Source organism: Bradyrhizobium sp. USDA 4454 (assembly GCF_054822705.1).
The window spans coordinates 8,468,269-8,568,854 of the sequence record NZ_JBTRCN010000001.1 but is presented as its reverse complement, the minus strand read 5'-3'; the positions used below and the strand labels follow the sequence as shown (position 1 = coordinate 8,568,854).

At 64.8% G+C, this 100,586-nt stretch carries 94 protein-coding genes, 1 tRNA gene and 1 pseudogene (1 of these 96 running past the window's edge); 53 read left to right on the top strand and 43 right to left on the bottom strand.

All coding sequences use genetic code 11. The features are described 5' to 3' along the window. On the top strand, positions 1-1,319 hold a 1,319-nt coding region (locus ACVIW0_RS39865), incomplete at its 5' end, for a heparinase II/III family protein (protein WP_461357203.1). Positions 1,320-1,562: 243 nt separating this feature from the next. Beyond that, complete coding sequence (purH, locus tag ACVIW0_RS39860; RefSeq protein WP_461357202.1) at positions 1,563-3,155, top strand: bifunctional phosphoribosylaminoimidazolecarboxamide formyltransferase/IMP cyclohydrolase; 1,593 nt, start codon at positions 1,563-1,565, stop codon at positions 3,153-3,155. A 90-nt stretch (positions 3,156-3,245) separates the two neighbouring features. Here the strand turns inward: purH and ACVIW0_RS39855 are convergent, their stop codons facing one another. Further along, complete coding sequence (locus tag ACVIW0_RS39855; protein ID WP_461357201.1) at positions 3,246-4,643, bottom strand: MFS transporter; 1,398 nt, start codon at positions 4,641-4,643, stop codon at positions 3,246-3,248. Positions 4,644-4,757: 114 nt separating this feature from the next. Between ACVIW0_RS39855 and ggt the strand changes: the two genes are divergently transcribed. From ggt to ACVIW0_RS39840, 3 genes are all read left to right on the top strand, one after another. Next, positions 4,758-6,503, top strand: coding sequence for a gamma-glutamyltransferase (gene ggt / locus ACVIW0_RS39850; protein WP_461357200.1), 1,746 nt, complete (start codon positions 4,758-4,760; stop codon positions 6,501-6,503). Positions 6,504-6,680: 177 nt separating this feature from the next. Further along, positions 6,681-7,979 (top strand): MFS transporter, encoded by a 1,299-nt coding sequence (locus ACVIW0_RS39845; protein WP_461357199.1) that lies wholly within the window; start codon positions 6,681-6,683, stop codon positions 7,977-7,979. 99 nt (positions 7,980-8,078) lie between these two features. Further along, positions 8,079-8,954, top strand: coding sequence for an SDR family oxidoreductase (locus ACVIW0_RS39840; protein WP_461357198.1), 876 nt, complete (start codon positions 8,079-8,081; stop codon positions 8,952-8,954). A 1-nt stretch (position 8,955) separates the two neighbouring features. On the opposite strand, the gene ACVIW0_RS39835 is transcribed toward ACVIW0_RS39840, so the two are convergent. Beyond that, positions 8,956-9,291 carry a GIY-YIG nuclease family protein gene (locus ACVIW0_RS39835; RefSeq protein WP_461357197.1) on the bottom strand — a complete coding sequence of 112 codons (336 nt, stop codon included), beginning with the start codon at positions 9,289-9,291 and terminating at the stop codon, positions 8,956-8,958. 114 nt (positions 9,292-9,405) lie between these two features. After that, positions 9,406-10,071: a glutathione S-transferase family protein gene (locus ACVIW0_RS39830; RefSeq protein WP_461357196.1), complete on the bottom strand. Its 666-nt coding sequence runs from the start codon at positions 10,069-10,071 to the stop codon at positions 9,406-9,408. Between the two features lie 131 nt (positions 10,072-10,202). Here ACVIW0_RS39830 and ACVIW0_RS39825 point away from each other — a divergent pair, with 131 nt between their 5' ends. The 4 genes from ACVIW0_RS39825 to panE all read left to right on the top strand — a co-directional run bounded on the left by ACVIW0_RS39825 (position 10,203) and on the right by panE (position 14,129). Further along, positions 10,203-10,790 carry a DUF2239 family protein gene (locus tag ACVIW0_RS39825; RefSeq protein ID WP_461357195.1) on the top strand — a complete coding sequence of 196 codons (588 nt, stop codon included), beginning with the start codon at positions 10,203-10,205 and terminating at the stop codon, positions 10,788-10,790. Positions 10,791-11,078: 288 nt separating this feature from the next. Next, positions 11,079-12,377 carry an MATE family efflux transporter gene (locus tag ACVIW0_RS39820; protein ID WP_461357553.1) on the top strand — a complete coding sequence of 433 codons (1,299 nt, stop codon included), beginning with the start codon at positions 11,079-11,081 and terminating at the stop codon, positions 12,375-12,377. Between the two features lie 66 nt (positions 12,378-12,443). Then, positions 12,444-13,094: a DsbA family protein gene (locus tag ACVIW0_RS39815; protein ID WP_461357194.1), complete on the top strand. Its 651-nt coding sequence runs from the start codon at positions 12,444-12,446 to the stop codon at positions 13,092-13,094. A gap of 117 nt (positions 13,095-13,211) precedes the next feature. Next, positions 13,212-14,129, top strand: a complete 918-nt coding sequence (panE, locus tag ACVIW0_RS39810; RefSeq protein WP_461357193.1) for a 2-dehydropantoate 2-reductase — start codon at positions 13,212-13,214, stop codon at positions 14,127-14,129. 145 nt (positions 14,130-14,274) lie between these two features. On the opposite strand, the gene ACVIW0_RS39805 is transcribed toward panE, so the two are convergent. From ACVIW0_RS39805 to ACVIW0_RS39790, 4 genes are all read right to left on the bottom strand, one after another. Beyond that, on the bottom strand, positions 14,275-14,874 hold the full coding sequence (locus ACVIW0_RS39805) for a c-type cytochrome (protein WP_461357192.1): 600 nt from the start codon (positions 14,872-14,874) through the stop codon (positions 14,275-14,277). 185 nt (positions 14,875-15,059) lie between these two features. Further along, positions 15,060-16,337: a PQQ-dependent sugar dehydrogenase gene (locus ACVIW0_RS39800; protein WP_461357191.1), complete on the bottom strand. Its 1,278-nt coding sequence runs from the start codon at positions 16,335-16,337 to the stop codon at positions 15,060-15,062. 443 nt (positions 16,338-16,780) lie between these two features. Then, positions 16,781-17,458, bottom strand: a complete 678-nt coding sequence (locus ACVIW0_RS39795) for a DUF2865 domain-containing protein (protein WP_461357190.1) — start codon at positions 17,456-17,458, stop codon at positions 16,781-16,783. A 242-nt stretch (positions 17,459-17,700) separates the two neighbouring features. Beyond that, positions 17,701-17,775: transfer RNA gene (locus ACVIW0_RS39790), tRNA-Gly, on the bottom strand. 438 nt (positions 17,776-18,213) lie between these two features. Here ACVIW0_RS39790 and trxA point away from each other — a divergent pair. Next, entirely contained in the window at positions 18,214-19,134 is a 921-nt protein-coding gene (trxA, locus tag ACVIW0_RS39785; protein WP_461357189.1) for a thioredoxin, read from the top strand. Between the two features lie 30 nt (positions 19,135-19,164). Beyond that, complete coding sequence (locus ACVIW0_RS39780) at positions 19,165-19,839, top strand: LON peptidase substrate-binding domain-containing protein (protein ID WP_461357188.1); 675 nt, start codon at positions 19,165-19,167, stop codon at positions 19,837-19,839. Positions 19,840-20,023: 184 nt separating this feature from the next. On the opposite strand, the gene ACVIW0_RS39775 is transcribed toward ACVIW0_RS39780, so the two are convergent. The 4 genes from ACVIW0_RS39775 to ACVIW0_RS39760 form a co-directional block, all read right to left on the bottom strand. Continuing rightward, entirely contained in the window at positions 20,024-20,581 is a 558-nt protein-coding gene (locus tag ACVIW0_RS39775; RefSeq protein ID WP_461357187.1) for a cytochrome b/b6 domain-containing protein, read from the bottom strand. Between the two features lie 37 nt (positions 20,582-20,618). After that, complete coding sequence (locus tag ACVIW0_RS39770) at positions 20,619-20,909, bottom strand: PepSY domain-containing protein (protein WP_461357186.1); 291 nt, start codon at positions 20,907-20,909, stop codon at positions 20,619-20,621. A 219-nt stretch (positions 20,910-21,128) separates the two neighbouring features. Continuing rightward, on the bottom strand, positions 21,129-23,663 hold the full coding sequence (locus ACVIW0_RS39765) for a bifunctional diguanylate cyclase/phosphodiesterase (protein WP_461357185.1): 2,535 nt from the start codon (positions 23,661-23,663) through the stop codon (positions 21,129-21,131). Between the two features lie 184 nt (positions 23,664-23,847). Then, complete coding sequence (locus ACVIW0_RS39760) at positions 23,848-24,198, bottom strand: hypothetical protein (protein WP_461357184.1); 351 nt, start codon at positions 24,196-24,198, stop codon at positions 23,848-23,850. Positions 24,199-24,289: 91 nt separating this feature from the next. On the opposite strand from ACVIW0_RS39760, the gene ACVIW0_RS39755 reads away from it, so the two are divergent. From ACVIW0_RS39755 to ACVIW0_RS39745, 3 genes are all read left to right on the top strand, one after another. Next, positions 24,290-24,826 carry a TetR/AcrR family transcriptional regulator gene (locus tag ACVIW0_RS39755; protein ID WP_461357183.1) on the top strand — a complete coding sequence of 179 codons (537 nt, stop codon included), beginning with the start codon at positions 24,290-24,292 and terminating at the stop codon, positions 24,824-24,826. Positions 24,827-24,872: 46 nt separating this feature from the next. After that, positions 24,873-25,070: a Trm112 family protein gene (locus ACVIW0_RS39750; protein ID WP_163162999.1), complete on the top strand. Its 198-nt coding sequence runs from the start codon at positions 24,873-24,875 to the stop codon at positions 25,068-25,070. A 63-nt stretch (positions 25,071-25,133) separates the two neighbouring features. Further along, a complete protein-coding gene (locus ACVIW0_RS39745) occupies positions 25,134-26,048 on the top strand; it encodes an alpha/beta hydrolase family protein (protein ID WP_461357182.1) in 915 nt (304 codons plus the stop codon). Positions 26,049-26,131: 83 nt separating this feature from the next. On the opposite strand, the gene ACVIW0_RS39740 is transcribed toward ACVIW0_RS39745, so the two are convergent. After that, positions 26,132-27,352, bottom strand: coding sequence for a ubiquinone biosynthesis hydroxylase (locus ACVIW0_RS39740; protein ID WP_461357181.1), 1,221 nt, complete (start codon positions 27,350-27,352; stop codon positions 26,132-26,134). A gap of 206 nt (positions 27,353-27,558) precedes the next feature. On the opposite strand from ACVIW0_RS39740, the gene tesB reads away from it, so the two are divergent. Beyond that, positions 27,559-28,419, top strand: a complete 861-nt coding sequence (tesB, locus tag ACVIW0_RS39735) for an acyl-CoA thioesterase II (RefSeq protein WP_461357180.1) — start codon at positions 27,559-27,561, stop codon at positions 28,417-28,419. A 30-nt stretch (positions 28,420-28,449) separates the two neighbouring features. Here the strand turns inward: tesB and ACVIW0_RS39730 are convergent, their stop codons facing one another. Together ACVIW0_RS39730 and ACVIW0_RS39725 are read right to left on the bottom strand one after the other, a co-directional pair. Continuing rightward, positions 28,450-29,010, bottom strand: coding sequence for a GYF domain-containing protein (locus ACVIW0_RS39730; RefSeq protein ID WP_461357179.1), 561 nt, complete (start codon positions 29,008-29,010; stop codon positions 28,450-28,452). 146 nt (positions 29,011-29,156) lie between these two features. Then, a complete protein-coding gene (locus tag ACVIW0_RS39725; RefSeq protein ID WP_461357178.1) occupies positions 29,157-30,053 on the bottom strand; it encodes a DUF4339 domain-containing protein in 897 nt (298 codons plus the stop codon). 282 nt (positions 30,054-30,335) lie between these two features. Between ACVIW0_RS39725 and ACVIW0_RS39720 the strand changes: the two genes are divergently transcribed. The 8 genes from ACVIW0_RS39720 to ACVIW0_RS39685 all read left to right on the top strand — a co-directional run bounded on the left by ACVIW0_RS39720 (position 30,336) and on the right by ACVIW0_RS39685 (position 36,357). Beyond that, positions 30,336-30,674 carry a P-II family nitrogen regulator gene (locus tag ACVIW0_RS39720; RefSeq protein WP_461357177.1) on the top strand — a complete coding sequence of 113 codons (339 nt, stop codon included), beginning with the start codon at positions 30,336-30,338 and terminating at the stop codon, positions 30,672-30,674. 136 nt (positions 30,675-30,810) lie between these two features. After that, a complete protein-coding gene (locus ACVIW0_RS39715; protein WP_461357176.1) occupies positions 30,811-32,130 on the top strand; it encodes an ammonium transporter in 1,320 nt (439 codons plus the stop codon). A 123-nt stretch (positions 32,131-32,253) separates the two neighbouring features. Next, positions 32,254-32,568 (top strand): ArsR/SmtB family transcription factor, encoded by a 315-nt coding sequence (locus ACVIW0_RS39710; protein ID WP_016841428.1) that lies wholly within the window; start codon positions 32,254-32,256, stop codon positions 32,566-32,568. Further along, complete coding sequence (locus ACVIW0_RS39705) at positions 32,565-32,915, top strand: SRPBCC family protein (protein ID WP_461357175.1); 351 nt, start codon at positions 32,565-32,567, stop codon at positions 32,913-32,915. The genes ACVIW0_RS39710 and ACVIW0_RS39705 overlap by 4 nt, the downstream gene beginning before the upstream one ends. A 54-nt stretch (positions 32,916-32,969) precedes the next feature. Further along, on the top strand, positions 32,970-33,572 hold the full coding sequence (locus ACVIW0_RS39700) for an ATP-dependent Clp protease proteolytic subunit (protein WP_461357174.1): 603 nt from the start codon (positions 32,970-32,972) through the stop codon (positions 33,570-33,572). Between the two features lie 316 nt (positions 33,573-33,888). Further along, a complete protein-coding gene (locus ACVIW0_RS39695) occupies positions 33,889-34,227 on the top strand; it encodes a P-II family nitrogen regulator (RefSeq protein WP_024583097.1) in 339 nt (112 codons plus the stop codon). Between the two features lie 39 nt (positions 34,228-34,266). Continuing rightward, positions 34,267-35,715, top strand: coding sequence for an ammonium transporter (locus ACVIW0_RS39690; RefSeq protein ID WP_461357173.1), 1,449 nt, complete (start codon positions 34,267-34,269; stop codon positions 35,713-35,715). Between the two features lie 237 nt (positions 35,716-35,952). After that, entirely contained in the window at positions 35,953-36,357 is a 405-nt protein-coding gene (locus tag ACVIW0_RS39685; protein ID WP_207834147.1) for a GFA family protein, read from the top strand. A gap of 290 nt (positions 36,358-36,647) precedes the next feature. On the opposite strand, the gene ACVIW0_RS39680 is transcribed toward ACVIW0_RS39685, so the two are convergent. Continuing rightward, a complete protein-coding gene (locus ACVIW0_RS39680) occupies positions 36,648-36,989 on the bottom strand; it encodes an NUDIX domain-containing protein (protein WP_461357172.1) in 342 nt (113 codons plus the stop codon). 179 nt (positions 36,990-37,168) lie between these two features. Between ACVIW0_RS39680 and ACVIW0_RS39675 the strand changes: the two genes are divergently transcribed. From ACVIW0_RS39675 to ACVIW0_RS39660, 4 genes are all read left to right on the top strand, one after another. After that, entirely contained in the window at positions 37,169-38,395 is a 1,227-nt protein-coding gene (locus tag ACVIW0_RS39675) for an aminotransferase class I/II-fold pyridoxal phosphate-dependent enzyme (protein ID WP_461357171.1), read from the top strand. 16 nt (positions 38,396-38,411) lie between these two features. Further along, positions 38,412-40,892 (top strand): DNA translocase FtsK, encoded by a 2,481-nt coding sequence (locus tag ACVIW0_RS39670; RefSeq protein WP_461357170.1) that lies wholly within the window; start codon positions 38,412-38,414, stop codon positions 40,890-40,892. Between the two features lie 99 nt (positions 40,893-40,991). Further along, entirely contained in the window at positions 40,992-41,801 is an 810-nt protein-coding gene (locus ACVIW0_RS39665) for an outer membrane lipoprotein carrier protein LolA (RefSeq protein ID WP_461357169.1), read from the top strand. A gap of 163 nt (positions 41,802-41,964) precedes the next feature. Then, the gene (locus ACVIW0_RS39660; RefSeq protein WP_461357168.1) at positions 41,965-42,780 is read left to right on the top strand and encodes an exodeoxyribonuclease III; all 816 of its coding nucleotides are present in this window, start codon (positions 41,965-41,967) and stop codon (positions 42,778-42,780) included. Positions 42,781-42,938: 158 nt separating this feature from the next. On the opposite strand, the gene ACVIW0_RS39655 is transcribed toward ACVIW0_RS39660, so the two are convergent. Then, entirely contained in the window at positions 42,939-43,379 is a 441-nt protein-coding gene (locus ACVIW0_RS39655) for a Crp/Fnr family transcriptional regulator (RefSeq protein WP_456729353.1), read from the bottom strand. 56 nt (positions 43,380-43,435) lie between these two features. Next, entirely contained in the window at positions 43,436-44,122 is a 687-nt protein-coding gene (locus ACVIW0_RS39650) for a response regulator transcription factor (protein ID WP_016841446.1), read from the bottom strand. A gap of 241 nt (positions 44,123-44,363) precedes the next feature. Here ACVIW0_RS39650 and ACVIW0_RS39645 point away from each other — a divergent pair, with 241 nt between their 5' ends. Continuing rightward, entirely contained in the window at positions 44,364-44,903 is a 540-nt protein-coding gene (locus ACVIW0_RS39645) for a L,D-transpeptidase family protein (RefSeq protein ID WP_461357167.1), read from the top strand. A gap of 94 nt (positions 44,904-44,997) precedes the next feature. Further along, complete coding sequence (locus ACVIW0_RS39640) at positions 44,998-45,783, top strand: 2-keto-4-pentenoate hydratase (protein ID WP_461357166.1); 786 nt, start codon at positions 44,998-45,000, stop codon at positions 45,781-45,783. A 147-nt stretch (positions 45,784-45,930) separates the two neighbouring features. Here the strand turns inward: ACVIW0_RS39640 and ACVIW0_RS39635 are convergent, their stop codons facing one another. Next, entirely contained in the window at positions 45,931-46,635 is a 705-nt protein-coding gene (locus ACVIW0_RS39635) for a YggS family pyridoxal phosphate-dependent enzyme (RefSeq protein ID WP_461357165.1), read from the bottom strand. A 108-nt stretch (positions 46,636-46,743) separates the two neighbouring features. Here ACVIW0_RS39635 and ACVIW0_RS39630 point away from each other — a divergent pair, with 108 nt between their 5' ends. From ACVIW0_RS39630 to holA, 5 genes are all read left to right on the top strand, one after another. After that, a complete protein-coding gene (locus ACVIW0_RS39630) occupies positions 46,744-48,435 on the top strand; it encodes a sensor domain-containing diguanylate cyclase (RefSeq protein ID WP_461357164.1) in 1,692 nt (563 codons plus the stop codon). Between the two features lie 367 nt (positions 48,436-48,802). After that, positions 48,803-51,415 carry an MASE1 domain-containing protein gene (locus ACVIW0_RS39625; protein WP_461357163.1) on the top strand — a complete coding sequence of 871 codons (2,613 nt, stop codon included), beginning with the start codon at positions 48,803-48,805 and terminating at the stop codon, positions 51,413-51,415. Between the two features lie 298 nt (positions 51,416-51,713). Next, positions 51,714-54,362, top strand: coding sequence for a leucine--tRNA ligase (leuS, locus tag ACVIW0_RS39620; protein WP_461357162.1), 2,649 nt, complete (start codon positions 51,714-51,716; stop codon positions 54,360-54,362). After that, positions 54,349-54,906, top strand: a complete 558-nt coding sequence (gene lptE / locus ACVIW0_RS39615) for an LPS assembly lipoprotein LptE (protein ID WP_461357161.1) — start codon at positions 54,349-54,351, stop codon at positions 54,904-54,906. Before leuS ends, lptE begins: the two co-directional genes overlap by 14 nt. Before the next feature lie 115 nt (positions 54,907-55,021). Next, complete coding sequence (holA, locus tag ACVIW0_RS39610; protein WP_461357160.1) at positions 55,022-56,053, top strand: DNA polymerase III subunit delta; 1,032 nt, start codon at positions 55,022-55,024, stop codon at positions 56,051-56,053. 129 nt (positions 56,054-56,182) lie between these two features. Here the strand turns inward: holA and ACVIW0_RS39605 are convergent, their stop codons facing one another. The 7 genes from ACVIW0_RS39605 to hemJ form a co-directional block, all read right to left on the bottom strand. Then, positions 56,183-57,073 carry a ParB/RepB/Spo0J family partition protein gene (locus ACVIW0_RS39605; RefSeq protein WP_461357159.1) on the bottom strand — a complete coding sequence of 297 codons (891 nt, stop codon included), beginning with the start codon at positions 57,071-57,073 and terminating at the stop codon, positions 56,183-56,185. Between the two features lie 144 nt (positions 57,074-57,217). Further along, the gene (locus ACVIW0_RS39600; RefSeq protein WP_461357158.1) at positions 57,218-58,069 is read right to left on the bottom strand and encodes a ParA family protein; all 852 of its coding nucleotides are present in this window, start codon (positions 58,067-58,069) and stop codon (positions 57,218-57,220) included. 32 nt (positions 58,070-58,101) lie between these two features. Next, positions 58,102-58,767: a 16S rRNA (guanine(527)-N(7))-methyltransferase RsmG gene (gene rsmG, locus ACVIW0_RS39595; RefSeq protein WP_461357157.1), complete on the bottom strand. Its 666-nt coding sequence runs from the start codon at positions 58,765-58,767 to the stop codon at positions 58,102-58,104. A 135-nt stretch (positions 58,768-58,902) separates the two neighbouring features. Continuing rightward, positions 58,903-60,786 (bottom strand): tRNA uridine-5-carboxymethylaminomethyl(34) synthesis enzyme MnmG, encoded by a 1,884-nt coding sequence (gene mnmG / locus ACVIW0_RS39590; protein WP_461357156.1) that lies wholly within the window; start codon positions 60,784-60,786, stop codon positions 58,903-58,905. A gap of 234 nt (positions 60,787-61,020) precedes the next feature. Then, complete coding sequence (gene mnmE / locus ACVIW0_RS39585; protein WP_461357155.1) at positions 61,021-62,346, bottom strand: tRNA uridine-5-carboxymethylaminomethyl(34) synthesis GTPase MnmE; 1,326 nt, start codon at positions 62,344-62,346, stop codon at positions 61,021-61,023. A gap of 315 nt (positions 62,347-62,661) precedes the next feature. Further along, positions 62,662-63,927 (bottom strand): transcription termination factor Rho, encoded by a 1,266-nt coding sequence (rho, locus tag ACVIW0_RS39580; RefSeq protein WP_021078151.1) that lies wholly within the window; start codon positions 63,925-63,927, stop codon positions 62,662-62,664. 252 nt (positions 63,928-64,179) lie between these two features. Then, the gene (gene hemJ, locus ACVIW0_RS39575; RefSeq protein ID WP_461357552.1) at positions 64,180-64,602 is read right to left on the bottom strand and encodes a protoporphyrinogen oxidase HemJ; all 423 of its coding nucleotides are present in this window, start codon (positions 64,600-64,602) and stop codon (positions 64,180-64,182) included. A 444-nt stretch (positions 64,603-65,046) separates the two neighbouring features. Between hemJ and ACVIW0_RS39570 the strand changes: the two genes are divergently transcribed. The 5 genes from ACVIW0_RS39570 (at position 65,047) to ACVIW0_RS39550 (ending at position 68,919) form a co-directional block, all read left to right on the top strand. Then, positions 65,047-65,883: a pyruvate, water dikinase regulatory protein gene (locus tag ACVIW0_RS39570; protein ID WP_461345871.1), complete on the top strand. Its 837-nt coding sequence runs from the start codon at positions 65,047-65,049 to the stop codon at positions 65,881-65,883. 10 nt (positions 65,884-65,893) lie between these two features. Then, the gene (locus ACVIW0_RS39565) at positions 65,894-66,502 is read left to right on the top strand and encodes a Maf family protein (protein WP_461357154.1); all 609 of its coding nucleotides are present in this window, start codon (positions 65,894-65,896) and stop codon (positions 66,500-66,502) included. Positions 66,503-66,546: 44 nt separating this feature from the next. After that, positions 66,547-67,146: a dephospho-CoA kinase gene (gene coaE / locus ACVIW0_RS39560; protein WP_461357153.1), complete on the top strand. Its 600-nt coding sequence runs from the start codon at positions 66,547-66,549 to the stop codon at positions 67,144-67,146. 30 nt (positions 67,147-67,176) lie between these two features. Beyond that, entirely contained in the window at positions 67,177-67,899 is a 723-nt protein-coding gene (dnaQ, locus tag ACVIW0_RS39555) for a DNA polymerase III subunit epsilon (RefSeq protein ID WP_461357152.1), read from the top strand. 183 nt (positions 67,900-68,082) lie between these two features. Next, positions 68,083-68,919: an IS5 family transposase gene (locus ACVIW0_RS39550; RefSeq protein WP_461350771.1), complete on the top strand. Its 837-nt coding sequence runs from the start codon at positions 68,083-68,085 to the stop codon at positions 68,917-68,919. 69 nt (positions 68,920-68,988) lie between these two features. Here ACVIW0_RS39550 and secB read toward each other — a convergent pair whose 3' ends face one another. Then, positions 68,989-69,477, bottom strand: a complete 489-nt coding sequence (gene secB, locus ACVIW0_RS39545) for a protein-export chaperone SecB (RefSeq protein WP_456751346.1) — start codon at positions 69,475-69,477, stop codon at positions 68,989-68,991. Positions 69,478-69,894: 417 nt separating this feature from the next. Between secB and ACVIW0_RS39540 the strand changes: the two genes are divergently transcribed. Genes ACVIW0_RS39540 through ACVIW0_RS39530 form a run of 3 tightly spaced genes read left to right on the top strand, consistent with a single transcriptional unit; the run spans position 69,895 to position 72,780 of the window. Then, on the top strand, positions 69,895-70,599 hold the full coding sequence (locus ACVIW0_RS39540) for a Tim44/TimA family putative adaptor protein (RefSeq protein WP_146986203.1): 705 nt from the start codon (positions 69,895-69,897) through the stop codon (positions 70,597-70,599). Then, positions 70,577-72,190 carry a murein transglycosylase A gene (gene mltA, locus ACVIW0_RS39535; protein WP_461357151.1) on the top strand — a complete coding sequence of 538 codons (1,614 nt, stop codon included), beginning with the start codon at positions 70,577-70,579 and terminating at the stop codon, positions 72,188-72,190. The genes ACVIW0_RS39540 and mltA overlap by 23 nt, the downstream gene beginning before the upstream one ends. After that, positions 72,187-72,780 carry a Smr/MutS family protein gene (locus ACVIW0_RS39530; RefSeq protein ID WP_461357150.1) on the top strand — a complete coding sequence of 198 codons (594 nt, stop codon included), beginning with the start codon at positions 72,187-72,189 and terminating at the stop codon, positions 72,778-72,780. The genes mltA and ACVIW0_RS39530 overlap by 4 nt, the downstream gene beginning before the upstream one ends. Positions 72,781-72,832: 52 nt before the next feature. On the opposite strand, the gene ACVIW0_RS39525 is transcribed toward ACVIW0_RS39530, so the two are convergent. The 5 genes from ACVIW0_RS39525 to hslV all read right to left on the bottom strand — a co-directional run bounded on the left by ACVIW0_RS39525 (position 72,833) and on the right by hslV (position 77,108). Then, positions 72,833-73,957: a hypothetical protein gene (locus ACVIW0_RS39525; RefSeq protein ID WP_461357149.1), complete on the bottom strand. Its 1,125-nt coding sequence runs from the start codon at positions 73,955-73,957 to the stop codon at positions 72,833-72,835. 146 nt (positions 73,958-74,103) lie between these two features. Beyond that, positions 74,104-75,408, bottom strand: coding sequence for an ATP-dependent protease ATPase subunit HslU (gene hslU / locus ACVIW0_RS39520; protein ID WP_461357148.1), 1,305 nt, complete (start codon positions 75,406-75,408; stop codon positions 74,104-74,106). A 61-nt stretch (positions 75,409-75,469) separates the two neighbouring features. After that, positions 75,470-76,066, bottom strand: a complete 597-nt coding sequence (locus ACVIW0_RS39515) for a DUF2585 domain-containing protein (RefSeq protein WP_461357147.1) — start codon at positions 76,064-76,066, stop codon at positions 75,470-75,472. Beyond that, complete coding sequence (locus ACVIW0_RS39510) at positions 76,063-76,548, bottom strand: GNAT family N-acetyltransferase (RefSeq protein WP_461357146.1); 486 nt, start codon at positions 76,546-76,548, stop codon at positions 76,063-76,065. The genes ACVIW0_RS39515 and ACVIW0_RS39510 overlap by 4 nt, the downstream gene beginning before the upstream one ends. Positions 76,549-76,550: 2 nt before the next feature. Beyond that, entirely contained in the window at positions 76,551-77,108 is a 558-nt protein-coding gene (hslV, locus tag ACVIW0_RS39505; RefSeq protein WP_024583062.1) for an ATP-dependent protease subunit HslV, read from the bottom strand. Between the two features lie 183 nt (positions 77,109-77,291). Here hslV and hisB point away from each other — a divergent pair, with 183 nt between their 5' ends. From hisB to coaA, 7 genes are all read left to right on the top strand, one after another. Beyond that, entirely contained in the window at positions 77,292-77,885 is a 594-nt protein-coding gene (hisB, locus tag ACVIW0_RS39500; protein ID WP_461357145.1) for an imidazoleglycerol-phosphate dehydratase HisB, read from the top strand. Positions 77,886-77,972: 87 nt separating this feature from the next. Beyond that, positions 77,973-78,503: a DUF2628 domain-containing protein gene (locus ACVIW0_RS39495; protein WP_461357144.1), complete on the top strand. Its 531-nt coding sequence runs from the start codon at positions 77,973-77,975 to the stop codon at positions 78,501-78,503. Further along, a complete protein-coding gene (gene hisH / locus ACVIW0_RS39490) occupies positions 78,500-79,150 on the top strand; it encodes an imidazole glycerol phosphate synthase subunit HisH (RefSeq protein ID WP_461357143.1) in 651 nt (216 codons plus the stop codon). Before ACVIW0_RS39495 ends, hisH begins: the two co-directional genes overlap by 4 nt. Beyond that, the gene (hisA, locus tag ACVIW0_RS39485; protein WP_461357142.1) at positions 79,147-79,878 is read left to right on the top strand and encodes a 1-(5-phosphoribosyl)-5-[(5-phosphoribosylamino)methylideneamino]imidazole-4-carboxamide isomerase; all 732 of its coding nucleotides are present in this window, start codon (positions 79,147-79,149) and stop codon (positions 79,876-79,878) included. The genes hisH and hisA overlap by 4 nt, the downstream gene beginning before the upstream one ends. 11 nt (positions 79,879-79,889) lie before the next feature. Beyond that, the gene (gene hisF, locus ACVIW0_RS39480; RefSeq protein WP_461345882.1) at positions 79,890-80,666 is read left to right on the top strand and encodes an imidazole glycerol phosphate synthase subunit HisF; all 777 of its coding nucleotides are present in this window, start codon (positions 79,890-79,892) and stop codon (positions 80,664-80,666) included. Positions 80,667-80,774: 108 nt separating this feature from the next. Next, positions 80,775-81,098 (top strand): phosphoribosyl-ATP diphosphatase, encoded by a 324-nt coding sequence (locus tag ACVIW0_RS39475; RefSeq protein WP_461357141.1) that lies wholly within the window; start codon positions 80,775-80,777, stop codon positions 81,096-81,098. Positions 81,099-81,114: 16 nt separating this feature from the next. Next, complete coding sequence (gene coaA / locus ACVIW0_RS39470; RefSeq protein ID WP_461357140.1) at positions 81,115-82,071, top strand: type I pantothenate kinase; 957 nt, start codon at positions 81,115-81,117, stop codon at positions 82,069-82,071. A gap of 168 nt (positions 82,072-82,239) precedes the next feature. Here coaA and ACVIW0_RS39465 read toward each other — a convergent pair. The 7 genes and pseudogenes from ACVIW0_RS39465 to rsmI all read right to left on the bottom strand — a co-directional run bounded on the left by ACVIW0_RS39465 (position 82,240) and on the right by rsmI (position 90,405). Then, positions 82,240-84,511, bottom strand: a pseudogene (locus ACVIW0_RS39465) (PAS domain-containing hybrid sensor histidine kinase/response regulator). A 104-nt stretch (positions 84,512-84,615) separates the two neighbouring features. Next, entirely contained in the window at positions 84,616-85,137 is a 522-nt protein-coding gene (locus ACVIW0_RS39460) for a hypothetical protein (RefSeq protein ID WP_461357139.1), read from the bottom strand. A 118-nt stretch (positions 85,138-85,255) separates the two neighbouring features. Beyond that, entirely contained in the window at positions 85,256-86,800 is a 1,545-nt protein-coding gene (locus ACVIW0_RS39455; RefSeq protein ID WP_461357138.1) for a YifB family Mg chelatase-like AAA ATPase, read from the bottom strand. Between the two features lie 107 nt (positions 86,801-86,907). Then, positions 86,908-87,879 (bottom strand): MBL fold metallo-hydrolase, encoded by a 972-nt coding sequence (locus tag ACVIW0_RS39450; protein ID WP_461357137.1) that lies wholly within the window; start codon positions 87,877-87,879, stop codon positions 86,908-86,910. Positions 87,880-88,066: 187 nt separating this feature from the next. After that, positions 88,067-89,014, bottom strand: coding sequence for a glutathione synthase (gene gshB, locus ACVIW0_RS39445; RefSeq protein ID WP_461357136.1), 948 nt, complete (start codon positions 89,012-89,014; stop codon positions 88,067-88,069). 37 nt (positions 89,015-89,051) lie between these two features. Then, on the bottom strand, positions 89,052-89,465 hold the full coding sequence (locus tag ACVIW0_RS39440; protein WP_461357135.1) for a YraN family protein: 414 nt from the start codon (positions 89,463-89,465) through the stop codon (positions 89,052-89,054). Further along, positions 89,452-90,405 (bottom strand): 16S rRNA (cytidine(1402)-2'-O)-methyltransferase, encoded by a 954-nt coding sequence (gene rsmI, locus ACVIW0_RS39435; protein WP_461357134.1) that lies wholly within the window; start codon positions 90,403-90,405, stop codon positions 89,452-89,454. The genes ACVIW0_RS39440 and rsmI overlap by 14 nt, the downstream gene beginning before the upstream one ends. A 254-nt stretch (positions 90,406-90,659) precedes the next feature. Here rsmI and ACVIW0_RS39430 point away from each other — a divergent pair, with 254 nt between their 5' ends. Next, a complete protein-coding gene (locus ACVIW0_RS39430) occupies positions 90,660-91,856 on the top strand; it encodes a penicillin-binding protein activator (RefSeq protein ID WP_461357133.1) in 1,197 nt (398 codons plus the stop codon). 285 nt (positions 91,857-92,141) lie between these two features. Here ACVIW0_RS39430 and hemW read toward each other — a convergent pair whose 3' ends face one another. From hemW to rph, 3 genes are read right to left on the bottom strand one after another with little or no spacing between them, the layout of a single operon-like run. Continuing rightward, positions 92,142-93,299 carry a radical SAM family heme chaperone HemW gene (hemW, locus tag ACVIW0_RS39425; RefSeq protein WP_461357132.1) on the bottom strand — a complete coding sequence of 386 codons (1,158 nt, stop codon included), beginning with the start codon at positions 93,297-93,299 and terminating at the stop codon, positions 92,142-92,144. Continuing rightward, entirely contained in the window at positions 93,286-93,921 is a 636-nt protein-coding gene (rdgB, locus tag ACVIW0_RS39420) for an RdgB/HAM1 family non-canonical purine NTP pyrophosphatase (protein WP_461357131.1), read from the bottom strand. Before rdgB ends, hemW begins: the two co-directional genes overlap by 14 nt. A gap of 11 nt (positions 93,922-93,932) precedes the next feature. Beyond that, positions 93,933-94,646 carry a ribonuclease PH gene (gene rph, locus ACVIW0_RS39415; protein ID WP_461357130.1) on the bottom strand — a complete coding sequence of 238 codons (714 nt, stop codon included), beginning with the start codon at positions 94,644-94,646 and terminating at the stop codon, positions 93,933-93,935. A 170-nt stretch (positions 94,647-94,816) separates the two neighbouring features. Here rph and hrcA point away from each other — a divergent pair, with 170 nt between their 5' ends. After that, positions 94,817-95,905 carry a heat-inducible transcriptional repressor HrcA gene (hrcA, locus tag ACVIW0_RS39410; protein WP_461357129.1) on the top strand — a complete coding sequence of 363 codons (1,089 nt, stop codon included), beginning with the start codon at positions 94,817-94,819 and terminating at the stop codon, positions 95,903-95,905. Positions 95,906-96,069: 164 nt separating this feature from the next. After that, entirely contained in the window at positions 96,070-96,675 is a 606-nt protein-coding gene (gene grpE / locus ACVIW0_RS39405; RefSeq protein WP_461357128.1) for a nucleotide exchange factor GrpE, read from the top strand. A 19-nt stretch (positions 96,676-96,694) separates the two neighbouring features. On the opposite strand, the gene pncA is transcribed toward grpE, so the two are convergent. Together pncA and ACVIW0_RS39395 are read right to left on the bottom strand one after the other, a co-directional pair. Continuing rightward, positions 96,695-97,405, bottom strand: a complete 711-nt coding sequence (gene pncA, locus ACVIW0_RS39400) for a bifunctional nicotinamidase/pyrazinamidase (protein WP_461357127.1) — start codon at positions 97,403-97,405, stop codon at positions 96,695-96,697. Positions 97,406-97,494: 89 nt separating this feature from the next. Further along, on the bottom strand, positions 97,495-98,430 hold the full coding sequence (locus tag ACVIW0_RS39395; RefSeq protein WP_461357126.1) for a hypothetical protein: 936 nt from the start codon (positions 98,428-98,430) through the stop codon (positions 97,495-97,497). Positions 98,431-99,042: 612 nt separating this feature from the next. Between ACVIW0_RS39395 and dnaK the strand changes: the two genes are divergently transcribed. Next, positions 99,043-100,586, top strand: partial view of a molecular chaperone DnaK gene (dnaK, locus tag ACVIW0_RS39390; RefSeq protein ID WP_461357125.1) — the 5' portion only. It continues 358 nt past the right edge of the window; only the first 1,544 of its 1,902 coding nucleotides appear in the window; the start codon lies at positions 99,043-99,045; its stop codon lies off the right edge, out of view.

Below are 100,586 nucleotides of genomic sequence, written 5' to 3'. Positions count from 1 at the left end.
CGCTATTGTCGCAGGCGCCATTGGTGCTCGGCGACACCGACGGAAAATTCTACCGCAAATATCTGCGCGGGCTGGCGCGCGAAATCCGCTATCTGCGCCATGCGACGCTCGACAATGACGGCGTGCCGCGGCTGCAGGTACTGATCGCGCTGTGCTACGCCTCGCTCTGCCTCGCCAACCAGGCCCGCAACATCAAGTCGGCCACGCGCAGGTTGTCCGACGAATTGCAGCGGCAGATCCTGCCCGATGGCGGCCACATCTCGCGCAATCCCGGCGCGCTGGTCGAGCTGCTCAGCGATCTCCTGCCGTTGCGGCAGACCTTTGCCGCGCGGAACATCGCGCCGCCCCCGGCGCTGCTCAACGCGATCGATCGCATGATGCCGATGCTGCGCTTCTTCCGGCACGGCGACGGCAGCTTCGCGCTGTTCAACGGCATGTCGACCGCGCCGTCCGATCTGGTCGCGACGCTGCTCGCCTATGACGACACCCGCGGCGTGCCGATGGCGAGCATGCCGCACACCGGCTTCCAGCGACTCGATGCCGGCAACACCACCTTGATCATCGACACCGGCCCGCCGCCGCCGGCGAGCGTCAGCCAGGACGCGCATGCCGGCTGCCTGTCGTTCGAGCTGTCCTCCGGGGCGAGCCGCATCGTCGTCAACTGCGGCATGCCCAGCACCGGCCGCGACAATTGGCGACCGTTCGCGCGCTCCACCGCGGCGCATTCGACCCTGACTTATCACGACACCTCGTCATGCCAGTTCGTCGAGCTGTCGGCGATGAAGCGGCTGCTGCGCGGCGCGCCGATCACCAGCGGCCCGAGCAATGTCGAGAACTACCGCGAAGCCGTTCCCGGCGGCGATGTGCTGACCGCCTCGCATGACGGCTATCTCTCGCGCTTCGGCGTGATCCACCGCCGCGTGCTGATGATCTCGCGGGACGGCACAAGGCTCGAGGGCGAGGACCAGCTGACGCCGGCGCCGGGCGGCCGCATCAAGGGCAGCGAGGCCGATTTCGCGCTGCGCTTCCACTTGCACCCCTCGGTGAAGGCGAGCCGGCTGTCGGATGCCCGCGGCGTGATGCTGGTGCTGCCCAACCGCGACGTCTGGACCTTCGAGGCGATGGACGACAAGGTCGACCTCGAGGACAGCGTGTTCCTGGCCGGCAATGACGGCCCGCGCCGCACCTCCCAGATCGTGATCCGGCAAGACGCCAGGCAGGCCGGCACCATCCGCTGGAGCTTCGTGCGCTCCTCTACCTCGGCCTCCGCCACCAACGCCCGCCGCAACGCTCGCCGCGAGCCGGAACTACCGCTGTAGGGATTGTCGTATCGGCCCGACTTCGGCCGGCGCGCCCATCTCAGTCCCGTCACCCTGAGGAGGCCGCATGGCGGCCGTCTCGAAGGGTCGACGGCCACCAGCCGGGCCGTGCATCCTTCGAGGCTCGCTCCGCTCGCACCTCAGGATGACGGGATAGATTCCCGGGAATCCGGCTCGGAGACCGGTTTCGTGCGGCCCCAAACCATGCTACCCGGCTGCCTCAACAGCCAGGGAATTTCCGATATGACCGAGCAGCTTCGCCGCGTGACCCGCGCTCTGTTGTCCGTTTCCGACAAGACCGGACTGATCGACTTCGCCAAGGCGTTGTCCGACCAGGGCGTCGAGCTGGTGTCGACCGGCGGCACCGCCAAGGCGATCGCCGCGGCCGGGCTCAAGGTCAAGGACGTCTCCGAGCTCACCGGTTTTCCGGAGATGATGGACGGCCGGGTCAAGACGCTGCATCCGAAGGTGCATGGCGGCCTGCTCGCGATCCGCGACAACAAGGACCACGCCGCGGCGATGGCCGCGCACGGCATCGCGCCGATCGACCTTCTGGTCGTCAATCTCTATCCGTTCGAGGCCACCGTCGACAAAGGCGCCGGCTTCGAGGACTGCATCGAGAACATCGACATCGGCGGCCCCGCGATGATCCGCGCCGCGGCCAAGAACCATGACGACGTCGCCGTGGTGGTCGAGGCGAACGATTACCAGGCCGTGCTCGACGAGCTCGCCGCGCACAAGGGCGCGACCTCGCTTGGCCTGCGCCGGCGGCTCGCCGCCAAGGCCTATGCGCGCACCGCAGCCTATGACGCCGCGATCTCGAACTGGTTTGCCGTGCAGCTCGACACCAAGGCGCCGGACTTCCGCGCCTTCGGCGGCAAACTGATCCAGTCGCTGCGCTATGGCGAGAACCCGCACCAGACCGCGGCATTCTACGCCACGCCGGAGAAGCGGCCGGGCGTTGCCACCGCACGCCAGCTGCAGGGCAAGGAACTGTCCTACAACAACATCAACGACACCGACGCGGCCTATGAATGCGTCGGTGAGTTCGACCCGCAGCGCACCGCGGCGTGCGTGATCGTGAAACACGCCAATCCCTGCGGCGTCGCCGAAGGCCCCGATCTCGCCACCGCCTATGCCCGAGCGCTGGCCTGCGACTCCACCTCGGCCTATGGCGGCATCATCGCGGTCAACCGCACGCTCGATGCGGACGCGGCGCGCGCGATCATCGGCATCTTCACCGAGGTGATCATCGCGCCCGACGCGACCGAAGAGGCGATTGCGATCATCGCCGGCCGGCGCAATCTGCGGCTCTTGCTCGCCGGCGGTCTGCCGAACGCGCGCGCGACAGGTCTCACCGCCAAGACCGTTGCCGGCGGTCTCCTGGTGCAGAGCCGCGACAACGCCGTGATCGAGGACATGAACCTGAAGGTCGCGACCAAACGCGCGCCGACCGACGCCGAGCTGCGCGATCTCAAATTCGCCTTCCGGGTGGCAAAACACGTCAAGTCGAACACCATCATCTACGCCAAGGATCTCGCCACCGTCGGAATCGGCGCCGGCCAGATGAGCCGGGTCGATTCCGCACGCATCGCGGCGCGCAAGGCGCTGGATGCGGCGGCCGAGCTGAAGCTCGCCGAGCCGCTGACCAAGGGTTCGGTGGTCGCCTCGGACGCGTTCTTTCCGTTCGCCGACGGCATGCTGGCCTGCATCGAGGCCGGCGCCACCGCGGTGATCCAGCCCGGCGGCTCGATGCGCGACGACGAGGTGATCAAGGCCGCCGACGAGCACGGCATCGCCATGGTGTTCACCGGCGTGCGGCATTTCCGGCATTGATCAAACCGGTAGCCCGGATGGAGCGCAGCGAAATCCGGGGCGGTCTTTCAGCGGATCAAAGACCCCGGATTGCGCTTCGCTCCATCCGGGCTACGAAGCCGTACGCACCCTCGCCAATAGCCCCAGCCCCGCCACGAAAAATGCCACCAGCACCGCCATGCCGGCCTTCTGGCTCGCGGTCGCAGCGGTGATCGCGCCGATCAGCAGCGGGCCGATGAACGACGTCACCTTCCCGGTCAACGCGAACAAGCCAAAATACTGCGCGATGCGATCCTTCGGCGCGAGGCGGATCAACAGTGAGCGCGAGGCCGCCTGCAGCGGCGCGCCGGTGGCGCCGATCAGGCAGCCGAGCACGATATAGGCGCGCTCGGCGGCGCCCGCGAATAGCGGCCCGCCGGGCATCGGCGGCGCGACCGGGATGAACAGGATGGAGTCCTTGTTCACGGTGAGGATCACGATGATCGCAGACAGCAGGATCACGAGGCTGCCGGTGATCACGCGCTTCGGCCCGAACCGATCGTCGAGCTTGCCGCCGATCCAGCCACCGAACGTCCCGGCCACCGCCAGGATGATGCCAAAGGTGCCGATCCGGATCGTGTCCCAGCCGAACGTGCCGGCGGCATAGATGCCGCCGAACGCGAACAGCGAGACCAGCCCGTCGGTGTAGATCATGTTGGCCAGCAGGAATCGCGCCAGCGATCTCTGCTTCGGCAGGCTCGCAAATGATTCCCTGAGCTCGCGCAGGCCTTCGCCGAGCGCCTCGCGCATCGGGCGCTTCGCCGGATAGTCCGGCGTGAACAGGAACATCGGCGTCACGAAGATGATGAACCACAATCCGGTCAACGGCCCGGTGATGCGATCGCCCTCATGCGTGAGGGGATCGAGACCGAACAGCGGCGTGAAGCCGAACAGCGTCTTGCCGGTCTCGGCATTGGCGGCGAGGAAGCCGAGCACCAGCACGAGGCTCAGGATGCCGCCGACATAGCCGGTGGCCCAGCCGGTGCCTGACAGGCGCCCGATCCGGTCGGGCGGCACCAAGGTCGGCATCATCGCATTGTTGAACACGGTCGCAAATTCGACGCCGACGCTCGCGATCGCATAGGCGAGCAGCAACATCGGGATGATGTCGGGATTGCCCGGCGTGCCGATCCACATCGCGCTCGATCCGATCACGAGCAGCGCGCCGAAGACCGCGATCCACGGCTTGCGCCGGCCGCTGGCATCGGCGATCGCACCCAGCACCGGCGACAGCAACGCGATCGCAAGTCCGGCCGCCGCAGTGGCAAAGCCCCACAGCGCCTGCCCGCTCGCGGCATCGGGCGCAACGAAGCTCGCGAAATAGGGCGCGAACACGAAGGTCGTGATCAGCGTGAAATAGGGCTGCGCGGCCCAGTCGAAGAAGATCCAGCTGACGACGGCGGCGCGGCCCGGATAGATCTTGGTGGTGGACTTCGTAGCACCGGCGCCCGTCTGTAATGTTGCCGTCATCGCGCAAGATATTCCCCAACTCGAACCACAGGCAGGCTTTTGCCGCTTCAATCCGCTCCCATATAGCATGAGCCGGTTTGACTGATACGGCGATGGACAGGGCAGGACATTTCGATGGCGCTGACAGCAATGATGTCGCGGCGGCTGTTTGCCGCTCTCCTGGTGGCCGGCATCGCGACATCAGCCCTCGGTCAGGTGCAGCGCCACGCCTACGAGCCGTCAGCCAGTGACGCAGCTCGCAGCATTCGCGCCGAACACGGCATGGTGGTGGGGCAGGAGAAACTCGCGGCGCGGGTTGGCGCCGACATCCTGCGACAAGGCGGCAATGCGGTCGACGCCGCGGTCGCCACCGGGTTTGCGATGGCGGTGACCTATCCACGCGCCGGCAATATCGGCGGCGGCGGCTTCATGGTGATCCATCTCGCCGCGCGCAACGAAGACGTCGCGATCGACTATCGCGAGACCGCGCCGCAAGCTGCAACCCGCGACATGTTCCTCAACGCCGAAGGTAAGCCCGATCCCGATAAGTCGCGCAACTCCGCGCTCGCGATCGGCGTGCCCGGCACGGTCGCAGGCCTTGCGCTGGCGCTGGAGAAATACGGCTCCGGCAAGTTCACGCTGGCGCAGATCGTCAAGCCGGCGATCGATCTGGCGCGCGGCGGCTTCGTCGTCACCGACGACACATCGGACACGCTGAACGACATGTATCGTCGCATGTCGCGCTGGCCGAATTCGGCCAGGGCGTTCTCGCACGCCGACGGCACGCCGCTGCGCGAGGGTGACCGCCTGATCCAGGGCGATCTCGCCGGCGTCTTGACCGCGATTGCCGAACAGGGCCCGCGCGGCTTCTACGAAGGTGCCGTCGCCGAGAAGCTCGTCAGCGGCATCAAGAATGCCGGCGGCATCTTTACGCTCGAGGACCTGAAGTCCTACCAGCCTATCGTCCGCACGCCGGTCCGCGGCACCTATCGCGGCTACGACGTCGTCTCGATGCCGCAGCCCTCCTCCGGCGGCATCGTGCTGCTGGAAACCCTCAACATCCTCGAAGGCTTTCCGATGTCCGACATGAAGCAGGGCTCGGCGGCCTCGCTTCATGTGATGATCGAGGCGATGAAGCGGGCCTATGCCGATCGCGCCCGCTATCTCGGCGATCCCGCCTTTGTCGACGCACCGACGCAATTGCTGGTCGACAAGCACTATGCCGCCAGGCAGCGCGCGACCATCGACCTTGCTCGCGCCACGCCCTGGACCGATGTGCGCAACGCCAAGCAACCGCACGAAGGCGACAACACCACGCATTATTCGGTGGTCGATGCCGGCGGCAACGCCGTCAGCAATACCTATACGCTGAACTTCCCCTATGGCGTCGGCCTCGTCGCCGACGGCACCGGCGTGCTGCTCAACAACGAGCTCGACGATTTCACCGCCGCCCCCGGCGCCTCCAACGCGTTCGGGCTGGTCGGCTTCGAGGCCAATCTGCCGGGCCCTGGCAAGCGCCCGCTGTCGTCGATGTCGCCGACCATCGTGCTGAAGGACGACAAGCCGGTGCTGGTGACGGGATCGCCGGGCGGCAGCCGCATCATCTCCGCGGTGACGCAGATCATCGTCGATGTGATCGACTACAGGATGGACATCGCGGCCGCGGTCGCGGCACCCCGTATGCATCATCAATGGCTGCCCGACGAGGTCCGGATCGAGCGCGGCTTTCCCGATGAGGTGCTGACCGAGCTGCGCGCCAAGGGCCACAAGACGGTCGAGCCGCTCGGCTACTCCTCCGCGAACTCGATCGTGGTCACGACCAGCGGTCTGCTCGGCGCGCCCGATCCGCGCACGCGCGGCTCGGAGGCCGCGGGGTACTGAAGGCAGAAATGTAGGGTGGGCAAAGCGCCAGCGTGCCCACCACCGCGAGCGCGACATTCGTCGGTGGGCACGGCGCAATGCGCCTTTGCCCACCCTACGGCATCGCGCTAAGTTGCTGTCTCCGCAAGCTGGCCTCAACTTGAGAAGCCGGCAACAAAATCGTCCAAGGGAACGCGCATGAGCACAGCCGAATCCAAATCGATGGAAGTCGCAGAGATCGAGGACACCAGCCTCCTCGCCTTCTATCGCGACATGAATTTGCAGGAGCGGCGCACGTTCTGGGCCTGCGCCTCGGGCTGGACGCTCGACGGCATGGATTTCATGATCTATCCGCTCGTCATCGGCACCATCATCACGCTTTGGAAGGTCGACGCCGGCACCGCCGGGCTCGCGGGCACGGTGACGCTGTTGGCCTCGGCGGTCGGCGGCTGGCTCGGCGGCTATCTCTCCGACCGGATCGGGCGGGTAAAGACGCTGCAGCTCACCATCATCTGGTTCTCGTTCTTCTCGCTGGTCTGCGCATTGGTGCAGAATTTCGAGCAGCTCCTGATCGCCCGCGCGCTGCTGGGCCTGGGCTTCGGCGGCGAATGGGCGGCCGGCGCGGTGCTGATCGGCGAGGCGATCCGGCCGCAATATCGCGGCCGCGCGGTCGGCTCGGTGCAGTCGGGCTGGGCGATCGGCTGGGGCCTTGCGGTGCTGGCGCAGGCCATCCTGTTCTCGGTGTTGCCTGCGGAAATCGCATGGCGGTGGATGTTCGTGATCGGCGCGCTGCCGGCGCTACTGGTGTTCTATCTGCGCCGCTATGTCACCGAACCCGAGATCTCGGCCGCGACCAGGGCGCAGGCGCAGGCCTCCGGCAGCGGCCCTGCCGCCCTGTGGGAAATCTTCCAGGGACCGATCCTGAAGACCACGCTGCTGGCCTCGCTGGTCGGCACCGGCATGCAGGGCGGCTATTACGCGATCACCTTCTGGGTGCCGCGCTTCCTCACCACCGAGCGCAAGCTCTCCGTGGTCGGTTCGACCGGCTATCTCGCGACCCTGATCATCGGCTCGTTCATCGGCTATCTCGTCGGCGCCTGGCTCGCCGACCGGATCGGCCGGCGCAATCTGTTCCTGATCTTCTCGATCGGCGCCATCGCGGTGGTGCTGCTCTACACCCAGCTGCCGCTCTCCAACGAGGTGCTGTGGGTGCTTGGCTTCCCGCTCGGCTTCTTCGCCTCGGGCTATTTCTCCGGCATGGGCGCGTTCCTGACCGAGCTGTATCCGACCCGGCTGCGCGGCTCCGGCCAGGGTTTTTGCTACAATTTCGGCCGCGGCATCGGCGCGCTGTTCCCGTTCCTGGTCGGCGCGCTCTCGACCACGACGACGCTCGCCAATGCGATCGCGATCTTCGCGGTCGCGGCCTACGGCGTGTTCTTCATCGCCGCCTACGCGCTGCCGGAAACGCGCGGGCGTGTGTTGCATGCGGATGGGTAGACGATGAGGTAGCGCAATGAAGGTGCGGCTTGCTCCGTCCCTACCCCTTGCGGGGGAGGGAGCCCTGATAGTGTGCGTCCCTAACTGGAGGCCATTCTCATGACATCGCTCAAAGGCAAGACGCTGTTCATCTCGGGTGCAAGCCGCGGCATTGGGCTCGCGATCGCGCTACGCGCCGCGCGTGACGGCGCCAATGTAGCGATCGCGGCGAAGACTGCGGAGCCGCATCCGAAGCTGAAGGGCACGATCTACACTGCAGCCGACGAGGTCCGCGCCGCCGGCGGCAAGGCGCTGCCGGTGATTTGCGACATCCGAGATGAGGCGCAGGTGATGGCGGCGATCGAGCAGACCGTCGCGGAGTTCGGCGGCATCGACATCTGCGTCAACAATGCCAGCGCGATCAGCCTGACCAATTCGCAGGCGACCGACATGAAGCGCTATGACCTGATGATGGGGATCAACACCCGCGGCACCTTCATGGTGTCGAAATATTGCATCCCGCATCTGAAGAAGGCGGAGAATCCGCACATCCTGATGCTGTCGCCGCCGCTCGACATGAAGGCGAAATGGTTCGAGCACTCGACCGCCTACACGATGGCGAAGTTCGGCATGAGCATGTGCGTGCTGGGGCTCGCCGGCGAACTGAAATCGGCCGGCGTCGCCGTCAACGCGCTGTGGCCACGGACCACGATCGCGACCGCCGCGGTCGGCAATCTGCTCGGCGGCGATGCCATGATGCGGGCGAGCCGCACGCCCGAGATCATGGGCGATGCCGCCTATGCGATCATCACGCGGCCGTCGCGCGAGTTCAGCGGGCATTTCTGCATCGACGACAAGGTGCTCTATGCCAACGGCGTGCGCGATTTCGAGCGCTATCGCGTCGATCCCTCGGTGCCGCTGATGTCGGATTTCTTCGTGCCCGACGACGACGTGCCGCCGCCCGGGGTCACCGTGCAGGCGCTGCCCGCGCGCTAAGCTACACCGCGGACGCGTTCAATTGCATCCGCCAGTGCGCCACGCGTTCTTTGAGCAGCGCATCGCGCACATAGCCGAGCTCCTCGTCCTCGATCCGCTCCAGCGTGTCGAGGATGAGATTGTCCGCGCCATGCGCCGTCCAGGCGCATTGCAGGTCGGCATTACGATGACTGCCCATCCGCAGCGTGAACCAGATCCGGTTCTGGATCTTGTCGAGATCGAGTGCCTGTCCGACCCAGACCGCGCCGGTCGCACGGCAGCGGATCGCGAACACGCCGGCTGCGCTCGCGCGCTTTTTGTAGTCGGTGATGGCCTGCTTGCGGTGCTCGGTCTTCATGGCCGGCTCCTGTCGGTTCGACGCTATTTATACCCGGGCATTATTGACATCGCAATAACACCCGGATATAAATAGCGATACCGAAACCCGAGGCCGCCGGCTATGACTGCGAACCTACCGGCCGACCTGGTACGGCCCGCCCTTCTCCAGCGCCCGCGCATAGGCCGGGCGGGCGTGGATGCGCTCGAGGAACGCGACGCACCGGGGATGGCCGTCCTCGAGCCCGCCGCGCGCGGCGGCAGCCTCAAGCGGAAAGCTCATCTGGATGTCGGCGCCGGAGAACTCGTGGCCTGCGAACCACTCGCTCTTTCCGAGCTCGTCTTCCCAATAGGCCATGTGCTGCTTGAGCTGCGGATTGACCAGCGTAGACAGCGCCGTGTTGGAGACCTTGCGCACCAAGGGCCGCAGCAGCGCCGGCGCGCGCTTCGGCATCAGCGTGAACAAGAGCTTGAGGAGCAGCGGCGTCATCGCCGAGCCCTCGGCATAGTGCAGCCAATAGGTGTAGCGCAGCCGCTCCGGCGTATCGGCCGGCGGGATCAGGCGGCCCTTGCCGTAGGTCGCGATGATGTATTCGAGGATCGCGCCGGACTCCGCGATGGTGTTGCCGTTGTCGGTGACGACAGGCGACTTGCCGAGCGGATGGATCGCGCGCAGCTCCTTCGGCGCCCGCATGTCCGGCTGCCGCTGGTAGCGCACGATCTCGTAGGGCACGCCCAATTCCTCCAGCAGCCACAACACGCGCTGCGAGCGGGAATTGTTGAGGTGATGAACCGTCAGCATGGGCGTCCTCTCGGGTGTCAGCGCAATTGGGCGGCGCTTGGTGCCAGCCTGACACAAGAAAGTCGAGATGAATGCACCCGGATGACCCCGAATTACCCGGGCAATATGTCGCGTAACCAAAGAGATCGGCTATGAACCCAGCCTACGTCGCCTTCGAAAATGAGCGCTGCATCGCGGCCGGCGACCTCAGCGACGTTGCCCGCGCCGCCAAGCAGTTACTCGACCGGCGCAAGGACGCCGCAATCCTGGTGTTCAACGGCCGCACCTCGGCGCTGGTCGACATCGACTACCGCGGCTCGGTCGACGATGTGCTGGCCCGGCTGCCGAAGGCCGCACCGCCGACCGATGAGCAGCCACCGGAGCCCGCCGCGCCGCGCGGCCCTGGACGTCCAAAGCTCGGCGTCGTGGCGCGCGAGATCACGCTGCTGCCGCGGCACTGGGACTGGCTCGCGCAGCAGAAGGGCGGCGCCTCGGTTGCGATCCGCAAATTGATCGACGAGGCACGGCGCTCGAGCGGCGACAAGGACCGCACTCGCGCGGCGCAGGATGCCGCCTATCGCTTCATGACCACGATGGCCGGCAACCGGCCGAACTACGAGGACGCGATCCGCGCCCTGTTCGCGCATGACCGGCGCCGCTTTGCGACGCTGATCGCGGACTGGCCGGCCGACATCCGCGATCACGCGATCAGGCTCGCCTATAGCGATCAAGCGGATTAGCGCTCGATGAACCTTCGTCGACGAGCAACCACGAGCGAGCTGCGCTCCCTCTCCCGCTTGTGGAGGAGGGCCGGGCTGGGGTCTCGCCGCTTAGAGATTCTTTCCAATGGAGAGAGCCCCCACCCGGATCGCTTCTGTCGATGCGATCCGACCTCCCCCGCAAGCGGGAGAGGTGCAGCGAGTGTGCCGCCTGATCTAGGACGCCCCAGCCAGGTGCCTAGCCAATCTCTGGAAGTTCAACGTGTCCAAACCTCCCTGCGCAAAGCCTTCCTGTCGTTCCTGGCGCCGATGCTGCTCAGCAATGTGCTGCAATCGCTGTTCGGCACCATCAACGGCATCTATCTCGGTCAGATGATCGGCGTCGACGCGCTCGCGGCGGCGTCGGTGTTCTTCCCGGTGATGTTCTTCTTCATCGCCTTCGTGATCGGGTTGAGCGCCGGCGCCTCGGTCATGATCGGTCAAGCCTGGGGCGCCGGCGAGCCCGACCGGGTGAAGGCCGTCGCCGGCACCACCATGACCGTGACGCTGCTGCTGGCGCTGGCGATCGCGATATCAGGCGGCCTGTTCACTCGTCCGCTGCTGATCGCGCTCGCAACGCCGCCTGACGTGCTCGATGCCGCGGTGTCCTATGCGCGGATCATGATGATCGCGATGCCGGTGACATTCGGATTCCTGCTGCTCACCGCCATGATGCGCGGCGTCGGCGACACCGTGACGCCGCTGGTGGCGCTGACGGTCTCGACCGTCGTCGGCCTCGTCGTCACGCCGGCATTGATCCACGGCTGGCTTGGCCTGCCCAGGCTCGGCGTCGCCAGCGCCGCCGTCGCCTCCGCGGTCTCGGGCGTGGTGACGCTGCTGTGGCTGCATGTCCATATGGTCAGGCACAAGCATCCGCTCGCCTTCGACACCGCGTTCCTGCGCGCGATGCGGCCGAACGGCGCGCTGCTGCGCATCGTGCTGCGGCTCGGCATTCCCACCGCGATCGGCATGGTGGTGGTCTCGCTCGCCGAGCTGGTGCTGCTCGGCCTCGTCAACGGCTTCGGCTCGGACGCCACCGCTGCCTATGGTGCGGTCAACCAGGTGATCGGTTATGTGCAGTTCCCGGCGATCTCGATCGCGATATCGGTGTCGATCTTCGGCGCGCAGGCGATTGGCCGCGGCGAGTCCGCCCGGGTCGGCTCGATCGTCAGGACCGGGATCGAGATGAATTTCGCACTGACCGGCGGACTTGTCGTGCTCGGCTATCTCTTTGCACGGCCGCTGATGGGCTTCTTCATCGTCGACGGCGCGGTGCTCGCGCTGGCGCAGCAGCTGCTGTACATCGTGCTGTGGAGCATGGTGCTGTTCGGCATGGCGACGGTGTTCTCGGGCGCGATGCGCGCCGGCGGCACGATGTGGATGCCGCTGTTCATCTCGATCCTGGCGATCGCGCTGGTCGAGGTGCCGGTCGCGATCCTGCTCAGCCGCACCATTGGCATCAGCGGCATCTGGATCGCCTATCCCGCCACCTTCGCAACCATGTTCGTGCTGCAGATGGCCTATTACGCCGTGGTATGGCGCAAGCAGACCATCAAGCGGCTGATTTGACATCGCGCGCCGCGGCTCACATGATGAGTATCATATTCTACGGATGGTGCCTGCCGCAGCAGGCCCATGCTACAACGAGCTCAAGCTAAACAAGCCGAGGGAGAGACCGCCGTGAGCCAAAATCCGCAATTCCTGTTCGATTTCGGCAGCCCCAACGCTTTCCTCAGCCATGAGGCGATCCCGGCGATCGAACAGCGCACCGGCGTCAAATTCGAGTATGTCCCGGTCCTGCTCGGCGGCATCTTCAAGGCCACCAACAACAAGTCGCCGGCCGAGACGCTGGCGGGGGTCAAGAACAAGCCCGAGTTCATGAAGATCGAGACCGAGCGCTTCCTCAAGCGCTTCAACGTCAAGCCCTACACCTGGAACCCGTTCTTCCCGGTCAATACGCTGAACCTGATGCGCGCGGCGGTCGCCGCCCAGTTCGAGGGCGTGTTCGAGACGTATGTCGAGGCCGCCTTCCATCACATGTGGGTCGAACCGAAGAAGATGGACGACCCGGAAGTGGCCGGAAAAGCACTCACGTCCTCCGGTCTCGATGCGGCAAAGCTGTTCGCCCGCGCGCAGGACGCCGACGTCAAGGGCAAGCTGCTCGAATACACCCAATCCGCCGTCGAGCGCGGCGCGTTCGGCTCGCCGACCTTCTTCGTCGGCAACGAGATCTTCTTCGGCAAGGAGCAGCTGCGCGAGGTCGAGGAACTGGTGTCGGGAAAGTGAGATGAGCGGACGATGAAGTTCGCGTAGCGAATGTCGCACTGACATCCATATCTATTCGCTACTCCAACCTGCTATTTCGCCCCTTCCCCGGGCAACAACAAAGAAGGACAAATTCCCATGCGCGTTCTCGTGGTCGGCGCCGGTGCGATCGGCGGCTATTTCGGCGGCCGGATGCTTCAGGCAGGCCGTGACGTCACTTTCCTGGTGCGCCCCCGCCGCGCGTCCGAGCTCGCCTCGGCCGGGCTCGTGATCAAGAGCCCGAACGGCGACGTCACGCTGAACAGTCCGCCGACCGTGCAGGCCGACAAGCTCTCGGACAAGTTCGACGTCGTGCTGTTGAGCTGCAAGGCGTTCGATCTCGACGACGCGATCAAGTCGTTTGCGCCAGCGGTCGGCGACAACACCGCAATCATCCCGCTGCTCAACGGCATGCTGCATCTCGATGCGCTCGACAAGAAATTCGGCGCCCATCATGTGCTCGGCGGCCTCTGCGCGATCGCGGCGACGCTGAACGAGAGGCGCGAGGTGGTGCAGCTGCAGCCGATGCAGTCGCTGGGCTTCGGCGAACGCGCCGGCGGCATCTCGGATCGGGTGCGCGCGATTGCCGAGACGTTCTCCGCAATCAACGGCGCCAACGCCAGCGAGCACGTGATGCAGGACATGTGGGAGAAATGGGTGTTCCTCGCCTCGCTCGCCGCCTCCACCAGCCTGATGCGAACTTCGGTCGGCAACATTCTGGCCGCGCCCGGCGGCCAGGAGTTCCTGCTCGGCATCCTCGACGAATGCAGCGCGATCGCCGCCGACGCCGGCCATGCGCCAGGCGGTCCGTTCTTCCAGCGCACCCGCGGGCTCTTGACCACCGAAGGCTCGCCGATGACCGCCTCGATGTTCCGCGACATCAAGGCGGGGCTGCCGGTCGAGGCCGACCACGTGATCGGCGACCTGATCGTGCGCGCCGACGCCGCCAAGATCCCGGTGCCGAAGCTGCGCACCGTGTACACGCATCTCAAGGCGTATGAGAAGCAGCGGGGATGAAACTATCTCCGTCGTCCCGGCGAAGGCCGGGACCCATACGCCGCGGCCCCTCTATTTAAGGCAGTGTGGGCTGGTGTCCGCTCAAGACAATTGAAGCCGGTGGTTATGGGTCCCGGCCTTCGCCGGGACGACACAGTCTTTGCGGCTACAAATGCGCCAGGTAATGCGCGAGCGCGGTGATCTCTTCGTCGCTCAACGGATAGGCCACGTCGGCCATCGCGGCTTGCGCACCGCCGGAGCGTTGCCCGGACTTGTAGTCGTGCAGCGCCTTGACGAGATATTCCTCGCGCTGGCCGGCGATGCGGGCGACCGCCTTCGTGCCCGCAAAGGTATCGCCGTGGCATGAGGCGCAGCGGCGGCCGGCGGCGGCCTGCTTGCCTTTCTCGGACAAGTCGGGATTGTCGTCCTTGCCGCCCTTGGGCGGCGTCAGCGAGGCGAAATAGGCGCCGAGATTGCGGATGTCCTCGTTGCTGAGCTGCTCGACGATCGGCTGCATCTGCTCGTTCTTGCGCGCGCCGGCGCGGAAGAACACCAGCTGCCATTGAATGTACTGGTCGAGCTGGCCGGCCAGCGAGGGAATGTTCTCAGTCTGCGAGATGCCATTGTCGCCATGGCAACCGGCGCACATCTCGGCCTTCTCCTTCACGGCGGCATTGTCCGCGGCCTGGGCAAACGAAGTCAGCGCGACCGCCGACGCGAACAGCATTCCAAGCGACACAACGCGCATTGCCGGTTTTCTCCGCATGTCATTGCCGCGCGCCTGTCCTCGACCTGATCGAGGATGCTCCGACAATCCATCTGGTTTGAAAGGGTTTCTTGTTTAGATGGCCGCCCGGATCAAGTCCGGGCATGACGAGTGGTTCCGCTATCTGATCGCAAGCGAGGCTGCGGCCGCCTCCCGGCTACCGCAGCCTCCTGAGCGTTCGATCGTTACTTCTTGCTGTAGCTGATGCGATAGATCGCGCCGGCCCAATCGTCGGCGACGAGGATGGAGCCATCCTTGTCGAGCAGGATATCGGCGGGACGACCGAGATAGCCCTGGTCACCCTCGATCCAGCCGTCGGCGAAAATCTCCTGCTTGGCGTTCTTGCCGTCCGGGCTCGCGGTGATCTTCACGATGCGGCCGCCCTGGTACTTGTGCCGGTTCCAGGAGCCGTGCTCGGCGATCAGGATCGCGTTCTTGTAATCGGCCGGGAATTGGCTGCCGGTATAGAACTTCATGCCGAGCGGAGCCACGTGCGCACCGAGATTGTAGACCGGCGGAGTGAACTCCGAGCACTTGTGACCCATCGCGAACTTGGTGTCGGGCAAATTGCCCTGGTGGCAATACGGATAGCCGAAATGCTCGCCGATCTTCGAGATCATGTTGAGCTTGTCGCTCGGCAGATCGTCGCTGATCCAGTCGCGGGCGTTTTCGGTGAACCAGTACTTGCCGGTGCGCGGATCGACGTCGCCGCCGACCGAGTTGCGCACGCCGAGCGCCCAGATCTCCGCATTGCCGGTCTTCGGATCGACGCGGCGAATCTGCGACACCGAGGTCGGCGGGATGCCGATGTTGAAGGGCGGTCCGAACGGAATGTAGAACCAGCCGTCCTTGTCGACGGCGATGTACTTCCAGCCATGCGCCGCATAGGACGGCATGTCGTCATACACCACCTTGCCTTGGCCGAGATTGTCGAGATTCGCTTCGGCATTGTCGTACTTGATCAGCTTGTCGACCGCGATGACGTAGAGCGCGCCGTCCTTGAACGCCAAGCCGGTCGGCATGTTGAGGCCCTTGAGGATGGTCTTGACCTCTTTCTTGCCGTTGTTGTCCTTGATCGCATAGACGTTGCCGAGGCCGAACGAGCCGACGAACAGCGTGCCCTTGTCGCCCCACGCCATCTGCCGCGCCGCGAGCACGTTCGAGGCATAGACCTCGATCTTGAATCCTGGCGGCAGCTTGATCTTCTTCATCATGCTGGCGAGTTCGGCGTCGGAGGCGCCGGTCGGCGGACCGGACGGCGGAGCAAGGCCCTTCTGCGCCTCGGTCTCGTCGCCGAGGAACCAGTCGTCCGGCGGATGGGTCCAGAATTCCTTGGTGCCCGATTCGTACTTCTTCAGCGCACGGTTCTTGTCTGTTTGTTGCTGCGCACTGGCGAAGGTCGTCCCCGCCAGCAGCGCCATCGCCGCGAACGCAAGTATTGATCGATTGAAAGCGGACTTCATCGCGTCACTCCCCTACGCAAGCCGTTGCAGCTTGCCTGTTATTGATTTTGAACGCCCTGAGAGATGATGGTGGCGGTCTGTGAGGTAGGTCAGACGGCAAAATGGTAGCACATCCACCGACGCTGAAAAGCGCATGCCGCGGTGTGCGCTGCGTCAAAACAAGGTGAGACGAAAATCGAGACGAGATTTTCCGGCGCGCCCTGCCTGATAAGCCTTGCCTGATAATGAGGCACTCAGCACAGCAGCGTAATAGTCGAATGAAGCTAGCGCTTGCAATCGCCGCTAGTGTCCCGAATCTGAAGTTCGCATCATTTGCCGCACCTTCGGAGCGAACTTCAGATTCGATAAGGACACTAGCAAACTTATGATTCTAGTGTGCTTTATGAATGCGAAGTTCGTGAAAGTGGCTGCCGCGAGATCGCGCGAACTTCGCATTCGGCACACTAGCGTGATGAAATGCGCGCCAGACCGAGCGCTTGCGCCTTGGTCTTCGACAGCGGCCTGAACAACACGCTGCGCCTTTGTCCGCTGGAGATCGCCGCGACCTTGAAGCCGTCATCGGCGGCGATGATGTCGCCGGTCCGCAGCGTCATGTCGTCCTCGATCGCAATCGGCGACAGGCCGGTGGATGCGCGTGCGCTGCACGCGCATTGCGGCGCGATCTCGCGCTGGAATCGGAATGCATTGGCGAGCTCCTTGTAGGTGTCGCCCGCTTCCGTTCTGGCGCTATCGATATCGGAGCCGGAATACAGCTTCACCTCGGCGGCGGGACAGGCCGCCTCGCATGTCCTGAGATCCATCGCCTCGTTGACGCGCGGCAGCGGGAAGAAGCGGCCGTCGCAGGTCCGGACGCAGAATTGTTGTCGACCGCCCCAGTGCGACCGCGTCGTGATGTAGACCCGCGGTCGCGGTCGTTCGGCGGGCTCGACGTCAGGTGCCGGCGCAAAGCCGGGCATGGCAGAAAAGCTGGGCGCGGGCGTATAGGCCGAATCGCTCGGCAACATCTGCGCCGAGGCCGGCGCGCCTATCCAATTGCCGGCGAGCACGGCCAGCGCTGCAACACATGCGCGCGCCGCGCGGCGATTCAACCCGGAATCTGGCGGCCAATTGATCGACATCATTCACTTGCGTGCCGCGTCGGCGGGCGAGCGGCAGCCATTTCGACGCCGACACAACCACAGGTTTCTTTCAGTTTTGAGAATGCGCGCTTTTTTTTCGGAGGAGCCCGAACGGGCAGCACCGGCCGCGGAGTCCTGACCTCAAGATCGCGCCTCGAGATCGCGGCAATGGCCGAGCAGCAAAAAAAAGCCCGCGCCAATGGGCGGGCCTTCATCAGACTGTCAGCTCGGTCAGCGAGATATTTTGGAGCGGGCGAAGGGGCTCGAACCCTCGACCCCGACCTTGGCAAGGTCGTGCTCTACCACTGAGCTACACCCGCATCCGAAATGGCGGCGATCGCTCGCCGGCAACGGCAGACCTATGCCAAAAGCCGTCTGTGAATGCAACACAAGAGCGCGGTCCGAAGCTCACGAAATCGTCCGGTTTCCTTAAAAATCGACCCTGAATCGGCCGAAACCGGCCGTGGCGACGATTTCTTTTTATGTTTTCGCCGGAACCGACCTCAAAGCCATCTCGCCCGGCGCGATTCGAGCCGGCCCTCGACCGGCCGGTCAGCGGCGCCAGCTCGCCCCGCCGGGTGGCGGCGTTCGATTTGGACCGGGTCGCGGGGCTCACCCGATCGCCGATGGAACGGGACGGGCGGCGATTGAATTTTGCCTTCCGACCGCCATTTAGCCTGACAGAACGGCTGAACGTGTCGGTCGGAGCGTGCTAGAACGCCTCGGATTTCCGACCTCAGAAGCAGGCGAGGACAAACGTGACGATAATGGAGCAGGGCGGTCCCACGCCCCAGGCAGCGCCCGATCTGATCAAGGAGACGACGACCCAGACCTTCGTCAAGGACGTCATCGAGGAATCGCGCCGCCAGCCGGTGATGATCGACTTCTGGGCGCCGTGGTGCGGGCCCTGCCGCCAGCTGACGCCGCTCCTGGAAAAGGCGGTCAAGAACGCCAAGGGCCGGGTCAAGCTGGTCAAGATGAACATCGACGAGCATCCGCAGATCCCGGGCCAGATGGGCATCCAGTCGATCCCGGCCGTGATCGCCTTCGTCAACGGCCAGCCCGCCGATGGCTTCATGGGCGCGGTGCCGGAGAGCCAGGTCAACGCCTTCATCGAGAAGATCACCAAGGGTGTGCCCGCCGCCGGCGAGCCCAACCTCACCGAGATCCTGGCCGAGGCCGAGGCCGTGCTGACCGAGGGCGACGCCGCCCAGGCGGCACAGATCTATGCCGAGGTGCTGGCGCACGACGCCACCAACATCGCCGCGCTCGCCGGCCTCGCCAAATGCTACATGACGACCGGTGCGGTCGAGCAGGCCAAGCAGACGCTCGCGATGGTTCCGGAAACCAAGCGCCACGACGCCGCGGTGAAGGCGGTGCAGGCGGCGATCGATCTCGCCGAACAGGCGCAGTCAGTCGGTCCGATCGCGGAGCTGGAACAGAAGGTCGCCGCAAACCCGCTCGATCATCAGGCCCGTTTCGATCTTGCGACCGCGCTCAATGCGATGAACAAGCGTGCTGAAGCGACCGAGCAACTGCTCGCCATCGTCAAGCGCGACCGCAAGTGGAACGACGACGGCGCACGCAAGCAGCTGGTGCAGTTCTTCGAGGCGTGGGGCGGCACCGACGAGGCAACCGTCGAGGGGCGCCGGCGGTTGTCGACGATCCTGTTCTCGTAAAGCACGCCCGTCACAGCAGCGGGACCGCAGATGCCGATCAATGCCGAATATCGCGGGCCCGGCGAGCTCCCGGAGATCATCCCGGTGTTCCCGCTGCCCGGTGCGCTGCTGTTGCCGCGCGGCCAGATGCCGCTCAACATCTTCGAGCCGCGCTATCTGGCGATGGTCGACGACGTGCTGCGCGACGGCCATCGCCTGATCGGCATGATCCAGCCCGATGTGACGCATTCGCAGAACGAGGCCAAGCCGGTGCTGTTCCGGATCGGCTGCGTCGGCCGCATCACCCAGCTCGCCGAATCCGGCGACGGCCGCTACATCCTCGAACTGACCGGCGTCGCGCGCTTCAAGGTGGTCGAGGAATTGAACGTGCAGACGCCGTACCGGCAGTGCAAGGTCGACTTTTTCTCGTTCACCGGCGACTTCACCGCACGCAAGGGCGAGGACGCGGTCGACCGCAAGGCGCTGCTCGAGGTGCTCGCCGATTTCCTCGAAGCCAACAATCTGAAGGTCGACTGGGAAGGCATCGAATCCGCGCCCAACGAGGCGCTGGTCAACGCACTGGCGATGATGTCGCCCTATGGTCCGGCCGAGAAGCAGGCGATGCTCGAAGCGCCCGACCTGAAGACCCGCGCCGAGATCCTGATCGCCGTCACCGAGATGGATCTCGCCAAGAAGCGCACCTCGGGCGACCCGCCGGTTCAATAGATCAAACGTATCTTGTTTGGATCGTTCGACCCGCGATCACCCACCTCTCCCCGTCGGGGAGAGGTCGATTTGCGCAGCAAATCGGGTGAGGGGCCGCGGCCCTCAAGGGAGAGCGCTAACCCTCACCCGGCGCTTCGCGCCGACCTCTCCCAAGGGAGAGGTGAACTTCCGTTGCTGCTTCAGCTTAAGAACGATTGCGAAGCTGCTTGCGTCCGGTGAACATCGCACGCACCAGGTTCTGACGCTGCAGCCATCCCACCACGATGACGCCGAGCACGTGCAGGCCAACAAGGATCATGACCGCATCCGAGGCATAGGCGTGGGTGTCCTCGACCCACCAGATGCCAAAGAAGGTCACGGTGACTTCCATTGCGCCTGTGATAGCGGATACCGCAAGCGTGAGCAGCAGCGCCACCAGCATCACGGTGCCCGCGGGATTGAGCCCGATATAGCGCCCGGTGACGCCGCGCCGGAGATTCCAGATGTAGCGCGGCGCGGCGCGCAGCCGGACCATAAGCTTGCCGAAGCGCGCATAGCGCGTGCCGGCAAAGCCCCAGACCAGGCGAAACGCCAGCAGGCCGATCACGGCATAGCCGGCCAGCCGGTGCAGCCGGTCATGGACGTTCGGCGTCACCCAGGCGACCAGGACGAGGATGGCGAGTGCCCAGTGCGAGAGCCGCAGCGGCAGGTCCCAGACCTGCACGTAAGTCGCGCCACGGGCGCCAGGCGCCGCCTCCGTCATCGCGCCAGCTTCACTTCGCGAATCACTTGGCTAACAATCACTTGGCGATCGTGTGCTTCAGGCTGAGATCCTCCGGGCTGTAGAACAGCTCGTAGAGCTTGCCTTCCTTGACGCCGTACACTTCGTAGCAAGAGCCCTCGACCTTCGTGCGGCGCACCTCGTATCCGGCCGCCTTGGCCTTGGCTTCGGCATCGGTTGCCGGCTTCCAGGACGCCTTGTCGAGCTTAGTGCAGGTCTTGTAGCCGTCGGCAAACGCCGCCGATCCGGTCACCCCAACAACGCCCCCAAGCACACACGCTGCCAGCGCAGCACTCAAAATCACTCTCACGCGCATCTCCCCTCCGTTGACGATGATGCCCACGACGCCATCGCGCAGGGCACATGCGTGAACAATGCTGAGGCGATTGCCAAGTCAAGAACGCGCGGCGGCAGCAGGCTTTAGAGAAATTCTAACGGTCGCGAAAACCGCTTTGCGCTCCATGAGCCAATTTGTTTTGCGCGCTCGCTGCGGCCTTACGCCTCATGCGTAGCCGGCGCCGGCCTTCGATTAGGACGCGGCGCCCGCCATTGCGAGGCGAACCGCGGGGCGTTCGGCCGTGGCCTGGGCCCGGCCGCCGATCATTTGCGCGACCTTCTCGCTCTGCACCGGCGGGCTGAAGTGGAAGCCCTGCACTTCGACGCAGGCGTCGGCGCGCAGGATGTCGAGCTGCTCCCTGGTTTCGACGCCTTCGGCCGTCGTCGTCTTGCCGAGGCTGACCGCAAAGCGAACGATCGCGCGCGCGATCCGGCGCGACTCGTCGGTTGCGCTGGCGAGTTCGGACACGAAGCTGCGGTCGATCTTGACCTTGTCGAACGGAAACTTCTGCAAGAAGCTCAGCGACGAATAGCCGGTGCCGAAATCGTCGAGCGCAATCCGCACCCCAAGATCGTGCAGCTGGCTGAGCGCCGCGAACACCGCTTCGGCGTCCTGGATGATGGCGGTTTCGGTGACTTCGAGCTCGAGCCTGTCGGGCGATATTCCCGCGCTTGCCAGCGCGTGGACGATCACCGGGACGAGCTCCGGGCTCCGGAACTGCACCGGCGACAGATTGATCGCGATCTTGAGATGATCGGGCCATTTGGCGGCTTCCGCGCAGGCGGTGCGCAGCACCCATTCGCCGAGCGGCACGATCAGGCCGGTCTCTTCCGCCAGCGGAATGAACTGCACCGGCGGCACCATGCCGCGCTGCGGATGGTGCCATCGCAACAGCGCTTCGAAGCCGCAAGTCTCCCCGCTCGCGACATGGATGAACGGCTGATAGTGCAACTCGAACTCGCCGTTGGCGAGCGCACTGCGCATGTCGCGCTCGAGGCTGCGCCGGGCCTGCAGTAGCCGATCGAGCTCCGGCTCGAAGAAGCGGAACGAGCCACGCCCTCCGGTCTTGGCCGAATAGAGCGCAAGATCGGCGCTGCGCAGCACCTCGTCCGAATCGGCGCCGTCGCGCGGCGCGATCGCAATCCCGATGCTGGTCGTGGTGGTCACCCGATGATGGCCGAGATCGATCGGCTCGCTGAGCGCCTTCTTGATCTTCTCGGCGAGCAGGCCCGCTTCCGTAACCGGATCGGTGACATAGTCGATCACCGCGAACTCGTCGCCGCCGAGCCGGGCGACCAGCGTGGTGTCGCCGACGCACCTGCGCAGCCGCCCGGCCACCAATTTGAGCAGCACATCGCCTGCCGGATGTCCGAGCGTGTCATTGACTTCCTTGAAGCGATCGAGATCGAGCATCAGCACCGCAAGGCTCGGTCCGCCGCACCGCGCGCCGGACAGCGCCTGCTCCATCCACTCCTTGAGCAGCACGCGGTTCGGCAGATCGGTCAGCGCGTCGTGCTGCGCCATATGGGTGATCTTGGCCTCGGCGCGCCGCTGCTCGGTGACGTCGCGATGCGTTGCCACCCAGCCTCCGCCGGGCATCGGCTGCCGCGTCACGCAGATCAGCCGGCCGTCGGCAAGCTCGTCGACTCGGCTGCTGATCTCGTCGGCCGGCAGTGCATTCAATGTCGCGAGCACCTGCGTCGCGGCGCGGTCGCTGGTCTCGCCCTTGAGAATGCCGTTGGCGATCCGATGCGTGATGATCGCGCGATGCGCCGTGCCGGGCAGCAGCAGCTCGGGCGGCAGCCGGTACATCTTGGCGTAGCGCTCGTTGCACACGACAAGGCGTTTCTCCGCATCGAACATGCAGAGGCCCTCGCCCATGTGGTTGATCGCCGTATCCAGCCGGAGCCGTTGTTCCTCAAGCTCCTTCTGCGACGCCTCAACCTGCTGGCGCGCCAGCGACAACTGGCTGATGATCTCCTCGAAGCGGCGGGTGCGAAGCGCGAGGCGGCGGTCCGCAAGCACGCCGACCAGGCTCATCCCGAGCACCGAGAGCGCGACCCCGGCGATCACGATGGCGAGGAAGGCAGGAGAGAGCGACAGCGCCGCCGGCGTCTGCAGCGGATCCGGAACGATCCCGACCGCGCCCATCGCGGTGAAATGATGCGACACGATCGCAAGCGTCAGCAGCAGCGCCGCGATGAGCGACATCCAGCGGTCCTGATGGCGGACCACGACCGCCAGCGCAGCGTAGCCGAACAACATGCCGAGCACGACGGATGCCACCACGAGGTCAAGCGACCAGACCACGTGGCCCGGAACTTCCAGCGCCCACATCCCGAGATAATGCATGCTGGCAATGCCGGCGCCGATCACCGCGCCGCCGACCGGTGCGCGCCATGGACTGGTATCACTGGCGGCGAGGCCGAGTCCGCCGGACGTCAGCGTCATCGCCGCGGCGAGCGACAGGCCGGTGAGGACGATGCCGTAGCCGGTCGGCACGCCCGGCTCGTAGGCGAGCATGGCGATGAAATGCGTTGCCCAGATGCCGTAGCCGATCGCAGCGCCTGCGATCGCGATCCAGATCAGCCGCGTCCGCGCTTGCGACGCGATCGCGCGATGGAAGATGTTGACCGCAACGATGCTGGCAACGAAGCACACCAGCCCGGCGAGCAGAACGAGCCGCCAGTCATGCTCACCCGAAAGACACGTCAGAACACGAAACATGCGCCGGTCCATGGTTTTCCGCACAGACAGGCTAGGCCGATTGAATTGTCTTCTCGATAATTTTCTGCAACTTTCAGTGGCATGGTTATCCGCGCGTAAGCCGATTCCGCACGGAAATTGATGGCCCCATAAATTTCGCGCTCGTGGGGAAATGCACGTCTTCAGGCATTGAGGTCAGCGCTCGCTAGTAGCCGGCGGCGGCAAGCGCGACCACCGCGCTCATCGCCATCCAGCCGAAATGGCGGAAGCGGGTCGCGAGAGCGTTCGCCAGCGCGGCGAAGCCGAACACGACCGCGAGTGTCGCCACGATCCAGTGCCGCGCGGCATCGGAGGCCATCGCGGGCGCGGCGATCAGCAGCACGCCGCCGCCGATCCAGGCGACGGTGCCGGCCTGGTAGACCAGGCGAAGCAACAGGCGCAGCCGCGGCGGCTCGACGGTGGCGCGGGCGAAGATCTTGGTCTCGCCGAGAACGCCATGGATCAGGCTGACCAGGATCGCAATGAGCCCGGCGCCTTGCAGCAGAACATCACGCATCGCGAAGTCTCCATACAGTACTGTATAGATGAGACACCGGACGCTGGCACCTGTCAATACACTTGTGTATGGTCGTCGCCGACGGGGAACCATGACCGAACAGCTCTCAGCCAGGGATTGGCTCGATCAGGGTCTGAAGACGCTGGCGCGGCGCGGCTTCACGGCGCTCAAGGCCGAGCCGCTGGCCAAGGCGATGGGCGTCTCGCGCGGCAGCTTCTACTGGCATTTCGCCGACATCGGCGCCTATCGCGCGGCGATCCTGACCCATTGGCGCGAGGTCGCTGCCGAACAGGTGATCGCCGAGCTCGAGACCATTCCGAAAGGCGGCGATGCGCTGGCGCTGCTGCTGCGCCGCACCTTCTCGGCGCGGCTGGCGCTGGAGCGCGCGGTACGCAGCTGGGCCACCGCCGATGCCGCGGCTCACGCTGCCGTGCTCGAGGTCGACCAGCGCCGGATCGGCTATATCGAGACCCTGCTGCGGCAGGCCGGATTCCCCGACGAGGTGGCGCGCGGCCGCGCACAGATCCTCTATTGGGCGTTCATCGGCTACGCGCTGTCCGAGCAGACGCTGCCGAAAGCACGACAGCAGGCCGCAATCGACGAGCTGTTGCGCATCGCCAGCCGCTGACAGCGCGCGCCGGGATGTGCTACAGGACGACGAGCCGGAGATCACAATGAATTCGACGACTGACCATCTCGAGAGCACCGCCGACCCGAAGTTGCTCGAAATCCTGGTGTGCCCGATCACCAAGGGGCCGCTGGAATTCGACGCCGCGCGGCAGGAGCTGATCTCGCGCTCCGCCAGGCTCGCCTATCCGATCCGCGACGGCATCCCGATCATGCTGCCTGAAGAGGCCCGCAAGATTGACTAGAGCATGATCCGGAAAAGTGTGAAGCGGTTTTCCGAAAAGATCATGCTCCAATAAGAGGACTGCATGCGCGCCCTCGTCACATGGCTGCTGCTGCTCGTCGCATTGACGAGCGCGGCAGCCGACGAGAGCAGGCTGCGCGTCGGCCCGATCGACGCGGTGCTGACGGTCCCGCCCGATGTCGCAAGGCCGCCGGTGGCGCTCTTGATCGCCGGCTCCGGCTCGACCGATCATGATGGCAACGGGCCGCAGCTCAAGCCGGCGACCTTGAAGAAACTCTCCGAGCAACTGGTCGCGCGCGGCATCGCGACGCTGCGCTACGACAAGCGCGGCGCCGGCGAATGGAAGAAGGAGTTCGGCCGTCCCGAGGATTTTCGCTTCAAGGACTTCGTCAGCGATGCCGCCGCGCTGATCGACAATCTGCGCGGCAGCGGCAGGTTCGCGCATGTCGCGGTGGTCGGCCACAGCGAAGGCGGCCTGGTTGCGATCCTCGCCGCACAGCGCGTGCCGGTCGACCGGCTGGTCCTGCTCGCAACGGCGGCGCGCAAGCAGGGCGACCTGCTGAAGGCGCAGCTGGAAAAGCAGCTGCCGCCGGACAAGTTCGCGCCGATCGGAAAGGCCATCGAGGACATCATGGCCGGACAGATCGTCGACCCGCCGCCGACGGGACTCGCGATCTCGCCCGCGCTGCAGCCCGCCATCGCATCGGCCTTCACCGAGGATCCGATCGAGCCGATGCGCAAGATCACCGGGCCGACGCTGATCATCGCAGGCGGCCGCGACCATCAGCTGGCGCGGCTCGACTTCCTCGCGCTCACCACCGCCGACATCGCCGCCAAGTCCTTGTGGCTGCCGGACATGAATCACGTGCTGGTCGACGTCACCGACGCGGCGGACGATGTGGCGAGCTACGATGAGCCGGAGCGGCCGCTCGATCCCGATATGATCGACGCCGTGGCGGCCTTCATTGCACCGAAGTGAGGCGCGCGTAGCCCGGATGAAGCCATCGCGCGCACATCCGCGCGACCCGTTGGCTGCATCGGGGCTACGGCATCGAGCAAGCGCTACAACGCCTCGCCCTTCAGCAGCCGCGGCACCTCGCCGGACAGTCCGGCGGCCTGGCGGATGAACATGCTCTTCAGCGGTGGCGTGCGATCAACCAGGCCCAAGCCGATGTCGCGCACGGTGCGCAGCAGTGTCGATTCGTTGGAGAACAGGAAGTTCAGCGAGTTGGTGGCAACGCCCATCGCCATCGTGTCGAAGCGCCGCCAGCGCTGATAGCGCTCGAGCACATCGGCCTGTCCGAGATCCATGCCGAGCCGCGCCGCATCGACCACGACCTCGGCGAGCGCTGCGACATCCTTCAGGCCCATATTGAGCCCCTGCCCCGCGATCGGATGGATCACATGGGCGGCGTCGCCGATCAATGCCAGGCGTTCGGCGATGAACGAGCGCGCGACGAAATAACCGAGCGGGAAGGCGCGCGGCCTGTCGAGCGCCTTGATCTCGCCGAGATGCAAACCAAAGCGCTGCTCGAGCTCGGCGTGGAATTCCTCATCGCTCAGTGCCGTGATGCGCGCGGCCTCCCTGCGCGTCTCGGTCCACACTAGCGACGAGCGGTTGCCGGTCAGCGGCAGGATCGCGAACGGACCGGCGGGCAGGAAATGCTCCTCGGCGCGGCCGTGGTGCTCGCGCTCATGCCCGACCGTGACCACGATGCCGGATTGATCATAGTCCCAGCCATGGGTCGCAATCCCGGCGCGCTCGCGCAACTTCGAGCGAGCGCCGTCGGCGGCGACCAGCAGGCTCGCGTCGATCTCGGTGCCCTCGGCGAGCCGGACGCTGACGCCGTCGGGCCGTGAGGCGAAGCTCGACACCGCAGTCGCGCGCAGCTCGACGCCCTCGGCCTCGGCGCGCGTCGCGAGCGCATCGATCAGATAGCGGTTCTCGACCATGTGGGCGAACGGCTCGCCGGGCTCGACATTGCCGGCGAAGGTCAGGAACACCGGACGCGTCGCGTCCTCCAGCTTGGAGTCGGTCACCACCATGTCTGATATCGGCTGCGCGGTCGGCGCCACCTGGCCCCAGACCCCGAGGGTCTCGAACAGCCGCCGGCAGGCCGCCACAATGGCGGTGGCGCGCGGGTCGCGGCTGGGACGCTGGCTCAGCGCCGGATCGGCCACGATGACCGGGACGTCCGGCCCAAGCCCCTGGCGCAACGCCACCGCCAGCGCTAGCCCCGCAAACGCGCCCCCGCAGATCACGATACTTCGTTGTGCCGGCATGCCTTTTCCTTACGCGCCCGACGCCACCAGACTGTGCTTGCTACCTGATTATAGCTGGGCGAAACAGGGGGCAGAAACAAGCCCGATCGTCATTCCGGGGCTCGCGCAGCGAGAACCCGGAATCCATCAAGCCGCATCTTCGTGGACGAATGGATTCCGGGCTCTCGCTTCGCGAGCCCCGGAATGACGGATAGAGAGCATCACCGATGTCCAAGAGCCTGATCGACCTGCTGTCCATCCTCGATCTCGAGCAGCTCGAGGTGAATCTGTTCCGCGGCAACAGTCCGAAGACAAGCTGGCAGCGCGTGTTCGGCGGCCAGGTGATCGGCCAGGCGATGGTCGCGGCGTGCCGCACCGTCGAGGGCCGGCTGCCTCACTCGATCCATTGCTATTTCATCCTGCCCGGCGACCCGCAGATCCCGATCATCTACCAGGTCGAGCGGCTGCGCGACGGCAAGAGCTACTCGACCCGCCGCGTCACCGCGATCCAGCACGGCAACGCGATCTTCTCCATCATGGTCTCGTTCCATGCCGATGAAGCGACCAACTTCAATCACCAGGAGAAGATGCCCGACGTGCCGCCGCCGGAGAAGCTGACCGCGGAGGAAGTGTCCAAGCAGCCGATGTTCAAGGAGATGCCGGAGTTCATCCGCCGCTACTATGAGAGCGACCGGCCGATCGAGCTGCGCCCAGTCGAGCTCGGCCGCTATTTCGGCCAGAAGATCGACGACGGCCGCATCCATGTCTGGATCCGCACCGCGGCGAAATTGCCCGACGATCCGGCGCTGCATCTGTGCGCGCTGGCCTATGCCTCGGATTTCTCGCTGCTCGATGCCGTCATGGCGCGCTACGGCCGCACGCTGTTCGACAAGCGCATGATGCCGGCGAGCCTCGATCACGCGATGTGGTTTCACCGCCCGTTCCGCGCCGACGAATGGCTGCTCTACGCGCAGGATTCGCCGAGCGCACAATCAGGCCGCGGCCTGACCCGTGGCCTGATCTTCAAGCCCGACGGCACGCTGGTGGCATCCGTCGCACAGGAAGGCTCGGTGCGCGAGCGCAAATAGCAGTCACGTCACGCCGCGTCGCCGGTGCGATCAGTCGCGCCCGATCTCGCGCGGCAGAAGCGCGATCCTGAAGTCGCTGTATTTCTTTTCGAGCGCCATCCGCAGGCAGACAATCGACCAGATGAAGCCGACAATTGCGCCGGCCAGGCCAGTTGTGGATTGGACCAGGGTTTTCGGCGCACCGAGCACAGCCAGCACAAAGCCGATGATGAACCCGAGCACCGCGCCAATCAGGATCGATCCGAGCAACGATCGCCAGATAAACAGCCAGTAGATCCTCAGCAATCTCCCGAGCGTGACGTCCAGCTCCTGGAGCTTTGCCGCCGCCAACGCTTGACGCTGCGGCGGGCCGCCGGTGGCCAATGATGGACCGAACCCGGCCTCACCTTGAGCGAAGGAATTCACTGGCTGCTGCGCGTTGGTCAAGAGACCTGGAACGTCGCCAGCTTTGCTCCAGCCGGCCATTCCCTCGCTCCAGACCAGCGTGTCCGCGGTCACCTTTCGCCTGGCGATGAGGTCGCGCAACTCGGCATCTGAGCACGGACCCTTCTGCTGGCCGTCGGATCCATAGAACCAGGACCTGTCGAACATGTCGGAGCCTCGAGGCGAATACTATGGCGGGACATCACCCAACGTAAACGGAGGCGAGAAAGTCAGCATGGCGCGAACGCTTCCAGCTCGTTGATGTGGCTGCCCCTCTCCCTGCGACGTGAAGGGAGAGGGAGCGCCGCGTCAGCTTACACGTCCGCGGTGGCACCGCGCTCGGTCAGCGCGAATTGCGAGACGAACCAGTTGGCGTACCAGCGCAGCACCCACGGAATCGGGATCAGGAAGGCGAAGCCGACCGTGAATACGATGGTTCGCCACAGCACCTCGAGCCCCGTCGCATTGAAGCTGACCTCGCGGCGCGTGCCGTCGATGTTGCTGCAGATCCAGCGCATCCATGCGGTCATCACCCAGGCCCAGCCGATGATGGTGATGGTCGAGATCACAATCGCGACGTACCAGCCGACATAGGCAAGCGGGCTGCCCTTGAACGAGATCGGCAGATCCTGGCCGCGCGAGGAGAGATGGCCGATGATCCAGCGGACGATCATCCAGCTCAGGAAGCCCTGCAACAGCAGCGACAGCAACGTGACGATATTGCTGTTGGCCGCACCGGCATAGGTCAGCAGGCCGAGCACGATGAAGGCGTACCAGATGTCGAGCGGCTGCCCGGTGAAGGCGAGATGCGGCCGGCCCGGCACGCGGATATAGGGGATCGCGAACCGATACAGCCCGGTCGCGGTCCACGGCGCGGGGATGACGAAGATCTGGCCGATGAACATCAGCAGGCTGCGGCCGAACAGCCCCCAGATCGGGAAGTCGGCCGACAGCGCCCCGCCGCTGTAGTCTCCGGATGCCGCCACCTGCGGCGGTCCGCCGGCTTGCGGGAATGCCGGCGGCGCGGCGACGGCGGCGCTCGGGACGAGCCCCGGAATCTCCCCGGCCTTCTGCCAGCCGGCCATGCCCTCGGTCCACACCAGGGTATCGGCCCCCACCATGCCACGGGTGATCAGGTCGCGGAGCTGGGCTTCAGGCAGGGGGCCCTTTTGCTGGCCTTCGGATGCATAAAACCAGTTTCGGTCGGACATTATCGTGGTTCCTCGGGGGCGCGCCTACGCACACGCGGTAGCAAAGTAAGCCAGCGGGGGGCGCTGGCCGGGCGGGAAAGCCACATTGTGGCGGACGGTTGTCGTCCCGTACAGTGACGGAGTTCACCCGCTGCGCACGTTTTCCGCTTCAACCTGCAACTTTTTTATGCCATTTGCCCAGAAAGCTGCCAGATTTGGCGGGCGTGAAACGCCGGGAACGGCAAATTGCCGCGCCGGGGACAGGCGCACACGGGAAACCTCAAGGGAATGAAGGCCTGAACCATGAAACTCGTCGTCGCGATCATCAAACCGTTCAAGCTCGATGAGGTGCGCCAGGCGCTGACCGCGATCGGCGTCCACGGCATGACGGTGACCGAGGTGAAGGGCTATGGCCGCCAGAAGGGCCACACCGAGATCTACCGCGGTGCCGAATATGTCGTGAACTTCCTGCCCAAGCTCAGGATCGAGATCGCGGTCGATTCCGGCCTCGTCGAGCAGGCGGTCAGCGTCATCACCCAGCACGCCCGCACCGGCCAGATCGGCGACGGCAAGATCTTCGTGACGCCGATCGACCACGCCTTGCGCATCCGCACCGGCGAGACCGACAACGACGCGCTCTGAAGCTTGGAGCATGACCCGGAAAAGTGGAAACCGGTTTTCCGAATAGGTCATGCTCAAACAAACATCACCGCCGGCAACGACGCCGGCGCACGCCAAACATCCACACCACAAAACGACAACACGCCGGGGAATGATGATGGGGGCACGGGCTCTTCGTGCAGCGATATCAGCTGCGCCGATCACTGCTGCAATGCTGCTGGTGTGGGGCACGCCGGCGTCAGCGCAAGACGCCGCAGCCAATTCCGGCATCAACGCCGCCGACACCGCCTGGATGATCGTCGCCACCGCGCTGGTGCTGATGATGACGATCCCCGGGCTCGCGCTGTTCTACTCCGGCATGGTGCGCAAGAAGAACGTGCTGGCGACGATGGCGCAGAGCCTCACGGCGGTCGCGATCATTTCGAGTCTCTGGGTCGCGTTCGGCTATTCGCTGACCTTCGTCGGCAATGGCCCATGGCTCGGCTCGCTCGACAGCTGGTTCCTGGCGGGCATCACCATGGACAGCGTCAACCCGGCGGCGAAGACCATCCCGGAAGCGCTGTTCATGCTGTACCAGATGACGTTTGCGATCATCACGGTGGCGCTGGTCGCAGGCTCGGTCGCCGACCGCATGCGGTTCTCCGCCTATGTGCTGTTCTCGATCGGCTGGTTCATCTTCGCCTATGTGCCGCTGGCGCATTGGGTGTGGGGCGGCGGCTTCCTCGCCCAGACGGGCGTGCTGGATTTCGCGGGCGGCCTCGTCGTGCACCTCTCCGCCGGCATCAGTGGCCTGGTCGCGGCCAAGGTGATGGGCAACCGGCACGGCTATGGCCATGACAATCTGTCGCCGTTCGACCTGTCGCTCGCCGTGGTCGGCACCGGCCTGCTCTGGGTCGGCTGGTTCGGCTTCAACGGCGGCTCGGCGCTGGCGGCCAATTCGCGCGCAGTGCTGGCGATCACCGCCACGCATCTCGCAGCCTGCGCCGGCGCGCTGACCTGGGGCGCGATCGAATGGGCGACGCGGCGCAAGCCGTCGGTGCTCGGCATGATCTCGGGTGCGGTCGCAGGGCTCGGCACCATCACCCCGGCATCCGGTTTCGTCGCGCCGTGGCACGGCATCATCATCGGCATCATTGCCGGCCTGGTCTGCTTCTGGGCCTGCACCTGGCTGAAGCATCGCTTCCAGTATGACGATTCGCTCGACGTGTTCGGCGTCCACGGCATCGGCGGCCTGACCGGCACGCTGCTGGCCGGCATTTTCGCCACCGCGGCGATCGGCGGCACTTCCGGCCTGCTCGAGGGCAACCCGCGGCAACTGCTGATCCAGCTCTACGGCGTCGCCGTCACCTTTGTCTGGTGTGGCGGCATCACCTTCGCGCTGCTCAAGCTGGTCTCTGCCTTCGTCCCGTTGCGGGTCTCGATGCAGCAGGAGCTGGAGGGCCTCGACATCTCACAGCACGGCGAGGCGCTGCAATAGCAGCCGGGCTCAGCGCATGGGGCGCCGCGAGAGCTAATCCGCAAAACAACCCCATGCAAAGGAGCGCCGCTAAGCAGACAGTTCCGACTTGCGCGACACATAAGTGTATGCTTATGTGTTGGCATGGTCGATACCGATATCTTCAAGGCGCTGGCCGATCCGACCCGCCGCAAGGTCTTCGAGAAGCTGGCCGGCGGCAGCCTGAACGCCAGCGCCTTGCGCGATGGACTCGAGATCAGTCAGCCGGCGATGTCGCAGCATCTCGCGGTGCTGCGCGCGGCCGGGCTGGTGCGCGAGCAGCGGCAGGGCCGCTTCGTGAACTATGAAGTCGACCCGGACGGGATCGCCAGCATCGGGACCTGGCTCGCCCGCTACCGCGCCTATTGGCCGAAGCGCATCGAAGCCCTCTCCGACCTGCTGAAGGACATGGATCAATGAGCGACGCAGCAAAGCCTGATCACGCCGAGCCAGCTCTGGTGATGGAATACGAACTCGATGCGCCGCCCGAAAAGGTCTGGCGCGCCGTCACCATTCCGGCACTGCGCGAACGCTGGCTGCCGGATTCCGATCTCGCCGGCACCGAGCCTGAATCAACGATCGCAGGCGAAGAGGTGCGTTACCGGCTGCGCGAGCCCGAGCCGCCGTTTCGCGAAAGCCATGTCACCTTCCGGATCGAGCCGAACGAGGCCGGCGGCACACGGTTTCGCATCATCCAGGAAGCCTGCGAAAGCAACCAGCCGCGCGCGGCCAACAGCAACAACCGCGCCCTGATGCGCGCGGCCTGATCCCAGACTTCATCACCCGCTGAACTTCATCACCTGCAGACATGGAGGTCGCCGATGCGCGACATGATGCAACTCGTCCCCATGGTCGTCGAACAATCGAGCCGCGGCGAACGCTCCTTCGACATCTATTCCAGGCTGCTGCGCGAACGCATCATCTTCCTGAACGGCGAGGTCAACGATGCGATGTCCGGACTCGTCTGCGCCCAGTTGCTGTTCCTCGAGGCCGAGAACCCGCACAAGCCGATCAATCTCTACATCAACTCCTATGGCGGCGTGATCACCAGCGGGCTGGCGATGTACGACACCATGCAGTTCATCAAGGCGCCGGTACACACGCTGTGCATGGGCACCGCGCGCTCGATGGGATCGTTCCTGCTGATGGCCGGCGAGCCCGGTCACCGCGCCGCGCTGCCGAATGCCAGCCTCCACGTGCATCAGCCGCTCGGCGGCTTCCAGGGCCAGGCCTCCGACATCCTGATCCACGCCACTGAGATGCAGGAGACCAAGCGGCGCATCACCCGGCTCTATGCGCAGCATTGCAAGCGCACCGAGGCGGACGTGGAGCGCACGCTGGACCGCGATCACTTCATGTCGGCGCAGCAGGCGCTCGATTGGGGATTGATCGACAAGGTCTTCGCGGCACGCGATGCCGCCTAATCCCCCGGCACTACCTTATTAAAATACCTTCTGCTGCACTGCCGCTGGGCAGAATTGTGTCCGGAGCCTGTCTTGCTCAGGAATTGAGCCAGCCTGATTACATTTTAGGCGCGACGGAATAGCGCAGGGGCACCGTTCTCCCGCAAAGCGGGAAAATATCCGGATTCATAATCCATTAGCGAAGTCCGGCCGACTGGCACGGCATTTGATTCTAAGGGTCCTGGCTGTGCCCGCGTAGTGGATATCCTCCGCGTGGTGAACCTCAGTCGAAACTCCCGGTGTTCGTTCGAACCGGGTCCAAGCGGGGATAGGACTCATGAAAATTGTTATGGCGATCATTAAGCCATTCAAGCTGGAAGAGGTCCGTGACGCCCTGACCGCCATTGGCGTTCACGGTCTCACGGTGACGGAAGTCAAAGGCTACGGCCGTCAGAAGGGGCACACGGAAATCTATCGCGGCGCCGAATATGCCGTGAGCTTCCTGCCCAAGATCAAGATCGAAGTCGCAGTCAACTCCGATCAGGTCGACAAGACCATCGACGCCATCACCTCCGCCGCCAAGACCGGACAGATCGGCGACGGCAAGATCTTCGTCATCAGCCTCGAGCACGCCGTGCGCATCCGCACCGGCGAGGCCGATGCCGCGGCCCTTTGATTTCGCGCTCAAACCTTAAGACCTCAGGAGTGAAATAACATGACGTTCAAGCGTCCCTATGGCGCGGGACTGGCGGCCCTTGCAGTCGGCCTCTTCGCCGCGACCGCCGCCTACGCCGAGCCAACCGTCAACAAGGGCGACAACGCCTGGATGCTGACCTCGACGGTGCTGGTGCTGTTGATGACTATCCCGGGCCTCGCGCTGTTCTATGGCGGCCTCGTCCGCTCCAAGAACATGCTTTCGGTGCTGGCGCAGGTGTTCTACACGGTCTGCCTGGTCACCGTGCTCTGGGCCCTCTACGGCTACAGCCTCGCTTTCACCGGCGGCTCCGACTTCATCGGCGGCTTCTCCAAGGCCTTCCTGATGGGCGTCACCCCGGACTCGAAGGCTGCGACGTTCTCGGTCGACGCCAACATCTCGGAGCTCGTCTATATGTGCTTCCAGATGACCTTCGCGGCGATCACGCCGGCCCTCATCGTCGGCGCCTTCGCCGAGCGCATGAAGTTCGCGGCGATCGCGCTGTTCATCCCGCTCTGGGTGACGCTGATCTACTTCCCGATCGCGCACATGGTCTGGTACTGGCCGGGCCCGGACGCGATCCAGGATGCCGCCAAGGCGCTCGCCGCTGCGGCTGACGGTGCGGCGAAGACCGCGGCGCAGGCCAAGCTCGACGAGATCAACGCCGACGCCGGCTGGATCTTCAAGAAGGGTGCGATCGACTTCGCCGGCGGCACCGTCGTGCACATCAACGCGGGTATCGCCGGCCTCGTCGGCGCCCTCTTGATCGGCAAGCGCACCGGCTATGGCAAGGAGCTGATGGCTCCGCACTCGCTGACCATGACCATGATCGGCGCCTCGCTGCTCTGGGTCGGCTGGTTCGGCTTCAACGCTGGTTCGAACCTCGAAGCCAATGGCGGCGCTGCGCTCGCCATGACCAACTCCTTCGTGGCGACGGCCGCGGCGGCGCTGGCCTGGATGTTCGCGGAATGGATCGTCAAGGGCCATCCCTCGCTGCTCGGCGCGCTCTCGGGCGCGGTCGCGGGCCTCGTCGCGGTGACGCCGGCGGCCGGCTATGCCGGTCCGATGGGCGCCATCGTGCTCGGCCTCGTGGTCGGCGTGGTCTGCCTGTTCTTCTGCACCGTCGTGAAGAACGCGCTCGGCTACGACGACTCGCTCGATGTGTTCGGCGTCCACTGCGTCGGCGGCATCATCGGCGCGCTCGGCACCGGCATCCTGGTCAACCCGGCGCTCGGTGGCGCTGGCATCATCGACTACACCGCGATCCCGCCGAAGGTCGCCGATTACGACTTCTCGGCGCAGATGATCTCGCAAGTTTGGGGCGTCTGCACCACGCTGGTGTGGTCCGGCATCGGTTCGGCGATCCTCTACAAGATCGTCGACGTGATCGTCGGCCTGCGCGCCAACGTCGAGACCGAGCGTGAAGGCCTCGACATCACCGAGCACACGGAGCGCGCCTACAACATGTAGAATTAACGGCCCTCGAGGGCCGTTAATTCGGGGTTCTCCCGGGGCGCGACCTCCCCAAGCGGTCGTTCCCAGGACTACGGTCCGGGCACATACCCGGCAATGTCCGGACCGTTGAGGGGCTCCAGCGCAAGTTGGAGCCCCTTTCTTTTTCTCTCGCCTGAGAAAATAATGTCGGAATGGCCTGCCGTTGTGGAATGACAGGCTACAACGAAACCGACAACAGAAACGGGAGGCGTCATGAAGGTGCAGGGACGGTGCTATTGCGGCAACGTGCGTTACGAGGCGGAGGGCGAACCGATGATGGCGGCGCAATGCCTGTGCCGCGAATGCCAGTACATCACCGGCGGCGGCCCCAACATGTTCATGGCGATGCCGACCACTGGCTTCAAATACACCGCAAGCCAGCCCAAGCAGTTCACCCGCAAGGATCTCGAGCGCGCCGTGACGCGCGAGTTCTGCCCGGAATGCGGCACGCATCTGGTGACCAAGGTGCCGGGCCTGCCGGCCACCATCCTGAAGGTCGGCACCTTCGACGACCCCAGCGTGTTCACCCCGCAGATGACGATCTACACCTGCGACAAGCAGACCTTCCACCATGTGCCCGACGGCAAGCCGTCATTCGAGAAGCTGCCGGCGCGGTAGTCGTCACACATCGGGTGCGTAGCCCGGATAGAGCGCAGCGCAATCCGGGAAAGCTCCCCGCGTAAGGACCGGCCTCGGATTTCGCTTCGCTTCATCCGGGCTACGCGGCGGACCCCCATCCCGACCTTCCCCCTTTCAGGAGGAAGGAGAGGGCAGACCGTGACGCGCCAATCAGTCGATCAATACCTCCTCGTCCGGCAACTCGCGCGGCGTGCCGTCGCGCAATAGCGTTCATCGGCAAGCGACAGCGGCGTGAGCCGCTCCTCGGCGCTCGCCAGATCGGCGATCGGTCACCAGCGGAAGCCATCGAACACCCTGGCCTCGGCCTCATCGGCCATCACGGGATCGAATCGATCGGCGTGAACGATCCGGTACTCTTCCTTCTGGGAGATCCGCCGGCCGCTCCAATTGAAGATATGGTGACGGAACCAGACGGTGGGGCCGGGTGCGAAATCGACCAGCCCCAATTCCTCGGCCAGCTCCCGCCGCAAACTCGCTTCAGCCGTCTCGTCGCCCTCGATGCCGCCGCCGGGCGCGATCCAGAAACAGTCGCCGTGCGGCGGACGGATGCGCAGCAGCAGGATTTCGCGATCGCCGGTGATGAGCGCCCTGACGGCGCGGCGGTGGATCATGTCTCGGTGCAATTTTCGGTTCGATTTTTTGGGGGCGACGCTGATACCACGCGCCAGCCCATCGCGGGGGCCGCCGATGGTTAATCGCGTCTTAACCTCGCCCTATCTATGGTGATTTGATCGGTTTACGGTCGGCGCCCCACTCCCCCGACCGCAGTGAAAGTGCTGGCATTTCAATCATGGCAATGACCGCCCCATCCGGCTTGGCGCAGGGCGCCGCCGATGCCGCATCCGCCGGCCAGGCCGAGCGTTCCCCATTCGTGCGTACCACCGAGCTGCTGGCGCCGTATCAGCCCGCCAAGCCATTGATTACGCTGTCATTAGGCGAGCCGCAGCACCCGGTGCCTGACTTCGTCGGGCCGGTGCTGGCGAAGCACACCGCCGAGTTCGGCCGCTACCCGATGGCCAAGGGCATCGAGCCGTTCCGCCGCGCGGCCGCAACCTGGCTCTCCAGCCGGTTCCAATTGCCGCGCCCGGTCGATCCGGAGAGCGAGGTGCTGGTGCTGAACGGCAGCCGGGAGGGGCTGTTCTTCGCCGCGATCACGGCGGCACGCTACGTCTCGCCGCGCAAGGGCCGGCCGGCGATCCTGATGCCGAACCCGTTCTATCCGGCCTATGGCGCCGGGGCGCGCGCCGCCGGCTGCGAGCAGATCCATCTGCCGACCACGCTCGCCAACGGTTTCCTGCCCGACCTCGATGCGATCGACGAGGCGACGTGGGCGCGCACCGTGGCGTTCTTCATCGCCTCGCCGGCCAATCCGCAGGGTTCGGTCGCCTCGCGCGCCTATTTCACGCGGCTGAAGCAGCTCGCCGATCGCTTTGGCTTCATGATTCTGAGCGACGAGTGCTATTCGGAGATCTACACCCGCGAAGCACCGGGCAGCATTCTGGAGTGCGCCGGACCCGACTTCAGCAACGTGGTTGCGTTCCAATCGCTGTCGAAGCGCTCGAACCTGCCGGGCATGCGGGTCGGATTCGCCGCCGGCGACCGGAAGTTTCTCGCCGCATTCCTCGAACTGCGCAATGTCGCCGCACCGCAGGTGCCGGTGCCGCTGCAGCATGTCGCGGTCGCTGCCTACAGCGACGAGGCGCATGTCGAGGAGAACCGCAGGCTCTATCGCATCAAGTTCGATTTCGCCGACCAGATCCTCGGCAACCGCTACGGCTACAAGCGTCCCGCCGGCGGCTTCTGCGTCTGGCTCGACGTCTCCGACCGCGGCGGCGACGAGGAGACGACGGTCAGGCTCTACCGCAACGCCGGCGTTCGCGTGATTCCCGGCAGCTATCTGGCGCGCGAGCAGAGCGACGGTTCCAATCCGGGCGCGGGCTATATCCGCCTCGCGCTGGTCTCCGACAGTGAATCGACGGCCGAGGCGATGCATCGCCTGGTCGAAACCCTGGGTTAATCGCCAAGCGCGAAGATTGAGTATGCCAGCGATCGAACGTGTCATCCCCCTGGTCGGCCATCTGCCGCTCTCGTTGCGCGAGGCGCTGGCGCGGCGGCTGCGCGAACTCACCGGGCTCGGCCTGATCGCGCTGTCGGGTGCGGTCGCCGCGGCGCTGATGACCTGGTCGGTGCAGGATCCGTCGCTGAGCCACGCGACCTCGCGCGCGATCCGCAACGTGCTCGGCTATCCCGGCGCGATCGGCGCCGACCTCCTGATGCAGATCCTCGGCCTCGGCGCGATCATGCTGCTGCTGCCGGTCGCGGTGTGGGGCTGGCGGATGCTGACGCATCGCCCGTTCGACCGCGAGGCGCTGCGGCTCGGCTGCTGGATCCTGTGCACGGTGATCGCGGCGGGCTTTGCCAGCTGCTGGCCGCACAACACCTCATGGCCGCTGCCGACCGGGCTCGGCGGCGTGGTCGGCGATGCGTTGCTGCGCGCGCCGGCCGTGGTGTTCGGCCCGCCCGGCTTCATCTACCGCGTCGTGCTCGGCCTGATCCTGTTCGTCGCGATGGCGGCCTGCTTCCTGTTCGCGTGCGGCTGGGGCGCCAAGGAGCAGGACGAGGAGCTGACGCCGATCTCCGACGACGACGAGCCGTTCGTCGAGGACGAAGACAACGACCGCAGCTCGGTCTCTCTGGGCTGGCTGTTCCACGCGCTGATGAGCGCGAAGGCGCGGCTCGGATGGCTGTTCGGCACCGCCTATAGATCGCTGGTGTCGAGCGGCGCGCAGGGCCGCAGCGCCGCGTTCGAGCGCCAGGAGCCCAATATCGGCGGCGGCCGTTCGGCGCCCTCGATCGCGCCCGCGCGTGGCGATCACGACAACGACGATGAGGAGGCTGAGGCCTTCGACGACGAGGAAGAAGAGGACGAGGAGGAAGCTCCCGCCGCCCGCGCGCCGCGCAAGAAGGCCGAGCCGAAGCCCAAGAAGAAGAATTCCGACAAGTTCGAGCTGCCGTCGGTCTCGGTGCTCAGCGCGCCCAAGGCCAGCGATCGCCAGCCGTTGAGCAAGGCCGAGCTGGAGAACAATTCGCGCGCGCTGGAAGGCGTGCTGCAGGATTTCGGCGTGCGCGGCGAGATCGTCAAGGCCAATCCGGGCCCGGTGGTCACGCTGTACGAGCTGGAGCCCGCGCCAGGCATCAAATCGTCGCGCGTGATCGGACTGTCCGACGACATCGCCCGCTCGATGAGCGCGCTGTCGGCCCGCGTCGCCGTGGTCGCCGGCCGCAATGCGATCGGCATCGAGCTGCCGAACGCGCATCGCGAGAAGGTCTATCTGCGCGAGCTCTTGGTCGCGAAGGAGAGTACCGAATCGGTGGCGAAACTGCCGCTGTGCCTCGGCAAGACGATCGGCGGCGAGCCCGTCATCATCGATCTCGCGCGCACGCCGCATATGCTGATCGCCGGCACCACCGGCTCCGGCAAATCGGTTGCGATCAACACCATGATCCTGAGCCTGGTCTACCGGCTGCGGCCGGACCAGTGCCGCCTGATCATGGTCGATCCGAAGATGCTCGAACTCTCGGTCTATGACGGCATCCCGCATCTCTTGACGCCGGTCGTCACCGACCCGAAGAAGGCGGTGGTCGCGCTGAAATGGGCCGTGCGCGAGATGGAAGAGCGCTACAAGCGGATGGCCAAGCTCGGCGTGCGCAACATCGACGGCTACAATGCCCGCCTCGTCGAAGCCAAGGCCAAGGGCGAAGAGCTGACGCGCACCGTGCATACCGGCTTCGACAAGGAGACCGGCAAGGCGATCTACGAGGAAGAGAAGCTCGACCTCGAGCCGCTGCCCTATATCGTCATCATCGTCGACGAGATGGCCGACCTGATGATGGTCGCCGGCAAGGACATCGAAGGCGCGGTGCAGCGCCTGGCGCAGATGGCGCGCGCCGCCGGCCTGCATGTGATCCTCGCCACACAGCGTCCGTCGGTCGACGTCATCACCGGCACGATCAAGGCCAACTTCCCGACCCGCATCGCCTTTCAGGTGACGTCGAAGATCGACAGCCGCACCATTCTCGGCGAAATGGGTGCCGAGCAGCTGCTCGGCCAGGGCGACATGCTCTACATGGCAGGCGGCGGCCGCATCAGCCGCGTGCACGGCCCGTTCGCCTCCGACGAGGAAGTCGAGAAGGTGGTGCGCCACCTGAAGACGCAAGGCGCCCCGGAATATCTCGAAGCCGTCACCGCGGAAGAGCCGACCGACGAGGACGGCGCCGTGTTCGATGCCACCGGCATGGGTGGCGACGGCGGCGGCGATCTGTTCACGCAGGCGGTTGCGATCGTCAAGCGCGACCGCAAGGCGTCGACCTCCTACATCCAGCGCCGGCTGCAAATCGGCTATAACCGCGCCGCCTCGCTGATGGAGCGGATGGAACTTGAGGGCATCGTGGGACCGGCGAATCACGCCGGAAAGCGTGAAATCCTGGTCGGCGAGGAAGAAGGCCAGTTCTGATCGGGATCATCATCACGGAAAAACCATATCTCCCTCGGAAGAGGCGGGATAAAATCCGGCCAAGCGGGACGAGCGTCGAACAGAGACCTGACATATCTGATGGCAAAACACCTCATTGACCGCGGCGCGCGCACTGCGCTGGCTCTTCTCGTCACCGCCGCGATCGCCGGCGCCGCGACGGCGCAGAATGCGCCGACGACGCCGAAACCCGCACCGAAGTCAGCGGCGAAGAAGGACGCCGGCGCGCAGAGCAATGCGGACAAGGGCCCGACCACCACGGGCGCCACCCAGCCGCCACCGGACCCGGTGATTCCCGATCCGCGACGCAACGTGCCCGCCAACATCTTCCAGACCTTCGACGCCAACCAGAAGGCGCAGGCCGCCAAGGTCTCGGCCTATCTGTCGTCGCTGCAGACGCTGGTCGGGAATTTCGTCCAGGTCGGCCCCGACGGCACCAAGACCAAGGGCGATTTCTACATCCAGAAGCCCGGCAAGCTGCGCTTCGAATATGACAATCCGAGCACCATCGAGGTGATCGCCGACGGCTCCTCGGTCGCGGTGCGCGATCGCAGGCTCGCCACCCAGGATGTCTATCCTCTGTCGCAGACCCCGCTGCGCTATCTGCTGTCGGACCGCATCGACCTGATGAAGGACACCAACGTCATCAGCGTCACCGCCGACGACGTGTTCGTCAGCATCACGATCGAGGAGAAGCAGGCGCTGGTCGGCACCAGCCGCTTCCTGCTGATGATCGGCGCCAAGGACGGCAAGCTCAAGCAGTGGACCGTCACCGATCCGCAGGGCTACGACACGACCGTTGCCGTCTACAATCTCGATGCGACGCAGAAGCCCGACCCGGGCCTGTTCAAGATCGACTTCACGACCTATCCGGGGTCCTCGCCGGGGTAATCGAGATGCGTAGGGCGGGTCAGCCGAAGGCGTAACCCGCCATTCCGTCCGCGCAAGCATGGTAGGTTGTTACGCTGCGCTTACCCACCCTGCGCACCTACAAGCTCTTGCTTGTGGACAAAGCGCCAATCCGCATCGAGAACCGTGCTAAGACGCCGTTCTCATGCGGTTCTCCGTCACCACCTGGAACATCAATTCGGTGCGCCTGCGCATCGACATCGTCGCCAAATTCCTGAAGAGCGCGCGGCCGGACGTGCTGTGCCTGCAGGAGACCAAATGCATCGACGATGCGTTTCCGTTGAAGCGCTTCAAACGGCTCGGCTATGAGCACGTCGCGCTGAACGGGCAGAAGGGCTATCACGGCGTGGCCATCGTCTCGCGGCTGCCGTTCGAGACGACCGACATCCGGACGTTCTGCGACAAGATCGATTCGCGGCACATCTCAGTTTCCTTCGGGGAGAAGGCGCAGCTCGTAAAGCCGCTGGTGTTGCATAATTTCTATGTGCCGGCCGGCGGCGACATTCCCGATCCCGCGCTCAATCCGAAGTTCGAGCACAAGTTGCAATTCCTCGACGAGATGAAGGCGTGCGAGCCGTTGCATCCGCGCGGCGAGGACCGCCACATCCTGGTCGGCGACCTCAACGTGGCGCCGCATGAGAACGACGTGTGGTCGCACAAGCAACTGTTGAAGGTGGTCTCGCACACGCCGGTCGAGACCGAGAAGCTGCTCGCAGCGCAGGCGCATGGCGAGTGGTTCGACATCGCGCGCGAGCGGATCCCGATGTCGGAGAAGGTCTACACCTGGTGGAGCTATCGCGCCGCGGACTGGACCGTCGGCGATCGCGGCCGCCGGCTCGATCACATCTGGGTCTCGCGCGCGCTGAAGGATCACGTCAGCGATTTCAAGATCACCCGCGACGCCCGCAGCTGGGAGCGCCCGTCGGACCATGTGCCGGTGACCGCGGTGATGGAGGTTTGACGACGCATCAACGCGAAGGTTGTCCTCCGTCATCCTGAGGAGCGCGGAACGCGCGTTTCGAAGGATGAATCGGCCCGGCTGGTGGCCGTCGACCCTTCGAGACGCGCGCAAGAGCGCGCTCCTCAGGGTGACGGTTCAACAGCTATCGCAAGGTGCAGCTACGTACTCAGTTTTCCGCCTGCCATCAGAATATCGCTGGCGAGCTGGCTGGTGCGCAGCGCGAGTTCGTCGCGCAGGCGGCGTGCGGCGGCGGGGTCGCTTTCCAGCACGCGCTGGAACAGGCTGCGGGCGACGCGGATCACCGAGCCGCGCTCCAGTGCGGTCGCGGTCGAGGGCCGCTTCATCGCGACGATCAATGCGAGCTCGCCGATCAGGGCGCCGGGACCGGCGATGATCTCGGCGCCGCCTTCCTCGACGCGGAAGGTGCCGCGCTGCACGACGTAGCCGGCGTCCGCGGTGTCGCCAGTCTTGAACAGCACTTCGCCGGCGTTGAAGTCGCGTTGCTCGGAGCCGATCGCCAGCATGCGCAAGGAGCTCTCGCCCAACAGACGCATCGTCGGGACCCGCTCGAGCAGGGCTACGTCATCATCGATCGACATTCAGGCCGGTAACCGCGGTGCGCCTCGATTTCACGAATCGTTGAGCGCGAAGCGTATCACGGCACCAGCTTGTAGCCACCGGCTTCCGTGACCAGGATTTCCGGGTTGGCGGCGTCCTTCTCGATCTTCTGGCGGAGGCGGTAGATGTGGGTTTCCAGCGTGTGCGTGGTGACGCCGGAATTGTAGCCCCAGACTTCCTGGAGCAGGGTCTCGCGCGACACCGGCATCTGGCCGGCGCGGTAGAGGAAGCGCAGGATCGCGGTTTCCTTCTCGGTCAGCCGCACCTTGCGCGCATTGGCGCCGGTGAGCATCTTCGAGCCGGGCCGGAACGAGTAGGGGCCGACCGAGAACACCGCGTCCTCGCTGGCCTCGTGCTGGCGCAACTGGGCCCGGATCCGGGCCAGCAGCACCGCGAAGCGGAACGGTTTTGCCACATAGTCATTGGCGCCACTTTCCAGCCCGAGGATGGTGTCGGAATCGGTGTCATGGCCGGTCAGCATGATGATCGGGGCCTTGAAGCCGCCCTTGCGCAGGCTGCGGACCACTTCACGACCATCGGTGTCGGGCAGGCCGACATCCATCAGGACCAGATCGGGGGAATTGGCTTTGGCGGCAGTGGCGCCCTTGGCGCCCGTGTCGACTGCGGAGGCTTCGAATTCCTCGTGCAGGGACAGCTGCTCGACCAGCGTATCGCGCAGATCGGTATCGTCATCCACGATCAAGATCTTGCGGGCATTGGCCATAGGTACAATCCTTCGGGGCGGGGCGGTCAGAAGCGGAGGGCGCTTACGGCCGTAGCATCGGCTAGATATGTGCTCAGTTAGGCGATTGTTACCGATTCACAAGGCAGCGCAGTCTACCTCAAATCCGGTGGGGCAGGACGTGAATGTCCTGTAATGCCGGGGGATAGAATGTTTGAGGCGTCCAAGGCAAGTTCAGTTTTGAACGATTCTTAAGGGAAGATCAGCTATTTCAATCACTTATATGACAGACAAACGTGATCGCCCGCTCTCTGCCGTCGAGGTCCGGGCGGCCGCCGGCGATCCGCGCCGGGGCTGGCTGACGGTCAATGGCTGGACGATTCCCGTGGCGCTTGGACGCGGCGGAATCCTCGCCAACAAGCGCGAGGGCGACGGCGGCACGCCGCGCGGCGTCTTCCATCCAAGACAATTGTGGTGGCGCGCCGACCGGCACCGGCGCCCCGTGACCTTGCTGCCGACGCGGCCGATTCGCCGCGAGGACGCGTGGTGCGAGGATCCCACCGACCGCCATTACAACCAGCCGATCCGGCTCGACCGCGAGCAGGCCGGCGATCGCCTGACCCGCGAGGATCACCTCTACGACTTCATTGTCGAGATCGACCACAACGCCGCCCCGCGCATCGCCGGCCGCGGCAGCGCCGTGTTCCTGCATCTGGCACGGCCGAACTTTTCGCCGACCGCGGGCTGCGTCTCGATGACCAAGGCCTCGATGCTGCGGCTGTTGCGGCGGATGTCGCCGAAGACAAAGATCATCATTGGGTAGATGGCAGGGCATCGGTTTTCCCACGCGACAAGCGCGACGCGTTTGTGCTGAGATCGCGAGCAACAAAGAATAATTCCCGCGGGAGCGAACCAGCATGCTCGACAACAACCAGATCGCCGCCGCCGCAAAAGTCCTGAGCGAGCACTGGCGCGCGGGAACGAAACTCGGCGCGCTCGATAGCGCCATACGGCCGCGCGATCGCGCCGAGGGCTACGCGGTGCAGGCCGAGCTGGAAAAGACCTCACGCGAAAAACTGTTCGGCTGGAAGATCGCAGCGACCAGCGCGGCCGGCCAGAAGCACATCAATGTGGCGGGCCCGCTCGCCGGACGCATCCTCGCCGAAACCGTGATCCGGGATGGCGGCACCGCGTCGATGACGGGCAACGAGATGCGGGTCGGCGAGCCGGAATACGCCTTCCGCATGGCGCGCGATCTCGCACCACGCGCGACACCCTACGGCGTGCAGGAAGTTCTGGATGCAGTCGGCACGCTGCATCCGGCAATCGAGATTCCGGATTCGCGGTTCGCCGATTTCGTCTCCGCCGGCGAGGCGCAGCTGATCGCCGACAATGCCTGCGCGCATCTGTTCGTGCTCGGACCTGCAACACCGGCCGACTGGCGCGCGATCGACCTGGTCGAAGAGCGCCCGACCATCACGCTGCGCGGCGAGCGTTACATCGGCCACGGCAAGAACGTGCTCGGCGATCCCCGCGTCGCGCTCACCTGGTGCACCAACGAACTGCGCACGCTCGGGCTGACCTTGCGGGCAGGCGAGGTCGTCACCACAGGCACCTGCCATCCGCCGCTCCCGATCACGGCAGGCGACGTGTTCGCAGCCGATTTCGGCGCGATCGGCAAGGTGTCGGTGAAGTTCGGGTAGGCTGCACCTTTGCGGCACTCTGCGGTGTCGTCCCTGCGAAAGCAGGGGACCCATACGCCGCGGCCATCGCAAAGGGCACGCGGCTCGTTATTGCTGAAACAACCAAAACCCTGTGGTTATGGGTCCCTGCTTTCGCAGGGACGACAGCTAGGGATGCGGCTTCGTCCGCGTACCAAAAATCGCCGAACCTACCCGCACATGGGTCGCACCCATCGCGATCGCCACCGCGAAATCCGCGCTCATGCCCATCGAGAGATTCTTCAAGCCGTTGCGCGCGGCGATCTTGGCGCAGAGCGCGAAATGCGGCGCCGGCGCCTGGTCGACCGGCGGGATGCACATCAGCCCTGAAATCTGCAGGCCATATTGCTCGCGGCACGCCGCGATGAAGGTATCCGCGTCCTGCGGCGCGACGCCGGCCTTCTGCGGCTCCTCGCCGGTATTGATCTGCACGAACAGGTCCGGCTGCTTGCCCTGATTTTTGATTTCCTTGGCTAACGCTTCGCAAATGCTGGCGCGGTCGACCGAATGGATCGCATCGAACAGCGCGACCGCCTCCTTGGCCTTGTTCGATTGCAGCGGCCCGATCAGATGAAGTTTTAGTCCGGGATGAGCCTGAATCAACTCCGGCCATTTGCCCTTGGCTTCCTGCACGCGATTTTCGCCAAATACGCGCTGCCCGGCGCCGATAATCGGCAAAATTGCGTCGGCTGCGAATGTCTTCGACACCGCGATCAAGGTCACCGCGGCGCGGTCGCGCCGCGCTTCCTTGCAGGCGCGAGCGATCTCCTGCTCAACGGCGGCGAGACCGTGTGGTGAATCAGCCGATAACGGCGCGGTCGGGCTTTGGGTCATGCTTGTGCCGTTCTCTGACAGATGCCGGGGTGGCTCGAATTTTACCAAATTCGGGAAAGGCTTTTTGAATCCCTGCATTCTACCTTGGCGCACGGGCAAGGGACTAGAATGTCGGGCGTCACTTTCAACCGCAACCGGATCAAACTCAAGAAGGTTCTGGGCATTCGCGCCCGGCTGGCCTTGCTTGCGCTGATGCTGGTCGCGCCCCTGATGCTCGATCGGATCCGCACGCTGGAGAATTTCCGCACCTCGCAGATTGCGCAGGCCGCGGCCGGCTATGCCAACCTCACCGCGCACGCCGCCGAAACACAGCGCGAAGTGGTGTCCTCGGTCGAGACCATGCTGAAATCCGCCGCCTATATCCGCGCCTCCGGCGGCATCGCGCAGAGCTGCGAGCTGCTGCGCGCCAGCCTGCCGACCGTGCTGCCCTGGATCCGCAGCATCATGTTCGTCTCCCGGGACGGGCTGGTGCAGTGCTCGACACTCAACGTCCAGGTCGGCCTCAATGTCGGCGACCGCGAATATTTCAAGAAGGCGCAGGACAATCGCGGCTTCGTGTTCAGCGATTATTTGCGCGGCCGGACCAATGGCCGTCCGATGATGATGGCGGCCTATCCGGTGGCCGCGATCAATCCGGAGCAGGATGCCGTCGTCGTCGCCGGCATCAACATCGACTGGCTGTCGCAGATCATGGCCAATCTCGGCGGGCAGCCCGGCATGTCGGCGGTCCTCGTCGATTCGACCGGCGTCGTGATCGCAGCGCCTGCGGATCATGCCAGCCTGATCGGCCGCTCGCTCGACACCATCCCGTTGATGGCGGCGATTGCCGAGAAGGCGCTGAGCTACGACGAACCGTCAGGCTCGGTGTCGTTCACCGCATCCGACGGCGCCCAGCGCACGCTGAGCTTTGCGCGCATCGCCGGCACGCAGTCACGGCTGATCGTCAGCATGGACGAGGCCAAGGTGACGGCTGCGATCAACCGCGAGATCCGCACCGCCTATCTGCAGCTCGGCTTCGTCTGCCTGTTCGTGCTGCTGGGTGCGCTGGTCGGCGCGGAGCGTCTTGTCATCCATCCGATCGAGCTGATGACCAGCATGGCGCGGCGGTTCGGCGAGGGCGACTGGTCGGCGCGCGTCGCCAAGCACAAGCTGCCGGCGGAATTCGTGCCCTTGGCGCGCGCCTTCAACGCGATGGCGGCGCAGCTCAGCCAGCGCGAGCGCGAGCTGGTCGCCTCCAACGACCGCCTCACCGTGATGGCCTCGATCGACGCGCTGTCCGGCCTCGCCAACCGTCGCGGTTTCCAGAACCGGCTCGATTTCGAGTGGATGCGGGCGCAGCAATATGAATGCGAGCTGTCGCTGATGATGATCGATGTCGATCACTTCAAGCTCTACAACGACACCTACGGCCATCCCGAAGGCGACGCCTGCCTGACCCGGATCGGCGAAACGCTGGCCGGGATCGCCGCCGATACGATGGGCTTTGCCGGCCGTTATGGCGGCGAGGAATTCTGCCTGCTGCTGCCGAACACCGACGCCGCGCATGCGCTCGCGATTGGCGAGACCGTGCGCACCGCGGTGCTCGGTCTCGCGGTGCCGCATGCGCCCTCGAGCTATTGCGTCGTCACCGTCAGCGTCGGCGTCGCGACGACCAAGCCAAACGAAACCCAGCGCCCCGGCGATCTCATCGAAGCTGCCGACGCCGCCCTCTACGCCGCCAAGCGCCGCGGCCGCAACGCCGTGATCGAGCACGGCTTCCTGCAGACGCTGGATGAAGCCGGGATGGCGCTGGCGAGCTAGCCGCATCGCCCCGTGCAGGCGGAGCAGGCGTTCATCCCTCGCGCAACCGAGAAAAATGACCACCGGCGTCCCATCGACACGCAGCGGAACCGTACCCACTTTGTAGTCCGGATGCCGCCCGTGGCCCGTTTCGGATCCCGGTGCGCCACGGCTATTGGGTCAATGGTGTTGCCCGATAGCCCCTCGTTTCCGAAATTGCCTGGCGCCCTTCTACTTACCATCGTGCGGCCATGCTTTGGTCAAAACTGCGTTGGGTGCTTGGCGGGAACATCGACGTCATGACAATGCAATTCGCCTCGTTTGGTGACACTGGATCAGGGGACAGGTCGCCACAGCATTCTTGAGACGCCCTCGGCAAAGGCTTGCGATGGAAAGGGCAACGTTCGACAAAGCCAGGGTTCTCGCTTTTGGCGACGCGCGGAGCATTGCGACCTACGCGCTCGAAATCCTGATCATTGCCGCGATTTATGGCGGCCTTGCCGAGGCCGCGCGGCTGCTCCCCGCGATCAATCCAACCGCGACACCGCTATGGCCACCGTCCGGGCTTGCGCTCGCCCTGGTCCTGCTGCGCGGCTACCGGGTCTGGCCGGCAATCCTGCTGGGGGCCGTTTCTCCCTACTTTATGGACTTTATGGCCGACCGGTCGCTCCTGGAGCTTGGCGCCGCCGGGATCGGCAGCCTGCTTGCTGCCTGTGCCGGGACATGGCTGATCGACCGTTGGTCGAACGGTCGCCAGACCTTTGCCACGCCTTCCGGTGTCGTGAAGTTTGCCATCATTTGCTTCGCGCCGACCACGTTCATCAGTTCAACTATCGCCTCGACCGGCTTCGCGCTCGTCAACGAATCGAGCTTTTCCGATTCCGTCATTGCCGGGGTGACCTGGTGGCTTGCGGACGCTGCCGCGGCCTTGGTGATTGCTCCACTCATCGTGCTCTGGGCGACGATGCCCTTACGCATTCCTTCCAAATGGAGGCTGCTGGAATCGATCGCTGTTCCCGCTCTCGCTGCGATCATCGGGATCGCTGCTTACAGCCCGCTCATCGGTAGCGACCTCATCAGCACCGTCCTCGACGTATCGTTGCCGCACCGGAGCCTTCTGGGCTTTCTGGTCGTACTCCCCTTGATCTGGGCCGGCCTGCGCGGCGATCGGTGCACGGTGTCGACGGCCGCGTTCATTTTTGTCGGAATGGCGGTGTGGGGATTCTCGGTGGGGAATGATCCATTTCCGAGAGCGGATCCGAATGGCGCATTGCTATCCTTGCTCGTGCTTTCGATCAGCGTATCGGCGCCTCCGCTTGCCCTGGCAGCGGCAATTGCGACGCGCCAGACCATGGAGGCCTATCTGCTTTCGGTTCGGGACCAACTGAACGGTCAACTTGAACGGAAAGCCCTGGCACTCGACAGCATCAGGCGGCACTTCCAAACCCTTATCGAAGGCGTCGTCGACTACGCGATCTTTGCGCTTGATCGCGAGGGGCACGTCACGAGCTGGAACAGCACCGCTCAAAAAATCATCGGCTACAGCTCGGAAGAAATCATCGGCAAGCATTTTGGAATATTTTATCGGCCGGATGAACGCCGCGCGGGTTCGCCGGCACACGCGCTGGAGACCGCAATCGAAAGAGGCAAATACGACGTCGAGGGTTGGCGCATCCGGAAAAATGGCACGCCATTCTTCACCACGGGCTCCGTCTCGTCGAGCCATGACGACGCAGGAAATCTGATCGGCTTCATCAGTATTCTGCGCGACGCAACCGAGCGACGCGACGCGGAGGAGAAGCTGGTTCAGGCACGCGAACAGCTCGCGATGTCGCAGAAAATGGAGGCGATCGGCAAGCTGACCGGCGGGATCGCCCACGACTTCAACAATCTATTGATGATCATCGGCGGCAGTGCCCAGATCTTCACGCGCCTGCTTGATCCGAAACTGCCGAAAGCCATCGAAGCTATCCAGACCGCGGCCAAACGCGGCGAGAGCCTCACGCGCCAATTGTTGACCTTCTCTCGTCATCAGCATCTCAGCCCAACGGTCGTTGATCTGAATGCGTCGATCAAGAACATGCGGACCATGATCGAGAGCTCATTGCGCGGAAACATCGTGTACAACGAGAACGTCGGCGAGGGCACAGCGTTGGTCAAGGTGGACCTCGCCGAGCTGGAGCTTGCGATCGTCAACATCGCCGTCAATGCGCGCGATGCCATGCCGAACGGCGGCACCTTCACCTTGTCCGTTCATGCGGTGACCGCCAACCAGGAAACCGGCGACGATCGCCGCGCAAAGGCCTTCTTTGCGATAACACTTAGCGATACCGGTACCGGCATTCCGCCACATCTTCTGTCCAAGATGTTCGATCCGTTTTTCACGACCAAGGAGGTCGGCAAGGGGACCGGGCTCGGTCTGTCCCAGGTCTATGGTTTCGCCCATCAGGCGGGTGGAACGGTGACGGCAGACAGCAAGGTTGGTCAGGGAACAACGATCACAATCTACCTGCCGTCCAGTGCAGACGAACAAACCGCCGGCAAGGAGCTCGCCGCAGCCAGAGCAAGGCCGAAGCAGCCGCAGCGGCAGACCGTCCTCGTTGTCGACGACAGCCCCGAAGTGGCTGACGTGACATCCTCGCTGTTCGAGCATCTGGGCTATGAAACGATCTATCGGGATTCGGCCGAAGCGGCGCTGAAACTGCTCGATGCCGGCACAAGGATCGATCTCGTCTTCAGCGATATCGTCATGCCCGGAACCATCGATGGCGTCGGGCTCGCGAGAGAAGTCCGGGCGCGCTACCCGGGTTTGCCGATCGCGCTGACAACCGGCTACAGCGATGCCGCGAATGCGGCGCCGCCAAGCCTGAAAATACTCCGCAAGCCGTTTGATACCGAGGCACTCAGAGATTTCATCCAGGATCTCGCGCCCCCAAGATCAGCGCGATCATCCGTCGTACCTTTGGCGTCAAACACGACCGACGCAGCGCGCAGACATTGACTGGTCGCGCCCCACATAGCGCTGTCATCGCCCGGCTCGATGTTTACACCGGAGACATGGCTGACACCTGTTCCGACGCATCACTGACAGGTCCGCCATTGGTCAAGCCGGGTGACGACACCCAGCAGGTTCCTGACGGGGTGCCCAACCCAGCCAACCCCCAACCCACTCCGACGGCGAGCCATGAGTATTTGCCAGCCCCAAGCCGTTGACCCCATGGGCGTTATTGTGGCCTAGTCCGCCGTCCCCGGAGGGGACCCGAAAATCACCCAAAGCCACCCAGAATCCCTGCGATTTCATGACCGCCGAACGCTACAACGCCCGTGAATCCGAGCCCCGCTGGCAAGCCATCTGGGACGAAAAGGCGATCTTCGCCTCCAGGAACGAGGATCCGCGCCCAAAATACTACGTGCTCGAGATGTTCCCCTATCCGTCGGGGCGCATCCATATCGGCCATGTCCGCAACTACACGCTCGGCGACGTGCTGGCGCGATTCATGCGCGCCAAGGGCTTCAACGTGCTGCATCCGATGGGCTGGGACGCGTTCGGCCTGCCGGCGGAGAATGCCGCGATCGAGCGCAAGGTGGCGCCGAAGGCCTGGACCTACGACAACATCTCCGCGATGAAGAAGCAGCTCAAGTCGATCGGGCTGTCGCTCGACTGGAGCAGAGAGTTCGCGACCTGCGACCCGAGCTACTACAAGCATCAGCAGAAGATGTTCCTGGACATGCTGGCTGCCGGCCTCGCGGAGCGCGAGAAGCGCAAGCTGAATTGGGATCCGGTCGACATGACCGTGCTCGCAAACGAGCAGGTGATCGACGGCCGCGGCTGGCGCTCGGGCGCCGTTGTTGAACAACGGGAAATGAGCCAGTGGGTCTTCAAGATCACCAAGTACTCGCAGGAGCTCCTGGACGCGCTGGATGGTCTCGACCGCTGGCCCGACAAAGTGCGGCTGATGCAGCGTAACTGGATCGGCCGCTCCGAGGGCCTCTTGATCCGCTTCGCGCTGGATCCGGCGACCACGCCGGCGGGCGAGAGCGAGCTGAAGATCTTCACCACGCGGCCGGACACGCTGTTCGGCGCCAAGTTCATGGCGATCTCGGCGGATCATCCGCTGGCGCAGGCGGCTGCCGCGAAGAATCCCAAGCTGGCGGAGTTCATCGCCGACATCAAGAAGATCGGCACGGCGCAGTCGATCATCGACACCGCCGAGAAGCAGGGCTTTGACACCGGCATCAAGGCGGTGCATCCGTTCGATCCGAGCTGGAAGCTGCCGGTCTATGTCGCGAACTTCGTGCTGATGGAATACGGCACCGGCGCGATCTTCGGCTGCCCGGCGCACGACCAGCGGGACCTCGACTTCGTCAACAAGTACAATCTCGGCAACACGCCGGTGGTCTGTCCCGAGGGCCAGGACCCGAAGACGTTCGTCATCACCGACGTCGCCTATGACGGCGACGGCCGGATGATCAATTCGCGCTTCCTCGACGGCATGACGATCGAAGCGGCCAAGGAAGAGGTCGCGAAACGGCTCGAGGGCGAGCTGCGCGGCAATATGCCGGTCGGCGAGCGGCAGGTGAATTTCCGGCTGCGCGACTGGGGCATTTCGCGCCAGCGCTATTGGGGCTGCCCGATCCCGGTGATCCACTGCCCGACCTGCGATGTGGTGCCGGTGCCCGGCGACCAGCTGCCGGTGACGCTGCCGGAGGATGTGTCTTTCGACAGACCCGGCAACGCGCTCGACCATCATCCGACCTGGAAGCACGTCAATTGTCCGAAGTGCGGGGCTAAGGCGGTGCGCGAAACCGACACGATGGACACCTTCGTGGACTCGTCCTGGTATTTCGCGCGCTTCACCGATCCCTGGAACAAGGATGCGCCGACCACGCCCGCGGTCGCCAACCGGATGATGCCGGTCGACCAGTATATCGGCGGCGTCGAGCATGCGATCCTGCATCTGCTCTACAGCCGCTTCTTCACCCGCGCGATGAAGGCGACCGGCCATATCGACATGAGCGAGCCGTTTGCCGGCATGTTCACCCAGGGCATGGTGGTGCACGAGACCTACCAGAAGGCCGATGGCAGCTGGGTCACGCCGGCCGAGGTCAAGGTCGAGGTTGATGGTAACGCGCGCCGCGCGGTGCTGCTGGCGACCGGCGAGGACATCGAGATCGGCCCGATCGAGAAAATGTCGAAGTCGAAGAAGAACACCGTCGACCCTGACGACATCATCGCAAGCTACGGCGCCGACGTCGCGCGGTGGTTCATGCTGTCGGACTCCCCGCCCGACCGCGACGTGATCTGGAGCGACGAGCGCGTGCAGGGCGCGGCGCGCTTCGTGCAGCGGCTGTGGCGGCTGGTCAACGAATCGGCCGAGATCGCCAAGCTGGCGCCGACGGCCCGGCCGGGCACGTTCGGGCCCGAGGCGCTGGCGCTGCGCAAGGCCGCCCATGGCGCGCTCGACAAGGTGTCGTCCGGGATCGAGCGGCTGCATTTCAACGTCTGTCTCGCTCACATCCGCGAGTTCGCCAATGCACTGGCCGAGGTGCTGGCCAAGGCAACTGCGACCGGCGACAAGCCGCCGCCGGGCGTCGCTCCGGATGTTTCTTGGGCGGTGAAAGAGGCCGCGACCATCCTGGTGCAGCTGTTCTCGCCGATGATGCCGCATCTGGCCGAGGAGTGCTGGGTGGTTCTGGGACAGCAAGGGCTGGTTTCCGAGGCCGATTGGCCGCAAATCGAACGCGATTTGCTGGTCGAAGACAGCGTGACCCTGGTCGTCCAGGTCAACGGTAAAAAACGAGGTGATGTTACCGTGCCACGGACGGCGCAAAATGCGGATATAGAGGCTGCCGTTTTGGCGCTCGATGCGGTAAAAGCCGCCTTGGGCGGCAAACCCGTCCGCAAGGTGATCGTGGTGCCCATGAGGATCGTCAATGTTGTCGGCTAGGATTGGGATCGCCGCCCGGCTTCTAGCCGTGGCCGCCTTGGCCGCGCTGACGGCCGGATGCTTCCAGCCGATGTACGCCGAGCGCACCCTCGACGGTCAGTCGTCCAAGTTGCGTGAAAAGCTGCTGGGCGTCGAGGTTCCGCCGGTCGACAAGCCGAACGCCTCCCGTGAGGCCCGGGTCGGCGTCGAGGTCCGCAACGCCCTCGCCTTCAAGCTCTACGGCAATGCCACCGGCGCGCCGCCGACGCATCGGCTGGTGTTGCGCTTCACCACCAGCCGCTCCTCGCTGATGATCGACCCGACAACCGCGCTGCCGAGCAGCGAGAACTATGGCGTCGACGCCCAGTTCAACCTGATCGACATCGCCTCCAACCAGTCGGTCATGACCGGCACCACCTTCTCGCGGGTGTCCTATGACATGCCGGGCTCCTACCAGCGCTATGCCCGCGCCCGCGCCTTACGCGATGCCGAGGACCGCGCCGCGCAGGAGATCGCCGACAACATCCAGACCCGGCTCGCCTCGTTCTTCTCCAGCGGGACCTGAGGCACCGACGTCATTCCAGGGCGCGCCAGCGGCGCGAACCCGGAAATCTCGATCCATCATCTCCAGATTCCGGGTTCGCCTCTGACGAGGCGACCCGGAACGACAGCAAGGCTAGATGGTCGCACTTCGCGGAAAAGAGATCGACAGCTTCCTCGCCCGGCCCGATGCCGGCCGTCCGATCATCCTGCTTTACGGCCCGGATCTGGGCCTGGTGCGCGAGCGCGCCGACGCGCTGATGACCTCGGCCGTCGACGATCCCAATGATCCGTTTTCGCTGGTGCGGCTCGATGGCGACGAGCTCGCCGCCGAACCGTCGCGGCTGGTCGACGAAGCGATGACGGTGCCGCTGTTCGGCGGCCGCCGCGCCATCCGCGTCCGCGCCGGCTCACGCAATTTTTCGAGCGGCGTCGAGACGCTGACCGAGACCACAGCCCTGAAGGACTGCCGGATCGTGATCGAGGCCGGCGAGCTCCGGCCGGAATCGCCGCTGCGCAAGATCTGCGAGCGCGCCAAGAATGCGGTTGCGATCGGCTGCTATCCCGACACCGAACGCGACCTGACCAAGCTGATCGAGGACGAGCTGCGAGCGTCCAATTTGCGGCTCGCGAGCGATGCCCGCGCAGTGCTGATGTCGCTGCTCGGCGGCGACCGCATGGCCTCGCGCAACGAGCTGCGCAAGCTCGCGCTGTTCGCGCACGGCAGGGGCGAGATCACGCTCGACGACGTCATGACCGTGGTCTCCGACGCCTCCGAGCTGAAGCTCGATCCGATCGTCGACGGCGCCTTCGCCGGCAATGCCGCGCTGGTCGAGAGCGAGTTCACCAAGGCGATGGTCGCCGGCACCTATCCCGGCGTGATCATCTCGGCCGCGCAGCGCCAGGCGGCATGGCTGCACAAATCGGCGCTGGCGATCGCGGACGGCACGCCGGCGTCAGCCGTGCTCGAAGGCGGTTTCCCGCGGCTGCATTTCTCGCGCAAGCCCGCGGTCGAGGTCGCGCTGCGCAATTTCACGCCGCCGCGGCTGATGAACATCATCGACCAGCTCGCGACCGCAGCGCTCGACATGCGCAAGCAGACGTCGCTCGCCGCCGTGATCGCCCAGCGTGCGCTGCTGTCGATCGCGGTGAATGCGAAGCGCCGGGGCTGATTTTTAATGGGTCATTCCGGGGCGTGCGAAGCACGAACCTTAGATGCGCAATTGCACATCGGGGAATCCAAAAGTGATTGATCGAGATTCCGGGTTCGCGCTCACGCGCGCCCCGGAATGACGAAACCGCTAACCGCCCTCGAGCCGCCGCACCACCTCGTCGAGCTGCTCGAGGTTGCGGTAGTTGATCTGGACGGTGCCGCCGGGATCGCGATGGCTGACGGTGACGGCGAGGCCTAGCGCATCGCTGACGCGCTTCTCCAGCGCCAGCGTGTCGGCGTCCTTGTCGACCTTGGGCGCGCTGCCGGCGCGCGCCTTCTGCGGCTTGCGCTCCGGCACGCCCTCCTCATGCGCCAGCGCCTCGGCCTGACGGACGTTGAGTCCCTCGGCGACGATGCGCTTCGCGGCAGTCAGCGGATCCGGCACGCCGATCAGTGCGCGCGCGTGGCCGGCGGAGAGATCGCCCTTCGAGATCAGCGCCTGCACTTCGGCCGGCAGCTTGGTCAGCCGCATCATGTTGGCGACATGGCTGCGGCTCTTGCCGACGATCTTGGCGATGTCTTCCTGGCTGCGCTTGAACTCGTCGGCGAGCGAATGATAGCCCTGCGCTTCTTCCATCGCGTTGAGGTCTTCGCGCTGCACGTTCTCGATGATCATGATCTCGAGCGCGTCGGAATCGGAGACCTCGACCGGCACGATCGGCACTTCGTGCAGGCCGGCGAGCTGCGAGGCGCGCCAGCGGCGCTCGCCGGCGATGATCTCAAAGCGGTCCTGCGCGCCCTTGATCGCGCGCACCACGATCGGCTGGATCACGCCGCGCGCCTTGATCGAATCGGCGAGCTCGCTGAGCTCGGCGTCGGCGAAGGTCCGCCGCGGATTACGCGGGTTGGGCTTGAGGAATTCGATCGGCACCTTGCGCTGGTTGCGCGGCCGCTCGACATGCGCAGCCGCTTCGCCGCCGACATCTCCGATCAGGCTTGCCAGCCCGCGCCCCAGTCGCGAACGCGCTTCATCGGCCATTGTTGCGAGCTCCCTTGGATTCACGCGCAGTACTCCAGACTTGAATTTCAGAATCGGTGGATGGGTAGAGCGCAGCGAAACCCATCACTCTCGTTGCGTGCCGCGATGGGTATCGCTTCGCTCCACCCATCCTACGCATTGTCGTCAATGCGCGCGCAGCTCGCGCTCGCGCTGGATCACTTCGGTGGCTAGCTTGAGATACGCATCGCTGCCGGCGCATTTGAGATCGTAGACCAGCACCGGCTTGCCGTAGGACGGGGCTTCAGAGATGCGCACGTTGCGCGGGATCATGGTGTCGTACACCTTGTTGCCCATGAACTGGCGCACGTCGGCAACCACCTGGTTGGAGAGGTTGTTGCGCGAGTCGAACATGGTCAGCACGATGCCATGGATCGACAGCGTCGGATTGAGCGTGGAGCGCACCTGCTCCACCGTCTGCAGCAATTGCGACAGACCTTCGAGCGCGAAGAACTCGCACTGCAGCGGCACCAGGATCGCGTCCGACGCGGCCATCGCATTCACGGTGAGCAAATTGAGCGAGGGCGGGCAGTCGATCAGCACATAGGTGTAGTCGGCTTCCGGCGAGACATTGTTGTTCAGTCCGGCGATCGCATCGCGCAGCCGGAAGGCGCGGCCCGGCGTGGTGCCTAGCTCGAGCTCGAGGCCGGAGAGATCCATGGTGGAGGCGGCGATATGCAGCCGCGGCACCGCGGTCGCGACCACGGCATCGCGCAGCGGCGCTTCGCCGATCAGCACGTCGTAGGTCGAGCAGTTGCGGCTGCCGCGATCGATGCCGAGGCCGGTCGAGGCGTTGCCTTGCGGATCGAGATCGACGATCAGGACACGCTCGCCGATCGCAGCGAGTGCAGTGCCGAGATTGATCGCTGTGGTTGTCTTGCCGACTCCGCCCTTCTGGTTGGCGAGCGACAGGATGCGCGGCTGGCCGGGCGGCTGCGACGTCCTATCTTCTTGATAAACCTCGTCCATCACGGTCATACCAAAATACCATTTACTCTCGCGGAGTCCCCTTAGCGCCGCTCGATTGACCCGAGTTCGACGATCCAGCCCTGTCCGCCGGTCCGGCTGGAGTGTAGCTTTGGCTCAATATTCCAATATTTAGTGGCCTCCGTCAATTCAGCCTCTACATCTTGACCCTTCAAAAACAGCGCCTTGGCGCCCTTTTTGACCCACGGCTCCGCAAAGCCGATCAGTTGATGTAACGGAGCCAGCGCCCGCGCGGTGACGCAATCGATGGGTCCGGTGATTCTATCCACAGTATCCCCGATATCAGCCAGATGCACAGTCCCGGGAGATGCCGTGACACGAATCGCCTCCCGCAAGAATGCGGCCTTCTTGGCGATCCGCTCAACCAGATGGATGGATGCGCCCGGTGTCTCGGCCAGAGCACAAGCAAGCACGACGGCGGGGAAGCCGCCGCCGCTGCCGAGGTCCACCCAGGACTTTGCCGTCGGCGCAAGACTGAGGAGCTGCAGCGAATCGGAGATATGGCGCGTCCAGAGGTTCGGCAGCGTGGAAGGCGCGACCAGATTGGTCTTGGCTTGCCATTCCAGCAGGAGGGCAACGTACCGATCGAGCCGTGCCTCCGTTTCACGTGAAACAGGAGTCAGCGAAAGCGCCGCCGCCTTGTCCTTAGGGGAGACGGTAAGGTCGGTGGATTGTGGAGCTGGAGCCATTCTTTGGAATGCCGGTCGAGCTCGTCATTGCGAGCTAAGAAAAGCAATCCATCGTGCCCCTGCGGAAGCGATGGGATTGCTTCGTCGCTCCCGCTCCTCGCAATGCCAAGACCGCCTCACGTTTCACGTGAAACGTCAGGCGCTCGCCCTGGCCGATTTGCGCCGCGCCTCACGCCGCAAATAGGCGGCCAGAATGCCCAGCGCCGCCGGCGTCATGCCATCGATGCGGCCCGCCTGTCCGACCGTCCGCGGCTGCGCCTTCTGCAGCTTGGCGCGCGCTTCGTTCGAAAGACCGGGTACATCGGCATAATCGATATCGATCAGGACCAAGCCCTCGTCGCGCCGGAAGGCATCGACATCGGCGGTCTGGCGCTTCAGATAGACATCGTACTTGGCATCGATCTCCAGATGCACCGCAATCGCGGGGTCAATGGCCGACAGCTCCGGCCAGATCGCCTGGACCGCAGGCCATTCGATCTCCGGATAGGCCAGCAGCTCGAAGGCGGACCGGCGATTGCCATCGCGATTGAGCGCGAGCCCGTGCTTGGCAGCCTCATTCGGCGTGATCGCAAGCGACTTCGCCAGGGTCTTGGCCCCCTCCAGCGCCGCCATCTTGGTCCTGTGACGCTCCGCACGAGCCGATCCGACGCATCCGAGCGCGATGCCCTTGTCGGTCAGCCGCTGATCGGCATTGTCGGCCCGCAGCGTCAGCCGATACTCGGCGCGCGAGGTGAACATGCGGTAGGGCTCGGTGATCCCGCGGGTCACGAGGTCGTCAATCATGACGCCGAGATAGCCGTCAGCGCGGTCGAACACGATCGGATCGGCATCGCCGGCTGCGAGCGCGGCATTGAGTCCGGCGACGATGCCCTGCCCCGCCGCCTCTTCATAGCCCGTGGTGCCGTTGATCTGACCGGCCAGGAAAAGCCCGCGCAGACGCTTGGTCTGCAGGGTCGGATCGAGCTCCCTGGGATCGACGTGGTCATATTCGATCGCATAGCCCGGCCGAACCATCTTCACCCGCTCGAGGCCAGGGATGCTGGCGAGGATCGCGAGCTGGACCTCTTCCGGCAGCGAGGTCGAGATACCGTTCGGGTAGACCGTGGTGTCGTCGAGCCCTTCCGGCTCGAGGAAGATTTGGTGGCCATCGCGGTCGCCGAAACGGACGATCTTGTCCTCGATCGAGGGACAATAGCGCGGTCCGGAGCTCTTGATCTGGCCGGAATACATCGGCGAGCGATGCGCATTGGCCCGGATCACCTCATGGGTCGCCGGCGTGGTCCGGGTAATGCCGCACTGGATCTGCGGGGTCGTGATCCGGTCCGTCATGACCGAAAACGGCTGCGGCGGATCGTCTCCGGGCTGCATCTCGACAGCGGACCAGTCGATCGTGGTTCCGTCGAGGCGCGGCGGCGTCCCGGTCTTGAGCCGGCCGAGCACAAAACCCGCCCGCTCGAACGATGCAGACAGACCCATGGCCGGCGCCTCGCCGACCCGGCCGGCCGGCCAGTTCTTTTCGCCCAGATGGATCAGACCACGAAGGAAGGTGCCGGTCGTGATGACAACCGCACCCGCCGAAACCTGACGGCCGTTGCCCAGGCGAATGCCGGTCACGCGCCCATCGACGACGATCAACTCGTCGGCTTCGCCTTCGATGACGCTGAGATTCACGGTCTCGGTGATCGCGGCCTGCATTGCCGCCGCATAGAGCTTGCGATCGGCTTGGGCCCGGGGACCACGGACCGCCGGACCCTTGCGGCGGTTGAGCATGCGGAACTGAATGCCGCCGGCATCGGCGACCCGGCCCATCAACCCGTCCAGCGCATCGACCTCGCGGACGAGATGGCCTTTGCCGAGGCCACCGATGGCCGGATTGCAGGACATCGCGCCGACGGTCGCGAAACGATGGGTGACCAGGGCCGTCTTCGCCCCCATCCGGGCAGCCGCACTCGCGGCCTCGCAGCCGGCATGGCCGCCGCCGATGACGATGACGTCAAATGAGTCTGCCCTGAAAGTCATGGCGGGACTTCTATCGCGGAGTGATGAAAGCCGGAAGAACGAAGTTAGGCTCAGCCTAAGAAGACCGAACATTCGAGGCGGATATGGATTGGGGTCTTCTCGCTCGCAATGCAGAGCGGCGCTGTTTCACGTGAAACAGCGTTCCTGCCGGATGGTGATTGTTTCATGTCAAACCCGAGCAGGGTTCGTTACTGGTTCGAAACCATGTTTCACGTGAAACAGAGGAGAACTCGTTCACTTTCCGACGCAGAACTCACGGAAGATGACGTCCAGGATGTCCTCAACATCGACCCGACCGAGCAGACGGCCGAGTGACATCGCCGCCCTTCGGAGTTCTTCCGCCGCCAGTTCCTCGCCCTGCCCGACCACCTCGATGCTCCGCCGAAGCGACTTGACGGTCTCCTCAAGCAATCCGCGCTGCCGGGCTCGGCTGATCAGGCCGCCCTCGCTGGTCGCGAAATAGTCGTGCGCAAAGCCGACCAGGGCTGCGATCAGTTCGGAGAGGCCGTCGCCGCGGACCGCCGATATCCTGAATTCGGGATAACTGCCCCCCTCACCCGGCGGGGTCCTGACCAGATCGATCTTGTTTCGCACCAGCCAGGTTGGCGTGGTCCCGCCATGCCCAACCTTCGCGCCCCCGTTGTCGGCCAGCCACAGCACGAGGTCGGCTTCGGCGGCGCGGGCCCGGGCGCGGCGGACACCCTCCTGCTCGACCGGATCGCTGGTCTCGCGGATGCCAGCCGTGTCGATCACCGTGACGGGATAGCCTTCGAGATCGAGCTGAACCTCGATCACGTCGCGGGTCGTGCCGGCGTGGGGTGAGACGATCGCGACCTCGCGCTTGGCGAGCTGATTGATCAGAGTCGATTTGCCGACATTCGGCGGGCCGGCGATCGCGACCACCAGGCCGTCGCGCAGCCGCTCACTTTGCCCCTGCCCCGCAAGCACCTGCTTGATCTCGTCGTGCAACGCCCGGACCTTCTCAAGCGCCGGCGCGATCAGCTCCGCCGGCACATCGCCTTCATCGGAGAAATCGATGCCGGCCTCGATCAGCGCTGACGCCGCAATGATCCGCTCGCGCCAGTCGCGCGTGCGATCGCCGAGCAATCCCTTCAGCTGGCGCAGCGCCTGGCGCCTCTGGCGGTCGGTATCGGCGTGGATCAAGTCGTCGAGGCCTTCGGCCTCGGTCAGGTCGAGCTTGCCATTCTCGAAGGCCCGCCGGGTGAATTCGCCCGGTTCGGCCGGCCGTACATCCTCGAACGCCGCGATAGCGTCGAACATCGCCGACAGCACCGCGCGTCCGCCATGGACATGAAATTCGACAACGTCTTCGCCGGTCGCGCTCGCCGGGCCGGGGAACCACAACACGACAGCGTCGTCGATCGGCTGATGGTCTGAATCGCGGAGCAGCGCGCGGGTCGCCATCCGCGGCGCCGGTGTCTTGCCCGTCAGTCCCTCAATGACCGAGGCGGCCATTGGGCCAGATAGCCTGACAATGGCGATCGCACTCGGCGGCCGTCCGGAGGACAATGCGAAGATGGTCTGATCGCGTGAGTGCATCGCCCATTTCTTCCCAAGCAAATCGACAAAGGCAATGCCGCTTTCATTTCGCACGCCATATCACAAAATGCTGCACTGCAATAAAATCGAACTTGGTTGCAGCAACCGCGCACAATTTTGCTGCAAGAATGCGAGCCTCGCTACGCGTCTATTTCGCAAATATAAATTCTATCAATCAGTTAAATGGCAGTCGACGGGCGGCTTCAGCTCAATTCATGCTGCACTCTACTGCAGCAAATCCGCAGCATGAAAAAAAAGGCGCCCCGTTTGTGCAGAGCGCCCTATTCTCTTCGGCCTCACTATCTCTCCGCGGCCTCAGGTGTTCATGGAATCGAAGAATTCCGAATTGCTCTTCGTATTCCGGAGCTTGTCGAGCAGGAAGTCGATCGCATCCATGGTGCCCATCGGATTGAGGATGCGGCGCAGGACGTACATCTTTTTCAGCACCTGCGGATCGGTGATCAGCTCCTCCTTGCGGGTGCCGGACCGGGCGATGTCGATCGCCGGGAACGTCCGCTTGTCCGAGACCTTGCGGTCGAGGATCAGTTCCGAGTTACCGGTTCCCTTGAACTCTTCGAAGATGACTTCGTCCATACGGCTGCCGGTATCGACCAGCGCGGTCGCGATGATGGTCAGTGAGCCGCCCTCCTCGATGTTGCGCGCGGCGCCGAAGAAGCGCTTCGGGCGCTGCAACGCATTGGCGTCGACACCGCCGGTCAGCACCTTGCCGGATGACGGCACCACGGTGTTGTAGGCGCGGCCGAGGCGAGTGATCGAATCGAGCAGGATCACGACGTCGCGGCCGTGCTCGACGAGGCGCTTGGCCTTCTCGATCACCATCTCGGCGACCTGGACGTGGCGCACGGCGGGTTCGTCGAAGGTCGACGACACCACCTCGCCCTTCACAGAGCGCTGCATGTCCGTGACTTCTTCCGGACGCTCGTCGATCAGCAGCACGATCAGATAGCAGTCGGGATGATTGGCAGTGATCGAGTGCGCGATGTTCTGCATCAGCACCGTCTTGCCGGTGCGCGGCGGCGCCACGATCAGCGCGCGCTGGCCCTTGCCGATCGGCGCGACGATATCGATCACGCGGGCAGACAGGTCTTTCTTGGTGGAATCCTCAAGCTCCATGCGGAAACGCTGATTGGGAAACAGCGGCGTGAGGTTGTCGAAATTGACCTTGTGCTTCGACTTTTCCGGATCTTCGAAATTGAGCGTGTTGACCTTCAGCAGCGCGAAATAGCGTTCGCCTTCCTTCGGGCTGCGAATATGGCCTTCGATCGTGTCGCCGGTGCGAAGGCCGAAACGGCGGATCTGCGACGGCGAAACGTAGATATCGTCGGGGCCCGGCAAATAGTTCGCGTCGGGCGAACGAAGAAAGCCGAAGCCGTCGGACAGCACCTCGACAACGCCTTCACCGATAATGTCGGTCTCGGCGATCGCGAGCTGCTTGAGAATTGCGAACATCAGCTCCTGCTTGCGCATGGTGCTGGCATTCTCGACCCCATTCTCTTCCGCGAACGAGACAAGCTCGGCCGGCGTTTTCGATTTGAGGTCCTGGAGTTTGATTTCCCGCATCGGGGTCGTCCTGTGAGGAAGTAAGTAGGGAAGGGGTGCGAGGTGGCTATGGAAAAAGCGGACGCCATAGGAAGGTCCGCAGGTCTCAGCCAGGAAAGTGCCGTTTGGGCTTTCAAACCTGATGCGGCGCCGGCCCGAAAAGAACCGGAACGCGACCACATCCGCCTGCGTGGGGTGGGATAAAACCTATATAGAAAATCGATCCGTCCTTCGCAAGAAGGACTGAAGCATGCGTCTTAGGCATCGCAAAGTCTAGAACGGCTTCACGACAACCATGATGACGATCAGGATCATCAAAAGTGTCGGCACCTCGTTGATAATACGATAAAATTTCTGGCTTCGCTGATTCCGGTCGACGGCGAAATCCTTCACGCAGCGGGACAAAAAGCCGTGGATACCCGACAGGACGAGCACCAGCGTAAATTTGACGTGAAACCAGCCGGAAAGGTACCAGTGTCCGGCCCAGACCAAATAGAGCCCGGCGAGCCAGGTCACGATCATCGCAGGATTGATGATCGCCTGCAAAAGCCGCCGCTCCATGACCTTGAAGGTCTCGGACTGCTTCGACCCGGCCTCGGCCTCGCAATGATAGACGAACAGCCGCGGCAGATAGAGCATGCCGGCCATCCAGGAGATGACGGCAATGACGTGCAGCGCCTTGATCCAGTCGTACAACATCGCAGCGATGCCTTTCGGGGAACAGCTCGGCAGGGAACACTCGGAGGGCCTCGCAAGCGAGGGACGGATACATATCCGCACACAGGGCTCTCCCTAAACCTAATTAATTTTAGAATCTAAGGTTTGAGTCTTAATGGCGGTGAATTTGACTCATGCAATGCGATCCAGCGGCTTTCGCAGGCTTGTTCACATCCCTCGACATTTCGGCAGGCGAGGGCGGATATCCGGAATCTACCGCTCGGCCCAATTGGTTACGCGGCTCTATGGACAGCTTATGAAGAGACAAATCCACACCGGTTCACTATCATCCTGGCCATGATGCCGACTTATCCTTTCACGGGGTGCTGTGAAGAAAGGGATGAGATATTCACGGGCCGGGCGGCGGACCCGGATTCTTCTCCGCGACCTCCACACGGATTCACAGGATAGACAGGGGCTCCGGTGCCGACGACTTCCAATTATTTCCACCTCCATCTGGTGTCCGACTCGACCGGCGAGACGCTGATCACAGTGGCGCGCGCGGTCGCCGCGCAATACGCCAACGTGACCGCGGTCGAGCATGTCTACCCCTTGGTACGCAGCCAGAAGCAGCTCGACCGGGTACTCGACGAGATCGAGGAATCGCCCGGCATCGTGCTGTTCACGCTGCTGGAAAAGGACCTGGTCGGCCGGCTCGAGGGCAAGTGCAAGGAAATCAATGTTCCGAGCCTGTCGATCATCGGGCCGGTGATGCAATTGTTCGAGGCGTATCTGGGTGCCGCGACGACCGGCCGCGTCGGTGCGCAGCACGTGTTGAACGCGGAATATTTCAGCCGGATCGACGCGCTGAACTACACGATGATCCACGACGACGGTCAGCACGTCGAAGGCCTCGAGGAGGCCGATATCGTGCTGGTGGGCGTGTCCCGGACCTCGAAGACGCCGACCTCGATCTACCTCGCCAACCGCGGCATCAGGACTGCAAATGTACCGCTGGTGCCCGGCATTCCCTTGCCGCACCAGCTCGAGACCTTGAAGAAGCCGTTGGTGGTCAGCCTGCATGCGACGCCGGAACGCTTGATCCAGGTTCGGCAGAATCGCCTGCTCACGATGGGGGACCGGGACAACGACACCTACATCGACAAGCAGGCGGTGGCCGATGAGGTCGCGTTTGCCCGGCGCCTGAGCGCGAAGTTCAACTGGGCCCTGCTCGACGTCACGCGTCGCTCGATCGAGGAGACGGCGGCTGCGATCATGAAGCTCTACAACGACCGCCAGCGCGCCCGGCCGTCGGAATGATCGCCGCGTCATGAGCATCTGGCGCGGACCACAGAAACTCATTCTGGCGTCGCAGAGCCGGGCGCGAAGGATGCTGCTGGAAAACGCCGGCCTCGAATTCGAGGCGCTGCCGGCCGATATCGACGAACGCGCGGTGCAGAAGAATTCCGGCCTTTCGGCGCCTGGTGAGATCGCTTCGCTGCTGGCGCGCGAGAAGGCGCTGTTCGTGTCCAGGCAGAAGCCCGGACAATATGTCGTCGGCGCAGATCAAACGCTGGCGCTCGGCCAGCGGATGTTGAGCAAGCCCACCAGCCGCGCGCAGGCTGCCGAGCAGCTCGGTTTGCTCGCCGGACAGACCCATGAATTGCATTCCGCTGTCGCGGTCGCGCGTGACGGGAAAACCTTGTTCGACGATGTCAGCGTGGCTCGCATGACGATGCGGCGGCTCGCCACCGACGAAATCGAGGCCTATCTCGACCAGGCCGGGACGGCAGTGACGACCAGCGTCGGCGCCTACCAGCTCGAGGGCCTCGGCGTGCATCTGTTCGAGCGGATCGAAGGCGACCATTTCACCATCCTCGGCCTGCCGCTATTGTCGCTATTCGCATTCCTGCGCCGCGAGAAGCTGCTCGCGGTGTGAGATGCAAAGGCGAGGCGACGAGATACCGAACCGATGTTGATCACATGTTGATTGTTGGACTGACCGGCTCGATCGGGATGGGGAAATCCACCACGGCCAAATTGTTCATGGAGGCCGGCGTGCCGGTGTACGACGCCGATGCGGCCGTGCATCAGCTTTACGAGGGGGAAGCCGCACCCGCGATCGAGGCCGCGTTTCCCGGCACCACCACGGACGGCAAGGTAGATCGCACCAAGCTGTCGGCGCGCGTGGTGCATGATCCCGCGGCGATGAAGCAGCTCGAGCAGATCGTGCATCCGATGCTCGGCGCGTCACGGCAGAAATTCTTTGCCGATGCGGAAGCCGCAGGCAACCCGATCGTCATCCTCGACATCCCGCTGCTCTTCGAGACCGGCGGCGAGAAGCGTGTCGATGCCGTCGTCGTCGTCACCACTTCGCCGGAACTGCAGCGCGAACGCGTGCTGGCCCGCGGCACCATGGATGCGGCGAAACTGGATGCCATCATCGCCAAGCAGATGCCGGACGCCGAGAAGCGCAAGCGCGCGGATTTCATAGTGGATACCTCGCACGGACTTGATCCGGTGCGGGCGCGCATCCGCGACATTCTGGCCGAGATTGTTAAGATGCCGAAGCGGCGCATCTGATTCGCACCGCTTTTTCGGATCCCTCACGGCATGCGCGAAATCGTTCTCGATACCGAAACCACTGGCCTCGATCCGCTGCGCGGCGACCGGCTGGTCGAGATCGGCTGCGTCGAGATCTTCAACCGCATGCCGACCGGGCAGACCTACCACGTCTACATTAATCCCGAACGCGACATGCCGTTGGAAGCGTTCAACGTGCACGGGTTGTCGACCGAGTTCCTGGCTTCCAAGCCGCTGTTCACCGAAGTGGTCGACGAGTTTCTGGCGTTCATCGGCGACACGCCGCTGGTCATCCACAACGCTTCGTTCGACATCAGCTTCATCAATGCCGAGCTCGACCGCATCAAGCGGAAGACGATCCCGAAAGACCGGCTGGTCGATACGCTGCTGCTGGCGCGGCGCAAGCATCCCGGCGTCTCGAACCGGCTCGACGATCTCTGCTCGCGCTATCAGATCGACAATTCCCGTCGCACCAAGCACGGCGCCTTGCTCGACGCCGAGCTGCTCGCCGAGGTCTATATCGACCTGATCGGCGCGCGGCAGTCGCAGCTCATCCTGGCGTCGGAAACATCGGACGCGCGCGCCGGCAGCTATGGTGATACGCCGCGGCGGCAGCGCGAGACGCCGCTGGTGGCGCGGGTCAGCGAGCTCGATCGGGAAGCCCACCGGGCGTTCGTCGCCACGCTCGGCGACAAGCCGATCTGGAACGATTATCTGCCGCCACCGGCGGCTGCTGAAGCCCCGGCGGCTTAAATCTCACCCGTCATCCTGAGGAGCCGCGCAGCGGCGTCTCGAAGGATGAATCGGCCCGGCGGGTGGCCGTCGATCCTTCGAGACGCCTGCTTCGCAGGCTCCTCAGAGCCTGACTGAAAAATGGGTGAGTGATCTCAGTGGGTGTGATTCCATCGGATTTGCAAAGATTCGAGGGAGAGCACGATGCCCTGGACCAAGATCACTCGGGAGCAATATCGGCGGGACGATCTGCGTTATGCAAGCGATATGACCGATGCGGAGTGGGCGGTGATCAGACGCCTGTTGCCGCGAGCGAACCGGCGCGGCCGGCCGCGTAAGACGGAGCTGCGTCGTGTGATCGAAGCGATCCTCTATATCGTTTCGACCGGCTGCCAGTGGCGGGCGTTGCCGCAGGAGTTCCCGCCCTATTCGACGGTGCAGGGCTATTTTTATAGATGGCGGGATACAGGCCGGTGGCAGAGGATTGTCAGCGTGCTTGTCCGACGGGCGCGAAAAAAGCTTGGACGGACACCGAAGCCGACGGCAGCCGTGATCGACAGTCAAAGTGCGCCAACCACGCAAGCTGGCGGACCGCGCGGCTACGATGCAGGCAAGCGCATCTACGGCCGCAAGCGGCATATCGTGACGGATACCAATGGCCTCCTCCTTGGGGTTCATGTTCATCCGGCCAACGTTCAGGACTGCCATGGCGCCGTACCGCTGCTGAAGAACGTGCGGATGAACTTCCCCCGGCTGCGCCACGTCTTTGCCGACCGGATCTACCGCGGAAATCAACTCCTCGACGCGCTCTCAGACTGCGGTCCATGGACTATCGAGATCGTCGAGCGGCCTCACGGCGTCAAAGGCTTCCAGCTTCTGCCGAGGCGGTGGGTGGTTGAACGCACATTCGCTTGGTTCGGCAGATGCCGCCGTCTCGCCAAGGACTTCGAGGCGACGGTGGCAACCGAAGCTGCCTGGCTGCTGATTGCACACATCAGGCTCCTGACCCGCAGAATCGCGGCTGCAGCTAAGGTTGGGTGATTTATGAGTCAGACTCTCAGGATGACGGATCAAAGGCCCGCGTGATGCTATCTCGAACTTGATCTCGGATCAGCTCGGCTTGACGCCGGAGGCGGCCTGGGCGGCTGCCTGGCGCTCCATGTTCTGGCGGTAGAGGCCGACGAAATCGACCGGGTCGAGCAGCAAGGGCGGGAAGCCGCCGTCGCGGACCGAGGTTGCGACGATCTCGCGTGCGAACGGGAACAGCAGCCGCGGGCACTCGATCATGACCAGCGGGTGCAGGTTTTCCTTCGGCACGTTCACGATCCGGAAGACGCCGGCATAGGCGAGATCGAAGCTGAACATTACCTTGCCGGCGGTCTCGGCCTTGCCCTCGATCGAGAGGATCACCTCGTACTCGTTCTCCGACAGGTTGTTGGCGGAGACGTTGATCTGGATGTTGATCGCCGGCTGTTGCTGCTGCTGGCCGAGCGAGGCCGGCGCATTCGGGTTCTCGAACGACAGGTCCTTGGTGTACTGCGCCAGAACGTTGAGCTGGGGAGCGGCCTGTTCGACGGGGGCGCCGTTGCCGTTGGTCATGAAAATGTCTCCTGGAGCGGCGCTCGGGACAGGATGTCCGACGGCACGCGCTAAGGTGTTGGGAATGCCGATGCCGGCGAGTGGCTATCATAGGCCCGGCTCGGTCCACAAGGACGAGCAAGCGCGGGGCGGTGCGGCTACGACCAAATCTTTGGCAATCGACGCGTGAGCGCAACTCCGCCCAACCTCTTAACAGCTTCCTAAATTATTGAAGATACGCGATTTCCAGCAAGGAACGGGTTTCCCCCCGGGGTTAAAACGCGCTACACTTGCCCGTGCCAAAAAGCGCCATTGGCCGGGCATAGTTTCGTGCCTACATGCTGCGGACTCACTCGGCGATGTAATCTCTGCCGTTCCCGACCGGGAACGCTTTGATGCCCGGCCGGTTGCCGGCAGAGAGCAGAAAGCGAATTCGACGTGGATATCTACACCATCATCTTCCTGGCGCTGGCCGTGTTCATCTTCCTGCGCCTGCGCAGCGTTCTCGGGCAGCGTACGGGAAGCGAGCGGCCGCCATATGATCGTGCAGCACCCAACGTCCTGCAGCGCGGCCAGGATAACAACGTCGTGCCGATCCCGGGATCGGTGATCGATCAGCCGGCGCCGGCCGCGCCCGCCGAGCCGGTCGAGCCCACGGAGCGCTGGAAGGGCATCGCCGAGCCCGGCACGCCGTTGGCGCAGGGTCTCGACGCCGTGGCCGCCCAGGATTCCTCGTTCGATCCGCGGCATTTCCTCTCAGGCGCCCGCTCGGCCTATGAGATGATCGTGCTGGCCTTCGCCAATGGCGACCGCCGCGCGCTGCGCGATCTGCTGTCGACCGAGGTCTATGAAAGCTTCGAGGCCGCGATCAAGGATCGCGAGAAGCACGAGCAGAAGACCGAGACCCGGTTCGTCTCGATCGACAAGGCCGAGATCGTCAGCGCGGAGACGCGCGATCGCTCGACCCAGCTCACCGTGCGCTTCGTGTCGCAGATGATCTCGGTCACGCGCGACAAGGCTGGAACCATCGTGGACGGCAGCCCGGACAAGGTCGCCGACATCACCGACATCTGGACATTCGCCCGCGACTCGACCTCCCGCGATCCGAACTGGAAGCTGGTTGGCACTGGAAGCGCTCACTAAACATCTCAGCTACGGGCGCCTCGCGGTCGCGTGCTGCGCGCTTGCCGTCCTGTGCTCCACGGCGGCAATCGCAGCGCGCTACAGAGCGAGCCGGCACACCCCGCCACGGCACGAGCACCCGATCCCCTATCCCAATCTGGAATTGCCGCTGCAGGTTAGCGGCAGCCAATATGAGCCGCTGGCCTGGCCTAACGTGTCGGGCTGGAACGACGACGATCATCTCGCTGCCTACAACGCGTTTCGTACCAGCTGCAAGCCGATCGCGGCGCAGCAGGGGGCGCCTGCCGACTCAAAGGCGCTGGGAAGCTCTTTGCGGGATCCCTGCCGGATCGCCAAGGGGCTCGCGCTCAGCGACGGTGGCAAGGCGAAGGAATTCTTCGAGCAGAATTTCGTGCCGCTGCGCATCTCGCGGCTCGGTGAGGAGGCGGGCTTCGTCACCGGCTATTACGAGCCAGTGCTCGATGGCTCGAAGACCCAGACCGATGTCTACAACGTTCCGGTCTATCGCCGGCCGTCCAACCTCTTCGTGCGCGGCAAGACGCAAGCTTCCGTCGGCCTGCCCAACAGCGGCCCGGTGTATCGCAAGATCGGCCGGCGCAAGCTCGTACCCTATTACGACCGCGCCCAGATCGAGGACGGCGCGATCGCCGGCCGTGGGCTCGAGATCTGCTGGCTGAAGAGCCAGACCGATCTGTTGTTCGCGCAGATCCAGGGCTCGGCGCGGATCAAGCTCGACGACGGCACCACGCTGCGTATCAATTATGATGCGCATAATGGCTATCCCTATACGCCGGTCGGACGCGTCCTGATCGACCGCGGCATCATCCCGAGGGAGCAGATGTCGATGCAGAAGATCAGGGAGTGGATGGAGCAGAACCCCGACGGCGCCAACGAGGTGCGGCGGCAGAACCGCGCCTATGTCTTTTTTCGCGAGGTGCCGCTGTCCGACAAGGATGAAGCTGTGGGCGCGCAGGGCGTGCCGCTGACGCCGGGCCGCTCGATCGCGGTCGACAAGGCGCTGCATGTCTACGGCACGCCGTTCTTCATTGCCGGCGAGCTGCCGATCGACTCGGAACAGTCGAAGACGCCGTTCCACCGGCTGATGATCGCGCAGGATACGGGATCTGCGATCGTCGGCCCGGCGCGCGCCGATCTCTATTTCGGGGCCGGCGCCGATGCCGGAAAGGTCTCGGGCCGTCTGCGGCACAATATGCAGTTCGTGATGCTGGTGCCGAGGGGTCTCGATCCGGTCGCGCGCGGCCACAAGCTGCCGATCCCGGAGGAGCGGCCATCGGCCCGGATCGCAAAGCTGTTTCCGCAGACCGATCCGCTGAAGGACAAGGCGGCGGCGAAGCCTGCGGATGTGCCGACGTCCGGTATTGCCAAGAGCACGGCGAAAGACGCCGGCACTAGCGTCGCCAAGAAGCCGGCCGCGAGGGATGCCGCGCCCGCAGCGCCTCAGGCGTCGACCCCTGTCGCGCAGGCGGCGCCTGTGGCAGAACCGGTGCCGTTGCCGGTCGCCCGGCCCGACATTCCGCAGCAACCGGAGAAGCGGCGCTACAGGCGCTATCGCCATCACCGCGAGCAATGAAGCGACCCGCGCCGATCCCCGATCTGTCCGCTCCGTCGCGGCGCAAGCGTGCGCTGAGCGAAGAGGAGCGTGCGCTCTGGGAGAGCGTGGCCAAGCAGGTCAAGCCGCTGCGCAAGAAGTCGGCCGCTCCGAAGGCCCATGCCGCGACCTCCGACTCCGCTGCCCATCACGCGCCAGCAAAGCCCATCCCAGTCAAGCCGGTCACGTCAGTCAAGCCCGCGCCGCCGGCGCCGCGTCCGCAGGCGCCGCCGCTGGCACCGATCGGCCGCCGCGATCGCGCAAAACTGTCGCGCGGCCGGCGGCAGATCGATGCGCGGCTCGATCTGCACGGCATGACGCAGATGCGGGCGCATCGGGCGCTGTTCGCTTTCCTGCAGCGCGCGCACTCCGATGGGCTCACCTTCGTGCTCGTCATCACCGGCAAGGGCAAGGTCGGCGGGCTGGATTCCGAACGCGGCGTGTTGCGCCGCCAGGTGCCGGAATGGCTCAGCCTGCCGGAATTTCGTTCATTCGTCGTTGGCTTCGAGGAAGCGCATATCGGCCATGGCGGCGAGGGCGCGCTCTATGTACGCATCCGGCGCGCGCGCTGAGCATGATCCGGAAAAGTGTGCAGCGGTTTTCCGAAAAAGATCATGCTCAAAACTAAAATGGTCGGACGATCCCGACGCGCGGGACCAGCGTCACGATCCAGCCGAGGACCGTCGTCTTGCGATCATCTCCCCGGATCAGCGGCACGTCCTTCGACGCCGGCAGCGTCTTCACGGCATGCAGCATCAGGAACATGCAGACCGCCCAGTTCGAGATCCAGCGCGAATAGTCGAACACGGTCACGAACATCACGAGATAGCCGGCGCTGACCATGATGAGCGCGGCAAGCACGATCCGGCGATGCAGCTCATTCGCGAGCGCCTCGATCAGCCGCGCGAAATAGCGCCACAGCGGCGTGTGCAGCCAGATCAGCAGCGCGAACACCGGCGCGCCCAGGACATTCGAGGGCATCCGCGCCCAGGTGTCGGCGAACTCCTTCGATAGCGGCTGGAACCAGATGTAGCCGAACTGAAGCAGATCGGTGCGCGACGGATCGGCCATCCGGCCTTGCAGATGGCGGATGAACTCGTCATAGGGCACCTCGACCGTGCCGGCGAACTGCGCAACCAGGAACAGGATGCCGACGGCCGCGAGCGCGCCGATGCCGAAGATGATGCTTCGCGGCGTCGCGCCCTGCACGAGGTAGAAGCGCAGCACCACGATCGCGGCGATGGCCGGCACATACATCAGGACGAAGATGTGATGGACCAGGATCAGCACGATCGAGAACAGCGCCGCGATCAGCACGTAGACGATCGAGCGCGCCGGAATCAGCAACAGCACGATGCTGAGTGCACAGCCGTAGATGTCGAAATGGCCGAGCGTGTGCATGAAGTTCTTGAGGAAGAACGGCGACCCCGCCGTGAAGACGAACAGTGGCCAGTGTGCATCGCTAAAGCCGAATGTCCGGTGAAACAGCTTGACGAATAGTCCGAGCGTCACCAGCCAGATCATGCCGGCGAGCGCGAACACCAGCCACACTGGCACCTTGTCGGTGAATAGCGACACGATCGCGCCGACCAGCGCGCGCTTGGTGAAGCCGTAGTGATAGTCGACCAGGAGATGGATGTAGGGGACAAAGGGCGGCAGCGCGATCTTGTGCAGGAACACCCCGACCAGCACGGCCGCATTGACGGCCAGCATCAAGCGCCAGGGGTTTTGCCACACCCGCAGATTCATTGATCGCGCACTCTCGTCGTCCCGGCGAAGGCCGGGACCCATAGCCACCGAAGGCAGTTTTAGAGGGAATGTCCGCCCGAGTCTTGGTCACCGCGTGATCGGTGGTTATGGGACCCGGCCTTCGCCGGGACGACAGCGGTGGCAGCCTACAAAATAAACCGGCTCAGATCGGCGTTCTTGGCGAGGTCGCCGACATGCTTGGTGACGTAGTCGGCGTCGACCTGGATGGTCTCGCCATGGCGGTCGGGGGCGGTGAAGGAGATCTCGTCCAGGACCCGCTCCATCACCGTCTGCAGCCGCCGCGCGCCGATGTTCTCGACGGAGGAGTTGACTGCGACCGCAACGTCGGCCAGCGCGTCGATCGCGCCGTCGGTGATGTCGAGCGTGACGCCCTCGGTCTTCATCAGCGCGACGTACTGCTTGATCAGCGAGGCCTCCGGCTCGGTCAGGATCCGGCGCATGTCGTCGCGGGTCAGCGCCTGCAGCTCGACGCGGATCGGCAGGCGGCCCTGCAACTCCGGCAGCAGGTCCGACGGCTTGGCGATATGGAAGGCGCCCGAGGCGATGAACAGGATGTGGTCGGTCTTGACCGCGCCGTGCTTGGTCGAGACCGTGGTGCCCTCGATCAGCGGCAGTAAATCGCGCTGCACGCCCTCGCGGGAGACGTCACCGCCGGCGCGGTTCTCGCGCACGCAGATCTTGTCGATCTCGTCGAGGAAGACGATGCCGTTGTTCTCGACCGCGCTGATTGCCTCCTGCACCAGCTGATCGGTGTCGAGCAGCTTGTCGGATTCCTCGTTGACGAGGATCTCGTGTGAGCCTTCCACGGTCAGGCGGCGGGTCTTGCTGCGGCCGCCCATCTTGCCGAAGATGTCGCCGAGCGAGATCGCGCCCATCTGGGCGCCGGGCATGCCGGGGATCTCGAACATCGGCATGCCGCTGCTGCCCGACTGCGTCTCGATCTCGATTTCCTTGTCGTTGAGCTCACCGGCGCGCAGCTTCTTGCGGAACGATTCACGCGTCGCCGGGCTCGATCCGGGGCCAACCAGCGCATCCAGCACGCGCTCCTCGGCGGCGAGCTGGGCGCGGGCCTGGACGTCCTTGCGCTTGCGCTCGCGGGTCTGCGCGATCGCGACCTCGACGAGATCGCGGACGATCTGCTCGACGTCGCGGCCGACATAGCCGACCTCGGTGAACTTGGTGGCTTCGACCTTGAGGAACGGCGCGCCGGCAAGCTTGGCCAACCGCCGCGCGATCTCGGTCTTGCCGACGCCGGTCGGCCCGATCATGAGGATGTTCTTGGGCAGAACCTCTTCGCGCAGGGAACCGGCAAGCTGCAGCCGGCGCCAGCGGTTGCGCAGCGCGATGGATACGGCGCGCTTGGCGTCGGCCTGGCCGACGATGAAGCGGTCAAGCTCGGAAACGATTTCACGGGGGGAGAAGTCGGTCATTGGCTCTAGCTAGGTTGAAATCGCGGTCTCGGCAAGCGGCGGTCTTCCGGGGCGCAATCGCCTAAAGGATGGGCGGCCCGGCCTGCCACTGCCTGATCGCCTCGAACGGGTGGATCAGCATGATGATATTCAGTGTCAGATTGTCGCGAATGTGGAGCAGCATCACGATTTCGAACACAACGCCGAGCGCTATCGTTGCCGTGATTGGCAGCCTGCGCGCCAGCAGGAAGCCGAGAACCATCGCTAGCGTGTCCGACACCGAATTGACGATGGTATCGCCATAATAATCGAGCGAGATCGTGCCGGCGCGGTAGCGCTCGATGATCCAGTTGGAGTTCTCGACGAGCTCCCAGCTGCCCTCGATCAGCATCGCGACAATCAGCCGCCCCGGCCAGGCGAGCCGCGGCAGCAGCAGGAAAGTCAGCCCATAGAACAGCAGGCCGTGCACGATGTGCGACAGCGTGTACCAGTCGGCGATGTGCTGCGAATTCTCCGAGCTCATCACCGCGCCATGCCAGAGCTTGACATAGCCGCAGGCGCAGATCGGCAAACGGCCCATCGTGTACAGCAGGGCCGCTTGCAGCGCGAGCAGCGCGGCCGCGACCGCGAACCATTGCCACGCTGAAACGCCGGCCGCCGACTTGGGTGCGAGTGTCATTCGTCACGAATCATCAGCAGCGCCGGCCCGTCGGGCGTATCGACCATTCCGGCCTCTCGAAAGCCTGCTTTCGCATAGGCGCGCACCGCCCGCGAATTGGCCGGATCGGGATCGGTGACGATGCGCGGCGCGCCGTGCGCCAGCCGTTGCTCGGCAAAGGCACGGATCAGCGCCGAGCCGTGGCCGCCAGCCACCATGTCCGGTTCGCCGATGAAGAGATCGATGCCGCGGGTGCCCTCCGGCTGGGCGCCGAAGCCGGCATTCCAGGCCGTCAGGTCGTAGCACTGGATGTAGCCGAAATCGGACGCATCGGTCGCGACGATGAACTGATCCATCGCGGGCTCGTTGAGGTCGCCACTCACGAGCGCGTATTGCTCGGCCGGATCGCCCCACCATTCCCGGACATGCGGCAACGCCAGCCAGCGCTTGATCTGCGGCAGATCGGCCGTCGTCATCGGGCGGAAATGGTAGAGGCCGGCCACGCTCAGCCGCCGATCGTCTCGATCGTCACGTTGCGGTTGGTGTAGACGCAGATATCGGCGGCGATATCCAGCGCGCGGCGGACGATGGTCTCGGCGTCCTTGTCGGTGTCGACCAGCGCGCGGGCCGCTGCGAGGGCGTAATTGCCGCCGGAACCGATCGCCATGACGCCGGATTCTGGCTCCAGCACGTCGCCGGTGCCGGTCAGCACCAGGGAGACGTCCTTGTCGGCCACGATCATCATCGCCTCCAGCCGGCGCAGATAGCGGTCGGTGCGCCAGTCCTTGGCGAGCTCGACGGCGGCCCGGGTCAACTGCCCCGGATACTGCTCCAGCTTGCTTTCCAGCCGCTCGAACAGGGTGAAGGCGTCGGCGGTGGCGCCGGCAAAGCCGCCGATCACGTCGCCCTTGCCGATCCGGCGGACCTTCTTGGCATTGGCCTTGATCACGGTCTGGCCGATCGAGACCTGCCCGTCGCCGCCGATCACCACCTTGCCGCCCTTGCGGACGGTGCAGATCGTGGTGCCATGCCAGACCGGCAGCTCATTTTGGGATGCTTGCATAGGTTACCTCTCTTCCGGGCAGATTTAGGCGGTCCGGCAGGGGGTTACAATCGGGGCGATTTGGCAACGAATTCCGGTCACCATGGGCCGAAGTTGGGGCGTTTCGGGTCATCCCGCAGTAGCGAAGGTGACATCAGCCTGTTAAAAGACCGGCGTTTTTCGGCACGGGAAAGCTTAATCTTCATGCGCACGGCAACCATCAAGCGCAAGACCAAGGAGACCGACATCGAGGTGACGGTCAACCTCGACGGAGCGGGCGTATCCACGGTTTCGACCGGGATCGGCTTCTTCGATCATATGCTCGACCTCCTGGCCCGGCATTCGCGCATCGACATCACGGTGAAGGCGGATGGCGATCTCCATGTCGATTACCACCACACCACCGAAGACGTCGGAATCGCGCTCGGGCAGGCCGTCAAGCAGGCGCTCGGCAACATGGCCGGCATCACCCGCTATGCCTCGATCCACATGCCGATGGACGAGACCCTCTCGCGCGTCGTGATCGACATTTCCGGCCGTCCGGTGCTGGTGTTCAAGGCCGACTTCCCGCGCGACAAGATCGGCGAATTCGACACCGAGCTGGTGCGCGAATGGTTCAACGCCTTCGCGATGAACGCCGGCGTGACTCTCCACGTCGAGACCCTATATGGCGAGAACAGCCATCATATCGCCGAATCCTGTTTCAAGGGCTTGGCGAGGGCGCTGCGGACCGCGATTGCGATCGATCCGCGCGCCCAGGGCGAAGTGCCCTCGACCAAGGGTCAGCTCGGCGGCTGATCCCGGGAGCATGATCCGGAAACGGTCGTAACCGGTTTTCCGGAGGATCATACTCTCAATAAGAACCCATCGTCGGCGGAGCGTTCGATGCCGGTCTATACAGTGCATGCCCCCGTGGCCAACGGCGCCGATCTCGCGGCGGCCGACAAGTTCGTTTTCGTGCGCGACGGTTTCCGTTTCTGGGCCGCGGTTACCGGCGTGGTGTGGCTGGCCTGGAACAGGCTCTGGCTGGCGCTGATCGGCTGGCTCGTCGTCACCTTCGTGATCGACTATGCGCTGACCAAGCTTGGTATCGGCCGCGGCGCGATCTTGCTCGTCGACCTGGTACTGATGGTGCTGCTCGGGCTCGAGGCCGCGACGCTGCAGCGCTGGACGCTGTCGCGCCGCAAATGGCGCCTGATCGATATCGTGGTCGCTGACAATGCGGATGCCGCCGAGCGCCGCTTCTTCGAGCGCTGGACCGCGCGGCATCGTGGCGTCGTCAATGACCAGCGCTCGGTCGATCGCGGCGGTCCGCCGCCGACCCGGGACGTTCCCGGTCAATCATTTTCAAAGCCCCCACCGATGCCGCAGGGCGGCATCATCGGATTGTTTCCAGAGCCAGGAGGATCACGATGACCGTTGCAATCATCGATTACGGCTCCGGCAATCTGCATTCGGCGGCCAAGGCGTTCGAGCGCGCCGCGCGCAGCATGGAGGATCCGCAGGTCATCAAGGTGACGCGCGACCCCGACGCGGTGTACCGCGCCGATCGGATCGTGCTGCCCGGCGTCGGCGCGTTCGCCGATTGCCGCCGCGGCGTCGACGCGGTCGACGGCATGCTGGAGGCGCTGACCGAGGCGGTGCGGGTCAAGGCGCGGCCGTTCTTCGGCATCTGCGTCGGCATGCAGCTGATGGCGACGCGCGGCAAGGAGCACGTCATCACCGAGGGCTTCGACTGGATCGGCGGCGATGTCGTCAAGATCGAGCCGCGCGACGAGAGCCTGAAGGTCCCGCATATGGGCTGGAATACGCTCGACATGGTGCGCGAGCACCCGGTGCTGGAGCGGCTGCCGCTCGGGCCGAAAGGGCGTCACGCCTATTTCGTGCACTCCTATCACCTCAACGCCGCCAACGAGGCGGACGTGCTGGCGCGCGCCGACTATGGCGGGCCAGTGACCGCGATCGTGGCCAAGGACACCGCCGTTGGTACCCAGTTTCACCCCGAGAAGAGCCAGCGCTTCGGCCTCGCTCTGATCTCCAATTTCTTGAAGTGGAAGCCGTGATCCTTTTCCCAGCGGTTGATCTGAAGAACGGCCAGTGCGTGCGCCTGGAGCAGGGCGACATGGCGCGCGCCACCGTGTTCAATCTCGATCCGGCGGCGCAGGCGGCAAGCTTCGCCGCGCAGGGTTTTGAATATCTCCACGTCGTCGATCTCGACGGCGCCTTCGCCGGCAAGCCGATGAATGCGCATGCGGTGGAGGCGATGCTGAAGGCCGTCAAAATGCCGGTGCAGCTCGGCGGCGGCATCCGCGACCTCAAGACGATCGAGGCCTGGCTCGACAAGGGTATCACGCGCGTCATCATCGGCACCGCGGCGGTGCGCGATCCCGAGCTCGTGAAGGGCGCGGCGAAAAAATTCCCCGGTCGCGTGGCGGTCGGGCTCGATGCGCGCGACGGCAAGGTCGCGGTCGAGGGCTGGGCCGAGACCTCGCATGTCACCGCGCTCGAGATCGCGCAGCGCTTCGAGGACGCCGGTGTCGCCGCGATCATCTTCACCGACATCGCCCGCGACGGCCTGCTCAAGGGCCTCAACCTCGACGCCACGATAGGCCTCGCCGACCGCATCTCGATTCCGGTGATCGCCTCCGGCGGCTTCGCCTCGATCGACGACGTCAAGGCGCTGCTTGAGCCTCGTGCCAAAAAGCTCGCCGGCGCGATCGTCGGCCGCGCTCTCTATGACGGGCGGCTCGATCCGGCCGCGGCGCTCAAGCTGATCCGCGCGGCCGCCTAGGAGACAGACATATGTTCAAGGTTCGGGTGATCCCCTGTCTCGATGTCAAGGACGGGCGCGTGGTCAAGGGCGTCAACTTCGTCGATCTTCGCGATGCCGGCGATCCGGTCGAGGCCGCGATCGCCTATGACGCCGCCGGTGCCGACGAGCTGACCTTCCTCGACATCACCGCCACCCATGAAAACCGCGGCATCATGCTCGACGTGGTGCGGCGGACGGCCGAAGCCTGCTTCATGCCGCTGACGGTCGGCGGCGGCGTCCGCACCGTCGATGACATCAAGACGCTGCTGCGCTCCGGCGCCGACAAGGTCTCGATCAATTCGGCGGCGGTCAGCCGGCGCGAATTCGTCAAGGAAGCCGCCGAGAAGTACGGCGAGCAATGCGTCGTGGTCGCGATCGACGCCAAGCGGGTCAAGCGCGCCGGCGGCTCGGACCGCTGGGAGATCTTCACTCATGGTGGGCGTAATGCCACCGGGATCGATGCCATCGAATATGCCCAGGAGGTCGTCGCGCTCGGCGCCGGCGAAATCCTGCTGACCTCGATGGACCGGGACGGCACGCGACAAGGTTTTGACCTGCCGCTGACCCGGGCGATCGCGGACAGTGTCCCCGTACCGGTCGTCGCGTCCGGCGGCGTCGGCAATCTCGATCATCTGGTCGACGGTGTTCGCGAGGGTCACGCCACCGGCGTGCTCGCCGCCTCGATCTTCCACTTCGGGGAATTTACCATTCGGCAGGCCAAGGATCACATGGTGCGCGCCGGCCTGCCGATGCGCCTCGATCCGTAGCGTGGTCTGGAAACCGAGTGGTCTGGGACTCCTTGTCACAAAAATGCTAAGTCCCCACCTAGGGGATAGCACCTTGGCGGTGCTGCTGCGCATGCTTGAGTTGAGCTGATGTCGCGTTTCACGGTCCACGATTTGGCCGCCACCATCGACGCCCGCGCTGCATCGGGCGGCGAGGCGTCCTATACCCGCAAACTGCTCGACAAGGGCGCGGAGCACTGCGCCAAGAAGCTGGGTGAGGAAGCGGTCGAGACCGTGATCGCCGCGGTCGAGAACAATCGCGATCATCTGATCGCCGAGAGCGCCGACCTCGTGTTTCACCTGCTGGTTCTGTTGAAGTCACGTGGCGTGAGACTGGAGGATGTCGAGGCCGCGCTGGAGAAGCGCACCGCGATGTCCGGACTGGAAGAGAAGGCGTCGCGCAAGCGCGATTGATCACGGGGAGGGCCTCATGGACATCCGGGCACCAGATCAGCAGTACAACCCCTACCGCATCTTCACGCGCCAGCAATGGTCGCATCTGCGCGACGATACGCCGATGACGCTCGAGCCGGGCGAATTCGATCGCCTGCGCTCGATGCACGACCGCCTCGATTTGCAGGAAGTCGAGGACATTTATTTGCCGTTGTCGCGGCTGCTCTCGATCTATGTCGATGCGACCCAGCGGCTGTATTATTCGCAGCGCCAGTTCCTCGCGATCCGCGACCGCAAGATGCCCTACATTATCGGCGTCGCCGGCTCGGTTGCGGTCGGCAAGTCGACCACGGCCCGCGTGCTGCAGGCGCTGCTGGCGCGCTGGTCGCCGCGGCCAAAGGTCGATCTGATCACGACCGACGGTTTCCTGTTTCCCAATGCCGTGCTCGAGCGGCAGGGCATCATGCAGAAGAAGGGCTTTCCGGAGAGCTACGACCTGCCGACACTGCTGTCGTTCCTGAGCGACATCAAGGCCGGACGGCGTCGTGTGCGCGCGCCGGTCTATTCGCATCTGACCTATGACATCGTGCCGAACAAATGGGTCGAGATCGATCAGCCTGACATCCTGATCGTCGAGGGCGTCAACGTGCTGCAGACTGGGCGGCTGCCGCGTGACGGCAAGGCGGTGCCGTTCGTCTCCGACTTCTTCGATTTCTCGGTCTATATCGACGCCGACGAAGCCGTGCTGCGGGAGTGGTACATCAAGCGCTTCCTGGCGCTGCGCGACACCGCGTTCACCGATCCGAGGTCCTATTTCCACCGCTATGCGCCGCTGTCGGACGAAGAAGCGACCGCGACCGCGATCGCGATCTGGGAGCGCACCAACCTCGCCAATCTCGAGGACAACATCCTGCCGACCCGTCCGCGCGCAACCTTGATCCTGAAGAAGGGCGCCGATCACGTGGTGCAGTCGGTCGCGCTGCGGCGGCTGTAGGTATTGATCCGTCAAAGCTGACCACATCAGCGGTGTCGTCCCGGCGTAGGCCGGGACCCATACTCTGCGGCCCCTGCAAAAGGCACGCGGCGAGACGATCGTTCACCAACTGACATTCGTGGTTATGGGTCCCGGCCTTCGCCGGGACGACAGGGGAGATTTTGTCGCCTACGCCGCGATATGCCGCGCAGCGGCGAGGCCCGCGAGCGCTTCTTCCAGCTTCTCGCGGTCGAGCGGCTTGATCAGGAAGCCGTCCATGCCGGCCTCGAAGCAGGCATAGCGGTCCTCCACCAGCGTATTGGCGGTCAGCGCCAGGATCGGGGTCCGGCGGATGGACTGGCCGGCCTCATGCGCGCGGATCTGCTTGGTGGTCTCGATGCCGTTGAGGCGCGGCATCTGGATGTCCATCAGCACGAGATCATAGGGCGTGCCGGCCGACGTCGCCGAGAGCCAGGATTCCATCGCCTGCTCGCCATTGGTGGTGATGACCACGTTGTGGCCGAGCCGGGCGAGCAGCGAACGCATCAGCAGCGCGTTGATCTCATTGTCCTCGGCGACCAGGATCGAGAGCGCCTTGTCCGGCGCTCCGGCCGTGGGTGAGGATTCGGCGGCCGCCTCGATCGCGAGACCCGGTGTCAGATGGCTCGGCATCACAAGGCTCGGTCCGGTGACTTCGGGTGCCGTGGTCAGGCGGGCGGCGAGCGAGGCCGCGCGCAGCGGCTTGACCAGATAGCCGGTGAACATCGCTGTCTCGGCCGCCGAAAGCTCCTGCCGCGTCGCCGGCGTGAACATCACGATGCGGTGGGTCGCATGGATGCGGGCGGCGTTGGCGAACGCCTCCATCGCCGCGGTGCCGAGCGTGTGGTCGATCAGCGCCGCGTGCCAGCTCCGCTCCGGCAGCAACGCCTCGGCGACATTGGCATCCGACACGATGCAGGTCTGCGCGCCCCAGCGCTGCAGCCGCCGCGAGATCAGCGAGGCCTCGATGCTGTGCGGCGCGACCAGCATGATCGACTGGCCGGCGAGGTCGGGCGCCGCGAAGCTGGTGGCCTCGCCGGTGTCGGCGGCGGTCAGCGGGATCGAGACCTCGAAGGTCGAGCCGGCGCCCGGCGTGCTCGCCAGCGTGATGCGGCCACCCATCCGCTTGACGATGCGGTCGCTGATCGAAAGACCGAGGCCGGTGCCGCCATAGCTGCGCGCGATGCGGTCGTCGGCCTGCTCGAACTCCCGGAAGATGCGCTGCTGCGCCTCCGGCGCGATGCCGATACCGGTGTCGCGGACCAGGAAGCTGATCTCGTTCGGCCAGATGCCGGGCTCGACGATCAGCGCCACGCCGCCGGTCGCGGTGAACTTGATGGCGTTGCCGGCGAGATTGAGCAGCACCTGGCGCAGTCGTGCGGCGTCGCCCGTCACCTGCAGCGGCAGCCGCTCGTCGACATAGGCGGCGATCTCGATGCCCTTGGTCTGCGCGCGCGGCGCCAGCAGCTCGGTGATGTCCTCGATCAGGCCGGACAGCGCGAAGGGGCGGTGCTCCAGGTCGATCTTGCCGGCCTCGATCTTGGAATAGTCGAGCAGCTCCTCGATCAGCGCGAGCAGCGCATCGCCTGACGTCTTGACCGCCTTGACGTAGGTCATCTGCTCCGGGGTCAGCTGGGTGTCCATCAGCAGTCCGCTCATGCCGATGATGCCGTTCAGCGGCGTGCGGATCTCGTGGCTCGCCATCGCCAGGAAGCGCGACTTGGCGCGGTTGGCGGCGTCGGCCTGATCGCGGGCCTCAGTCAGCGCGCGCTCGCTCTCGGTGCGCTCGGTGACGTCGCGGGCCGACGCTCTGCATCTCGGCCGGCGCGCCGGCATCGCTGCGCACGAGGCCCTCGCGCCAGGCGATCCAGCGCGGCCCGAGAGGACCCTCGATCTTCTGGTCGTAGACCCGCGTGCCGTTGGATTCGAGCGCGATGTCGCCCTGCTCGAGCACCTTGAGCGTGGCGGTGCTGCCGATCAATTCGCCGCGGGGGATCTGCGCCAGCGCGCAATAGGCGTCGTTGGCGTAGGTGATGCGGCCGTCGAGGTCGCGCAGCACGATCAGATCGTCCTGCGCCTCGAACAGGGTCGAGGCGCGCTGCTCGGCCTCCTGTAGTTCCCAGTTGCGGTCGGCCATCGCTTCATTGTGCATGGCGATGGTGCGCAACCTCTTGCGCATCAGCCGCAGGCGGATGCCGAGCGTCACGATCCAGAGGCAGGCCAGCGCGAACAGGAAGCTGACCCCGATCGCGAATGAATTGGGATCGTAGCCGCTGTGCGGCGAGAGGGCGCCCGAGATGAACCCGAACGCGCCGCCGAACGCGACCGAGAAGATCGTGAACGAGCGGATGATCGTCGCGACCCAGGAATGGCGGCGCAGGAAGCGGCGAAAGCGTAACTTGATCCGGAAGAAACGCCCCATCAATGGTGGCCCTGAAATGGCTTGGTCTGGCAATGACGATGCGTCGGCCACCTTGCAAAGTGCTTGAGCTTGATGGCCGTTTCGCGTTGGCCCTCGGAACAGGGTTAGCGCAAGGTTAACTCCGCCATGACCCGGCCGTGCAAGCGCGTGTCGGGTTCGATCGATGCCGCCTCTAGGCGGCGATGTCCGCCGCGGGCGCTGACGATCAACGCCGCGGCATCGCGCGCCGAAAACGTCCTGGACTGCACGAACACGCGGTAATCGGACGGCCCGTCATCGCGGGACAGATAGATCACGGGACCGTTTGCCGACGGGTCATCCGATATCCCGATCAGCTGCGGCACCCTGTTGCTCTCGCACGCCCCGGCCTCGGCATCGTCGATGTCGTCGATCACGGTGAAGTCGGCGGTGTCCGCGCTGTCGGCAATCTGGACCCGCACGGTCGCAAGGCTGGGGTCGTCGGTGAAGCTGACGTGAAGCTGCGCCTGCCACGGCACCGCTGCGATCTGCATCGTGGCGCCGCCGACCTCGATGCAGGGCCGGGGACCCGGCAGGAACTCAGCGCGGGCAAAGATCGCGGCCACGGCAAGCGGCACCACCGAGGCCAGCATTTTCATACGCAACATGACACAACTCGCTCGACCCAAGCGCCCGCGCATCGCGGTGCTTATGGTTTGCGGAGCGTAAATGAGAGTGGTTACTGTCGCGTTGACGCGGTCGGCGTCGAGTGCAGAACACGAGAACTCACGCCGCGCGGCGCAGATCGTCGGCCAATGCACGATAGGATAGCGCCTCGGCAAGGTGCAGCCGGCCGATCGTATCGGTGCCGTCGAGATCGGCGAGCGTGCGCGCCACCCGCAGCACGCGGTGATAGCCGCGCGCGGTGAGGTGCATGGTGTCGGCGGCCTCGCGCAGCAGCTTCTGGCCATGCGCGTCGGGCTGCGCGATGGTCTCGAGCAGCGAACTCGGCGCTTCCGCATTGGTGCGGACATGCGGCATTCCGGCCGCCGCGTAACGCGCAAGCTGGATGTCGCGCGCGGCCGCGACGCGTCGGGCGACCTCGGCCGATCCCTCCGCCGGCGGCGGCAGGATCAAATCCGCCGCGGTCACGGCCGGCACCTCGATCCTGAGATCGATGCGATCCATCAGCGGGCCGGAGATCCGCATCTGGTAGTCGGCGGTGCAGCGGTCGAGCCGGCCGCGCTTGCAGGAATAGCCGGGCTCATAGGCGTGGCCGCAGCGGCACGGGTTCATCGCGGCGACCAGCATGAAGCGCGCCGGATAGGTGACGCGATGGTTGGCCCGGCTCACCGAGACCTCGCCGTTCTCGAGCGGCTGGCGCAGCGAATCCAGCACGCGCGGATCGAACTCCGGCAGTTCGTCGAGGAACAGCACGCCCTGATGCGCGAGCGAGATCTCGCCGGGCCTGGCGCGCATGCCGCCGCCGGTCAGCGCGGCCATGCTGGCGGAGTGATGCGGGCTGCGGAACGGGCGCCGCGCGGTCAACGCGCCGTCGCGGATCTCGCCGGCGACCGAGGCGATCATCGAGACCTCGAGCAATTCCGAGGGCGACAGCGGCGGCAGGATCGAGGGCAGCCGCGCCGCCAGCATCGATTTGCCGGCGCCGGGCGAGCCGATCATCAGCAGATGATGCCCGCCGGCGGCCGCGATCTCCAGCGCGCGCTTGGCGCTTTCCTGGCCCTTGATGTCGCGCAAATCGAGCAGCGCTTCCTCTTCCCCGCGCTCATGCACTTTGGGCTGCGGCCGCGACAGCACCTGGGTGCCCTTGAAGTGATTGGCGATCTGGATCAGCGACTGCGCCGCAATGATCTGGATGTCGGGGCTCGCCCAAGCGGCTTCCGAGCCGCAGGCGGCCGGGCAGATCAATCCCTCGTCACGCGAATTGGCGCCGATCGCAGCCGGCAGCACACCCGCGACGGCTGCGATCGAGCCGTCGAGCCCGAGCTCGCCAAGCACGGTGAAGCCGCTCAGCGCATCCGGCGGAATCGCCCCGATCGCGGCCATCAGGCCGAGCGCGATCGGCAGGTCGTAATGGCTGCCCTCCTTGGGCAGGTCGGCCGGGGCGAGGTTGACGGTGATGCGGCGGGCGGGAAGCGCCAGCCCGGAGGCGATCAGGGCCGAACGCACCCGCTCCCGCGCCTCCGACACCGCCTTGTCGGGCAGGCCGACGATCGCGAATGCCGGCAATCCAGGCGCGACCTGCACCTGTACGTCGACCGCGCGAGCCTCGATCCCCTCGAATGCGACGGTGGAAACCCGCTGAACCATGCTGCCCCTGTCTTCCGCCACCCAAGGTAGCGGAGCGGGCCGCCCAGCGCAAGAACATTAAGAGAACATCCGGGGGCGACGGCGCGCCGTCCCCGGATGGGGCGCCATCACAGCGTCATTTGCATCGGCTCGGGATAATAATGGAAGCCCTCGCCGGCCTTGGCGACGTGGCCATAGCCCGGCCAGGCGAAGTGATAGGACATCACCGCCGTCTTGTTCGCGGCCAGCATCTCCAGCATCTTGACCCGCGAGGCCGCCGCCTGCTTCGGATCGGTGTCGTAGGAGAATTCCATCCGCGGCCGCTCCAGGAGCAGCACCGCGTGATGCGAGAGATCGCCCAGGAAGGCGAAGGATTTGCCGCCCGAGCTCACCATGAAGATGGTGTGGCCCACGGTATGGCCGGGGGCTGCGAGCGCGGTCACGCCGGGCAGGAATTCCTGGCCGTCCTTGAAGAACACGATGCGATCGCGCACCGGCAGCAGGTTCTTGCGGGCGTGCACGATGAAGTCCTTCAACGGACTGCCCATCTTGCCTTCGTCGGTCCAGAAATCGAGATCGCTTTGCGCGATGTAGTACTGCGCATTCGGGAATAGCGGCTTGTCGTCGGCGCCGACGATGCCACCGATATGATCGATATGCGCGTGCGACAGCACGACGGCGTCGATGTCCTCCGGCTTGATGCCGGCTTCCTGCATGCTCTTCTGCTGCCGGCCGGTGGTCGGACCGAATGCCTTCGAGGTGCCCATGCCGGTATCGAACAGGATCAGTTTGTCGCCGGTGTTGACTATCGGCGAATTCTGCTCGAGCACGACATTATCGGGCGAGAGGAAGTTGTCGGAGAGCATCTTCTTCACTTCTTCCTTCGGAACGCCGGTGAAGGTGCCGGAGGGATCGCCAAGCGGAAGCGGGCCGTCGGAGACGACGGTCACTTCGGCGTCGCCGAGCATGAAGCGGTGCCAGTAGGGCGTCTGCGTTCCGAGCTTCGGCGCGCGCGCCTGCGCGGTGCCACCGAGCAGTGTGCTGGCGCCGAGACCGGCACCGAGCGCGAGCAAGGATCGTCGTGAGACATTGAGCGTCATAACGTCTTCCTCCCAATTTTTATGAGTTTGTCGCGTTGTTGCCCGCGCGTTGACCCGCTTGACCTGACGCAGGCAAGAGAATGCTGCCCTCGCCCGCGCAAGCTGGCAAGAAGAATAAGGCGAACGCAGGCGCGATCGAGCCCTGGCTAAATTTCAGCCAGCCTGTGCGGCGCACAAAGGAGGATTATTATTTCGCGGCGCGCTTCTTCTCGATGGTATCCCAGATCATCGCCGCGACATCGGGGCCGTTGAGCCGCTGAATGGCGCGGATGCCGGTCGGCGAGGTGACGTTGATCTCGGTCAGATTGCCGTCGATCACGTCGATGCCGACGAACAGCAGGCCGCGCTCGCGCAGCGCAGGCCCAAGCGTGGTGCAGATTTCGCGCTCGCGATCCGACAGCTCGGTCGCTTTGGCGGCACCGCCGCGCACCATGTTGGAGCGCAGATCGTCCGCCGCCGGCACGCGGTTGACGGCGCCGGCGAATTCGCCGTCGACCAGGATGATGCGCTTGTCGCCATGCTTCACCTCGGGGAGGAAGCGCTGGATCACCCAGGGCTCCTTGAAGGTGACCGAGAACATGTCGAACAGCGAGCCGAAGTTCATATCCTGCGGCATCACGCGGAACACGGCGGCGCCGCCATGGCCGTGCAACGGTTTCATGACGACGGCGCCGTGCTGATCGCGGAAGGAGTTGATCTCGTCGAGGTCGCGTGAGATCAGGGTCGGCGGCATCAGCTGCGGGAAGTTCATCACGAACAGCTTTTCCGGCGCGTTGCGCACGCTGGCCGGGTCGTTGACGACTAGCGTCTTTGGATGGATGCGCTCGAGGAAATGCGTCGAGGTGATGTAGGCGAGGTCGAACGGCGGGTCCTGGCGCAGCAGCACGACGTCGAAGCCGTTGAGCGCCTCGCGCTTCGGCTCACCCAGCGTGAAGTGATCGCCGACCTCGTCGCGCACCGTGAGCGACTGCACCGGCGCCACCAGCTCCTCGCCGCGCAGCGACAGTCTGTCGGGCGTGTAGTAGGAAATGGCGTGGCCGCGCTTCTGCGCCTCGAGCAGCAGCGCAAAGGTCGAATCGCCGCGGATGTTGATGCGCGCGATGGGATCCATCTGGACGGCGATCTTCAATGGCATAGGCGTGTCCCGCGAGGTCTTGAGGGTAAAATCTAATCTATTGGCTTGCGTCGAATGCCGCTAACAGATGGCGCGGCAGGCTCTTCGGCGCAATCAGCACGGCGTCGAATCGGAGGTCGAATTCGGCATGCTCGGGATGCGCCATCAGCCAGGCCTGGGCGGCATTGACGATGCGCTGCTGCTGGCGCGGCGTAACCGCGTAGGCGGCGTCGTCGAGGCTGGCCCGGGCCTTGACCTCGACGAAGGCCAGCAAATTGCGCCGGCGCACCACCAGGTCGATCTCGCCAAAGGGGGTGCGGAAGCGCCGCGCCAGGATGCGATAGCCCTTGGCGATCAGAAGCGCCGCGGCACGGCTTTCGGCCGAGATGCCGGTGCGGAATGCGGCGACGCGCTCGGGCGAGGCGCTGTCAGTCTTGGCACCATCAGGCTTGACGCTATCAGGCTTGGCCATCGCCGTCCCCGATGGTCTTCGCAAGCTCGAGCGCGCGGGCATAGACCTCGCGGCGCGGCCGGCCCGACAGTTCGACCGCATGGGCGACCGCATCCTTGACGCTGCCGCGGGCGAGCTGCGCGCGCAGCAAGTCATCGAGCGAAGTCTCATCCATCACCCCGGCGTCATCGGCCGGCGGCCCGATCACCAGCACGAACTCGCCCCGGGTCTCCAGCGCGTCCGCCCCTGCCGCGAGCTCGGCGACCGGCGCGCGCTTGACCTCCTCATGCAGCTTGGTCAGCTCGCGGCAGATCGCGGCATCGCGCCCATGCATGATCGCGGCCAGGTCGCGCAGCGTGTCCTGCACGCGATTGCCTGACTCGAACATCACCAGCGTCGCATCGATCCGGGCGAGCTCATTGAGCCGGGCGCGGCGCGCGTGCTCCTTGGCCGGCAGAAATCCCTCGAAGAAGAACCGGTCGGTCGGCAGCGCCGCCACCGACAGCGCCGTCAGCACCGACGACGGCCCGGGCACCGCGATGACGGCATGTCCGGCGGCGCAAACCTCGCGCACCAGCTTGAATCCGGGATCTGAGATCAGCGGCGTGCCGGCGTCCGAGACCAGCGCGATCGATGCGCCGTGCGCCAGCCGCTCCAGGATCTTGGGCCGGGCCTGGGCGGCATTGTGCTCGTGGTAGAGCGCGAGCTCCGCGCTGATCGCGTAACGCTCGGTCAGCCGGCGCGTGATCCTGGTGTCCTCGCAGGCGATGACGTCGACGCCGGCCAATGTCTCCAGCGCGCGCAGCGTGACGTCGGCGAGATTGCCGATCGGGGTCGCGACCAGATGGAGGCCGGGCCTGGCCTTCGGCGCGGGCAGGTGCTGGCCGCCGATCGAAAAGGTTCTGGCCGCAGCGCCGGTCGTGGCATCCGAATGGTGGAGGGAACTGGCTTTTGCGCGCATAATGCCCAATCTAGAGTGTTTTCGAGCGAAGTGGATATAGGCTCTAGCGGGATGGCGGTGCCTGCGCCACATCTGCAATGGCGGTGACGGAACGCTGCCTGAGGGAGGAAAATGGAGGCTGCGGCAACGGCGCCGCGGCGCCATAATCCTTTTGTTTTGGTTAACTATTCGCCGACAATATGCCCAAATCCACCCGCCTCATCAGAGCTGGATGGAGTCCTGGCCGATCCTGGTCGGTCAAGAGAAGAGAGACGATGGCAGGCCCGCATCACCGCAACTCCACGCCGTCGGGCGCGACCCGGCGGACCGCGCTCGGTCTGCTCGTGGGCGCGCCGTTGCTGACGGCCTGTTCCGGGATCCAGCAGAGCTTGAGCCAATTCTCCAGCGGCAGCCCGGAAGCCGGCCCGCAGCAGCAGCCGCAGGCGGTTGGCACCGGCCAGGTCAAAATTGGATTGATTTTGCCGCTGTCGGCGGCCGGCAATGCCGGGCTCGCCGCGCAGTCGATGCGCAATGCCGCCGAAATGGCGTTGGCGGAATTCCAGAACCCGAACATCCAGCTTTTGATCAAGGACGATGGCGGCAGCCCGCAAGGTGCATCGCAGGGTGCCCAGCAGGCGCTGTCCGAAGGCGCCGAGATCATTCTGGGACCGCTGTTCGCAGGCTCGGTGCCGGCCGTCGCGCAGCTGACGCGACCGCGCGGCACTTCGGTGATCGCCTTCTCGACCGATTCGAGCGTGGCCGGCCGCGGCGTCTATCTCCTGAGCTTCCTGCCGGAGTCAGACATCAACCGCATCGTCGACTATTCCGCCGGGATCGGAAAACGCTCGTTCGCCGCGATGGTGCCGGACAACGCCTATGGCAACGTGGTGGAGGCCGCGTTCAAGCAGGCGGTCGGCCGCAAGAATGGCCGCGTCGTCGCTTTCGAGAAATATGGTGCCGATCGCGCGACGCCGGCGCGGACCGTGGCGCAGGCGCTTGGCCAGGCCGATGCGCTGCTGATCGCCGACGACGGCGATTCGGTGGTCGCGACCGCCGATGCGCTGACCGCGGCCGGCGCCAATCTGCGCAACATCCAGCTGCTCGGCACTGGGCTGTGGGACAATCCGCGGGTGTTCGCCAGTCCGGTCTTGCAGGGCGGCCTCTATGCCGCGCCCGATCCGTCCGGCTTCCGCAGCTTCGCCGGTCGCTACCGCGCCAAATATGGCGGCGAGCCGGTGCGCACCGCGACGCTGGCCTATGATGCGGTTGCGCTGATGGCAGCGCTGGCGCGCACCCAGGGCGCGCAGCGCTTCGCGCCGGAGACGCTGACCAATCCGTCCGGCTTCGCCGGTATCGACGGCCTTTTCCGCTTCCGCTCCGATGGCACCAATGAGCGTGGCCTTGCGGTCATGAAGGTGGCATCCGGCGGCAGCACGCCGGTCGCCGGCTCGCCGAAGAGCTTTGGCGCCTAAAGCGGGTGAAATTAGATTGATTCGGTTTGGCCACGGACTCGGTTCACCTCTCCCCGTCGGGGAGAGGTCGATTTGCGCAGCAAATCGGGTGAGGGGCCGTAGTCTAACGAGAGACCGTAACCCCTCACCCGGCGCTACGCGCCGACCTCTCCCAAGGGAGAGGTGAACCTCCGGCGCCGCTCCAGTTCAAACCTAATCTCATCACGCTTTAGATCGCGTCGGGCACTGGCCTGAAATCGCCTTGAAGCGCCTGCCAGCTCCTTTGCATGGGGTTGTTTTCGATATTTAGGCGGCGAGATCCGCCACAACCGCGTCGAGCACCGGAAATCCGGATTTCGTCACGCGCAGCCGGCCGTCGGCATCGACGGCGATCGCGCCTTCCTCGCGCAGCAAGGCGATCCGGTTGGGATCGAGCTGCCGGCCGGAGAGTTGCGCATAGCGCCTGGGGTCGATGCCCTCGGCGAGCCGCAGCCCCATCAAGAGGAACTCGTCGGCGCGTTCTTCGCTGTTGAGGCTGTCGTCGCTGACGACGCCATGGCCGCGCTCCTCGACATTCAGCAGCCACGCCTCGGGGCGCCGCTCGGTCGCGGTCGCGTGCCTGACGCCGTCGATGTCGAGCCGGCCGTGCGCGCCGGGGCCGATGCCGGCATATTCCTCGCCGCGCCAGTAGACGAGGTTGTGCCTGCACTCCGCCCCAGTGCGGGCGTGGTTGGAGATTTCGTAGGCCGGCAATCCCTCGCGGGCGCAGACCTCCTGCGTCACGTCGTAGAGCACGCGCGCGGTCGCTTCATCCGGGGTCTGCAATTTGCCGGCGGCGTGCAGCCCGAAGAACGGCGTGCCTTCCTCGATCGTGAGCTGGTAGAGCGACAGATGCTCGGCCGCTTCCGAGATCGCCTGTTTCAACTCATCGGCCCACATCTGCGGCGTCTGGTCGGGGCGGGCATAGATCAGATCGAACGAGTAACGGTCGAATGCGGAGCGCGCGATCGCGACCGCGTCGAGCGCCTCGCGCGCGGTGTGCAGGCGGCCCAAGGCCTTCAGCGACGCATCATCCAGCGCCTGCACGCCGAGCGAGACGCGGTTGACGCCGGCTGAGCGATAGCCGCGAAAGCGCGTTGCCTCGACGCTGGTCGGATTGGCCTCCAGCGTGACCTCGACGTCGCGCGAGACCTGCCACTGCTTGCCGATCGCATCGAGCACGGCGCCGACGGTCTGCGGCTGCATCAGTGACGGCGTGCCGCCGCCGAGGAAGATCGAGGTGACCTCGCGTCCCGGCACCCGCGCGGCCGTGGTCTCGATCTCGCGGGCGAACGCGCGCACGAAGCGCGCCTCGTCGACCGGCGCATGCCGCACGTGGCTGTTGAAATCGCAATACGGGCATTTCGACAGGCAGAACGGCCAGTGCACGTAGACGCCGAAGGCTTCTCGGTCAGCGTGGCTCAAGGCAGATCTCCGCGAGCTTCACGAAGGCGCGGGCGCGGTGCGACAGGCCGAGTCCGAGCGGCGGCAGGCCGTGTTTCTCGATGCTGGTCATCTCGCCAAAGGTCCGCGTGTAACCGTCGGGCAGGAACGCCGGATCATAGCCGAAGCCGGCGGTGCCGCGCGGCGGCCAAACCAGGGTTCCATCGACGCGGGCCTCGACCTCTTCGAGGTGATCGTCCGGCCAGGCCACGCACAGCGCGGAGACGAAATGCGCTCTTCGGCGCTCCGGCGTGGTCGCGCCGCGCTCCTGCAGCAGCCGCTCGATCCGCGTCATCGCCGCCATGAAGTCCTTGCCTTCGCCGGCCCAGCGCGCCGAGTAGATCCCGGGCGCGCCGTCGAGCGCATCGACCACGAGGCCGGAATCGTCGGCGAAGGCCGGCAGGCCGGTCGCCTTGGCCGCCGCGATCGACTTGATCGCGGCATTGGCGCGAAAACTGTCGCCGGTCTCCTCGGGCTCGGCGAGGCCGAGCTCGCCGGCCGATACCGCCTCCACGCCATGCGGTGCCAGCAATTCCCGCATCTCGGCAAGCTTGCCGGGATTGTGGGTGGCGATCACGAGCCTTCCGGTGATTCGGCGATGCATGGCCAATCTGACTACGCCACCGCGATCTTTTGCAAGTCGACCAGACGCGCGATACCCTTGCGCGCCAGCGCCATCAGCGCCAGGAATTCGTCCTGGGTGAACGGCGTCTTCTCCGCGGTGCCCTGCACCTCGATGATGCGGCCGTCACCGGTCATGACGAAATTGGCGTCGGTCTCGGCCTCGGAATCCTCGGCGTAGTCGAGATCGAGCACGGGCGTGCCCTGGTAGATGCCGCAGGAGATCGCCGCCACATTGTCGCGCAGCACGTTGCTCTTCAGCATGTTGCGGGTCTTCATCCAGTTGATGCAGTCGGCCAGTGCCACCCAGGCACCGGTGATCGAGGCGGTGCGGGTGCCGCCATCGGCCTGGATGACGTCGCAATCGACCGTGATCTGGCGTTCGCCCAGCGCCTCGAGATCGATGGCGGCGCGCAGCGAGCGGCCGATCAGCCGCTGGATCTCGACGGTGCGGCCACCCTGCTTGCCGGCGGAGGCCTCGCGGCGGGTACGTTCCAGGGTGGCGCGCGGCAGCATGCCGTATTCGGCGGTAACCCAGCCACGGCCCTGGCCCTTCAGCCACGGTGGCAAGCGCTCTTCCAGCGTGGCGGTCACCAGCACATGGGTGTCGCCGAACTTCACCATGCAGGAACCCTCGGCATATTTGACAACGCCGCGTTCCAGCGACACGGGACGCAGCTCTTCGGGCGCACGGCGGCTTGGCCGCATGAAATCCTCCAAAAATCCGAGAGAAATGGCTGGCGGTGCTTGTAGGAGGGGCAAGGGGCAGCGGCAAGGGTTTTTGACCCCGAAAGGGTCCGGTACGAGGGGGCCGAATGCACGCTTGTCACCGGCCCTCGGGATCGACAAATTAGGCAGTAATTGTGAGGGACTGGAGTGTGACTCACCACGATCCGATCGGCCTGATCGCGCCGCATGCCGGGCTTGCCCAGCTCAATGAGCGTTCGCGCGACATTTTTCGTCAAATCGTCGAAAGCTACCTCGCGACCGGCGAGCCGGTCGGCTCGCGCAACATCTCGCGCCTGATCGCATTACCGCTGTCACCGGCCTCGGTCCGCAATGTGATGTCGGATCTCGAGCAGCTCGGCCTGATCTATGCGCCGCACACCTCGGCCGGCCGGCTGCCGACCGAGCTCGGCCTGCGCTTCTTCGTCGACGCCCTGATGCAGGTCGGCGACCTCACCGAGGCCGAGCGTCAATCGATCCAGACCCAGCTCGCGGCGGTCGGCCGGGCGCAATCCGTCGAGGCGGCACTCGGAGAGGCGTTGACGCGGCTGTCGGGGCTGACCCGAGCCGCCGCCGTGGTGCTGACGCAGAAATCGAATGCGCGGCTGAAGCATATCGAATTCGTCCGGCTGGAACCGGAGAAGGCGCTGGTCGTGCTGGTCGGCGAAGACGGCCAGGTCGAGAACCGGGTGCTGGCGCTGCCGCCGGGTGTTCCATCCTCGGCGTTGACGGAGGCGACCAATTTCCTCAACGCGCGGATCCGCGGCCGCACGCTGGCCGAAGCGCGGCTTGAGCTCGAGACCGCGTTGGCGCAGAACCGCGCCGAGCTCGATCAGCTCACGCAAAAGGTGGTCGCGGCCGGCATCGCAAGCTGGTCCGGCGGCGAGAGCGAGGACCGCCAGCTGATCGTGCGCGGCCACGCCAATCTGCTCGAGGATCTGCATGCGCTCGATGATCTCGAGCGCATCAAGTCGCTGTTCGACGATCTCGAGACCAAGCGCGGCGTGATCGATCTGCTCGGCCGTGCCGAGCGCGGGGAAGGCGTGCGGATCTTCATCGGCTCGGAGAACAAGCTGTTCTCGCTGTCGGGTTCCTCGACCATCATCGCGCCCTATGGCGATGCCCAGGGCCGGATCGTCGGCGTGCTCGGCGTGATCGGACCGACGCGGCTGAACTATGCGCGGGTGATCCCGACCGTCGATTATGCGGCGCGCATCGTCAGCAAGATGCTGGGCGGCTGATGGAAGCGGATTTCGCTTTCATTTGACCGGTTTTGTTCGCCGAGGTCGGAGGTCCCTGTTCCCGAAACCGGTATGTTGCGCTTGATTTTCGCCGCCTAAAGCACGATATCCCGGGCAGCAATCCCCAAGATTTGAACCGACGCGAGTTTTCGAGAAGGCACGCCATGACCGATCCGAACCGGGCCAACGACAACACCGAGAATTCGGCGCCGACGGGTGAGCCCGTGGTCTCGAAGCCCTACGTCATGCCCGACGATCCCGAGGTCGGGTCGGCGGAGGCGCTGGCCAAGGAACTCGCCGAGGCGAAGGACCGGACGCTGCGCACGCTGGCCGAGATGGAGAATCTCCGGCAGCGCACGCGCCGCGAGGTGGCCGACGCCAAGACCTATGGCATCACCGGCTTTGCCCGCGACGTGCTCGATATCGCCGACAATCTGCAGCGCGCGCTCGATGCCGTGCCGGCCGAGACCAAGGAAGCCGCCGATCCCGGCCTGAAGGCGCTGCTCGAAGGCGTCGAGCTGACCGAGCGTTCGCTGCTCAATGCGCTGGAAAAGAACGGTGTGAAGAAGTTCGATCCGATCGGCGAGAAGTTCGATCCGAACTTCCAGCAGGCGATGTTCGAAGTGCCTGATGCGTCGGTGCCGTCGGGCACCGTGGTCCAGGTCGTGCAGGCCGGCTACATGATCGGCGAACGCATCCTGCGTCCGGCGCTGGTCGGCGTTTCCAAGGGCGGTGCCAAGCCCGCCCCGAGTGCCGACATCACGGTCTGAGCCGCAGGACTTCCGCGCCTTACGCGATATCCGACGACTGGATGCGCTTGACGCCGGCCTTGGCCATGTCGTCCCAGGCCTTGGCCAGCGATCCCTGCGTGTCGATACCGCGGCAGGCGTCCTCCACCACGTAGGTTTCGAAGCCGGCCTTGCGCGCATCGAGCGCGGTCCATGCCACGCAGAAATCGGTGGCAAGCCCGGCCACGAAAACCCGCTCGACGTTGCGCGCCTTCAGATACGCGGCGAGACCGGTCGTGGTCTTGCCGTCGGCCTCGGTGAAGGCGGAGTAGCTGTCGACGTCCTTGTGAAAACCCTTGCGGATGATCAGCTCGGCCTGCGGGATCGCGAGCTCCTTCGACAGCGAGGCGCCGTCGGTGCCTTGCACGCAATGGTCGGGCCACAGCACCTGCTTGCCATAGGCGAGGTCGATAACCTCGAACGGCTTCTTGCCTTCATGGACCGAGGCAAACGAGACGTGTCCGGGCGTGTGCCAGTCCTGCGTCATCACCACATTGGCAAAGCTCTTGGCGATCCTGTTGATGACCGGCACCACCTGCTCGCCATCCTTCACCGCGAGGCTGCCGCCGGGCAGGAAGCAGTTCTGGACATCGATCACGAGCAGCGCGGAGCCATCGTCGGGCTTGATCGCAGCCGCCCAGAGGCTCTTGGGAACCAAGCTCGCAAGCGCCATCGCGCCAAGGCCTGCAACGACCCGTCGTCGATCCAACATTGCTCCCTCCTCGCTTTTTGTGGTTACAGCGCGAGGAGGCTAGTTCCGTTCAAGGACCTGCGGAAGTCCGAATCTTTGCGAAGACCAGATCAGCCGCGCGGCTGGATGCCGTCGCGCACCGCGCGGAAGCGCGGGAAGGCGGTCTCCCAGTTAGTGCGCGGCGAGCTGCCGATGACGCGCATCGAGGTTTGCGCGCCGAACCGCAGCCACTGCACGATGGTCACCGGGGTGTTGTCCTTGCCGCTGACGGCGTCGATCCGGGTCTCGAAGCCGGGCTGGCCGTCGATCCGGATCGGCTCGGACATGGTGATCCGCCCGTCGCGCACGCCCGGGATCGTGGTGGCGATCTGCTGGGCGAATCGGCCGCGATCATCGGGCGTGGCCGGGGCCGAGCCGATGATGCCGAGCAGCATGAACGGCTTGGTCTCGAGGCCCTTCTCGTCGCCGTCGGCGATCAGCAGCGCCGCGCCCGGCGCCAGCATGCGAACGTTCTTGAAGCCTGAGAGCTCGGTGACCTTGAACGGCATCATGCCGAGCTGCTCGTCGACCGGCACCGCGCTGCGGATCTGGGCCGAGGCGAACATCTGCCGCACCGCGTCGTCGGTGTAGATCTTGCTCGCGTTCTCCGGCACCTGCACCGCGACATAGCCGGAGAAGGTCGGTCCCGGCAGGATCATGGAATAGCGCCGCACATTGCTGGCGCCGTCGCGCGCGCTCTCCACGGTGTAATAGGCGAGACCGGCCGGCGTCTCGAGGCTTTCGGGTTTGATGTTTCCGGTGCCGGCGGGGTTGGCCTTGAAGGCGGTCACGACCTCGTTGTAGGCGTCCGCGGGCAGGTCGGCGATCAGGACCTTGACGCCCTGGTCCTCGGTCTCGAAGCCGATGAACGACTTGGCACGGACGAGCCCCACCAGCGGTTTCATCCCGACATGCGCGCCCGGCGGAAACACCACGTCGGCGGCAAAGCCACGACAGGTGGCAGCAATCAGCAAGGCAACCGCAACGAGAACACGAAAAGGCGTCATGGGGGATCTACCGGTTTTGCTTGGTGGCCGCGCAACGGGGCCGGTGCAGGGCTGGATGGCCTCTTTCAGTCGGACCGCTTTTAGCGGTTTTGATGACCCTGCAACAGGCCGCCAAATCTTCGCTCCGGGCCTGCAAGCCCGATTCCATGGGCTTTTCGCCCTGATTTGCAGGCACTTTCCAGTTTCCCGATGTTTCCAAGAACAAAGTTACCCGACGGCGCCAGCGGCCAAACAGCGCGCCCTCGACCCCTGCGCCGCTCTCGCATACGACGTTTGTGAGCGTTCACTCAACAGCGCAGAGGTCTGGTCACGGACATTCGCGGCCGATGGCGGGCGGCATCATTGCCGATTTGTTAACTTGGCTTGGGCTTGGCTTGGGCTTGGCCTGGGCTTGGCTCCGGGCTTGAACCGGCGCCGCAACCGGGCTGACACAATCTTTCAAACGTCAGTCTTTTCAGGCTTCAACGTTGCGTCCAGTCCTTGCAGGCAGGACCCTCTCTCCTATATCAGGCTCACCGTCGCAATATCGCGAGTATGTGAACGTCTGGGGGTTCGGTACGGAGCGCCGTCAGGGCCCAACCAACCTGCCGTAGCAAAGAGGATATCAGAACCATGGGTAAGGTCATTGGGATCGACCTCGGCACCACGAATTCGTGCGTTGCCGTAATGGATGGCAAAAATGCCAAGGTGATCGAGAATGCAGAGGGCATGCGAACGACGCCGTCGATCGTTGCTTTCACTGACGATGGCGAGCGCCTCGTCGGCCAGCCGGCGAAGCGCCAGGCGGTGACCAATCCCGAGCGTACGTTCTTCGCGGTGAAGCGCCTGATCGGCCGCCGCTACGACGACCCGATGGTCGAGAAGGACAAGAAGCTCGTTCCCTACAAGATCGTCAAGGCATCGAACGGCGACGCCTGGGTCGAAGCCGACGGCAAGACCTATTCGCCCTCGCAGGTCTCGGCCTTCATCCTGCAGAAGATGAAGGAGACCGCTGAGGCGCATCTCGGCCAGAAGGTCGATCAGGCCGTCATCACGGTCCCCGCTTATTTCAACGACGCGCAGCGTCAGGCCACCAAGGACGCCGGCAAGATCGCCGGTCTCGAAGTGCTGCGTATCATCAACGAGCCGACCGCTGCCGCACTCGCCTACGGTCTCGACAAGTCGAAGTCCGGCACGATCGCCGTGTACGACCTCGGCGGCGGCACCTTCGACGTCTCGATCCTCGAGATCGGCGACGGCGTGTTCGAGGTGAAGTCGACCAACGGCGACACCTTCCTCGGCGGTGAAGATTTCGACATGCGCCTGGTCGGTTATCTCGCCGACGAGTTCCAGAAGGAGCAGGGCATCAACCTGCGCAACGACAAGCTCGCTTTGCAGCGCCTGAAGGAGGCTGCGGAGAAGGCCAAGATCGAGCTGTCGTCGACCACACAGACCGAAATCAACCTGCCGTTCATCACGGCTGACCAGACCGGTCCGAAGCATCTGACGATGAAGCTGACCCGCGCCAAGTTCGAGGCGCTGGTGGCCGACCTCGTCGAGAAGACCATCGAGCCGTGCCGCAAGGCGCTGAAGGATGCCGGCCTGACTGCCGGCGAGGTCGGCGAAGTGGTGCTGGTCGGCGGCATGACCCGCATGCCGAAGATTCAGGAAGTCGTGAAGCAGTTCTTCGGCAAGGAGCCGCACAAGGGCGTCAATCCCGACGAAGTCGTCGCGATCGGTGCTGCGATCCAGGCCGGCGTGCTGCAGGGCGACGTCAAGGACGTGCTGCTGCTCGACGTGACCCCGCTGTCGCTGGGCATCGAGACGCTGGGCGGCGTGTTCACCCGCATCATCGACCGCAACACCACGATCCCGACCAAGAAGAGCCAGGTGTTCTCGACCGCCGAAGACAATCAGGGCGCGGTCACCATCCGGGTCTTCCAGGGCGAGCGCGAGATGGCGGCCGACAACAAGATGCTCGGCCAGTTCGACCTGATGGGCATTCCGCCGGCTCCGCGCGGCATGCCGCAGATCGAGGTGACCTTCGACATCGACGCCAACGGCATCGTCAACGTCTCGGCCAAGGACAAGGCGACCGGCAAGGAACAGCAGATCCGGATCCAGGCATCCGGCGGTCTGTCCGAGGCCGACATCGACAAGATGGTCAAGGACGCCGA

Excerpts from the sequence above, each read along its gene's own strand:
- ACVIW0_RS39660 (WP_461357168.1), top strand. The coding sequence starts at position 41,965 with ATGCGGTTCTCCGTCACCACCTGGAACATCAATTCGGTGCGCCTGCGC.
- holA (WP_461357160.1), top strand. The coding sequence starts at position 55,022 with ATGGTCGCACTTCGCGGAAAAGAGATCGACAGCTTCCTCGCCCGGCCC.
- ACVIW0_RS39740 (WP_461357181.1), bottom strand. The coding sequence starts at position 27,352 with ATGCCGGCACAACGAAGTATCGTGATCTGCGGGGGCGCGTTTGCGGGG.
- ACVIW0_RS39845 (WP_461357199.1), top strand. The coding sequence starts at position 6,681 with ATGAGCACAGCCGAATCCAAATCGATGGAAGTCGCAGAGATCGAGGAC.
- hisH (WP_461357143.1), top strand. The coding sequence starts at position 78,500 with ATGACCGTTGCAATCATCGATTACGGCTCCGGCAATCTGCATTCGGCG.
- ACVIW0_RS39820 (WP_461357553.1), top strand. The coding sequence starts at position 11,079 with ATGCTGCTCAGCAATGTGCTGCAATCGCTGTTCGGCACCATCAACGGC.
- ACVIW0_RS39825 (WP_461357195.1), top strand. The coding sequence starts at position 10,203 with ATGAACCCAGCCTACGTCGCCTTCGAAAATGAGCGCTGCATCGCGGCC.
- hslU (WP_461357148.1), bottom strand. The coding sequence starts at position 75,408 with ATGACCGACTTCTCCCCCCGTGAAATCGTTTCCGAGCTTGACCGCTTC.
- ACVIW0_RS39795 (WP_461357190.1), bottom strand. The coding sequence starts at position 17,458 with ATGATGTCGATCAATTGGCCGCCAGATTCCGGGTTGAATCGCCGCGCG.
- ACVIW0_RS39680 (WP_461357172.1), bottom strand. The coding sequence starts at position 36,989 with ATGATCCACCGCCGCGCCGTCAGGGCGCTCATCACCGGCGATCGCGAA.
- ACVIW0_RS39780 (WP_461357188.1), top strand. The coding sequence starts at position 19,165 with ATGCCGATCAATGCCGAATATCGCGGGCCCGGCGAGCTCCCGGAGATC.
- rsmG (WP_461357157.1), bottom strand. The coding sequence starts at position 58,767 with ATGGCTCCAGCTCCACAATCCACCGACCTTACCGTCTCCCCTAAGGAC.
- ACVIW0_RS39460 (WP_461357139.1), bottom strand. The coding sequence starts at position 85,137 with ATGTTGCGTATGAAAATGCTGGCCTCGGTGGTGCCGCTTGCCGTGGCC.
- ACVIW0_RS39815 (WP_461357194.1), top strand. The coding sequence starts at position 12,444 with ATGCTACAACGAGCTCAAGCTAAACAAGCCGAGGGAGAGACCGCCGTG.
- grpE (WP_461357128.1), top strand. The coding sequence starts at position 96,070 with ATGACCGATCCGAACCGGGCCAACGACAACACCGAGAATTCGGCGCCG.
- ACVIW0_RS39835 (WP_461357197.1), bottom strand. The coding sequence starts at position 9,291 with ATGAAGACCGAGCACCGCAAGCAGGCCATCACCGACTACAAAAAGCGC.
- ACVIW0_RS39755 (WP_461357183.1), top strand. The coding sequence starts at position 24,290 with ATGACCGAACAGCTCTCAGCCAGGGATTGGCTCGATCAGGGTCTGAAG.
- dnaQ (WP_461357152.1), top strand. The coding sequence starts at position 67,177 with ATGCGCGAAATCGTTCTCGATACCGAAACCACTGGCCTCGATCCGCTG.
- ACVIW0_RS39440 (WP_461357135.1), bottom strand. The coding sequence starts at position 89,465 with ATGGCCAAGCCTGATAGCGTCAAGCCTGATGGTGCCAAGACTGACAGC.
- ACVIW0_RS39720 (WP_461357177.1), top strand. The coding sequence starts at position 30,336 with ATGAAACTCGTCGTCGCGATCATCAAACCGTTCAAGCTCGATGAGGTG.
- ACVIW0_RS39695 (WP_024583097.1), top strand. The coding sequence starts at position 33,889 with ATGAAAATTGTTATGGCGATCATTAAGCCATTCAAGCTGGAAGAGGTC.
- ACVIW0_RS39725 (WP_461357178.1), bottom strand. The coding sequence starts at position 30,053 with ATGTCCGACCGAAACTGGTTTTATGCATCCGAAGGCCAGCAAAAGGGC.
- coaA (WP_461357140.1), top strand. The coding sequence starts at position 81,115 with ATGGACATCCGGGCACCAGATCAGCAGTACAACCCCTACCGCATCTTC.
- rsmI (WP_461357134.1), bottom strand. The coding sequence starts at position 90,405 with ATGCGCGCAAAAGCCAGTTCCCTCCACCATTCGGATGCCACGACCGGC.
- ggt (WP_461357200.1), top strand. The coding sequence starts at position 4,758 with ATGGCGCTGACAGCAATGATGTCGCGGCGGCTGTTTGCCGCTCTCCTG.
- ACVIW0_RS39690 (WP_461357173.1), top strand. The coding sequence starts at position 34,267 with ATGACGTTCAAGCGTCCCTATGGCGCGGGACTGGCGGCCCTTGCAGTC.
- ACVIW0_RS39705 (WP_461357175.1), top strand. The coding sequence starts at position 32,565 with ATGAGCGACGCAGCAAAGCCTGATCACGCCGAGCCAGCTCTGGTGATG.
- hisF (WP_461345882.1), top strand. The coding sequence starts at position 79,890 with ATGTTCAAGGTTCGGGTGATCCCCTGTCTCGATGTCAAGGACGGGCGC.
- hslV (WP_024583062.1), bottom strand. The coding sequence starts at position 77,108 with ATGCAAGCATCCCAAAATGAGCTGCCGGTCTGGCATGGCACCACGATC.
- ACVIW0_RS39605 (WP_461357159.1), bottom strand. The coding sequence starts at position 57,073 with ATGGCCGATGAAGCGCGTTCGCGACTGGGGCGCGGGCTGGCAAGCCTG.
- ACVIW0_RS39530 (WP_461357150.1), top strand. The coding sequence starts at position 72,187 with ATGAAGCGACCCGCGCCGATCCCCGATCTGTCCGCTCCGTCGCGGCGC.
- ACVIW0_RS39600 (WP_461357158.1), bottom strand. The coding sequence starts at position 58,069 with ATGACCGTGATGGACGAGGTTTATCAAGAAGATAGGACGTCGCAGCCG.
- ACVIW0_RS39645 (WP_461357167.1), top strand. The coding sequence starts at position 44,364 with ATGACAGACAAACGTGATCGCCCGCTCTCTGCCGTCGAGGTCCGGGCG.
- mnmG (WP_461357156.1), bottom strand. The coding sequence starts at position 60,786 with ATGACTTTCAGGGCAGACTCATTTGACGTCATCGTCATCGGCGGCGGC.
- tesB (WP_461357180.1), top strand. The coding sequence starts at position 27,559 with ATGTCCAAGAGCCTGATCGACCTGCTGTCCATCCTCGATCTCGAGCAG.
- leuS (WP_461357162.1), top strand. The coding sequence starts at position 51,714 with ATGACCGCCGAACGCTACAACGCCCGTGAATCCGAGCCCCGCTGGCAA.
- pncA (WP_461357127.1), bottom strand. The coding sequence starts at position 97,405 with ATGTTGGATCGACGACGGGTCGTTGCAGGCCTTGGCGCGATGGCGCTT.
- ACVIW0_RS39750 (WP_163162999.1), top strand. The coding sequence starts at position 24,873 with ATGAATTCGACGACTGACCATCTCGAGAGCACCGCCGACCCGAAGTTG.
- ACVIW0_RS39805 (WP_461357192.1), bottom strand. The coding sequence starts at position 14,874 with ATGCGGAGAAAACCGGCAATGCGCGTTGTGTCGCTTGGAATGCTGTTC.
- ACVIW0_RS39710 (WP_016841428.1), top strand. The coding sequence starts at position 32,254 with ATGGTCGATACCGATATCTTCAAGGCGCTGGCCGATCCGACCCGCCGC.
- ACVIW0_RS39395 (WP_461357126.1), bottom strand. The coding sequence starts at position 98,430 with ATGACGCCTTTTCGTGTTCTCGTTGCGGTTGCCTTGCTGATTGCTGCC.
- ACVIW0_RS39550 (WP_461350771.1), top strand. The coding sequence starts at position 68,083 with ATGCCCTGGACCAAGATCACTCGGGAGCAATATCGGCGGGACGATCTG.
- ACVIW0_RS39730 (WP_461357179.1), bottom strand. The coding sequence starts at position 29,010 with ATGTTCGACAGGTCCTGGTTCTATGGATCCGACGGCCAGCAGAAGGGT.
- hisB (WP_461357145.1), top strand. The coding sequence starts at position 77,292 with ATGCGCACGGCAACCATCAAGCGCAAGACCAAGGAGACCGACATCGAG.
- ACVIW0_RS39650 (WP_016841446.1), bottom strand. The coding sequence starts at position 44,122 with ATGGCCAATGCCCGCAAGATCTTGATCGTGGATGACGATACCGATCTG.
- ACVIW0_RS39430 (WP_461357133.1), top strand. The coding sequence starts at position 90,660 with ATGGCAGGCCCGCATCACCGCAACTCCACGCCGTCGGGCGCGACCCGG.
- mnmE (WP_461357155.1), bottom strand. The coding sequence starts at position 62,346 with ATGCACTCACGCGATCAGACCATCTTCGCATTGTCCTCCGGACGGCCG.
- gshB (WP_461357136.1), bottom strand. The coding sequence starts at position 89,014 with ATGCCATTGAAGATCGCCGTCCAGATGGATCCCATCGCGCGCATCAAC.
- ACVIW0_RS39475 (WP_461357141.1), top strand. The coding sequence starts at position 80,775 with ATGTCGCGTTTCACGGTCCACGATTTGGCCGCCACCATCGACGCCCGC.
- ACVIW0_RS39565 (WP_461357154.1), top strand. The coding sequence starts at position 65,894 with ATGAGCATCTGGCGCGGACCACAGAAACTCATTCTGGCGTCGCAGAGC.
- ACVIW0_RS39655 (WP_456729353.1), bottom strand. The coding sequence starts at position 43,379 with ATGTCGATCGATGATGACGTAGCCCTGCTCGAGCGGGTCCCGACGATG.
- ACVIW0_RS39625 (WP_461357163.1), top strand. The coding sequence starts at position 48,803 with ATGGAAAGGGCAACGTTCGACAAAGCCAGGGTTCTCGCTTTTGGCGAC.
- panE (WP_461357193.1), top strand. The coding sequence starts at position 13,212 with ATGCGCGTTCTCGTGGTCGGCGCCGGTGCGATCGGCGGCTATTTCGGC.
- ACVIW0_RS39495 (WP_461357144.1), top strand. The coding sequence starts at position 77,973 with ATGCCGGTCTATACAGTGCATGCCCCCGTGGCCAACGGCGCCGATCTC.
- ACVIW0_RS39525 (WP_461357149.1), bottom strand. The coding sequence starts at position 73,957 with ATGAATCTGCGGGTGTGGCAAAACCCCTGGCGCTTGATGCTGGCCGTC.
- ACVIW0_RS39455 (WP_461357138.1), bottom strand. The coding sequence starts at position 86,800 with ATGGTTCAGCGGGTTTCCACCGTCGCATTCGAGGGGATCGAGGCTCGC.
- ACVIW0_RS39630 (WP_461357164.1), top strand. The coding sequence starts at position 46,744 with ATGTCGGGCGTCACTTTCAACCGCAACCGGATCAAACTCAAGAAGGTT.
- ACVIW0_RS39855 (WP_461357201.1), bottom strand. The coding sequence starts at position 4,643 with ATGACGGCAACATTACAGACGGGCGCCGGTGCTACGAAGTCCACCACC.
- ACVIW0_RS39800 (WP_461357191.1), bottom strand. The coding sequence starts at position 16,337 with ATGAAGTCCGCTTTCAATCGATCAATACTTGCGTTCGCGGCGATGGCG.
- ACVIW0_RS39685 (WP_207834147.1), top strand. The coding sequence starts at position 35,953 with ATGAAGGTGCAGGGACGGTGCTATTGCGGCAACGTGCGTTACGAGGCG.
- ACVIW0_RS39775 (WP_461357187.1), bottom strand. The coding sequence starts at position 20,581 with ATGACGGAGGCGGCGCCTGGCGCCCGTGGCGCGACTTACGTGCAGGTC.
- ACVIW0_RS39840 (WP_461357198.1), top strand. The coding sequence starts at position 8,079 with ATGACATCGCTCAAAGGCAAGACGCTGTTCATCTCGGGTGCAAGCCGC.
- secB (WP_456751346.1), bottom strand. The coding sequence starts at position 69,477 with ATGACCAACGGCAACGGCGCCCCCGTCGAACAGGCCGCTCCCCAGCTC.
- ACVIW0_RS39700 (WP_461357174.1), top strand. The coding sequence starts at position 32,970 with ATGCGCGACATGATGCAACTCGTCCCCATGGTCGTCGAACAATCGAGC.
- ACVIW0_RS39760 (WP_461357184.1), bottom strand. The coding sequence starts at position 24,198 with ATGCGTGATGTTCTGCTGCAAGGCGCCGGGCTCATTGCGATCCTGGTC.
- ACVIW0_RS39715 (WP_461357176.1), top strand. The coding sequence starts at position 30,811 with ATGGGGGCACGGGCTCTTCGTGCAGCGATATCAGCTGCGCCGATCACT.
- ACVIW0_RS39765 (WP_461357185.1), bottom strand. The coding sequence starts at position 23,663 with ATGTTTCGTGTTCTGACGTGTCTTTCGGGTGAGCATGACTGGCGGCTC.
- ACVIW0_RS39830 (WP_461357196.1), bottom strand. The coding sequence starts at position 10,071 with ATGCTGACGGTTCATCACCTCAACAATTCCCGCTCGCAGCGCGTGTTG.
- lptE (WP_461357161.1), top strand. The coding sequence starts at position 54,349 with ATGTTGTCGGCTAGGATTGGGATCGCCGCCCGGCTTCTAGCCGTGGCC.
- rph (WP_461357130.1), bottom strand. The coding sequence starts at position 94,646 with ATGCGGCCAAGCCGCCGTGCGCCCGAAGAGCTGCGTCCCGTGTCGCTG.
- ACVIW0_RS39640 (WP_461357166.1), top strand. The coding sequence starts at position 44,998 with ATGCTCGACAACAACCAGATCGCCGCCGCCGCAAAAGTCCTGAGCGAG.
- ACVIW0_RS39450 (WP_461357137.1), bottom strand. The coding sequence starts at position 87,879 with ATGACGCTCAATGTCTCACGACGATCCTTGCTCGCGCTCGGTGCCGGT.
- purH (WP_461357202.1), top strand. The coding sequence starts at position 1,563 with ATGACCGAGCAGCTTCGCCGCGTGACCCGCGCTCTGTTGTCCGTTTCC.
- ACVIW0_RS39675 (WP_461357171.1), top strand. The coding sequence starts at position 37,169 with ATGGCAATGACCGCCCCATCCGGCTTGGCGCAGGGCGCCGCCGATGCC.
- ACVIW0_RS39745 (WP_461357182.1), top strand. The coding sequence starts at position 25,134 with ATGCGCGCCCTCGTCACATGGCTGCTGCTGCTCGTCGCATTGACGAGC.
- rho (WP_021078151.1), bottom strand. The coding sequence starts at position 63,927 with ATGCGGGAAATCAAACTCCAGGACCTCAAATCGAAAACGCCGGCCGAG.
- ACVIW0_RS39635 (WP_461357165.1), bottom strand. The coding sequence starts at position 46,635 with ATGACCCAAAGCCCGACCGCGCCGTTATCGGCTGATTCACCACACGGT.
- ACVIW0_RS39665 (WP_461357169.1), top strand. The coding sequence starts at position 40,992 with ATGGCAAAACACCTCATTGACCGCGGCGCGCGCACTGCGCTGGCTCTT.
- ACVIW0_RS39515 (WP_461357147.1), bottom strand. The coding sequence starts at position 76,066 with ATGACACTCGCACCCAAGTCGGCGGCCGGCGTTTCAGCGTGGCAATGG.
- coaE (WP_461357153.1), top strand. The coding sequence starts at position 66,547 with ATGTTGATTGTTGGACTGACCGGCTCGATCGGGATGGGGAAATCCACC.
- rdgB (WP_461357131.1), bottom strand. The coding sequence starts at position 93,921 with ATGCATCGCCGAATCACCGGAAGGCTCGTGATCGCCACCCACAATCCC.